This is a genomic window from Moraxella canis (assembly GCF_002014965.1).
Lineage (GTDB): Bacteria > Pseudomonadota > Gammaproteobacteria > Pseudomonadales > Moraxellaceae > Moraxella > Moraxella canis.
On the sequence record NZ_MUXT01000001.1, the window covers coordinates 275,231 to 390,573 of the forward strand.

Below are 115,343 nucleotides of genomic sequence, written 5' to 3' on the forward strand. Positions count from 1 at the left end.
GCGTGCCATATTTGATGCTGAGATATTAACTACCTTACCAACATTAAATCCCGATAAATCAAAACTCACTGCCTTGCCATCAATAGTCACTACAGCGACATCACTGGTGTTGGCGGTTGCTTGATTGGCGCCGGCAATCTTATTGGCGTTAAAATTGATTTGATTACCTTTGATAGCAGGACTGGTAGGCTTACTCGGCGTTGTAGGCTTAGTATTGTTTGAGCCAGTTGATGGAGTATTAATAGTTGGCGTTGTAGGGCTTGGCGCAGGGCTTGGAGAAGAGCTACTGCTACAAGCAGCAAGGGCTGCAGCTGAAATACTCACCGCAAAAATTTTAAACGCAGAAATCGACATACTTTCTCCCTGAAAGAGCTTGAATAAAATAAATGAGCACTTGCCCAACCAATTCCATCGCAGATACGATCAAGCAATATTATTGTGCACAATCATAATAAATATCCTTAAATTTTTTGTCAAGTTTAAAAATATATTAATTTTATATTTATATGAAAAACTTAGCCCAATTTGATATAATGAGGTTTTTATAGCCAACTTTGAGTTTTTATGAATAAAAAAGCAAAACTACAAGACATCAAAGCCCTGCGTGGCATTGGTCATCAGCTGAGCCCGATTGTGACGATCGGTGGTCATGGCATCACACCAAATCTGGTCGAGGAAGTGTCGCGTGCGCTTCATGACCATGAATTGATTAAGATCAAAATCCCTGCTGGCACAGCCGATGAACGCAAAGATTGTGCGGCTGCCATCGCGGAGGCGACCGAGTCTGAGGTCATCCACCACATTGGGCGTATGGTACTACTTCTGCGCGCCAATTCTGAGCCAAATCCTAAGCTGTCCAATTTGGCGCGATTCGGATTTTAATCGATTTGATGAGCTGCAACACATTACATCAGGCTATGGAGGCTGTCGTGCAGCTTTCGCCTGATGATTTTTTTGTGTATGAATTACTGCCTGTCACTGATAGCAGCATCTGTGATCATGATGCCATTTATTCAAGCAAAGCCTTCACTTCGCCCAAGATATACGCTCACATTGCTCAGGATCGCGATGGTATTAAAATCAGTTTTTTTATTGAGAAAACCACGCACACCCAAGAGATTTTTGATAAACACATCAAAAGTACTTCAATGCAGCGAGCTGATTATTTGTGGTTGTCTGATTGTTTTGAGTGTTTCTTAGCAAACAAAGAGTCTGCAGAATATATCGAAATCAATTTTGCTCCCGATGGGCGTTATAACATCTACCGATTTGACAGCTACCGTACGCCCGATCAGATGCCTCCTATCTTAGACACTGGGCACGCTCTATTCATGCGCCAAATAACTGCACTGGATGATGGTTATGTTTTGGCATTTCATATTCATCATCACACTCAGGCGCTTAGATTGAGTCAATATCAATTTAATTTAACTGCCATTTTATATCCAACCATCCACTCAACGCCCTTGGCTATTTATTATGCCGTTAAGCACGCGAGCCCGCCTGATTTTCATGACCGAACATATTGGTTGTAAACGCATCCCTCTTAGCTATTATTACCCATATTTAATGATTGCTATTTTAAGCTTTACCTGCCTATCCATAAAATCATTTTAAAATAAAAAATATATGCTATGATAAGCATATCTTAGCGATCATTTAGGATGAATTATGAAAAAGGTACTTAAAAAGACAGCTTTTTTGTTGGCTCTCGCGCCACTTGCCATCACATACAGCCATGCTAATCCATCAGACAACCAAAGCAAAATCGCCATCGCCAAAAAAGTCGTCAGTAATTTAGAGCAGCGAATTCCAACCATCTTAAGTCACGCCGATAACGATTTTTCCACCATCGCCAACTACGCCGAATTCGTTGCCGAAAGGGATAACTATATTTCATGCGCGCCTTGGGATTGGATCGGCGGTCAAGATTATGTCCAAAGCCGCATTAATCGTTCGGCAAATTACACCCTGCTAAAAAACGGTCAGGTAAGAGCACGGTTTAATGTGGGTATACAGGGCGGTAAACCAGTAGAAATTGTTGATTTTGCATTTATCAAACTAAATGGTCGTTATGTCATTTCCGATATCATTGTGGATGACACATCATTCATTCAAGCAACGATCGAGTGCTTACAAGAGTCTGATTATATTTAATTCACTCAGACGATTTAAACTCTTTTAAACAAAAAAAAACTAAGCCCAGTTTAACTTAACTGGGCTTTTATCATGTCCAAACGTACAGTTTACTGTTCGTTCAAAGCAAGCATAATACCTGTATTTGCAGACGCATCATTATAACGAGCATCACGCCATACGCTGTAGCCATTGTGTTGGCTATATGGGCTAAATTTTGGCTGACGGAAATCTGATACCCACTGGCTGCCGTCATAAATTTGGATATGACCATGCGGATTTTTTGAAGTGCGGTTGAAAACAGCAATATCACCAACTTGTGGGACATAATTGTCATTGCTGATTTTCACAAAGCCTGCGCTTGCCAATGTACCGTTTGCATATTGATAAGCAGATGGCTGCGGTGTGAATTCATAACCTGCTGACTGAAGCGCACGGCGCACATAGAGTGCACAGCGACCAATCGAACGACCCAGTGCAGCACGCGATGCCGCCGCTGCAGCGACACTTGGAGCGCTGCTGGCTGTCAAGCGATCAACCGCCGAAACTGGCGACTGAAAATTGGCGCTAAAGTTTTGGATAGTGGTTGTACTGGTGGGCTGATGATAAGTACGAACTTGAGCGTTTTGACTGCTTGCTATCAAGCCATTAATGACGCTGTCAATATCGTCTGGAATACTAGCCACATAAGGGGTTTGGGTAGAGCTATTTGAATACGCACTTTGTGCTGCACTTGATTGTGCAACGGTCAGACCGACGGCTGACAGCAGCCAAAATACTCGTTTCATTTAGATTCCTCACACCTCAAAAGCTTGCTTTGGCATTGCTATCACAGACAGCGCTCATCCTATGGGTTGGTTGGTGGATGATTAGCCCCATTGCATCACTTCATCGGCGTACATTTGATTGGTTTTGATTAAAGCTTGTGGCACACAGCGCACATCCTTGGTGCACTAGAAAAATGGTAATCTCGATAAGGCTGAAATTACCATTTTCTCAAAAGGCGTGATACACTTGCTCTGCGGACACCATGTCCATAGATCTTTTTATCATTTTAGGTGAGCCATGTCTGATCATACAAAAACCACGCCAATCAATGATTTGGTCGCCAAAGTTCGCAAACCCAATCATCTTGCAAGCCGTGTCGAAAAACAAGCGGCTGCCGGCGCTGCTATTCCAAAACATTTGTTGTATCGATATCATCATCTACAACACCACACACAGCTCGTTCGTCAAGCATGGGCAGGTGTATTGCCCAACGACATACTTTTGACCTGTCAAGTGGTTAATGTCTCGCCGGTGGAGATAACTCTAGCAATGAGCTCGCCAACCGCTGCCAATCACGCACGATATATGATGGAAAATTGTGTTCAAGCTTTACGTGCTTATGATCAGCGTTTTTGCCAGTTACAATCAATCAAGCTGATCATCTCATCAAAGACAACTTCGCCAAAATCGGTGCAATCAGACGCTCGCCCAGATGATTCAAAAAAGATCCTAAGCGAAAACACAAGGCAAATGATAACACAGACAGCACAATTTGTCACACAAAATGAACGGCTAAATCAAGCTTTAACGCAGCTTGCAAGCTCAAATAAAGATCAAAAAAAATAATTTTATTAATTAAATTTAAACAGTTTATCTGAGTAAATTGTGTATGAACTCAGGGCGTGATTCGTAATGAAACACTTATTTTTGTAATTTTTTGTAATTTTAAATGAAGCACTTTAGTCGGATGGCAGGTTTTAAGCGATATAATTTTGGTGACGCATGATAATTTAGACTGATATTGATTCGCCACTATTATCAATCCCATCATAAGCTTTATTTTCCCACCCCAAAAAAAATGCACCCAATCAGTCGTTTTTGATTGGGTACAATGACAAGAATAAAATCGACACTATGCAAAAACTAAAATATGTCTGTCACCTTACAAATACTTTGCCAAAAAATTAAATGCTTTAGTTTTTGCTCATTAACTTACACTTTAGCTAAACAGCCTCGACATAATCAATCGGGCAAGATTCTTTGTCATAAAATGTTACAATTTTATAGCAACTTTTATCTGCTAGTACCGCTCGGATGAGCGCATTGTTGAGTGCGTGCCCCGATTTATAAGCAGAAAACTTGGCAAGCAAAGGATGCCCGATCACAAACAAATCACCCACAGCATCTAGCATTTTATGGCGCACAAACTCATTGGGATAACGCAAGCCATCTTGATTGACCACAGAATCTTCATCAAGTACGACAGCATTATCTAAGCTGCCGCCCAGTGCCAAATTATTTTTTTGAAGATATTCGATGTCCTTTAAAAATCCAAAAGTACGTGCCTGCCCCACTTCTAGTGCAAAATTTGCGGTATTAAAATCAAGCTGTGTCGTCTGCTCGGTAGCAGCAATGGCAGCATGATTAAAATCAATCTCAAAATCCATCAAAAAGCCGTCATCATAAGGCTCAAGGCGCGCCCATTTGTCGCCATCAGTCACTTCAATCGGTGAGATGATTTTAATGAATTTTTTTAGCTGATCTTGCTCGACGATGCCTGCTTGATCAATCAAATACAAAAAAGGCGCCGCTGAACCATCCATGATCGGAATCTCTGGCGCATCCACTTGAATGATTAAATTATCCAGCCCATAAGCTGCAATGGCTGACAACAAATGCTCAACTGTACCAATTCTGGCATCGCCCAAAACCAGATTAGATGACATCATGGTATCTTGTACAAGCTCAGCTGCCATCGGAACCGATGCGCCCAAATCGGTGCGCTCAAAGACAATGCCTGTATCAGGCTCGGCTGGCGCCAAAGTGAGCGTCACTTTTTTGCCGCTGTGTAGTCCGATGCCAGTTGCTGTGATCGCTTTGGCTACCGTTCTTTGGTAGAGTTTTGTCATAATTATTCTCGTTATAAATTTTCAGTCAAAACTGACAAAAAGTATTTCAAAATGTGTCATGGTAGTTTAACATTATGCACGTTTTTTGTCATCTGTTGTCATGAGTGGATTCTCAATCATTCTGTTTAATTTATCTGATGATTTGTAAGCTGTGTCAAATTTTAGTGATGACAGATAAAACAAAAGTAGCAAAGATTCAAACTTAAAACCATTCAAATAAAAAAGCAGTGCTCAAAAGAACACTGCTTATCATAGGGCGATCTATCAGGCGGTGACACGCGTTTGATATTCACCCGTGCGCGTATCTACACGCACCACTTCATTTTGTTGTACAAACAAAGGTACACGCACCGTCGCCCCTGTTTCAAGGCGTGCTGGCTTGCCGCCGCCGCCTGAAGTATCGCCGCGAACGCCTGGATCGGTTTCAACGATTTCAAGCTCAACAAAGTTTGGTGGTGTAACCGACAGTGGCGCACCATTAAACAGCGTCAAAGTGCACAAAGCATTTGAATTTTCTTTAAGCCACTGTGCAGCATCGCCCATTGCAGTTTTGTCTGCTTGTAGCTGATCAAAAGTCTCAGGATGCATAAAATGCCAAAATTCGCCATCGTTATACAGATAGTTCATTTCCACATCCATCACATCAGCACCTTCAAGCGAATCGCCTGATTTAAAGGTCTGCTCAAGCACTTTGCCTGTGCGTAGGTTGCGCAGCTTAACGCGGTTGAAAGCTTGACCTTTACCTGGTTTTACATATTCATTTTCAAGGATGGAACATGGGTTACCATCCAACATCACCTTCAAACCTGCTTTAAAGTCGTTTGTAGAAAAACTTGCCATTATTTACCTGCCAGTTGTCAATCGGAGCATCGCTCAGTTAAAATTCAAATCGTTATTTAAAAAATGCGCTATAATGCGGCGCAACACTTCATTATATAAAGTTTTAGTAATTTTTGTCAAAACAAAACCATGATTTCTACAAAAAAAATTTATCACTCCGCATTATCTGATGACTTTCAAGATTGGCAAGCTGAGCTATCAGGCGCGGTCAGCGATCTAGACACTTTATTTGCCTTGCTTGATTTGCCAAAACAAGCTCAGGTACACACCCCCAAGCAATTTGGCTTACGAGTGCCACACGCCTTTATCAAAAAAATGAAAAAAGGCGATATCAATGACCCGCTACTTCGCCAAGTCCTACCCGATACCAAAGAAACGTGGACGATCGGTGGCTACAGCACCGACCCTTTGGATGAAAATAATCATAATCCCATCAAGGGCTTATTGCATAAATATCAATCTCGTGTGCTGCTGACCGTCACCGGTGCGTGTGCGGTGCACTGCCGCTATTGTTTTCGTCAGCATTTTGATTATCATGCCAATCAGCCAAGCACGCACGAGATGGATGCGGTCATGGATTACATCACCAAGCATACAGAAGTTGATGAAGTGATTTTAAGTGGTGGCGATCCGCTGAGCCTAAGCAACAAGCGACTTAAGCTTTGGCTAGATAAGATTGCCGATATCGCTCACATTCGCACGGTGCGACTTCACACTCGCCTGCCGGTGGTGCTGCCCAATCGTGTGGATGATGAGCTGATTACGCTGATCCGCCACTATCAAAAAAATATCGTGATCGTGCTCCACATCAATCATCCCAATGAAATTGACGATTATCTGATCGCCAAAACAAAACAGCTCAAAGATGCCGGCGCAACTTTATTAAATCAAAGCGTGCTACTTGCCGACATCAATGATGACATTCATACTTTGAGTAAGCTTAGCCAAGATCTGTTTGGTGCCGGGATTTTGCCCTATTACCTGCACATCCTTGATAAGGTGCAAGGTGCGGCACACTTTGACATCGCTATTAGTGACGCCATTCGGCTATATTGGCAGCTGCTTGAAGTCTTGCCGGGTTATTTGGTGCCTAAATTGGTTCAGGAGCTGCCAAACCGCCCATTTAAGACACCGATTGATATTTATCAGCATTCAAATGAGAAAAATTAAATTAATGATAAAAAATGCTTGCAATCTACAAAAAATTTGGTAAAATAGCGTCCTATTACACAGGCGTATAGCTCAGTTGGTTAGAGCACCACCTTGACATGGTGGGGGTCGATGGTTCGAGTCCGTTTACGCCTACCAAACATGAGTTTAAGGGTGTCCATTTCAGTGCGACACCCTTTTATTTTCAATGCTTTAAGCCTTTTTTCTTGTCCTATATGGTATCATTCAATCCCTTTAAATCCAATTAATTTGTTGGTATCATAAAAACCGATACCAACAAGGGGTAAAAAAATGCTCACCGATACCCAAATCAAAATAAAAACCTAAAAAATGGGGAAAGTAGGGGAAAGTTAGCCCAGCACCTTTTAAAATCCGCTACACCGCTACATTTTGACAGGCTGATTTGTGGACTAGATCGCTTTTATATCGACAAAATCTAATTAGACAACAACAATCTAACGCCATCTAATGCTTGGGCAGATCCAGCCACTTTGATAAACCTTGTTATGCTTGATAAAAGCCCTTATAATGTAACTACAAATAATCATTACTTAGGGGATCATCATGCCAACCATACACACCAAGCCGATCATGGCGGGTAATTCTCAAGCGGTAAGATTGCCCAAAGAGTTTGCCTATCCTGCCAACACCCCATTAATTCTTAGCAAAGAAAATGGCGTAATCACTATTAGACCCGTCACCACCTTAGATGAAGTGCCACAGATTTTTAAAGCCTTGGGCGATAAGATGAGTGATGAATTTGAGCGCATGGAGTTAGATGATGTGGGGCGTGACTGGTGAAATATCTGCTTGATACCAATATTTGTATTTATCTTTTAAAACACCAGCCAAAAAGCGTGCTAGATCGTTTTGCCAGTTGTCATGTGGGCGAAGTTGGTATGAGTGCGATCACATGGGCAGAATTATTAAGGGGCTTGGATAAATACGAGCCTAAAGCAGAGTTTGAGCGTTTGCGTGGCTTACTTCAGGTGTTGCCGTTTGATGAAAAATCTGCCGTATGTTTTGGTGAATATATGAAAACCGCCAACCATAAAGCCAGTTTTGATACGCTGATTGCTTGCCATGCCAAAGCTCACCAATTAACCCTAGTCACCAACAATACCAAAGATTTTGAGCGGTATGGGGTGAGATTGGAGAATTGGGCGCAGGCGTGATTAAGACTTAATGTTAAAAAAATCCAATTTTCTTAACATTCAATCGGTGCAATGTTAAATGATTTAACATAGGTATGGTATAATGTTAAAAAAATCCAATTTTCTTAACATGGGCTAGAACAATGACCTTTGACGCAGAAAAACCATTTAATGATCTGCCACGCCTGCCACCTGCCAAAGATATAGAAACACGCACCATCTTAAAAATGTGCGTCGAAGCACGGGCAAGCCTAGCAGGACTAAAACAAGCAGGTGAACTAATCCCAAACCAAACCATGCTAATCAATGCCATTCCCATGCTAGAAGCCAAAGGCAGTAGTGAAATAGAAAACATTGTTACTACCACGGATAAGCTATTTCAGCACGCATTTGATGACGATCATGCAGATAATGCCACCAAAGAAGCGTTAAGATACCGAACAGCGCTTTATGATGGCATACAAGCAATTAAGGATAGACCCTTGTCAAGTCAAACCGCCTTACAAATCTGCCAAACAATTAAAGGCGTATCGCTTGGCGTAAGAAAAACCACAGGCACAAAGCTACAAAATAGCCTAGGACAAACCATTTACACGCCACCAGATGATCCCATAGCCATTAATGAACTTTTAGCGAATTGGGATAATTTCTTACACACTGATGATGATTTAGATCCATTGGTTAAAATGGCAATCGCTCATTATCAATTTGAAGCCATTCATCCATTTTTTGATGGAAATGGACGCACAGGGCGGATTATCAATATTTTATATTTGATAGATAAAGGGTTATTAGATCTTCCGATATTGTATCTTAGTCGCTATATCATTAACCATAAAGCGGGCTATTATGATGCGCTTTTAACTGTCACTACAAAAGGCGATTGGGAAACATGGCTAGTATATATGCTAAATGCCATCAAAGATACCAGCGATTGGACAACCGCCAAGATATTAAGCATTAAGCAACTACACCAAGATACAGGCGAAACCATCAAGGCGGAAGCGCCAAAGATTTATAGCCGTGATTTATTGGATGCTATCTTTGAAATGCCGTATTGCCGTATTGCTAATTTGGTTCAAAAAGGACTTGGCGCACGCCAAACGGTGAGTAATTATTTAAAAAAGTTATGTGATATTGGTGTGCTTGAGATGGTGACGGTTGGTAATGAAAAGATTTTTATCAATCCTAAATTAATGGATCTATTAAAAACATAAAACAGTTTTAGCAGGCTAGGAAGTCATGAGCCGAACAGCGGTTATTTTTGCACCTTAGACCGCCACGCCTGCTATCTTTTATTTGGCAGGGCATGAATAAGGTATGAGAGATGGGACTTTTGGATAAAATCAAAAAGCCATTAGATGATTATATTACAGTCGGACACTTTATTAAAAAATTGTCAGAAACAAATAATTTTCCAGTTTATGATGTTATCTCCTACCTTAATCATTATGATTTTGTGGGGAAAATAAGTACAAGCAGAGTGTATCTTTAGTGATTTTGTTTGGACTTCACCAACACTAACTGAGCCTAGGCATTATTTGACTGCCACGCCGTACGCCAACACCTCAACGCCCCCTTCCACCTCGGTCATCTCAAATCTTAAACCGTATAATGCCCGGCAGCCGGCATCATCCGCCTGACGCTTAGCACGCACCACTGCTTCTCGGCGAGCACGATCAAGCAGCGTCTCATAGACGGTTAAATTTTTGCCAAATAAGCTTAAAATCGACGCCGCGACGCTTTTGAACTGATCTTGAGCGATTACCACACTACCAACCACTAAGGCTGACTCATTGACGCCTTCGGGCTCATAAAACCGCTCACTAGAGACTTGAATGTGCTGATATTTGTGTTCATCTGCCGTTAGGCTTTCTAGATGGCGACGCTCGGCACGCGTGCCAAAATACCAACCAACCGCAATCAAAACAAGTCCAATAATCCAATCAAGGCGCTGCATCAAAAACTCTTCAAGGCTCATAAGCACTCACCCTGCCGGCAACTCATCTGAGCTTTGCCCAAAAGGATTAAACTTCTTTTGTACCTTGACCGCCGTACCATAAACAAAAAGCTCTGATGCACCCGCTGCGATATTTGATGTCGAAAAACGAATACCAACGATCGCATCAGCGCCCAACGCTTGGGCTTTGGCAATCATACGACTCATCGCTTCTTGGCGCGCCTCTTCAAGAAGCTCTGTGTAAGCGGTCAATTCTCCGCCAACGATGTTTTTTAGTCCCGCCAAAAAATCCTTACCCACATGCTTACTGCGCACGGTACTGCCATAAACCACATCAAGCCTTTCGGTGATGATGTAGTTGGGCAAGTGTTCTAAATTTGATAATTGCATGACCATTCTCTTTTTGGTTTAGTGTCATTATAGTAATTTAATCATCCTAAGATAAAACAGGGCGAAGACACTCGCCTCCACCCCGCCTAACTTTTTAATCACACTCAATCATCGGTGTGAAAAAGTAAAAACAGCTCAGTGATATTATCTTCAAGCGTATTTGCCATCTGCGCCAAGGTTTCATCATCGCGCATCTCATCCATCTCTTCATCAATGCCTGATAATAGCACCATCGGCAAAGTTAGCATTGCCACATCTTCTTCGGTGTTTTCATCATCAAACCAATCCACATTTTCATCTGAATACATGGCATCAACAAAACCGATTGCCCATGCTGCTAAGTCGCCATCTTCGCTAAAATCTTCGGCTTCTTCGCTAGCATCAAAAGGCAATTCGATGGGCTGCTCTGCTTTTAGGGTGTCGATCAGCTCTTGCTGCCAAGCCTTTAAAGCATCTTTCACCTCAGCGGGGACTTGGGCATCGGCACCCTCAAAAAACGCCGATATCCAATTAGGCAGTGGCTTACCCACCACAGTCGCTGTCAAAAATCCATGGGCGGCAATTGGATCTAAGCCCATTTCGTTGGCAGGAGATTCTAAATACTCAAACAATTCTTGTTTATTCATAACAGACTCATTACTTTTGTGGGTCAAATGTTAGCTATGCCCAAAGATCACCATGACAGCTTAATTCAATATCCAAAAGCGATCTTCAGACTTTAAAAATCATCATCCAGATCATCAAACTCATCATCCAGATCATCAAATTCAGCAAAATCATCGCCATCTTCTAAGGCGCGCTTTAGCTTATTTAAACGCTGCTCTTCAAGCAAAGCATCGATTTTTAGGCGTTTTTCAAGGGGTTTTGCCTTGCCTTCATCGACAAGGATGGCATCAGCATCTTCGTCAAAATTATCATCATCAAAATCATCATTAATATTACTCATAATGACTCCTTGTGCGTTGAAATTTGCAGTTGACCTGACTTTTTGCTAAAAATCAGGTCTTTACTGTAGCCTTATAAAGCCAATTGAATATTTTGTCAAGCATTATCATCACCAAGAAGCGCTTTATCTCGTGCAATTTTCAATCGATCAGCGGTGGCACTAGTCATACCAACGACTTCGCGACCATCTCGTTCATGCACCGTGCTTGGATGCGTGATGGCAGCCAAAGTCATATACATGGCGGCTTGATTGCGACCAGCTTCCCCAAAGATGATCAGTGATTTTTCTTTTCGCATGGTCAAGATGGATTTGGCAACATCTGACAGCTCTGAATCACTGGTGACGGTCTTGATAGGCAAGGCAAAGCGTTTTAGCTCACGATGCTTTTGATACACCACTTCATTGACCATTAATAGTAGCTGAGAAAGTAGCGCTGCCGCTGCCGCTGTTTTGGCATGATCATCGATGGCATAGAGCGTAACCGATGCCCCTTGATCGGTAAATGAGTTTTGATCGGTCATTGCCACGCCTGCAAATAAAGGCAGCTCAAGCAGCGCATGACACGCTCTTTCAAACAACTGATCACACAAAGCAAAGTAAGCCTCTTTGGACTCAATGCTAACCGCCGTCAATAAATTGTGCGGATCTTGGAACTTAACTTGAACCGTATAAGCAGCAGCAAGCTCAAGCTCAGTATGATCTGAGTCATGATGATTTTCGGTTGATGCCTGCACCTCTTCATCAGGCGCTGCCTCGCTATCTTCGGCTGCTTGGGTGTGTGCAGCAGGCGCGGTGGTGACTTGCTCGGTCAAAATCCCTTTAGATAATAGCTCGGTGCGCACATCTTTAGCAATTTGAGCTTTAAGGTCCTCAGTTGGGCGCGCCACATAGCCATAAATCAGCCACAATATGATATGTAGCCCAATCACGCTCAATAAAAACACCCAATTGCCTGATAAAATCTCTGCACGGCTCACCGTCTTGGCTTGTACGACCACTTTACCAAGCACCTGATCTCCTGATGTCACCACTTCTTCGGCGCGATAGCCTTCCGCCGACTCTCCAAGCGGTACCAACACTCCGCCTTGACTGTCATAAATCCCCACATAAGCGATCATGGGCTCATCAACATAAGGCTCTGCAATGACACTCATACTCACACGATCATAAGCCGCCAGCGGTGCTGCGATTTCTTGACTTAGCAACATGACACTGCGCTCAACCGCCTGTTGATTTTGTGCGCTGATCCCTCGCTCGGCACTGATTACAAAAAATAATAAATGCAAAACCAAGCTCGCCAAAACGATTGCCGCAAAAATACCCTGTCTGGGTGCTAAGTATGTCATGAGAATTGCCAAATCATAAAAATTAAATCTTATTATTATAGCATTAATTATTTCAATAGCTATGGGCTAGACAGGATTTTATCCGCTTAACAGTAAAAATTTGGGCGACATGATCCAGACTGCCTGAGTATTTTTTAAAACTAAGTATTTTTTGAAAATTTAAATGAGTTTGATTGATCAAACCCCTCTTACACCGACAAAATCCGCTTTAAGTCTTTTAAAATGCTTGATTAACTGCTAATATGGTAAAATTCCATTCAATAATAACAATCGCCTCAAAGGTTTGATATGTCTTTTACCTATGCTCTACCCAAAAATAGCCAAGCATGGCAAACTGCCCTAAATACCGTTGCTCATCATTTGCCAAGCGAAGTGGTGGGTGAGGATTTTACCGCTAATGATATCGCCGCCAAGCTATCAAAGCTGCCTTTATTTGCCATCATCGTCATCACGCCGGCAGATCAAAATGCTGATATTGATACATTGATGCAAGCTTGGGTGGATACTCAAGCCAATTGGCAACTGGCAGTGGTTCAAGATGATGAAATCGCCAAAGCTCACGCACACCTGATCACTACCGACACCCCATTAACCAAAGTCGATATCCATCGCTATCTGCTGACGCCCAAGCATGATATGGGTCAGATCAGTAAAACAGCGGCGGCGCATATCATCGATGACCAAATCACCAGCCATTTATCAAGCGCGATTACTGCCGATGTTCATATCTTGTCAGCAGATAAGATGCTCACGCGCCATCGCTTGGCGTGTTTTGATATGGATTCAACGCTGATCGAAGAAGAAGTCATTGTTGAATTGGCAAAGTTTTGCGGTGTCGAAGAGCAGGTTTCTGCCATTACCGAGCAAGCCATGCGCGGTGAAATTGATTTTGCCACAAGCTTTGCGCGCCGTGTATCTTTGCTAGAAGATGCACCAATCAGCATTATCGATGAGATCATAGCCAAGCACATCCGCATCCAACCAGGCGCCCAAGCCACCATCCGCGCGCTCAAAGCCATCGGCTATCACACAGTGCTCGTTTCGGGGGGATTTGAGCCATTTGCTCGATATGTCAGCCAGACTTTGGGCATGGATGAATACTATGCCAATCCCTTACTTGATGATGGCAGCCGCTTGACAGGCATGGTTGATGATAATATTTTAGATGGCAACCAAAAAGCTGCCATCGCTCAAAAAGTAGCTGAACGCTTGGGCTTGCCGATGCAGCAAGTCATCTGTATCGGCGATGGCGCCAATGATTTGCCCATGATGGCGTTAAGCGATCTTGGCATTGCCTATCATGCCAAGCCCATCGTACAAGCCAAGGCATCAGCTGCCGTCAATATCACAGGACTTGAGGGTGTGATTTATGCCCTAGGTCACCGTTTGGATCTTAACGCTTAATTTACCCCACTCAGTTCAAGGATACGCCATGTTTACCCTTCCGATTATCAATGTCAAGACAGATCCATTAGACGCACTTTTGGCAGCGATCGGTCTGCGCTTACAAAATCTTGCCAAAACTCGTGATAACGATTCTTTTAATCATCTTGTCAAAGACAAATCCGTTTGCATTCAATTCACCGCGCCAGATGTTGAGCGTTATTATCGTTTTGAGAACGGTCATTTTGGGCAAACCATGGGTAAAGCACAGCATCCTGATTTGACGATTGATTTTAAAGATTCTATGACTGGCGCTAAGCTTTTGACCAAAGGCGATGTTGCCGCTTTGATGACCGCCATTCAAGATGGCGATGTCAAAGTCACTGGCGATTATAAATTGGTGCTTTGGTTTGCAGGTATCGCCAAACAAGCCGCCACCATTCCTGAAGAATATCGCGGCTATATTGAGCAGGCCAAGCCCTATGCCAAGACCGCCAAAGACTTTATCGGCAGTATCAAACAAAAAATCTCCAAATAATCTGCCTTGACAGATGCGGTTGCCATTTGGCAAATTTTTGGGTACAATCGTTTACTAAATTCAAGCGAGACTCACAACAATGATGACACATATTTCAAAGGAAGAAATTACACGCTTATTTGATCTGCCTTTGATGGATCTGCTGATGCAGGCGCAAACGGTGCACCGCGAGCATTTCAATGCCAACGAAGTGCAAATCAGTACGCTATTATCCATCAAAACAGGCAATTGTCCCGAAGACTGCGGCTACTGCTCTCAATCAGGTCATTATCGAGACAAAACAGGTCTGAGTGCCGAAAAACGCTTGGAAATTCAAAAAGTACTGGCTGCTGCTCGCCGAGCCAAATCGCAAGGGTCATCGCGCTTTTGTATGGGGGCTGCTTGGAAGCATCCTAGCGACAAAGACATGCCTTATTTGGTCGACTTGATCAGCGAAGTCAAGGCAATGGGTCTTGAAACTTGTATGACTTTGGGCATGCTAAAGCCTGAGCAAGCCAAGACTTTGGCGGATGCTGGGCTTGACTATTATAATCATAATCTTGACACCTCGCGCAGCTATTATGACACGGTGACCAGTACGCGCACTTATGATGAGCGATTACAGACCATCGCCCATGTGCGCGACGCTGGGATCAATGTCTGTTCAGGCAGCATCGTCGGCATGGGCGAGAGCCGCAAAGATCGCATCGACTGGGTGTATGAGCTGACCCAAATGCCCATTCCGCCGCAGTCCATTCCGGTTAATTTGCTTGTACCGATTGCTGGCACGCCGCTTGGTGATAAAGTGATTGCTGAAGGTCGCTTATCGGTGATTGAGTGGATTCGCACTATCGCAGTGACACGCATTTGTTGCCCAACAAGCTATGTCAGACTATCAGCTGGACGCGAAAGCTTGAGTGACGCAGAGCAGGCTTTGGCATTCATGGCAGGCGCCAACTCTTTCTTTTATGGTGATAAGCTTTTGACCACTGGCAATCAATCAACCTCACATGACGACCGACTGATGGCTGAACTTGGTCTTACGCCTGCCAAGCCCACACCAAAGCCCAAAATCATCGATGCCATGAGCGGCGCGGCGGTTAATACTGATTTGCCAGCAGAGTGTCCGCTATCAGCATAAGCGATATACAGAATGTAGGCAATATGGCAGGATGCCAGTGATGTTTGACTGATTGGACTGACAAGATCAGTCAAATCATCACATAAAGTTTCATTTTAATCACACAAGGACGTTATATGACCAAGCATTTTTATACTCCCAAATGTCGCTCTGTCGCTACCAAGCTTCGCCCCTTATCTGTCGCACTTGCTCTGCTAGGGATTAGCACGATCGCATGGGCGCAAGAGTTTAGCCAAACCCTGTTTTTTGGCGACAGCCTGACCGATTCAGGCAGATTGGCACAAATTGGCAAAAACAGCTTGGCAGCGCCCCTGTTTCAAGATGCCCAAGCTGCTTTCACCACCAATCCTGATCCCACTTGGGCAGCAGTGCTCGCCGATGCCTATGGACACAAAGCCGATCCCAATGATGGCAAGACGCTTACAGGTACCAATTATGCTGTCGGCGGTGCCAGAACGGCGACAGAAGTTGATCGGCTGGTTTTTAAGATTCCCTCTACCCAAACTCAAATTAAGAACTACTTAGCGCTTACCAATAACCAAGCCGATCCTAGCGCGCTTTATACTGTGTGGACAGGGGCAAATGATCTGTTTGCAGCGACAGAAGCACTCAACCCAGAACAAGCCCTTGGCATCATCACCACTGCTGCTGCCCATCAAGCCGCCTTGGTTAAGCAGCTTGGGCAAGCAGGCGCAAAGTATGTCTTGGTGCCTAATATTCCTGATGTTGGTCTAACACCTGGATTTGTCAACGATCCTGCCAAATCCAGTAGCGCTACTTTGGCTGCTAACATATACAACCAGACTCTATATCAAGCATTGAATGATCAATCGGTTAATGTCATTGCGGCGAATACCTTTGGGCTGCTTCAAGAAGCCACCCAAAACCCTACGGCTTTTGGATTTAAGAATGTAACCGAGCCTGCCTGCCAAAACCTAAATTCCAACCTGTCCTCGTTAGGCTGTAAAGTAAGCGATTGGCAAGCCACTGCCGCCGACGCCAATGAAACCTATGCCTTTGCTGATGGTATCCATCCGTCAGGTCGCACCCATCGTATTTTGGCTCAGTATTATCGCTCTTTGATTGATAGTCCAGTCCAAATGGGACAATTGCTTAAGCTCATCATCCAACAAGGCAACCAAAACACCCAGCAGCTGTCACGCCGCTTAAATGGCTTAAGCAGTGACCAGTCATCTGTATGGATTGACGGCGCTATCAGCAATCATCAGCTTGATGAGCAAAATAAATCGGATCAGCCCAATGTCATGCTTGGCTTTGATATCGCCAATCAACAGCGGCATTCAGGGGCATATTTGACTTATCAAAAGCAAGATCATACGATTAGCGATACTATCAATACCGATGTCAAACAAGTGGGTGTTGGTCTGTACCACCGTCATGACTTGGATCGTCTGCGCATTACTGGCAATGTCGGACTTGATCGCTTAATTGTAGACAGTGATCGGCGCATCGCTTGGGATGGCGAAAGCCGCAATCATCAAGCTCAAACCACAGGTAAGCGGATTTATGCAGGACTACAAGGCAGCTATGATTTTATCCAAGGCAATGTCACCTATCGCCCTTATCTTGGCATCCGTGCCCAAGAAGTTAAGCTCAATACGCTGATTGAAAATCAGCCTACGCTGTCAACTGCCCTAAGCTATGAGCTACCCAAGCAGCAATCCTTCCAAGGCGACATCGGTATCACGGTGGACTATGCGATGAATGACAAGGTCAGCGTTTTGGCGGGATTGGGCTATCAGCACGAATTCAAGGATGGTGATAAAACTGTACATTCAACCATCTTATCCAATCAAAGTTATCATCAGAGCTATGCCATGCCTGTGTCATTTGATCAACAAAATAGCACACACGCCCATCTGGGTGCGACGGTCAAACTTGGCAAAACCAACTTAACTGCTGGCATCAATGCCACGCATCAAGATAGCGATACCAATGTCGGTGGCTTCGTGGGTGCACAGATGGCATTTTAAGCTTCATATTTTCACAAAAAGACGATATTTCATATGTCGTCTTTTTTTATCATGGGAGGTTTGGTGGTAAAATAAGCTCATCAAACATCTAACAAGGTAGCACCATGTTTTTATACATCAAAGCTTTTCATATCATTTCGATGGTCTGCTGGTTTGCAGGGATTTTTTATTTGCCAAGGCTGTTTGTGTATCATGCCATGAGTACCGATACCCCAAGCCTTGAGCGATTTGCCATCATGGAACGTAAGCTGTATCGCGGCATCATGACGCCTTCGATGATCGCCACATGGTGCTTTGGGCTTTGGATGATTAGCCTTGCGCCCAGCGTGTATTTGTCCCAAGGCTGGCTACACGCCAAGCTGTTATTGGTGGTTTTATTAAGCATTTATCATCTGATATGTGGCAAATTTCGCCTAAAACTGATCGAAAATCCACACTATAAAAGCCATGTGTATTGGCGCTGGTTTAATGAAATTCCTGTGATTATTTTACTGATCGTGGTGATTTTGGCGGTCGTCAAGCCCTTTTGATGTGCACCTTTAAAGTAAAATCACTCTGTCAAATCAAGCTCATCCCAACCAAATGCGCTCATCACTTGACCAAACGCATCATCCAATGGCGCTGTCACGCAGATCGATTCGCCTGTCAAGGGATGCCGAAAGGTTAATTGATGCGCGTGTAACAGCAGTCTTTTGGTGCCGATGTGTGCCGTAAACGCTCGGTTTTGCACCTTATCGCCATAGGTCGTATCCCCGATGATCGGATGAAAAACATGTTTCATATGCCGGCGCAGCTGATGCATCCGTCCTGTGATGGGAGTGAGCCGAACCAAAGAATAACGAGATGTCTCAAACCGCCGACAAGAGACAAAGGGCTGCTCGGTGGTCGCAAGATTTTGATAATCAGTGATGGCAGACTCAAGCACTTTGTCAGGGCTGGTGAATTTATCGGCGATCTTATCAAGTCGTGGCTTATACGCATAATCAATCCGTCCGCTGCCGATGATACCGCGCACAACCGCTAAATAGACTTTTTGGACATGATGATGCTCAAACTGCTCTGTCAATGATCGCGCCATTTCACTATCTAGCGCAAAAACCAAAACGCCTGAGGTCGGTCTGTCAAGCCGATGTACAGGATACACATGCTGATTGATCTGATCGCGCAAGGTTTGCATCACAAATGTGGTTTCATGCTTATCCAGCCAAGAGCGATGCACCAGCATACCAGCAGGCTTATTAATGACAATGATGCGCTCATCTTGATAAAGAATCGGTAGGGTCACAGGTCAAATCCTGGATAAAATTTTGGCAAATATACCAACTTGACCAAAAAAAGTCTAGCAATCTTGGTCAAGATTTTATAAGACGGCTCAGTCGTTTTTAGTGGATCACAGCTTGGCTAAGCTTTACCCATTTTTTGTCAAATATGCTATAGTAATTGGCATTAAGGGGCTATTAACTGTTTCTTGAAATCTAACTAAATCTATCTTATAATATCCAAATGAATAGATTAATTAGTATCAACGAAGCTTCCAAACAACTTGGCGTGTCCATCTCAACATTACGCAGATGGGACGAAAGTGGTGTACTTGTTGCTGAAAGAACACCTAAAGGACACAGACGTTACGATATTAGTAAAATCAACCCAAACCTACTGCATGGCATAGGCAACAAAGACCGAAAAACCATTGCCTATGCACGAGTATCAAGCCATGACCAAAAGGACGATTTAGAGCGTCAAATCCAAGTTTTAGAAATCTACTGTACCAAACAAGGCTGGACTTATGAGATCATCAATGATTTAGGTTCTGGCATGAACTACCATAAAAAAGGACTTAAACAACTGCTTGACGGCATATTAAACAATGAAATCGGCAGATTGGTTTTAACCCATAAAGACCGCCTATTACGCTTTGGTGCAGAACTTGTCTTTGCTATCTGTGAAGCAAGAAACGTTGAAGTTATCATCATCAACCAAGGCGAAAACCTATCCTTTGAAGAAGAGCTTGCTCAAGATGTGCTAGAAATCATTACGGTATTTTCAGCAAGACTATATGGCTCACGAAGTCAAAAGAATAAAAAACTGCTTGAAGCCGTTAAGGTAGCATTGGAATGACGGTTATTCGTGGACACATCATTCGACTTGACCCAACCAATAAACAAGCCACACATTTTAGCAAAGCCTGCGGTGTCGCACGTCTCGCCTATAATTGGGCGTTGGCAGAATGGAAAAACCAATACGAACAAGACAAAAACTACCGTGATGACTGTCAAGCAAAAGGCATAACCCTTGACGAAAACCGACTTAACAAACCATCACAAGGCAAACTAAGAAAACAGCTTAACGCCATAAAACGTGAAAAATACCCATTCATGCTAGAAGTAACCAAGTGCAGTCCACAACTTGCTATTATGCAACTAGGCGATGCCTTTAAACGCTTTTTTAAAGGGGAAAGCAAATATCCCCAATTTCGCAAAAAAGGCGTCAATGACCGTTTTAGCCTATCCAATGACCAATTTAAACTCAAAACCATCAATAACAAACCACACATTCAAATCCCAAATTTAGGTTTGATAAGAATGCGTGAAAACTTGCGCCATCAAGGGAAAATTTTATCCGCCAAAGTCTTTAAACAAGGCGAAAACTGGTTTGTATCAGTTGCCGTTGAACTTGATGAAATTAACAAACCATTAAACAAAACAGGCGAACACGTTGGCATAGACTTAGGCATAAGTGATTTAGCCGTATTATCAGACGGCACAAAAGCACAAGCTCCTAAGCCATTAAAAACCAAACTCAAACAATTAAAACGACTAAGCAAACAGCTCAGCCGAAAACAAAAAGGCTCTAAAAATCGTGAAAAAGCGAAAACCAAGCTATCACGATTGCATTACAAAATCAGTTGTATCAGAAAAGACTTTACTCATAAGCTCACAACCCAACTTGTCAAAAGTTATGACGTGATTTGCATTGAAAACCTTAACGTTAAAGGTATGGTTAAAAACCGTCAATTAAGCCGAGCCATTAGCGATTTAGGGTTTTATGAGTTTAAGCGACAGCTGATTTATAAAGCCAACCAATGGGGCAAGACCATCAAAGCATTGAACAGATTTTATCCAAGCTCTAAAACTTGTTCAAATTGCGGTTTTATGATGGCAAAAGAAAACTTGACACTTGCGGTTAGACATTGGATTTGTCCTAGTTGTCATGCCAATCATGACCGTGATATTAATGCAAGTATCAATATTTTAAATCAGGCAGATAAGGTTTTAACTTTATCTTAATATTAATCTTTGGTGGGTAAGTTCTATCCCCAATTAAAAACGCCTATGGAGTTGATATAAGTCCAAGTTCAAACGAATAAGGCAAGCAACGTTGAAGTAGGAATTAAACGCTAAATTTGCCTTTGGGTAGATTTAGGTAAGTTTTAAGGAACGGAATGCTATGATTTATGATATTATTGGGGACATACACGGACAAGCAGACAAGCTGATTGGGCTGCTTGAGCAGCTTGGCTATCGGCATGATGGGCAATGCTATCAGCCGCCGAGCGATCATCAAGCGATTTTTATTGGTGATTATATTGATCGCGGCGCTCGTCAGCTAGACACCTTGCAAATCATCTTTGATATGCTAGATCACGGTGCTGCACTCGCTGTGATGGGCAATCATGAATATAACGCCATCGGCTATGCCACACCGCATCCTGACGGCGGTTATTGTCGCCCTCACACCAACCGAAATACCAAGCAGCATCAAGCATTTTTGGATGAAGCGCCGATCGGTTCTGACAGCTATTATTATTGGCTGTCTCGCCTTTATGAGCTGCCGTTGTGGCTTGAGCTGCCTGATCTGAACATCGTACACGCCTGCTGGGACGCCAAGGCACAAGCAGCACTTGCATCCTATCTCACCCCAGATCATCGCATCACCCAGCGCGGTATCATCGCAACCTCCATCGGTGACTCCACCGAATTTTACGCGCTTGAAAGACTCCTAAAAGGCATCGAAAGCCCCTTACCTGCAGGCGTGGTGCTCGTGGATGGGCATGACATCGTGCGCAAGCGTACTCGTGTCAAATGGTGGCAAAAAGATTGGCAAAATCGCCCACTGTCTGAGATCGCGCAGCTTGGCACCAGAGCGACGATGAATTTGCCCAGCGACTCAGACATCAAGCCTTTGCCGATGGATTTTGAGCTGACCACCCATAAGCCGATTTTTATTGGTCATTATTGGCTCAATGGCACGCCAAGCATCTTATCACAGCAAGTGGTTTGTACTGATTATTCCGCAGGCATGAATGGCTATCTGACCGCTTATCAGTTTGACACCCAAAACCCCAAGCTGTCGGATGAGCATTTTGTGCAGTATATTCACACCAAAGATACGCCCAAAGAATAAACCCAAAAATTGCCATTTTTTAGCAAATGTGCTAATTTATTCGTTTACTCTTTTTAAGGAAAAATTATGTCTCACCCAACTCAGCCTGCGCCCATCACTTCACCTGCTGGCACCCCAAAAGTCGGTATCATCATGGGCTCTCAATCAGACTGGGCAACGATGTCTGAAGCGGCGCAGATTTTGGCAGATTTTGGCGTGGCGTTTGAGTGTGAAGTGGTGTCAGCGCACCGCACGCCTGATAAGCTATTTGATTATGCCAAAGCCGCCAAAGACAAAGGCTTGCAAATCATCATCGCAGGCGCTGGCGGCGCAGCACACTTGCCAGGGATGTGCGCCAGCCAAACCCCACTGCCTGTACTTGGCGTGCCTGTCAAATCCAGCACATTGAGCGGCTGGGACAGTTTATTATCCATCGTGCAGATGCCAAAAGGCGTGGCGGTTGGCACGCTTGCGATCGGCACCGCTGGCGCATTTAATGCTGGCTTACTTGCCCTGCAGATTTTGGCGCTGCACGACAGCCGCTTGGCACAGCTGCTTGATGAATTTCGCACCAAGCAAACCGATACCGTGCTTGCCAGTCCTACGCCTGGAATCATCAATCCCTGATGGATCGGTATTTGGCAAATTAACGCCCATTTTTTTATTAAAATATGCGATAATATCCGAAATTTTTTTTGTAGATTTTTCGGATATTTTTTATGAGTGATTCCATCAAAACCATCGGTATTCTTGGCGGCGGTCAGCTTGGGATGATGCTTGCTCAAGCTGCCCTAAAGCTCGGCTATCGCTGCGTCTTTTTAGAAGATGCTGACAATGCGCCAGCTGCTTTATATGGGCAAGTGTTTAAATACGATGAGCTTGATGATTTTATTGCTGTCAGCGATGTCTTTACTTTAGAATTTGAAAATACGCCTGTCAAGACAGCCAAATCACTGGCAAACCTTGAGCATAAAGGCGGCTTATTCCCGCCCACCAATGCTTTGGAAGTCGCCCAAAACCGATTGGCAGAAAAAGCCTTATTTAATGAGTTAAACATCAACACCGTACCATTTATGGCGGTAAAAAGCTTGGATGAGTTACACACTGCCGCCAAAACCCTTGGACTGCCTTTGGTCTTAAAGACCAGCCGTGGCGGCTATGACGGCAAAGGACAATTTGTCATAAAAACTATCGATGAAATCGGCGCAGCTTGGGATGAGCTTGGCGGCGCGGTCACTGGCGATGGCGGTCTGACTGATACACCTGCACCACTGATTGCCGAAGGATTTATTAACTTTAGCCGCGAAGTCTCGATCATCGCCGTACGCGCTCAAGATGGCGACATCAGCTATTATCCACTGGTTGAAAATCATCACACCAATGGCATCTTATCAAAAACCATCGCGCCTGCTGCCGATGTCGATCATCTGACCGAGCAAGCCCAATCCAACATCGGTAAAATTCTAAGCCATCTTGATTATGTGGGTGTGCTGACGCTTGAGCTATTTGTGACTGACTCAGGCTTAATCGCCAATGAGATTGCGCCGCGCGTGCATAACTCTGGTCACTGGAGCATTGAAGGCGCTCATTGCAGTCAATTTGAAAACCACATTCGCGCCGTCGTTGGCTTGCCGCTGGGCGACACCCAAGTGATCAAGCCATCGGTCATGCTAAATATCATTGGCACTTATCCAGATGCTCATTTGGTGCTGGCGCACTCTGGGGTGCATTTGCATCATTATCATAAAGATGAGCGCGCAGGACGCAAAATCGGGCACATCACGGTGATGACCGATGCACTTGATCAAACCGTCGCAAACATCGAGCAGCTGCTTTCATAGCACCCGCTTGTCTGTCATCCACTGCCGCACTGATTTACCATGAAAATACTCATTGATGCCGACGCCATTCCCAACATTGCCAAAGCGCTGATTGTCAAGACCGCCAATCGCACTCAGACGATGGCGGTATTTGTGGCAAATCGGATGACCAAACTGCCGCCGTCGCCGTTTTTATCGTCTGTGGTGGTCGGCACAGGGTTTGATGTGGCAGATGAGTATATCGTACAGGCGGCAGAGACTGGAGACTTGGTGATTACAAGCGATATTCCGCTTGCCAATGATGTCTTAAATAAAGGCGCCAAAGTCCTCACAGCGCGCGGAGAAGAATACACCCTTCAAAACATCAAGCCCAAATTAAATGCGCGTGATTTTATGGACACGCTGCGTGGAACGGGCGTGCTCGATCCTGCCCAAATGGGCGGTCAAAAGCCCTATGGCGATAAGGATAAAATCGCCTTTGCCAACGCCTTAAATCGCTTGGTCAAATAAGCAACTGCCGCCATGACCGCTCATTTAAGATGATTGAACCCAAACTTGCGCCTGCGATCTTGATCAGCACAACTACAGCAAGAAAAATCTTTAAAAATCATCCAAATCCGACGAGATATTTTATTAATTTTGGTGCATAATAAGACTATTTATGACAGCCAAAACTAATAAAGCATCCAAACCATTTCACACTTGGCTGTATGATATGTCATCAAACAACAACTAAAAATCGTTTTATGGGGATTGGCAGCGCGTCATGATCGAACAGTGGACCAAAGAGCTTGTCGTACAGCGTTTACTTGCGTTTATCTTATTAACGATACTTATCATACTGTGTCTACAGGTGGTGAAATTCTTTATCTCGCCTGCCATTTGGGCAGCGATCTTGGCATATGTCACCTTTCCTTTGTATCGATTTTTTCATCAAAAAGTCCGCCTAAGTCCCACCATCAGTGCCTTAATCATGACCGCTGTCATCTCTTTGATCATCGGTATTCCTTTGGTGGTTGGGGTGTTTTTTTTGCAGCAAGAAGTCATCAGCTTTTATAGCATCGCGGTCAGACGACTGCAAGCAGGCTATGTGGATTTGCCTGAGAGCATCAAAGATCTGCCTGTGATCGGTGAGCAAATCAAGAACATCCTATGGGAGATTAATAAAGACCCCGAAAGCTCCATGGCAGCGGTACGCCAGTGGGTGCAGTCGCATCTGTATTATGGCAAAATCGCTTTCGATGCCGCCCTAAAAAATCTCGCCAAGCTCGGTATGGCGCTGATGACGGTATTTTTCTTTTATCGTGATGGCTTAAGCCTGATCAGACAGATCCGCCAAGCGATGCGTAATATCATCGGTGATCGCATCGACGACTATATCAATGCGGTCGCCAGCACCACCCAAGCGGTCGTCTATGGCATCGGCTTGACGGCGCTGGCGCAAGCCCTGCTGGCTGGGATCGGCTATGCGGTGGCAGGTGCGCCAAACCCCATTTTACTGACCTTGATTACCTTTATCATTGCCATGATTCCCTTTGGCACGCCCTTTGCTTGGGGGGCGGTGGCGCTTTGGCTGATCTCTCAAGGGCAGATGACCGAAGGCATTGGGCTTGGACTTTGGGGGATGTTGGTGATCAGCTGGGTGGATAATTTGATTCGCCCCATCGTGATCAGCGGCGCCACAAAGATTCCTTTTATTATCATTTTTATTGGCGTGCTCGGCGGCTTGACCGCATTTGGCTTTGTCGGTCTGTTTATTGGTCCTGTGGTGTTGGCGATTGGATTGGCTGTGTGGCGAGAATGGATCAGTCAGCACAAAAATGAAATTTTTGCCAGTCGTCGCAGCGGCTTTGCGGTTGCCGATGGCAGAGCATTATTAGCCGATACCGACCCCGCCCCTGTACTCAATCACGACGCCATCATGGGTACAGACGATCATTGTACTAAGGTGAAATAATGCTGACTGTACTTGCTGATGAAAACATTGCCAATCTTGATGACTATTTGGCTCTTCATCCCATCAAGGTCATCAAAATGGCAGGACGCGCCATTAACCGTCAAAGCCTTGCCGATCATCGACCAGATGCGCTGTTTATCCGATCGGTCACTCAAGTAACTGCAGAAAATCTTGGTGACTTAAGAGACACCCCGCTTAAGTTTGTTGGCTCTGCCACCATCGGCACCGATCATGTGGATAGCACATATTTGGCTGAGCATCAAATCAGTTTTGCCAACGCCGCAGGATGTAGTAAGCATTCGGTTACCCAATATGTGGTCACCGCCATTTTAAATACCTACCTACAATTCAACCAAAAACCGATCAAGCTGGGCATCATCGGACTTGGGAATATCGGCAGCACATTGGCGCGCTATGCTGATCAGCTCGGCTGGCAAATCGTTGGATTTGATCCTTTTTTAAGGGCGTCAAAGATCAATAACGCAAGCTTTGAAGAAGTGCTGACCGCTGATGTCATCAGCATTCACACCCCCTTGACGCACTCAGGCGCACATCCAACATATCGGATGTTTAACGCGCAAACCTTTGAAAAATTACGCCCAAACACCCTGCTGATCAACAGCGCTCGCGGCGAGATTATCGAAGAAGAGGCATTGATCGACGCGATCAATCATAAAAATTTGCAAGTGGTTTTGGATGTCTTTCCTGATGAGCCGACGATCAGCGCGCCTTTGTTTAACGCCCTAAGCATCGCCACACCGCACATCGCAGGCTATACGCTTGAGGGTAAAATTCGTGGCACTGATATGATTTATCAAGCCTTTTGTCGTAAGTTTAATTTGCCGATCATCCAAAGATTTGACGCTTTATTGCCGCCCAATCCGTATCATCTCTCCAAACTTTTGAGTGATCAAACCTTAGAGAATCTGAGACAGTTTTATGACATTAATGCTGATTATCACGACCTAAGAGCAGTCAATCAAGCAGGCGTGTCAGGCGCTGATTTTGATGCTTTGCGTAAGCATTATCGCCTGCGCCGAGAGTGGATTTTTGACTGTGAATAATGTCTAGATATGCTGAGTGATGATACCATGAGCAGTGACTTTACCCCTACCTTAACGCTGGCGGACGCCAAAAAAAGAGCTAAGCTGTTACAAAAGATTCGTGCGTTTTTTGATGAGCGGGGCGTGATGGAGGTGACCACGCCGATTCTGTCGCACGCTGGCAATACCGATGTATATATCGAGTCGGTTCAGGCGCACTTTCACGCTCAAGGCGGAAAGGTCACAGGCTATCTGCACACTTCCCCTGAGTTTGCCATGAAACGGCTTCTGGCAAGCTATCAGGTGCCTATCTATCAGCTATGCCAAGTGTTTCGTGATCATGAAAAAGGCGCTCGGCATAACATCGAATTTACCATGCTTGAGTGGTATCGCCCGCATTTTAGCTTAGATGAGCTGGCGCAAGAGCTGGCAGCTTTATTGAGCACGGTTTATGACAGAGCCATTGAGCTTATTCATATGAGCTATGCTGAGGCATTTATAAAGCACGCAGGCGTGCATCCTTTTAGAAGCAGCATAGATGGGCTGCGCGCTTGTGCTTTGGCGCATGGGATTCACCTTGATATGGCAGACGATCAGCAAGGTTGGCTGGATTTATTATTCAGTCATTTGGTTGAGCCGCATCTGGGACTTGATGCGCCCACGCTGATTATAAATTATCCACCTGCCACAGCCGCCCTTGCCAAGATGACCACCGACGCTGATGGGCATCCGGTAGCCAGACGCTTTGAGCTGTATATTGATGGCATCGAGATCGCCAATGCCTATGATGAGCTTGCCAACAGCCAAGAGCTGCTAAAGCGTTTTAAAGCGGATAATGATGAGCGCAAGCGTTTGGGGCTGCCCATCATACCCATAGACACTCGCCTGCTTGATGCCTGTGATGCGCTGCCTGAGTGCTCTGGTATCGCACTTGGGGTAGATCGGTTATTTATGGTGCTCAGCGGTCATCACAGCATCAGCCAAGCCATCGCCATCACCACAGACCAAGCCTAATTTATCAAAGTTAGTTTTTGGCGGTTTTAAGTAAACGATTTGCCCAATGAATCAGCGGCAGATCCACCATTTTACCATCAATGGCAAAGACCGTATCACCTGTTTCTTGATGTTTTTGATAAATCGCTTGGGCAAATGCGAGCTCATCTTCGTCCATCTTAAGCACTTGGCGTACGGTCGTGATTTGTTTGGGGTGTATCAAAAGCTGCCCCCCAAAGCCAAAGTCGCTCCAATGACGCACGCACGCCCTTAAGCCTGCCTCATTATCAAACTCAGCAAAAATCGTCTCAATGGGCGAATTCAAGCCGTTTGCCACAGAATGGATCAATAAATCAGCGCGAATTTTATCAAAAATCAGCTCCGATGCTTGCGAGTCTAGTCGCACGCCCAGCTCATGCATCAGATCCAGCCTACCAAAGCTCATCGCCCACAAGCCTTTAGATGTAGCGATATTGGCGATATTGGCTACCCCCACTGCTGTCTCGATCATGGCGATCACAGGCGTGTTGATTTGATGATGCAGGCTTTCGACCTGCAGAGCGTTTTGGCATTTGGGTAGTAGCACGCCTGCCAAATTGTTTAGCTGTTTGATGCAGGCGATATCCAAGTGATACTCTGCAGTATGACTGGCATTGATCCGTAGCCAATAGCTGTGCTGAGCGGTAGCATCAAACGCCATCAAAGCGGTGCGCACATCCTGCTTTTGGTCATCAGCCACCGCATCTTCTAGATCGATGATGATCTTATCTGCCCCAGAATCGCGCGCCTTTGGCACTCTGTCAAGTCGTGTTGCAGGCACAAATAAAAACAGTGTTTTTTGCATCGTTTACCATCCTTAGTTTTTTTCACTATAGCACCAATTTTCTGTCCGCTCAAGACAAAAAAAGACCTGCAAAACAGGTCTTGATTTTAAGATCTAAACTTAGCCCTCAAAAAACACACGCTCAACCTTACCGACCAGCGTCTCACCCATAAACGGTGTATTTTTGCCTGCTGATAGCATGGTGTCCTTGGTCACCGTCCAAGTCGCTTTTGGATCGATAAGCACCGCACCGCCGATGGCTTGATAGTCCTTGATGCCGGCGATTTTGGCAGGATTTAGGCATATTTTTTCAACCAATTCTTCTGGCGTCAAAACACCGTCCGCCACCAGTTTCACCCCAAGCGACACAAAGGTATCAAAATTACTAATCCCTGGCGCACTCTCGGCAAATGGCGCCTGCTTAGCGCTCGATGACAGTGGCTCATGATGGCTACAGATGGCATCGATGGTGCCATCTTTTAGACCTGCGATGAGTGCTTTTTGGTCGGTGTTAGAGCGTAAAGGTGGTAGCACATAGACATTGGCATCATAGCCTTCGATATCATCATCGGTCAGATGCAGCTGATGCATCGCCACATCACAGGTGACTGGCAAGCCTTTTTGCTTGGCATGGCGAATCAGCTCTACCGAAGTGCGGCAAGTGATCTGGCTAAAATGCACGCTGATGCCTGTCTCTTCAGCCATCAAAATCTGCTTAGACAGCGCAATGGTCTCAGCCAGCCAAGGAATACCCTGCAAGCCATGAAAGGACGCAATGTAGCCTTCATGCGCCACGCCGCCTTTTGATAGGCTTGGCTCGTCAGGATAAAAAAACACTTTTAGCCCAAAGGTCGCCGCATACTCCAAGCAGCGCAGCAGCACCAAATCATTCTCAAAGCCTGCGCCTGCATTCGTCACTGCGATCGCATTACCCTGCTTAAGTCCTGCCAAGTTCGCAGGCTGCTTACCTTCCAGACCCTGAGTCAATGCCCCCAATACATGCAAATGAATACCGCCATCCGCCCACGCCTTCTCACGCAGACCCTTTAAGAGCGAGCCGTTTTCGAGCACAGGATCGGTGTCTGGTGGCAGCACGACATGCAGGATACCATTTTGGCGCGCCGCTCGCCCTTCGCTTGCTAGCGTACCATGTGACTGATGCCCAGGCTCCCTTAGGCGCGCGCACAGATCCACGATGGGCGGTATCAGCCATTTATCCGCAGTGTCCGCCTCTGAGATGTGGGGCTGCTGCCAGTCTTGGGGAAGTAGGTTTTTCATAACAGTCTCTTTCTTTGCTTGATTTAGGATAAACTGGGTACGCATCAGTGCCTAATACACCTGCTGATGAAGTATTCGATAACCATCACAGCCTTGCTGCAGCCCATTATCACATGCGCGACCAAAGTAAATTTTAGCGGTTGCTTTATTTTGGCGCACGCCTTGACCTTGAGCATACATCACACCCAGATTAAATTGAGCCTGTGCAACCCCTTGATTGGCGGCTTTGGTGTACCATTCAACCGCTTTATGATCATCTTGGCGCACGCCTTGACCTTGAGCATACATCACACCCAGATTAAATTGAGCCTGTGCAACCCCTTGATTGGCGGCTTTGGTGAACCATTCAACCGCTTTATGATCGTCTTGGCGGACCCCTTGACCTTGGGCATACATCAGCCCCAGATTAGTTTGAGCCCCTGAGTGACCTTGATTGGCGGCTTTGGTGTACCACTCAACCGCTTTATGATAGTCTTGGCGCACGCCTCGACCTTGGGCATACATCCAACCCAAACTAGTTTGAGCATCTGCATACCCTTGATTGGCGGCTTTGGTATACCAATTAAACGCTTGATAATAATCTTGGCGGACACCTCGACCGTTCTCATACATTAGACCCAGATTATATTGAGCCTCTACAAGTCCTTGATTGGCGGCTTTGGTGTACCACTCAACCGCTTTTTGATCATCTTGGCGGACGCCTTGACCTTGGACATACATCACACCCAAATTATACTGAGCCTGAGCATACCCTTGATTGGCGGCTTTGGTGTACCATTCAACCGCTTTATGATCGTCTTGGCGGACGCCTTGACCTTCAGCATACAGCACACCCAGATTAGTTTGAGCATCTGCATGACCTTGATTGGCAGCTTTGGTGTACCACTCAATCGCTTTGTGATAATCTTGGCGCACGCCTTGACCTTCAGCATACAGCGCGCCTAGAACAGTTTGAGCCCATGCATACCCTTGATTGGCAGCTTTGGTGTACCATTCAGCGGCTTTTTGATAATCTTGCATATCATAATAATACTTTGCAAGCATCATCTGGGCTGCGACATCGCCTTGTGCGGCTTTTGACAGCTGTGCTGGATCTGCCGCCAGGGCACCGAGTGATAAAGCCGAGGCGGCTATCAAGAGGGTCAGTTTTTTTAGCATGATTATTTCTCCAATAGTGTATTAAATTTGATCAAATGACGGCTTAGCAGGCGTTATCGAGCTTGTCCTGCCATCGCCATCGCCATCACCGCCATACGCACCGCGATGCCGTTATTGACCTGCTTTAGGATGACCGACTGCTCACCATCTGCCACACTTGAGGCGATCTCCACACCGCGGTTCATCGGACCTGGGTGCATGACCAGAGCATTGGGCTTGGCAAGCTTAACACGAGCATCCGTAATGCCATACATCTTAAAATATTCACTGGTGGACGGTAGAAGTGGCGAGCCGATGCGCTCATTTTGGATACGCAGACCGATGATCACATCAGCATCCGCCAGACCCGCCTCCATCTGCTCGTAGACACTGACGCCATAGCGCTCGATCCCTTTGGGCAATAAGGTCTTGGGCGCGATCACACGAATGTCCTTGACCCCCAGCGTCTGCAGCGCCGAGATGTCCGAGCGCGCGACGCGGCTGTGCTTGATATCACCGATGATCGCCACCGACAGATCATCAAAGGATTTTTGCTGCTTTAGGCACGCCTCTTTATGAATGGTAAGCATATCAAGCATCGCCTGCGTGGGATGTGCATGCCAGCCATCGCCGGCATTGATGATGGCGACATTGGGCGTGACTTGAGTCGCCATAAAGTGTGCAGCGCCTGATGCACTGTGGCGCACCACAAACATATCCGCGCTCATCGCCTCCAGATTCCACAGCGTATCGCGCAGCGTTTCGCCTTTATTGGTGCTTGAACGAGCGATGTCGAGATTTAGCACATTGGCGCCCAAGCGTTTTTGGGCTGCCTCAAATGTGGTGCGTGTGCGCGTTGAATTTTCAAAAAACAAATTCATCACCGTCTTACCAGACAGCTCTGTGGTGTTAATCAGCCTGCCATCTTCATCAAAATATCCCATCGCCTTATCGATGATGCTCTCAAGCTGCCGTCTGCTCAGCCCCTCCACCCCAATAAAATGACGGATACCGCCATCATCAGCGAGCTGAGGCTGTGCGAGCTGAGCATTTAGGCGAGCTTGAATGGTGATCATGGCGGTTTTCCTTATCAATTATCTAAAAAGTTTCATTTAAAATTTGATACCCAGTGGCGAGGCAGAACCCCTGATATACACTTGATCAAATAAAAAAAATAAATTAAGCCATTTTAGCAAATTTCTAGGCTTGAAAACAACGATATTTTTCTTTGATCAATCCATTGAATCAATTTTTGATCGTTGGGCTATTTGTTAATTTTACTAACAATAAAATTATTTATTTTTATCACGCATCGCCTGACACAGCCCCCAAAAATCATGTTAAAATAGCACAAAATCACAGCGCGCTCTTAGCCTTTTGCTAAGCCATGCCGTCACTCAAGGATACATTTATGATAACTTTGACTCAATATTTACAATCACAGGCAAGCAGCGAACTTGCCAGTACTATCGATACCTTGGCAAAGAGCAGTATCGCCATCAGCGCACTGCTCGATAAAGGGGCACTGGCAGGCATTCATGGCGAAGCTGGCAATGAAAATGTGCAAGGCGAAGCCCAAAAAAAGCTCGATGTCATCTCTAATGATCTGCTGCTTGATGCACTCACCAAAAACCCGCACTGTGCAGGCGTCGCCTCCGAAGAGCTGGATGAGATCAGCCCTGCCAATGATCAAGGCACGCTGCTTGTCACTTTTGACCCTCTAGATGGCTCTAGTAATATTGATATCAATATGACTGTGGGCACGATTTTTTCTATTTTGCCACATCCGCGCGTGGGCAGCCAAGCCACCGAAGCTGATTTTTTACAACCAGGCGTTCAACAAGTAGCGGCAGGCTATTTTATTTATGGCACCAGCACCATGCTTGCGATGACGCTGGGTCAAGGCGTCGTGATGTTCAGCTTTGATCCAACCAGTCAAGAGTATTTACTGATTAATGATCAAGTCACCATCAGCCAGACGGCTGCCGAATATGCCATCAATGCGTCGAATTATCGCTACTGGCTTGATCCGATCAAAGAATACATTGATGGCTTGGTCGCAGGTGATCTGGGCGTGCGTAATAAAGATTATAATATGCGCTGGGTGGCGGCGATGATTGCTGATGTGCATCGGATTTTGATTCGTGGCGGCGTATTTATGTACCCATTTGACACCAAAATCGCAGGTAAGGCAGGTAAGCTGCGCTTGATGTATGAAGCCAATCCGATGAGCTTTATCATTGAGCAAGCTGGCGGCGCCAGTACAGATGGCGTTGAGCGTATCATGGAGATTAAGCCTAGCCATATCCATCAGCGCATCCCTGTGGTGCTTGGCGCCAAAGAAGAAGTCGACTATGTCAAAGATCTGCACGCCAAGGCAGGCATTTTGGCGAATGGCGATCCAGCATAACCCATCCAAAAAGTCGCCATCATGGCGGCTTTTTATTCACTGAAGGCTGTCGCTGCTTTGATGTTATTAATGTTGGCGTTTTATGGTGCCATGACGCCCCTAACTTTTGAGTCAAATTTATCATACCATGATCATCACCTCCCCCACTAATCCCACTGTCCGCCACGCCCAAGCCTTACTCACGCAGCACCGCGCCCGCAAAAAAAGCGGGCAGACGGTCATCGAAGGCGTGCATTTGCTAGATGCTTATGTTAAGCAAGGGCTCACGGTTAGTAAGCTTTTGGTTAGCCAAAGTGCCGCAAGCCACCACGAAGTCTTGCCTTTACTGAATCATGCCGAGCATAAGGACATTATTGTCATTGCCGATACTCTCTACAAACAAATTCGCACCCTAGGCGATGGCATCGATATGATGGCGATTGTTGATATTCCTGATCGTGATTTGGTCAATATTCAGGCAGATTGCTTGATTTTGGATGGGCTACAAGATACTGGTAATATCGGTACGCTGCTGCGCACCGCTTCTGCTGTCGGCATCCAATCGGTAATCACCACGCCACACACCGCCCACCTTTGGTCGCCCAAGGTGCTGCGGGCAGGCATGGGCGCTCATTTTTCTTTATCGATTTATGAGCACATCACTGCCGATGAAATCTTACAAAAAGTGCAAACGCCCTTTTATGCCACCAGCTCTCACACCGACACGGTCATTTATGATCATGATTTGACTCAGCCCATCGCCTGGGTACTTGGGCACGAAGGTCAGGGCGTGAGCGATGACTTTTTAAAACAGGCAACGCCGATCGCCCTGCCACAGCCCGGCGGACAAGAAAGCCTAAATGTCAGTATCGCAGGATCCGTATGCTTTTATGAAATGCTGCGCCAGCGGAGATACTCAAGATGAGTGTTGTCAAGCAGTGGCAGTTTTGGGTTCTTATTCTCTTTATGATTGGGGTTTTTGTGATTGCCAGCAGTACCAAAATTTTGGTGCAAAAATACACTTGGCAAGGTGCGCCCAGCTCGGCGACTAAGACTTTATCCGCTGCGATCATCACTGATTTGCACAGCTGTTTTTATGGTGATCATCAGCGTGAGATCATGGATATCTTAAGAGCACAAAAGCCTGATATCATTCTTTTGGGCGGGGATATTTATGACGATGATTTGGCGAACACCCACGCCGACATCCTACTGTCACAGCTTGGATCGGTCAGTCGCCATATTTATTATGTCAATGGCAATCATGAGCTGTATATGCCAAGCTTGGAGTACCAAACCGTCCTCGATAAAATCCAAAGCTATGGCATTCAAATTCTCCACGGAACAGGCGTTCAGCGATTAAACGATTCGCCAATCTCGGTCTGGGGTGTGGCTGATCCAGTCAGTGGCGAGTTTGACACTCAGCTAAACACTGTCGGCACGCTTGCCAATCCAGATCATATTAATATTTTGCTCAGTCATCGCCCTGAGCGTGTGAGCGACTATGTCCAATATCCCTTTGACATCGTGGTCAGCGGTCATGCCCATGGCGGTCAATGGCGATTGCCACCTTTGATGAATGGGCTGTTTGCGCCCAATCAAGGGTTATTTCCAGCCTATGCTGGCGGTCAATATCAACTTGATAATACAGACCCCAATAGATCAAGTGAGCTCATTGTCAGTCGTGGCTTAGCAAAAGAATCAACCCGATTTGTCCCACGCATTTTTAATCGTCCAGAAATTGTATTTTTGGACATTCATTATTGATATTTTATACCCTTGAATCGCCAAACCAATTACAACACCTTTTGATAATAAACCTCATAAGGTGTTCGCCAGTTTAAACATTTTCTTGGTCGTAGATTAAGCCTAGCGACCTTTGTTTGTGTGTATTGATTATCCCATTGTTCAATGCCTTGTTACTTTGGAAAATATCCCCGAAGCAAACCACTGGTGTTTTCGTTACTTCTTCTTTGCCAAGGCTGGCTTGGTGGTGGAAAGTAAAAGTTTGCTTTTAGACTATACCGATCACCTATTTTCAAACACCCCCCTAAGAGGGCTTTATTAAAAAACTGTCGTTCTTTTTGGCAGGGCTTAGATAGTTATTAAAGCTGTGGGGTCTGATTTGACTGTAATAGCCAAGGAGATAACGTGCCAAATCTGTGTTTGCTTCATGAATGTTCTCATAGCCAAGTTTTGGCACCCATTCGGTTTTAAAACTTCGAAACAATCGTTCTGTTGGTGCGTTATCCCAGTAGTTGCCTTTTGTACTCATACTGTGTGTCATATTGCATTTAACAATAGCATCGGCAAATGCAGGACTGGTGTAGAAATCTTTGATCTGAATCAAATAACACACCTGTTGGCTTAAGGCATACGGTATACGCCACGGTTAATACTAAAGTCGTTCAAGCTCTCGTTATTCTGGTGTTAGGGCATGACCTGTGGGTAGTGGCTTGCCTTGAAGTTTAAGACGATAACGCTTAAGCCAGTTTTCTAAAGTAGATTGACCGATATCATATTGCTTAGCAACATTAACAACACGCTGATTTTGTTCTTCAATGAGTTTTACCATTTCTAATTTAAATTCGCTACTGTACTGCTTACGCTGTTTTGTCATGAGAGATTACTCCTAATTTGGGATAGTATAACCTCTTATGGGGTGTCTGAGATGTTGTATTGGTGCATTACTGGCGATGTCAATATAGGCTTGAGATGTCCTTTTAGACGATATTTTGCGGTATCTGATACAATCAAATCAAAATAAATTGCAAACATTATGTGTGTTAGTTCAGTCCAAACCCAATCTAACAACTCTTATTTTAAAAAATTCATCCATATAGGATAAAGGTGTCTAAACTCAACTTAGATGCACTCTGTCGCTATCAGAAATGGCAAGCCAAGGTGGCTTGTTGATGCGTTGATCAACCAATCAAAATGAGTACACAATCTTAAAAATCGAGTAGCTGAAGCAACCAAAGGTGCTGTCATCAAATATGCCATGAATCATCCAGTGTATAGACAAGTCAGAGCGCCCAATGAACTATGCAAATTCGGTGTATTCTTGAGAAACCAAAGTCGTAACGGGTGGCATTATTCTCACAGAATCACAAGTCATTGCCCCTAAAAGCAAAAAGAAGATGATATTGCCTGCGGTGACATTGAAACGGCTCATCTTAGCCATCTTGACTCCCAAGATGCCTTTTATGTAGGTAATGTAAAAGGCGTAAGACGTATTTACCAATAGATTTTTGTGGATGCTTATAGCAAAGCAGCTCTTGCAAGTGATACACCACCAAAACGCCGATTACAAGTTATCTCTTGCGATTAATGATATTGAGCATACAAAGACAAAGCTTGCTCACCTCAAACTCATGGTATCTATGAGCGGTTTTATAAAATAATATTGCAGGAGCTTTATCAAGTGAGATATAGGAAAAATCTGTATAGTTTGCTTGACCAGTTGCAGTTTGATCTAGATATTTGGTTAATCTTCCACAATAATGAGCGGACTCACCTACCTTTTTTATAGGTAACCAGATGAAGTCTGGATTGGTACAAAATCAGCAAGATTAAATACTCTGGACAGTCGAAAATGAGTGCCATTCATGCCATTTTTATGTACATATTTTGAAAAAACAGGTAAAATTTTAATGGCACTCATTAAAGCAGTCGCTGCTTTTGGTGCTTGTTACGTTGGCTAAAGCAAAAAGGTTGGTTATGCGATTTGACTTATTACGGCGAGATCGTACCTTACGGCGACTGCTCATCACGTCATTTGTGATGTCAATTTTGGTATTTGTCGCCAAAGCTTATGAGGATCGGACGGATCCTGTACCTACTGGATATTTGTACGACTTGTCGAGTCGATATTATCATCCTGATAGTGATCCGACAGTGCTGCAAAAGCATCCAGAATTAAAACGCGCGCTCGAGGCGGCTTATGCCGATGGATTACTCACCAAGCCTGAGCTTAAGCGCATTGAACAGCTTGAGCGTGACGTAGATTGAGCATCTTAAGCTGGCATTATCAGATATCATCAAACAAGGAAAAATTATGAAACGGAGACTCTTAGCCCCTTTGGCCATCAGTGCGGCATTACTTGGCTGTGTTAGCACGACCACAGGCACCGACATCAATCCTGAGCGCAAGCAGCTGCTTATTTATTCCAATGCCGAAATGCAGCGAATGGCAGACAACTATTATCGCCAAACCTTAGCAGAATCACGCAGCCGAGGTGTGCTAGACAGCAATACTGCCCAGGTTAATCGTGTGCGTACTGTAGCCTCTCGATTGATTCCCCATGTGTCGTTGTTACGACAAGATGCCGCAGGCTGGGATTGGCGGGTTCATGTCATCACAGACGATACTGTCAATGCCTATGTCATGCCTAATGCTAAAATTGTCTTTTACTCGGGCATTATTGAGCGACTAAATTTGAGGGATGCTGAAATTGCTGCCATCATGGGTCATGAAATGGCGCATGCCTTGCGTGAACACTCACGTGAAAAAATCAGCCGGCGCGTTGCGACCAACGCCACCTTTGGCTTGGCAACCTCTTTATTTGGCTTGGGTGGCAGCGGTGTTCAGGCTTTAGGCTTGGCAGGCAACCTAGGATTAACCTTGCCTCACTCACGCTTTCAAGAAACTGAGGCGGATAAAATTGGGCTTGAGCTGATGGCACGCGCAGGCTATAACCCACAAGCTGCTGTCACTTTGTGGCAAAAAATGGAAGCCATGCAAGCAAATAGCGATGTGATCCGTGTTGGCTTTTTAAGCACGCACCCAACCTCAACCAATCGTGTCAAGGAGCTGCAAGCCATGCAAGGGGCGGTTAAACCTTTGTATGAAGCGGCTCGTCAAGGTCGTTAAACTCATTCAAAAAGGCAGATTCACGCAACATTATGTGGACGCAAATCAGCCTGGGGTAGATAATGGTAACTAAACGAATTGTAAACAAATAGGGGCTTAATGATGAAAGAATCAACAACAGCACTCGCATTGTTCGTAATGCCTTTAGCAGCGGCTGCAACCATACCTGCTTATGCCAATGCTGGCGAAGTACAAGGTTACATGGTTGACATCTGCAAGCCTGCGGAAGCTGAGGGTGTAGAGTTTGCCGACGAGACGCTCAACAGAGATTTTTGTAGCGCTCAAGCGGCCAAAGCGTATAAAAAATTTGGCACTAAGGACATTAATTTTGCAAATAAATTCGTTTTGACAAGAATGTATGGCACAAGTTATGTCGCTATTGACCCTGCTAAAAAACAAGTCTATGTGATGCCCTTTGCCATTGAAAATTCGCGAAATAGTGGAAAACCGGGCAAAATCACGTTCAAAAAAAAATAGCCATAGAGTGTGTACTTACGGTGATGACACCTCTTTGCCTGCCTATAATGTTTTTTCTACCGGTGGCGACTCAAGCCATCCTGAGTACAACTTGTGTATAGAGTTTTACCCCACCGAGGGTTTTAGTCAGTATTACAATCCTGTGCATATCAAAACAGGTCGTATCGCTTCAAGACTATAAAAACCACCCTACCATCAGCATGTAAGCAATGTGATGTAATCCTCTCCCTAAAGTGAGGGGAGTAAGTCAATGATATATTTGTTAATGAGATTGAAACACAACATGCGGATATAGACTTTAACTTGCGGCGAAGCTAGGCTAAGGTGCGGACTTAACGGCTTGTTTAGGTTGGGTTTGTCTACGCTGGATCATATCGCGTCGGCGATTGACCTTTTTTGCACCCCAAAGGTGTGCTAAACTGTCAGTAAGTTTGCATATTTTAAGGATTTTTATGAAAAAATTTATTTTGGCAGCGTCATCACTCCTTTTATTGACCGCCTACGCTTCTGAACAGCCTGCGGCGGCTACCAATCCACAAGCAACTCATGAGCCAACCGAAATGCTATACCCGGTTGTTACGGATTCAGGCATACTGTATTCTCATGATAACAGCACTGAAGAAGAAATAGAGGCTGAAATCAACCGTGTGCCGCCTGGCACAGTAAGGTGTGGCAGTGCCTTTTACCCTTTATTTGATATCTTGCAGCAGGAAGAAAAAAGAATCCTGTATAACTTTACAACCGGCCCTGAATGGATTGAATGTACTGATGAGCCGATTTTTATGGATTAATTGAACTGATCTTGTCATCTCTATTTTTGTAGATCACTGCCCGCATTATGCGGGCTTTTATTTTCCAAAAATTCACGGCAAGGCGTGGTGGTTTAAGGGTATGTTTAAAATCTACGTGCCTGCTGGGCTTGGGCGATAATATGGTTTGACAGGTAGTTAACCCACCACATACACAGAGGTATTTTATACAAGCCAAGACCAAAAAAACTGTGAATTAAAAAAAACACCCTTTTTAAAGGGTGTTTCGTTTCTTGCTAGATATTAATAGCAGTCTATCTCATCGTTAGTGCCTGCACTAATTTCGGCATAGACCTGATTTTCCGCCTTATGTGAGCCAACATTTAACTCAAGACCATCCTCCAAAGTATCCAAAACAATCATCGCACATTGATCATTGTGATAATCTGCTTTGATGACCTTGCCTGAAATTTGCAACGTATTCATCTTTGACTCCATCCAGCATTATCACTAATCAATTTGATATTTTTAGAAATCAAGCTGGTTCGTTTTTAGCCGTTTTCATCAATATATAAAGCAGTAAAATAATTATCGTATGGGTATTTTTGAATATCGACATACGCACGATACTTGACAACAAAGTTACCGCGCTTATCTATAATCGCATATTGATCAGGGCGGTGGGCTGCACCTTCCTCACGATAAATTTGTGCATCAGCAGCATGATTAATCACCGCCGCATAGCCATGAAAAAATGCACGACTGGATAAATGATCTTTGTTGGTATGACCAAAATTAAAAGGGATGGCGACCGCGCCGTTTGGATATAAGTAGCCAGCTTTGTAAGAGTTGGTCGCACGATCTTTGATAACCGCATAAATCAAACCGTCCGTTTCTTCACCCAAGTATTCATACTTGCGCACATCAAATTGATAACGCGATTGATCCGCAAGCGTGATCTTTTTATTATCAACAGCGACATACGGTTTTCTTGGATCGTCAATATAACGGCGTGCCGCATCTGTGCCAATTAACCACTCAAGCTTCTTAAAATTACTCACCTTTTTTTCATACGCTTGCTCTGGTGATAAATTAGGATCAATGGTTGCACATGCTGAAAGGGCAAGTGATGCGCCGACAACCAATGGTAAATATTTTTTCATAACAGCTCCTTTTGGTGTGTGAAAGTAATGAATTAACAATTACTGCCTTGCCTTGTATCCAAAAACCGTAGCCAGCATTGCAAAATTTTGTTTTAGTGTTTTGATATCATCTAAGTAGCGCTGTTTTGCTTTTTGTTTTGACTCAATAATTTCGATTAAATTGCTGATCAATGAGCTTATAAGAGGCGTTATCCAGCCCCATGATATCCGGATACTCCTCGTGTCTGTCTTTCAAAGGCAATAAAAACCCCTAAAGATGGCGAACTTTAGGGGGCGAAGCGTTAAGACCAGGCGGACCAATACGGTCCTTTTTTATCTTCTTTTAGCCAGTAACAGGTGTGATTTTCAATATCATACTCTTTTGACATGACATCAAACCCAAACTCAGAATCCCAAATTTGTAAACCAGAAGCGGTGTTAATGCACAATCGGTTACTGTTTTTACCGTAAGAAAGTTTAGGCGGGTTCGCTGAGCTTGCCGATTGCCCAATAACGGGTAGTACAGACACTTTTTTTGATGACTTATGGATTGCAAACCAGACTGTTTCAGTCCTGTTAGCATTGGGGTAAGTGTGTTGGTACAGGACGTAATTTGTATTAAAATTAGCAGGTTTGGCAAAAGCTTGGTTTAATAATTTGCCAGTACTTTTGGTATTGCAAAATTTAACACTGCGTGGATCTTTGGCAAGTCCACTGGCTTCAATGGCATGCTCTTCGGCGGCATAGCAACGATCCACCCAAAAATTGCCAACTTTCTTAAAATCCGGGCGCATAAAATCATCTTCAACAGCAGCAATGGCTTCATAAGCAGGGTCAAACTCGTCCTCATAATCCGCCAGTGCATTGTTTGAAACTACCAAGCCTGCCACTAGGGATAGAATCAAGACCTTTTTCATTAATAAGCTCCCTAAATTATCGTTAAATCAAGGTTATTGTAGCAAACCCAAATCAAAATAAGCAAGAATTAATGACAACTTGAGTTTGCCAGCACGCGCGGCATCTTCCATCATTTTCTCAAAGATGGCACCATCCGCATTGTATTGGCATATTTTACCCCCCTCCCGAAGCGTTTGTATTACTTAAAGATGTAGAATTTGACCCTTGTGCCGCCGACAAATCACGATAAATGGTAAAGTTTGTGCGCTGGCTGGCATAAATTCAATCCCTGTACGCATCAATGGAATGACAATGGAAAATCATATTCGGTTCGCCATGAGGAGCTATTATTTTTGCATTTTAAGGGCTCTACATCAATGAATAGACAGCTAATCTTTAAAACAGTACCTATTTTCCATTTACCAATAAAGTCATGAATGATTTTTTGGGTGCTGGCAGAAATACCTCGGTTTTTCAGAAATATAATCTTGTTGAACCAGATGGTAGTGTTAGTAAATTGAGAACTCATATTCCAAGGCATAATATTAATACCTTTTTGGCGATTGCTGGGGTTGAAGATCATTTGCAAGCTATGCTAATGGGTCGGCTCGATATCAGACAAAACCATCATTATCAACACCTAACAGAGAACCTTTTAGCAAAAACTGTTAATGTATCTGCAGTTTCAACTGATGATGTAAAACTTGGTGAGATTGACTACATTACACCGCAAGAAATTGTGGAAAAAACAGGCTGCATTGCTTATAATCCAAATCTTGATTTGGATACAAACCTGAAGGTTGGCTTAGGTACTTTTGATGGTAGCAAAGATTTTGTCTCGTTTTTGCGAAGTGGTGCTGATGTTCTTTCTGATACTTTAGTGGGCTGTCAGGCTGCATTGGATGAACTGGATGAAGATATGGAGTTGGAAGAAGTGTCTCAGAAGAACTCCCAAGCCCTCCCCCTTTCGATTGGATTTTATGTAAAGCAAATGGTGAATTGGGGATGCGTTTATCGTTTAAAGTGTCAGTCTGGTGAGTTTTGCCCGCATTTTACATTAACAGGTCGCATGGATGAATATGCAAAGCTGCCCGCAAAACGGGGTCAGCTAGAAGACCAAATAAAAGTTTTAGAAGATTTACAAGAAACCACATCTGGTTATGATAAAGCATTGGTACGCATGAATCATTCAAAAGAAAATTTAACTCATCTTCAGGTATATCTGTCTCAATATTTAACGTCATTGAATGTTGTGAAAATTGAACAGATTCTTGATTCGACAACTTCATTCAAAGCATTAGCACAACTGTTTGCTCTGGAGCAACATAAAATTAACGAGGTATCATAATGAGAGGCAAAGCATTTGATATAGAAATTGAAAAAGAATTGCAATTAATGCTGATGGAAGGAATTGAGCAATCCCCTATTAGCGCTTCAAGCTTATATACGCGATTAAAAGCGAAGGGATTAATTAAAAGTAGCGGCTTAAGCATCCTGAGTACACATCGGAGCAAAGAGCTAATCGAGCGATATAAATACAAGCAGTTTATGGAGTTTGAGCCAAGTCCCAGTTCTCTTGAATCAGATGCTGGACGCAACTCTAAAGCTGCGCTAGTTAAGAGAAATAAAGAGCTTGGAGCTAGAAGTGCTGAGCTAGAAGATAGACTTGCTCGTAATTCAGCCACAATTATTGAGATTGCTAAATACATTCAGATAAACATCAACTATTCGGTGGCGTCTTTACTTGAGGGGTATCTAGTTAGGGAGATAAGACAACAATGAGTGTTGCTTCGAATTTGGGCTTTATCAAGCCACTGTTATTGTAAATATTGCTCGATATAGAGGTGATGAGCTTTGGATGGCTTATGGTATCTGCCAAGGTATTACCTTGTTTTGATTCAATAGTTTTTGATCTATCACCAATGGATGAGGATCAATCGCTTTTAATAAGCGTTTTAATTTATCTTTCAAATCTGATAAATTATAAATTTGCTTTTTGCCATTGGGTTGTTCAATATGTAAAACCACACGAATTTGTTCACATGCTAAAGCATTGCATGCGAAGGAGCGTTCTTTTTCATCATTCGCACAAAATTTAGCAGATACCAACCCTGCCAAAGAATCACGAACTTTTTGTGCAATTTCTTGTTCCAATGGCGGTTTATCTGGGTTTCTGGTACCTATGCGAAAATCTTTGATTTCGCATAACCACACCATATCTTTTGATTTGCGATATGCAATAATATCCACTGCTTTATTATCAGCACTACATTTGTTTTGAAATTGGTTTCTGTAGTGGCTCCAATCATCGTATTTACTTGCAACAATATCGCTTTCAAAATGAAAACTTAAAGAATCTTCAGTAATAATCATATTTATCTCAACTCATAACTGTAAATAACGTTCTGATTGTGCTAAATTTTCATCCAATGCAACAATGGTATCTAAATCATCTAAACACTTACCTTGCTGTATTTGTATCAAGCCATCATCATCTTTTATTAGTGAAAAATAATGTGCTTGAGATTGGTTGTTTTGCAAAATTTCCAATTCTCGCAATAAAAATAATGAATGTGTTGCAATAAATACTTGAATATTTTGCTGAGATAATTCAAAAATAATTTTAGCAGCTACTTTAATTAATTTTGGATTTAAATTAGATTCAGGCTCATCCCAAAATAAATAACCTTTACCCAATAATGAACCGGTTGCAACCAAATGTGCAATCATCATGAATTTTCTCATGCCTTCGGCTACCAGTGGTGCTTCCACACTGCCTAAATAAAATCGACCACTATAGTTATCCATAATAACTTTGTCACCCATGGCTTCTTCCAATGACGTGAGCAGCTTTTTAGCTGTTTTTGCCCTAGGACCTTTGAGCACTGGGAAACGTAATAATTTACAAGTATCCACCCAGTTTTCCTCAAATGGTGTGGCGACATCATCATAAGCATCAGGTAGCCAGTGAGATAAGGTGATTAGCTCCCTGGTAGGAATAAAAGCAGGTATGTCATTATATTCATCAGGAATCTTTTTAATATTCACTTGGGTGCTAGCATGATTAGAAAAATCAAGATGGGTTGTGGATTCCGACCCTATGGTTAAAACTAGCTCCGCACGACTACTTTTATTTTGTCGTTTGACTAGTCTTCCTAGGGAATCGGGTCGAAAAACCGCCAATAATTTATCTGCAAATATTTTTTGCAAATCCGTTTTGTACAATCTGTTTTTCTGTTTTTTATCGGATGTGACCTCTAATAATACATAGAGTATTTTTAATAAATGACTTTTACCTGCAGCATTTTCTGCCACAATGACATTTAAATTAGGTGAAAAATATAATGTTTCGTTAGGTAAAATGGTAAAGTTTTCAATTTTGAGCGACTTAATATGGTTCATTTTAATACTCAATACAATAAATTGGTATTTTATTATAACATGGTTATTAGATCCAGTGGTCACGTGAAGAGTGGAATGGGTGATCATTTGGAGTGCAATATGCACATATGCTTTAATGCTTCATTTTGTGTGGTAACTTAATAATACATTAAATTGATGAATACTTCTTTTTTATTTGGTGTTGCGACTGGGTTGTAAATTCAAGCTCAATAAAAAATACATCCAATCAAAGACTGGATGTATTTTGGCTATGAAAAATATGTTGAATTATAATTTTTCAGTCAGCTCAGGAACGATATTGTACAAATCGCCTTCCAAGAAGTAGTCAGCAACTGACGCGATTGGCGACTCTGGATCGTTGTTGATTGCCACGATGGTTTTTGAGTCTTTCATACCCGCCAAGTGCTGGATCGCACCAGAGATACCGATTGCGATGTATAGATTTGGGGCAACGATTTTACCCGTCTGACCAACTTGCATATCATTAGGTACAAAGCCTGCGTCAACCGCAGCACGGCTCGCGCCCACCGCTGCACCAAGCTTATCAGCCAAAGGCTCGATGTATTTGGTGAAGTTTTCACCACTGGCAAGCGCACGACCGCCTGAAACGACGATATTAGCTGAGGTTAGCTCTGGGCGATCAGACTTAGCCAACTCTTCTTTCACAAAGCTTGACTTACCAGCATCTTCGGCGATGTCCACTGCTTCAACAGAAGCACTGCCTGTCAATTCTGCCGGCTCAAATGCGGTACCACGCACCGATACCACCAATACATTTTCGCTTGATTTCACGGTAGCAATCGCGTTACCTGCATAAATTGGGCGCTCAAAAGTATTGGCATCTACCACAGCGGTAATGTCTGAGACCATGCTCACATCCAAAAGCGCTGCCACGCGTGGCAAAAAGTTCTTGCCAGTAGTCGTCGCAGGTGCCACGATATGGCTATAATCACCTGCCAAATCTTTGACTAGCAAAGCAACATTTTCTGCCAACTGATTGGCATAGGCAGCGTTATCCGCGACCAATACCTTGCTTACGCCTGCCACTTTGGCAGCTTCTTCTGCCACAGCTTGGCAATCAGCACCTGCTATTAGCACATGGATATCACCGCCCATCTTCGCTGCAGCGGTTACGGTCGACAAGGTCGCTGACTTTAGTTCTTTATTATCATGCTCTGCATATACTAAAATTGTCATAATTTTTTATCCTTAAACTTTGTAATGGGTATTAAATAACGCGCGCTTCATTTTTTAGCTTGTCGATCAACTCATCAACCGATGACACCTTAACGCCTGCTGAACGCTCTTTTGGTGCAGATACTTTGATGGTTTCAAGCTTAGAAGTCATTTCCACCCCAAAGTCTGCAGGTGATTTGGTATCAAGTGGCTTTTTCTTAGCTGCCATGATATTTGGCAGTTTAGGGAAGCGTGGTTCATTCAGACGCAAGTCAGTAGTGATCACTGCAGGTAGTGATAGCGCCACCGTCTGAAGACCGCCGTCGATTTCGCGCGTGACATTCACTTTATCACCTTCAACCACAACTTCAGAAGCAAAGGTGCCTTGACCCACGCCCATCAGCGCTGCAAGCATTTGACCTGTTTGGTTATTATCGTCGTCAATCGCCTGCTTACCTAGTAGTACAATCTGTGCACCTTCAGCTTCTGCCACACCTTTTAGGATTTTGGCGACTTGTAGTGGCTGTGCTTTGGCGTCAGTTTCAACCAAAATACCGCGGTCAGCGCCCAATGCCAATGCTGAGCGGATTTGCTCTGAAGACTGGCTGGTGCCGATAGAGACAGCGATGACTTCGCTTGCGACGCCTTTTTCTTTTAGGCGTACCGCTTCTTCGATAGCAATTTCACAAAATGGGTTAACGCTCATCTTAGCATTAGCAAGCTCTACACCTGACTCATCAGCTTTTACACGCACTTTTACATTGTGGTCAACGACACGTTTTACCGCGACTAATATTTTCATAGAATCCTCTTCTTTTGTTACATTAAATAAAAACACAGACCCTAATACAATACACATTCCGCGCGGTTTTGTAAACTACAGAACGTAAATTTTCGTTCAAAAAATGATAACTTTGACCAATGGGTCATTTTTGTAACAATATTTTGCCTCTTTGCAGTTCAGGCTTAAATATTTTTTGATGATTCATCGCTAGGGTTTGTAGATATCGCATGATACAATAGCGTTTTTGCCGTCTGCGCGGTGGTTTATGACTGTATTTCGCTCTTTATCTGATGAACAACAAGGCTATTTATTTACCTTTATCACCATGTGCATTTGGGGTGCGTTTGGGCTGATGGCTCGAATGAATGCCTATTGGCAGATTCAGATTTGGGATGTATTACTTCTTCGATTTGGTATCGCCGCCGCTGTGCTTTTACCCATTTTATGGTGGAAAAAAGACTATCGCTTTCTTTTTGATTTTAAAATGGTCGTACTGGCTTTGACCGGTAGTATTGGCTATTGCGTGTTTGTTTATAGCGGATTTTTTTATGCCCCTGTGGCGCATGGCGTGGTGTTTTTGAATGGTACATTTCCGCTATTTGCCGCGCTCATCGGCTATCTGATGCTAAGACAGCCGATCGACAGACAGACCGGCATAGGTTTATCCATCATCGTGATAACTTTGCTATTTATGACCGTCAGCATGATCATTGGCGATGGACACTTTGGGCGCGGCGATTTGATGTTTATTGCCAGTGGGCTATGCTGGGGGCTGTTTTCGGTACTGCTTCGCAAATGGAGCTTTTCTGCCTGGCACATCATGTGCGGCGTCGCCATTTGGTCAGCGATCATTTATACGCTGATCTATGTCTGCTTTGTCACGCCTGCCTTCGATCAAGTCAAGCCTTTACACTTGGCATTTCAAGGGATATTTCACGGCATTTTTGTGGTCATCATCGCAACCTTAACCTATGCCAAAGCGGTGGCACAAATCGGCATCTTTAAAGCAGGCAGTATCGCCAATTTAGCACCCTTTATTGCCAGTATCATTGCGGTGCCACTGCTTGGAGAGCTGCTAAATACCACTCTAGTCATCGGCTTGATAGGCATGGCATTGGGCGCTTTGCAGCCTTGGCGCTGGTTTATTGGGCGCTAAGATTATAAGCCTTGCCACCCACCAAAAGCGTTTGTAGGGTATTTTGACCAATCAAATAACTCAAATCTGCAGGGCGGCTGATATCCCAAAAGGCAATGTCTGCATCAAACCCCACTTTGAGCTGACCTTTATGATGCTCAAGCCCCAATGCTTTGGCGGCGTGGCGTGTCGTCCCTGCCAGTGCTTCTTCTGGCGTGAGCTGAAATAAAGTACACGCCATGTTCATCGCAAGCAGTAAAGAGGTGGACGGTGATGTGCCAGGATTGCAGTCGGTGGAGACCGCCATAGGGACGCCCTGCTTACGCATACGATCTATCGGTGGCAGCTTGGTCTCACGCAGGACATAAAATGCTGTCGGCAAAAGCACCCCCACCACGCCCTTATCCGCCATTTTTTCAATATTAGTGCCATTAAGATATTCAATGTGATCAGCGGACAGCCCCTCATAAGCTGACACAAGACCTGCACCGCCCATATCTGATAGCTGCTCGGCGTGTAGTTTGACAGGCAGACCCAAAGACTGCGCCACATCGAACACTTTTGATACCTGCTCTGGGCTAAACGCGATATTTTCACAAAATGCATCCACCGCATCCACCAAGCCTTCTTCATATAAAATTGGCAGCCACTGGCAGACTTGATCGATATACTCATCAGGCTGATCTTTATACTCTGGTGGCAGCGCATGGGCAGCCAGATAGGTTTTTTTGACTGTGATACCGTAGTTTTTACCCAGTGCTTGGGCGACTAAGAGCATTTTTCTTTCATTTTCCAAATCCAGACCATAGCCAGATTTGATTTCAATGGTTGTCACACCTTGGTTGATCAAAGCTTGCAAGCGCTTTTCGCTGGCTTGATACAGCTCATCAAAACTCGACTGACGCACTGACTTGACCGTCGAGACGATGCCGCCGCCTTGGTTAGCGATGGTCTGATAATCCACACCATTTAAGCGCATCTCAAATTCATTACTGCGATTACCTGCATAGACCAAATGTGTGTGGCAATCAATCAACGCGGGGGTGAGCCACTGATGATTGGCGTCTATCACCTGATCAGCCGTCAGCCCTGTAGCCGAATGGGCGATATGCTGAATCTTACCTTCGCTGATTCCGATTGCGCCATCTAGGATCTGCCCATAAGGCACCTGCCCACCAAAACCAAACTCATCATTCATGGTCGCCAAATTTGCATGAATGATCAACGTATCAAAATGAGTCATCATCTCCCCTTTATTACTATCTTTTTAGATTTAAAATTTGTAAAATAACTGACCGATCACGCATCAGACCATTGAGCTTAATTTATTTATCCATACCAAATAAATCAAGCATCAGATTATGGGATCATGTTCTGTCAGCAATAGCTGTTCTACACATACAGCCAATAGACGAGCAGCCACTTTTGCGCCTCGATCGTCAATGTCATAAGCAGGATTAAATTCTGCAAAATCAAGCACCTTAACTTTATGTGTGTCAATGATCTTAGTAAGTAAAAACTCAAGCAAATCCAAATCAATGCCCTTTGGATTAACAGCGCTGACCGCTGGCATCACACCCGCTGGCAAGCAGTCCAAATCGACGGTCACATACAGCACATCCACAGCCTCGATAAACTCCGCCAAGCGTTGCCAAATCTCATCATACGACAGACGATGGCACTCATCATCACTAACGATGCCAACGCCAAGCTGATTGGCTTTATCAAACAAGCTTGCGGTATTACCAAAACGGCTGATACCTACACAAAAATACGCAAAATCCCGACCCAGCATCTCGCTGATTTGTAAAAATGGCGTACCTGAAGTGGCATACTCATCAGTGCGTAAGTCAAAATGCGCATCAAAATTAATAATACCAATCTTTTGGGAAGTATTTTTGAGTTTCAAAAATTGATATAAGCCCAAAAAACTACCAAAAGCAATCTCATGCCCACCACCCAAGCCAATGGCGACCGAGTTTTGAGCCAAAATTTCGGTCACTTTGTCAGCATGCAGTGCTTGGGCGGACTCAAGACTATGCGGCATGATTTCTACAAAATCTTCACAAACGACCTCGCCTACATCCCCGACCAAGTGATTTAATTGACCATACGCATCTTGGATAGCTGGCGTTATGGGAAGCTTCGCGAAAAATTGGCGGATTTTGGCAGGTCCAGAGTTTGCCCCAATGCGTCCAAGATTGCGCTTCACACCTTCATGACTGGCAAAACCAATCAATCCAATGCGCTGATAATCAAAACCTTGCACCATCTGATGCCAGTATAACGACCTGTCCGACTCTAAAGGATCGCTGCGTCCAGTATAGCCACTGGCAACAAAAGAAACAAAATCCGCCATGATAAATTTTTCCAAATTAAATTACAAAATGATCACAATCATCAAATCATGCATTCACATACCAATCCGATCTTAGCTCCGACCAGCTCTCTAACAGCTCGCCTGATAACACCATTTGCTTGGCATGTTCGATATCACTGGCAAAGTAGCGATCTTTATCATAAAAATCAACCACAGCACGCAGCTGACTGTGCACCTGAGAGATTTTTTGTGATGTTGATAAGCCATTTTGGATATGAAAATCCACACCTTGAGCAGCGGCAAGCAGCTCAATCCCCACCACTGTGGCGGTGTTGTGTGCCATCTCATACAGACGGCGAGCAGCAAAAGTCGCCATAGACACATGGTCTTCTTGGTTGGCACTGGTGGGTATGCTGTCCACGGAGGCAGGATGCGTCAAAGATTTATTTTCAATGACCAAAGCCGCTGCCGTGACATGAGCGATCATAAAGCCTGAGTTTAAGCCTGCATTTTTTACCAAAAATGCAGGCAGCCCGCCTGACAATGTCTGATCAATCAATAAAGAAACACGGCGCTCACTCATCGATCCAATCTCACTGAGCGCCAGCGCCAGCATATCAGCAGCAAAAGCCACTGGCTCAGCATGAAAATTACCCCCAGAGATCGCCACAGGCTCATCATCATGGAAAATCAGTGGATTATCAGTGACGGCATTGGCTTCAGTGAGTAAGGTTTTGCCTGCTTGGTTGATGATATCAAGACATGCACCCATGACCTGAGGCTGGCATCTTAAGCAATACGGATCTTGCACACGCTCATCATCTTGAGCATGGGATTCTCGGATGGCGCTACCCTCAATCAGCCCTCGATGAGTTTTGGCGATTTGAATTTGTCCGTAGTGCCCACGAACTTCGTGTATGCGCGCATCAAAAGGCGCATCTGAACCACGCGCAGCATCGATAGACATACTGCCCACAACCGTCGTCGCCGCCAACAGATCTTGCGCCATAAAATAACCGCGTATCGCCAAAGCTGTCGAGACTTGCGTTCCATTAATCAGCGCAAGCCCTTCTTTGGCTGCCAGTTTGACTGGTGTTAAGCCGGCTTGAGCCAGTGCCTCTTTGGCAGATATGGTTTGACCATCCACCACCACCTGCCCTTCACCCAAAATTGCCAATGTCATGTGCGATAAAGGCGCCAGATCACCACTTGCCCCCACCGAGCCTTTGGCTGGGATGATTGGCATGATGTCATGATTAATCAAGCCCATCAAAGCATCAATCACCTCGCGGCGCACGCCAGAGCAGCCTTGGGCTAGGCTTGATAATTTCATCACAATGATCAAGCGGACGACATTGTCAGGCAGACGCTCGCCTGTGCCCACGCAGTGACTTAAAATCAAGTTTCTTTGTAAGAGTTCAAGCTCATCATCGGCGATGCGTGTTTTGGCAAGCAGACCAAAGCCTGTGTTAATGCCGTAAGCGGCTTTGTCTTTTTTGATAATTGCCTGAACCGCTTCATGCGATCGATCAATTTGAGCATAATTGTCAGGATCAAGCGTGATAGTCACTGGATTATTATAAATTTTGCGAAGCTGATCAAAGGTCAGCCGACCTGCTGAGAGAAACACGGTGTTTTTCATAAGACTATCCTTAATCAATTAATAGATCCAGCCCAAATGTATCGCCAAATGACCAAACGCACAAGCAAATAAAATACTCAATGCAACGCGTATGAACCAGATTAAGACCATTTTAGCGACAGACAAAGGGATTTTGGTTGCCAATACACAAGGCACCATGCCCGAAAAAAAGACCACCGAGGAGACCGACACTACTGCGGTCACATAACGGGTCAAGACATCGCTTTGAGCCAATAAAAGCGCAGGTAAAAACATCTCTGCCAGACCAGAAGACAAGCCTTTGGCAGCGCCCATAGGATCGGACAATCCCCCCAGCCAAGTAAACGGCACCAACGCTAAGCCAAGAATGTCAAAAACGGGCGTGTACTTTTCTAATAATAATCCAAATAAGCCAATGGCAATGATGGCAGGCACGACCGCTGCAGACATTTGGATGCCATCCCAAAGATTTTGTCCCAAAACTCGATACAGCGGCGGCGCACTTTTGGCGGTTTGGACACCTGTTTGCCATGCGTGACTTAGGCGTGAATGATTAAACTCAATTTCATCAGCCATGGTTTTTTGATCATCCATATTTCTAATGGGCGGCAGGCGAGCTGTGATCGCTGTCACCAAAAAAGTAATGACCAGACACGACCAAAAATATACATTCCAAAACGGCATCAACTCCAAAGTCTTAGCGACAATCACCACAAATGCTGTCGAAACCGTCGAAAATCCAGTGGCGATGATCGCCGCTTCTTTGGCAGAGTACGCCCCTTTGAGATACACACGATCCGTAATCAAAAGACCGACAGAATAGCTGCCCACAAATGACGCCACAGCGTCTATCGCCGACGAGCCAGGAGTCCGCCAAATCGGTCTCATCACAGGCTGCATAATCACGCCCATCATCTCAAGCAAGCCAAAAGCAATCAAAAAGGACAGCATGAGTGCGCCAATGGGAATGATCATACCAACTGGCAACGCTAATTTTTCAAACAAAAATGGCAGCATGTCTTTGGTCATCAGTATGTCAGGCGCAGTGCCTGTCACATACATGACCGCTAAGATCAAACCCAATACTTTAAACGCACTTAAAATCATATTGGTCGCATTTGAGCGCCATGTCCCAGAAACAAACGGCTTGGCAACGCCATAGATCATGAGTAAAAATAACAAAATGACAGCCAAGGTGCGCTGCTGGTTCACCAAGTAGCCAGCCATATGATCAAAAGCAATGGTGCGCTTGCCACCGATGGTGATCGGCACAAAAAACAGCGCGATGCCCAATAAGCTAAATCCAGTCATTTGTATGACGGCTAAGGTGTTTGACTTAAGAGGCTGATTAAACATCCTAGACCTAAATTTAAATTAGAAAATGAGAGATTAACATAGCTAATGGTATAGATACTAACATAGATAGCGCTGTACGAATAAACCAAATGAGTGTCAAGGCATAAAATGACAGTGGTATTTGTGTCGCCATAATACACGGGATCGATGCAGCGACAAACAAAATTGAGGAAATGGCAACAATTCCTGAAACCAAACGGGACACTATATCAGATTCCGCCATAATTAAGGCAGGCAAAAACATTTCTGAATAGCTTGTAGAAACGGCGGCGGATAATTCCAGCCCATTGTCTATGCCAAATATTAAAGTAATCGGATAAAAAGCATAACCAACCCAATCAAACACAGGTGTATATTTTTCTATCAGTAGGCTTAGCGTTCCAATAGATAAGATGGTTGGTAGGATAGTCATGGTCATGACCAGGCCGTCTTGCAATGTTTCTTTGATAAGTTCTCTGGGTCTTTTGGGCTGGTTGGCTACTCTAATCGCTTCATTTATTGCTGTTTTTAATCTTTCGCCCTTTTTTGCAATTATTTCAGAGTTAATTGCAGTTTCGCTCATCCTTGAAATAGGAGGTAATCGTGCACTAATGGCGGTAACAATAATCGTTGTGATCAATGTTGCGATAAAGAATACTGACCAGATATCCATTAAATCCAATGTTCTAGCAACAATCACCATAAATGCTACAGATACCGTAGAAAAACCTGTAGCGATAATTGCCGCTTCCTTGGCAGAATACTCACCATTTAAGTAAGCTTTATTGGTAATTAATAAACCAACTGCAAAGCTCGTTACGAAAGACGCCACTGCATCAATCGCAGACCTACCAGGGATATGAAAAAGTCGGCGCATAAATGGCTGTGATAATCCACCTGCCAGCTCCACTAGACCATAGTTGACAAGTAAAGGCATAAATAATGCACCTATCGGCACAAGGATAGCGACAGGGATAACTAATGCCTTCCATAAAAATTCAAGCATAAAAGGTTCATAAAGTACAACAGGCCCGGATTTTGTCATTACCATAGCCGCCATAATAATGCCAGCAAATTTAAATAGCGCGAATATAATTGAACCAATACCCTTTTGCCAGAATTTATTTTTTACAGAATGAACACATCCACCAATAATTAAAAACAGGGCATACCACCCAGCATAATCACCTAATAGCTTTTCAGCCCATATCACGAAATGATCCAATAAAATTGTATTTTTATCACCTATACTAACTGGAACAAAAAATATGGCTACGCCAAAAGTGCTAGGTATAAGCAATTGAAACCACTGTTTTACTGTATGCTGTTTTCCCATAGTCTACTCCCTTAAACTTTAAATTGATTAAGCAGCAACATAGGAATCGCACCTGCATTACTGCTTTTAAAACAATAATATTACCAGGAACGGCCTTCCAAACCCGCACTTTCCAAATCAGAGGCTTCAGGTATTCTCATTTCAAAGGTATCCTCAATTACAGCATAATCATAATAACCCATTCTAGCAATTGGTCTGATTTTTTTAATATCAAGTTTGCCATCAGGTGTAATAAATTCATCTTTGATATGAATTTTCATAACTTGTGCGTAGACAATATCAATTGTACCAACTTCTGAACTGCCAGGAATATGATGTGTTGCAATATATTTACACTCAAAGTGACATGGGCTTTCTGCAATCATAGGAACATCACTTAAGTCTGCCTTAATAGTTGTTAAACCTGCTCGCTCAATTTCACTTTCACCATAAGGGAGAGCCATTGATGAGATATTCATTGCTTCACGCAAATCCCAAGTTGCCATATTCCATACAAACCAACCTGTTTTTTCAGCATTAATCACTGTATCTTTTTTTCTACCATCAGGATATTGATTGGCAGCAAACATGACCATTGGAGGATCAAAAGTTAAATTTTGCCATTGGCTGTAGGGAGCCAAATTCTCAACACCTTCCGGGCTAATTGATGATAGCCAACCTATAGGACGTGGTACTGTACAGCTTTTGAAGGGAGAGAATGGCAACGGGCATTTCTCTATATCAGGCATATATTTCATAACAAACTCCATATTGTTCAGTGCAATTTACATACAGGGACAGGCACCCTTACTACTAAATCATTGCACAATAAATCTAGCAGCATTCTTAATAATTATTCAAACATCGGCAACTTTAATCCATAATTTTTGGCAGTTTCAATGGCAAGCTCATAGCCAGCATCGGCATGGCGCATCACACCACTGCCACAGTCATTCACGAGCACATTGGCTAAGCGCGCGGCGGCTTCATCCGTACCGTCAGCGACAATCACCATGCCAGAATGCTGAGAGTAACCCATGCCGACACCCCCGCCATGGTGCAAAGACACCCAAGTGGCGCCACCTGCCACATTCAGCATACCATTTAACAAAGCCCAGTCAGACACCGCATCCGTGCCGTCTTTCATCGATTCGGTTTCTCGGTTGGGGCTTGCCACAGAACCCGTATCTAGGTGATCTCGACCAATGACGATCGGACCTTTTAGTTCGCCGTTTTTCACCATTTCATTAAACGCCAAGCCTGCTTTGTCTCGCTCGCCAAGACCAAGCCAGCAGATACGCGCCGGCAAGCCCTGAAAATGAATGCGATCTTTTGCCATATCCAGCCAGTTATGCACATGCTGATTATCAGGGAACAGCTCTTTGATCTTTTGGTCAGTCTTGTAAATGTCTTCTGGATCGCCAGACAATGCAACCCAGCGAAATGGACCTTTACCTTGACAAAATAACGGACGGATATAAGCAGGGACAAAGCCAGGGAAATCAAAGGCATTTTTCACCCCTTCATCAAAGGCGACTTGACGAATATTATTACCATAGTCAGTGGCAGGCACGCCCATGGCTTGCAGATCGAGCATGGCTTGTACATGCACCGCACACGACTTGGCAGCTGCTTGGGTCAATTTTTCGTGTTGGCTTGGATCGGCTTGTGCCGCCTTCCACTCATCGACCGTCCAGCCGATTGGCAAATAGCCATTGATCAAATCGTGGGCAGATGTTTGGTCGGTGACAAAGTCAGGCTTAAAGTGTTTGTTGTCACCAGCGTTTTTGGCGCGCTCAACAATTTGTGGCAAAATTTCGGCGGCATTACCAAGTAAGGCAATCGATACCGCTTCGCCTTTGTCGGTATGCTCTTTGATGAGCTCATAAGCGTGGTCAAGGTCACGAGCTTGCTTATCCACATAGCCTGTGCGCAAGCGAAAATCAATGCTGGATTGCTGGCATTCGATATTCAGTGACACAGCCCCTGCAAAGGTCGCCGCCAGCGGCTGAGCGCCGCCCATACCACCAAGCCCTGCGGTCAAAATCCAGCGACCCTTCCAATTATCAGTGCTTTTATCTTGACCATGACCAAAATGCTGTCGTCCTGCTTCAGCAAAGGTCTCATAAGTGCCCTGCACAATCCCTTGTGTGCCAATATAAATCCAGCTGCCTGCGGTCATCTGCCCATACATAAACAAATCTTTGCGGTCAAGCTCATTAAAATGCTCCCACGTCGCCCAGCGTGGCACAAGGTTTGAGTTGGCGATCAGTACACGCGGCGCATTCGCATGCGTATTAAACACGCCCACAGGTTTGCCAGATTGGATCAGCAAGGTTTGGTTATCTTCAAGTTCGGTGAGTGTCTCCAAGATTTTGTCATAACACTCCCAGTTGCGTGCAGCACGCCCAATGCCACCGTACACCACAAGGCTTTGGGGATTTTCGGCAACATCAGGATGTAGGTTATTTTGGATCATGCGATATGGCGCTTCGGTCAGCCAGCTTTTGCAAGTCAAGCTTGTGCCTGTGGGCGCTTGGATGACACGGCTGGTGTCAGTGCGAGTGAATTTGGTCATAATAATATCCTTTTTACTAGAATTTAACTTGATAAAAATGGCGTTAAGTTGTATATACTAATAATAGCAAATAATAATTGTCTATGCAAATTATTTTTTAAATTTTAAACGCAAAAAAAATACCGTCATCATCAGATAACGGTATTTTGGATGGTTATGATATCTTAGCTAAGCTGAGCGACGTCGATTTTGTCAGCTTTACCAGTATAGTCAGCCATCTGATCAAAGTTCAGATAGTTATATACCTCTGCTTGCATATTATCAAGCTTGCCTGCATATTTTTGATATTCTTCAACTGTTGGCAGCTTACCGATAACCGCTGCTACAGACGCAAGCTCTGCAGACGCCAAGTAAACATTAGCGCCTTGACCTAAGCGGTTCGGGAAGTTACGTGTCGAAGTTGAAACCGCTGTTGAGTTTGGAGCGATACGCGCTTGGTTACCCATACAAAGCGAGCAGCCTGGCATTTCTGTACGTGCACCGGCTTGAGCGTAAGTATTATAGTAGCCTTCATCCATCAACTGGCGCTCATCCATCTTAGTTGGTGGCGCAATCCACATACGAGTCGTCAAGCTACCTGCTGGTACTTCTGATAGAAGCTTACCTGCAGCACGGAAGTGACCGATGTTAGTCATACATGAGCCGATGAATACTTCATCAACCTTATCGCCTGCCACTTCAGACAATAGCTTAGCATCATCTGGGTCATTTGGGCAGCACAAGATCGGCTCTTTGATTTCAGATAGATCGATCTCGTAAACTTTAGCGTATTCAGCATCTGGATCAGCTTTCATCAGGCTTGGGTTATCAAGCCATTTTTGCATGTTTTCAGCGCGGCGAGACAAGGTACGCGCATCACCGTAGCCTTCAGCGATCATCCACTTAAGCATGACAATGTTTGAGCGCAAGTATTCAGCGACTTTTTCTTCTGATACCGTGATGGCACAGCCTGCAGCTGAGCGTTCAGCTGAGGCATCAGACAGCTCAAATGCTTGCTCAACAGTCAGGTCATTTTCCATTTCGGTCAGATCAATCTCAAGGATACGACCTGAGAAAATGTTTTTCTTACCTTTTTTCTCAACCGTTAGATCGCCTTCTTGGATGGCATAGTAAGGAATGGCATGAACCAGATCACGCAAGGTGATGCCAGGCTGCATTTTACCTTTGAACTTAACCAACACAGACTCTGGCATATCCAATGGCATCACACCTGTCGCTGCCGCAAAGGCAACCAAGCCTGAACCCGCTGGGAATGAGATACCGATCGGGAAACGAGTATGAGAGTCACCGCCAGTACCCACAGTATCAGGCAGTAGCATACGGTTTAGCCATGAGTGGATGACGCCGTCACCTGGACGCAAGCTCACACCACCACGATTCATGATAAAGTCAGGCAAGGTATGATGCGTGACAACATCAATCGGCTTAGGATAAGCGGCGGTATGACAGAAAGACTGCATCACTAGGTCAGATGAAAAGCCCAAGCAAGCCAAATCTTTCAGCTCATCACGAGTCATTGGACCTGTGGTATCTTGCGAGCCAACTGTTGTCATCTTAGGTTCGCAATAGGTGCCTGGGCGGATACCTTGACCTTCTGGCAAACCGCAAGCGCGACCGACCATTTTTTGTGCCAAAGTAAAGCCCTTACCTGTATCAGCAGGTTGATCTGGGGTGCGGAACAAGGTAGAAGGCTCTAGACCCAATGATTCACGAGCTTTGGTCGTCAAGCTGCGACCGATAATTAGGTTAATACGACCACCAGCACGCACTTCGTCTAACAGCACAGGCGTTTTAAGTGGTGATTCAGCGATTTGCTGACCCTCTTTAAAAGCAGTCACTACAGCGGTTTCGTGATTGATTTTCAGGGTAACTTCATCACCCATGTTCATCTCGGTAACATCAATCTCAACAGGCAGTGCACCTGCATCTTCCATGGTATTAAAGAAAATTGGAGCAATTTTTCCGCCTAAGCACACGCCGCCATCTTTTTTATTTGGAATGTGAGGGATTTCATCACCAAAGAACCATAGCACTGAGTTGGTTGCAGATTTACGGCTTGAGCCTGTACCCACAACATCACCTACATACGCCACAGGATTGCCTTTAGCAATCAAGTCTTTGATCTGGGTAAGCGGACCTACAACACCTGGCTGCTCAGGCTCAATGCCATCACGCTCATTTTTTAGCATGGCGTTGGCGTGCAATGGAATGTCAGGACGGCTCCAAGCATCTTGTGCAGGTGATAGATCGTCAGTGTTGGTTTCGCCAGTCACTTTAAATACAGTGATGGTGATTTCTTCTGGTACTTCAGGACGGCTAGTGAACCACTCAGCCTCTGCCCATGATTCTAGCACGGCTTTGGCGTTGGCATTACCTGCTTTGGCTTTTTCTTCGACATCATGGAAAGCATCAAAAACCAACAAGGTTTTTTTGAGTGCTTCAGCTGCCAAGCCGCCCAACTCTTCATTATCAAGCAATTCTACCAGTGGCGCAACATTATAACCGCCCAGCATAGTGCCCAATAGATACACGGCACGCTCTTTTGAGATCAGAGGAGAGGTGGTCTCACCTTTTGCAATGGCAGATAAAAACGCAGCTTTGACATAAGCGGCTTGGTCAACGCCTGCTGGAACGCGATTTTCAAGCAAGTCCACCAAATAGTCTTCTTCGCCTGCTGGTGGATTTTTTAGCAGCTCAACCAAATCGGCAGTTTGTACATCAGTCAATGGCTGTGGTGGCACGCCTAATGCTGCACGCTCTTCAACATGAGCTCTATATTGTTCTAACATAGCATATCCTCTTTTAAACTAAACAATCTTAATCGGTGCTTGTAAGTCGATGACTGATCATTATACTTACAAGTGCCTAAAGATAACCTTACTTGTTTTTGAACATAAACAAGTGTTACTTTTCCACTTATAATAATAGCCCAAAACCGCGATAATTACAAAATATATCCCAAGATAATCGACATTTATTTAAAAAATATCCCATTAAATTAATAAATATGTCTAAACATCTGATACAGTACTGTAGATTTGATGGATGATGTATCTTTAAGGCGACACCTTATTACTATTAAACTGGTGATGCGGCTTGCAATATCATATTGATGACCAAGCAATTCATTTTTAATAAATTTTTATTGTATATTGATAAATGGTGTGGCAAAATGAGCACTTTTAATTTTTTGGATAAGTTTATGAAGGCACAGCAAGGTTTTACCCTGATAGAGCTGATGATTGTCGTATTGATTATTGGCGTTTTGGCGATGTTTGCCATACCTCAATATCAAAAGCATACCATTACCGCTCAAGTTAATCGTGTGATGATGGAAACCAGTCAGCTGCGCGCTGCTGTTGAGATGTGCTTGCTTCAAGGTCTCAACGCTGAAAATTGTAAGGCAGATACAATAAATAGTGACTTGATGCAAGACAACAAGCCAACTGTTACTTTACCAAATGAAGGCAATACTGAAAGCACCATTAAAGCTGTTTTTAGTGGTAACGCCGCCAGCGCCCTACATAATAAACAGCTAATCTGGAAGCATTCATCTGAAAAAGGTTGGATATGCGAAACCGATGTAGATGATGATTTTAGACCAAAAGGCTGTGAACTAAGCACTACGACATCTCAAGCAACTCCAGGACTTAATTAAGCAAATAAAAATCCCCAAGCCTGAACTTGGGGATTTTTGGATATGGTAGAGAGCAGATTATTCTGCGTCTTTACGCGCACCCAATTTTTCTTTGATACGCGCAGATTTACCTGAACGCTCACGCAAGTAGTACAATTTGGCACGGCGAACATCACCACGACGCTTCACTTCGATGCTAGCGATCAATGGTGAATGTAGTTGGAATGCACGCTCAACACCAACACCGCTTGAGATTTTGCGAACGGTGAATGCAGAGTTTAGACCGCGATTACGCTTAGCGATGACAACGCCTTCAAAAGCCTGTAAACGCTCACGATCGCCTTCACGAACCTTCACTTGAACAACAACAGTGTCGCCTGGTGCGAAAGCTGGGTGGTCTTTTAGTTGTGCATTTTCAACAACTTGTACTAAAGGATGTTTGTTACTCACAAGATTTCTCCTGATAATCATGGCAGAGGCTAAAACTTTTTTGCTAATGCAATGGTTAAAAAGTCGCATACCATCGTTAATAAAGCGGCATCACGCGCGCTGTCTCTGAACCATACAGATTTAATTAATCTTCCAAGTCTTTTAGCCACTTGGCTTGCTGTTTATTGGGTGTAAAGTTTTTCCAAAGCTCTGGGCGACGTGCCTTAGTACGCTTAACTTGTTCTAAAAACCGCCATTTGGCAATATTGGCATGATGCCCAGAAAGTAAGACAGATGGCACCGCTTCGCCATGAAACTCAAGTGGCTTAGTATAATGAGGGCAATCCAAAAGCCCATCCACAAAAGAGTCTTGCTCAGCCGACAGATCATCACCCATGACCTTAGGTAGTCGACGAATCACGCTGTCCATCAAGACCATGGCAGGCAGCTCACCGCCCGTTAGCACATAGTCGCCAATGGAGATTTCTTTGTCCACATAGCGCGCAATGAGCCGCTCATCAATCCCCTCATACCGACCGCATAACAATATCATGCCATCCAAGCTTGGCATGCTAGCCACCAAAGGCTCGCTCAAAGTCTCTCCTTGAGGTGAGAGATATACCACAGGGCATTGACCATTGTGGATGTCACAGCCTGCCTGCTTAGCCAAATCTTGAGCATGTATGATCGCTTTTTCAAGTGGCTCTGCCATCATGACCATACCAGGACCACCGCCAAATGGGCGTTCATCAATCCGACGGTAATTATCGGTGGTAAAATCCCTTGGATTAATCACATGGATAACCACTTGTTCATTTTTGACCGCGCGACCTACCACGCCAAAGTCTTTGATGGCGCTAAACATCTCTGGCAGAATACTGATCACCGCAAAAAACACAGCAGCCACCCCAAATGCTGATCAGTTTCAATCCCCAAAAAGGATTAAAACGACAAATAATTAATAATCAGATCCCCAAGCGACAAGCATGGTTTTATTAGGTAGATCAACCAAGAGCACCACATCACTATGCCAAGGAATCAAGCGTGCCTCATCATCAATGCTTTGAGGGGTTGGCTTTAGCGAGATAATTTCGTGCGCACCCGTCTCAAACATCTCTTTGATGATGCCAAGATTTTCACCTTGTTCATTAATGACGGTAAGCCCGATCAAATCCGACCAGTAATACTCATCTTCCTCAAGCTTAGGAAAGCTGTCTTTAGAAACCCAAATGGTTGCACCATTCATGGTTTCAGCGACATTACGATCAGTAATCTCATGAAAACAAGCCACCAACCCCTGACCTTGCACACGCCAATCTTTCACGGTGATCGGCTTAAAGCCTGTGGCAGTTTTCATCCACCAAGGCTGCATCTCAAAGATACTGTCTCTTTGATCCGTCTCACTAAAAACCCAAAGCCAACCTTTGATACCGTAAGGCTTTTTTAAAGTGGCAATCTTAACCAGTTCTGAAGCCTCAGGGGCGACGGTTTTAGAAGAGTTTGCTTTTATAGTCAAGGTGGTGATCGCTTACTGTAAAATTGTGATAATAAATAACACAAAACGGTTTACGCTCCCATGAACGCAAACCGTAAAATCAAAGCGCGATTAAGCTGCTTTGTTCAATGCTTTAACAATTGAAGCAACACGCTCAGTTGGCTGTGCACCTTTAGCAATCCACGCATTGTAAGCTTCTAGATCAATGCGAGTTTCAACTTCTTGACCACGTGCCATTGGGTTGAAAAAACCAATCTTTTCGATAAAACGACCATCGCGTGAAGCGCGCTTATCGGCAACAACAACTTGATAGAATGGACGCTTTTTTGAACCGCCACGAGCTAGACGAATAACTACCATGATAACTCTCTTTTGTAAAATAAAAATCTAAAAATCATTTGCAAGAATTAGAGCATGATACAGATTCGATAAAGATGAGGATGAGCCGTTCGAACCTGAACCACTAAAAGCGTAATTATAGCAAGAAATTACTCAAGTTAAAAGCAAAAAATGAATTTTTACAAAAATTTGCTCAAAAAGCTCAGCTCAAGCTGTGCTAAAATAACTTTGGGAAAATCACAGGCTGCTCACCATGAATAAAACTTTTCGACTTTTTTTATCCAAATTGCATTATAAGCTGTATTCTAACACCTTGCAAACCTTGATTATGGTGTGTTTTATTGTGTTTGTCAGTGTGACGCTATCCATATGGTTGTTTTGGCGCAGCCTATATTTGCCTGAGCTAAAAAACCATGCCAGTTATTTATCAACAGAGATCAAATTATTAACTTCCATTGAAGATGATTGGCAAAATAACCCTGAGTTTATGCACTGGCTAAAAAGCAATACGCACATTGAGATTGTTAATACCCCAAGTGATTTTCCTGATATCAATGATAAACCCGTCGTGACTCGCCTGACTGACATCATGGCAGAAGAAATATCAAGGTCGCTTGGTCGAGAAGTTAAGGTGTATTTTAAGTTCAAACCCACGCCAAAGCTTTGGATTCATGATAGCGCCCATCCTGATATCTGGATTCGAGAGCCGATGATGCACTACTCTCAGTACAGTACCGGCGTTATTTTTGGATTTTTGTTTGGCATTCCTTTGCTGACAATTTTTACCATTTGGGTATTGGTGCGGGGGCTCAATCGTCCGCTCAAAAAACTTGAGCGAGCGGCTAATGACTATATCACCCATGGGCACGCGACCACCCTACCTACCCAAAAAGGACCCAACGAAATTCGCAAAGCCAATACGGCATTTAATCGGCTGTTTACCACACTCAATCAAGCTCAAAAAGAACGTACAATTATGCTTGCAGGGATCAGTCATGATCTGCGCACGCCTTTAACTCGTATGCGATTGACTGCTGAGATGCTGCCAGATGAGTTTTTTCGTGAAGGACTGGTTTATGATATTGAAGATATGGACGCCATTTTAGAGCAATTCATATCTTTTATGAAAGATGGCTCAGATGAGCCTGTCAAGCCAACCAATTTGGATGCCATATTCAAAGAAATCATGGTGCAGTTTGATGGCGTGTCGTTCTTATATGAATCTACAGTGACTCAATCGGTTCCTGTCAGACCCCTGTCAATCAAGCGCCTCATTGTCAATTTGGTCAATAACGCCATTCGCTATGGGGAGCCGCCGATACATCTGATGGCCACTATCACACCGCCACCTCAAGACCCTCAAAACGAGAGCATCTTTGATCTCTATCCGACGCTGATTTTATGCGTCAAAGATGAAGGCGAGGGTGTGGCAGAAGATCAGCTTGAGCGGATCATGCAGCCTTTTGAGCGCGGTGAGTCTGCTCGCACCACACAAGGTAGCGGTCTGGGATTAGCGATTGTCAGCCGTATTGCTCATCTTCATCAAGGCGTGGTTGAGGCCATCAATCACCCCAATGGCGGATTGCAAGTTTGTGTCAAAATCCCTTTGATGACTCAAATTAATGATGCATCAAGCGAGGATATTGACGCTGCGCCAGTCAATCCAGCGTAGTGCCTTTTTGATGGATGGTTTTTTCTACTCTGTCTTGGGTTAGCTCATCGGCTGCGACCACGACGCCCACTTGTTTAACAGGCCATGTCATGATAAATCTTGCGCCATGTAAAGTTGGGCTTTCGTCTACCGATAGATTTGCATTGAACCAAAAAGCAATTCGGCTAACGATGGACAAGCCCAAGCCATATCCGCCCGATGCCCGAGTTCTGCTATCGTCCAATCTGGCAAATGGGATAAAGACTTTTTCACGATTTTCTTCTGCGATGCCATGCCCATCATCTTCAACGCTGATAAACGCTTCACCCTTGATAACGCCAGCGCTTAGCATGACAGTTGATTGCGCGTAGCGAAGCGCGTTACCCACCAAATTTTGAACCACGCGATGCAGATATCTACGATCAGCCATGGCAACCGCTTTAGCAGGTGGTAATTTACAAACAAGCTTGATAGGCTTACCCAAGGCATTGGTTTCACGCTCAATCTGCCCAATCAGATCGCGTAAATTTACCATTTCCCAATCAAGTTTCGGAGAACCTTCCTCAAGCTTAGCATAAGTCAAAATTTCATCAATCAGTTCATTCAATGACTCGATATCTTCATCAATAAACTTCTTTTGAAGCTGCCGAGAGTCTTCGTCGTCTGTATCAGCAAGCATATCGACAGCGAAGCGGATGCGTGCAACTGGTGTGCGTAATTCATGCGAAACGGCACGAGTCAATTCCCTTTGTGCCTCAATCAAACGCTTAATATGCGCAGTCATGGCATTAAATGTCATTGATAGTCTGGCAATGTCATCCTGCCCCACCACTTGAACTTTGGTATCAAGATTGCCTTGGGTTACCCGATTTACACCAAGCTGTAGCAGCTGAAGTCGTCTTTCTAAAGGGAAAATCAGCGCATACACACCAAGCGCGATCAACAGAACACAGATTAGCGCGACGCTTGCCAAAAGATTCAGCGGAAACCAATTAAATAAAGCCAAAGGACCGACCACGATCACCTCATCTTCAACTTCTGAAGCGACAATGAATGAGATGGTCGAATCTTGACCTCGAATCCCGTCTTGGTAAGAAATGACCAACTCATCCCGTTTTAATCTGGCAATTTGATCATGATCAAGACGCAAATTATTGATGGACTGCTGATATATCGGGTAGCTGAATTTTTCGCTCAGATATTCAAGGCGAGCTTTTTTTTGCTCATAGCCATGAAAATGAGACAGATCATCTAACAAAAAAATCGTCATTGCGCGCACTTGGCGCTCACCAACCTGAGACAATTTGACTGTTAAAACCTCGTCAGTACCCTCAAGATGATGGTAAAATGTCGATTGATTGGTGTGGGGATCATACCGTACGACAATTTTCGCCTCTTCAATGCGGCGCATTTCTCTGGCTTTAAATTCAACAGAATTCATGGGAATAATTTCAAAATTACTCCCAAACAAAGCACTGATGTCATTTAGCCAATAATTTTTTTGAGCTTCAGTTTCCTGGTGGATGGCGCCTTGACCAATCAAATAAAAAACGCCCGTTGCCACTGTTTCTCGGTAGGATTGGGCTCGCTCTTGGTTGATGGTATCTACCAATAGATACGCAAAAAAAGCAATAGATAAGCAGACAAGCAAAAGCCCTGCATAAATTCTAAAAAAGATACTTCTTTCTGTAAAACTAACCAAAGTCATATCAAACAGCGCCTGATAAAATGAAAGCCAGCAATAGCTGGCTTCACACGAATCACTCCGTCGAAACAAAATGCCATGAATTAATTGCCTTCTTTGACAAACAAATAGCCCTTGCTACGAACAGTTTTGATCCGCTTAGGATTTTCAGGATCATCGCCAATTTTCGGACGAATTCGAGAAATTCTAACATCAATAGAGCGATCTTGGCCATCGTATTCAATACCACGCAGACGCTCAAAGATATCTTCACGCGATAAAATTCGACCTGCATTAGATGCCAGCAACCATAATAGATCGTACTCAGCACTGGTAAAATCAACCAAATCATCATTCAAAGTGACAGAGCGGCCACCGTTATCAATTACCAGATCACCAAATTCTAAGCGCTGCGGAGAGGTCTCAGATGGTACAGTATCAGAACGGCGCAATAAAGCACGAATACGCGCTAATAGCACACGTGGCTGAGCTGGTTTTGCAACATAATCGTCCGCACCCATCTCAAGTCCTAATACTTGGTCCATGTCATCAGTTCGTGCAGTCAGCATCAAGATAGGCTGCTGATAGTGCGCGCGCACTTCACGGCAAACTGTTAGGCCATCACTTCCAGGCAGCATGACATCTAACACAACCAAATCAGGCTGCTCACTGATAATGCGACGAATGGCGCGAGTGCCATCTGTCTCAATGGCTACATCAAGCCCATTTTTTCGCAAATAATCTTGCGTAAGTATCGCCAATCTTTCATCGTCTTCGACGATTAAGATTCGGGGCATATCTTCTTTTTCAGGGGTAGCAGTCATAATTATCCTAAAGTGATGTCGTCACCACAATAACCTAAACAACCTAAACTGATTTTATTTTATCACAATTTAATCATATAAATCGCGCATTAAGCACGATTTTTATATTTTTGAATGGTTTGTAGCTGAGCTACCGATTCTGCCAATGCAGCCAATGCAGCATTTGTTTGCAGGGTATCTGTTTGATTAACAAGCATCTGCTCAGCAGCACGACGAGCCTCAGCGATTTTAGCTTCATCTAAATCATGTGCGCGTTCTGCAGAGTCAGCCAACACTGTAACTAAATGAGGCTGCACTTCAAGCACGCCACCCGACACATAAACCACTTCTTCGCTTGATCCGTCGGCAGATTTCATACGCATAGGACCTGGTTTTAGCAAAGTAATGAATGGTGTATGGCCTGCCAAAATGCCAATCTCGCCAGAGTGACCATTTGCAATCAACATGCTAATGTCACCAACATATAACTCTTCTCTAGCACTCACAACTCGGCACTTAAAAGTTGCCATATCATTCTCCCAATAGATCAGCAGTCGTTAGATCATGCCACAGCCAGATCCCTATCTGACTGTGGCTGCAAAAGTTTATGCTTTAAGCTTTTCAGCTTTTGCAACAACTTCATCAATACCGCCAACCATGTAGAATGCTTGCTCTGGCAGATCATCATACTCACCTTCAATGATCGCTTTAAAGCCAGCAATAGTATCACGAAGTGCCACATATTTACCTGGCGCGCCAGTAAAGACTTCAGCAACATGGAATGGCTGAGACAAGAAGCGCTGGATCTTACGAGCGCGATAAACCACAAGCTTATCTTCTTCTGACAACTCATCCATACCCAAAATTGCGATGATATCTTTTAGCTCTTTATAACGCTGTAAAACTTCCTGTACGCCACGAGCGACTGCATAGTGCTCTTCGCCAATGACCTGTGGATCTAGCTGACGTGAAGTAGAATCAAGTGGGTCTACGGCAGGATAGATACCTTGTGATGCGATGTCACGGCTTAGTACAACAGTTGCGTCTAAGTGAGCAAATGTCGTTGCTGGTGATGGGTCAGTCAAGTCATCCGCTGGTACATAAACCGCTTGAACAGAAGTGATCGAACCTGATTGGGTAGATGTAATACGCTCTTGTAGCAAACCCATTTCTTCTGCAAGGGTTGGCTGATAACCTACAGCTGACGGCATACGACCCAATAGTGCTGATACTTCGGTACCCGCCAAGGTATAACGATAAATATTATCTACGAAAAGTAGAACGTCACGACCTTTACCAGTTGCTTCGTCTTTTTCATCACGGAAATATTCAGCCATTGTCAGACCAGTCAAAGCAACGCGCAAACGGTTTCCTGGCGGCTCATTCATCTGACCATAAACCATGGCTACTTTAGACTTTGTAAAGTCATCAGTATTAACAACGCCCGCTTCTTGCATCTCGTGGTAGAAGTCATTACCTTCGCGAGTACGCTCACCCACACCAGCAAATACTGACAAGCCCGAGTGTTTAAGAGCGATGTTGTTGATTAGCTCCATCATGTTAACGGTCTTACCAACACCCGCACCGCCGAACAAACCAACTTTACCACCTTTAGCAAATGGGCAAAGCAAATCAATCACCTTGATACCTGTTTCTAACAGTTCGGTTGAGTTTGATTGTTCATCATAGCTTGGTGCTTCACGGTGAATAGACCATTTTTCAGCAGCGTTTACTGGACCGGCTTCATCGATTGGGCGACCCAAAACATCCATAATACGACCAAGCGTAGCTTGACCTACTGGCACCGAAATTGGCGCACCTGAGTTAGAAACCGACAAGCCGCGCTTCAAGCCTTCAGTTGAACCCATAGCAATGGTACGAACCACGCCATCACCCAATTGTTGTTGCACTTCAAGTGTAGTTTCTGTACCATCGACACTCAATGCGTCATAAATTTGTGGTACTTGACCACGGTCAAATTCAACGTCAATAACCGCGCCAATAATCTGTACAATACGACCGCTCATTGCGTTCTCCTATTATCTAAAATTAGTCAATTAAGAAACAGCGGCAGCACCGCCAACGATTTCCGAGATTTCTCGTGTAATCGCCGCTTGACGCAGCTTGTTATAAACCAACTGTAATTCTTTAATTAAGTTACCAGCATTATCTGTCGCCGCCTTCATTGCTACCATACGAGCCGACTGTTCGGAGGCAACGTTTTCACGAACGGACTGGTAGACCACAGATTCAATATAGCGTAGGAGCAAGCTATCAATGAGCGTTTTAGTATCCGGCTCATAAATATAATCCCAACTGTGCGCCTGAAGCTCACTGTCATTAAACTCGCCCTCTGCCAATGGTACAATTTGATCAACTACTGGTTTTTGCGCCATGGCGTTGATAAACTGGTTATACACCAAGTAAATGCGATCTAATTTTCCATTCAAGTAGTCATCAAGCATGGCTTGAACTGGCGTGTTGATTTGCTCAAGTGAGGGATTGTCACCATAATCAGTTACAGCTGAGGTTACTCTACCACCAAAGTTCTTAAAAAAGCCTACGCCTTTTGCGCCTATCACTGCAAATTCAATTTCAACTGACTGCTCTTGATAGCTTTTGACTGTTTTTAACAAGTTTTTGAATAGGTTGATGTTCAAACCACCTGCCAGACCACGGTCAGAAGTTACAACCACAAAACCAACACGATTGACCGGACGGTTAACCATATAGGGATGCTTATAATCTGATTGCGCTTGCACTAAATGTGAAATGACACGGCGCATACCGTCCGAATACGGACGACCCGATTCCATTCGCTCTTGGGCACGGCGCATCTTACTGGCAGCCACCATCTGCATTGCACGCGTAATTTTTTGCGTACTTTTAATGCTGGTTACTTTAGCACGAATTTCTTTTAAGCTTGCCATAATTATTCCAATACTGGACTTATTATAAAAAGGGTTATGGTGCGTTAAAACAAACCCTTAACACACCATATTTCTTTGCTACAATCAGTAGCTTGCTGATGCCTTGAATGACTCAACCGCAGCTTTTAGACGACCTTCGATGTCATCGTTATAGTTGGCAGTTTCATCAATTTCATTCATCAATGCAGCGTGTTCTGTGCGAAGATAGCGCAAGAAAGCTTCTTCAAACGCACCAATCTTCTCTACAGGCACATCAGACAGATAGCCTTCGTTTGATGCATAAATAACTGCTGCTTGATCAGCAATAGACATAGGTGCATATTGCTTTTGCTTCATCAGCTCAGTAACACGTACACCATGCTCTAGCTGCTGCTTAGTAGCATCATCTAGATCCGAGGCAAACTGAGCAAACGCAGCAAGTTCACGATATTGAGCAAGTGCTGTACGAATACCGCCTGATAGCTTTTTGATAATCTTCGTTTGAGCTGCACCACCAACACGAGATACTGAAATACCTGCGTTGACCGCTGGGCGAATACCTGAGTTAAACAAGTTTGACTCAAGGAAAATCTGACCATCAGTAATAGAAATAACGTTCGTTGGTACGAATGCTGATACGTCACCAGCTTGAGTTTCAATGATTGGCAATGCTGTCAAAGATCCAGTTTTACCTTTTACTTCACCATTAGTAAATGCTTCGACATAATCTGCATTAACTCTTGACGCACGCTCTAGAAGGCGTGAGTGTAGATAAAATACGTCGCCTGGATAAGCTTCACGTCCAGGTGGACGGCGTAGCAGCAAGGAAATCTGACGATAAGCTACAGCTTGTTTTGATAGATCATCATAAACAATCAGTGCATCTTCACCACGATCACGGAAGTACTCACCCATCGTACAACCTGAGTAAGGTGCGATATACTGAAGCGCTGCTGGCTCAGATGCAGAAGCAACCACAACGGTTGTATAAGCCAATGCGCCTGTTTCTTCCAGCTTACGTACGACGTTAGCAATGGTAGAACGTTTTTGGCCAACCGCAACATACACACACTTAATGCCTGAGTTTTTCTGAGCGATGATCGCATCGATTGCCAAGGCAGTTTTACCAGTTTGACGGTCGCCAATGATCAGCTCACGCTGACCACGACCGATAGGAATCATGGTATCTACTGCTTTATAGCCAGTCATTACAGGCTCATCAACAGATTGACGAGCAATAACACCTGGTGCAATTTTTTCGACTTTATCAGTCAATTTTGCATTAATTGGACCTTTACCATCGATTGGGTTGCCCAGCGCATCGACGACACGACCTAATAGTTCAGGACCTACTGGTACTTCCAAAATACGACCTGTGCAATATGCTTTTTGACCTTCTTGCAAGCTAAGATATTCACCCAGTACAACTGCACCGACTGAATCTTGTTCAAGGTTAAGTGCCATACCGTACACACCACCTTCAAACTCGATCATCTCGCCATACATAGCTTCTTCTAGGCCATGGATTTGCACAATACCATCAGAGACACTGACGATAACGCCTTCAGTTTTTGCAGTTGCGCTTACGTCAAGGTCTTGAATACGCTGCTTAATCAGATTGCTGATTTCGGCTGGATTCAATTGTTGCATTGCCTTGTTTCCTTTGATTTAGACAGCTCACTACTTACGCAGTTAGCTGAGTCTTTAATTGTTTTAACTTGCCACGCACTGAGCCATCAGTAAACTTGTCACCCACCTTGATCGTAGCTCCACCCAACAAGCTTGGGTCTACAGATTCATGCAAAATAACGATAGAACCTGTTGAGAGCGCTAATCGCTCTTGAAGCTGCTTACTTTGAGCTTCGGTTAGTGGAAAGGCTGAAGTTACGTAAGCATCAACCTGTTTAAGCTCTTGTGATTTTAGCTTGGTGTAATGAGCATTGATCTCAGGCATCAGTGCCAATCTGTCATGCTCTGCCAACTGTTTTGTAAAGTTGGCCAACGCTTGAGATGCTTGCTCTGCTGTTAATTTGCCATAGGCATCCATCAGAATATCTGCTTTTTGTTGTGCAGAAATGGCTGGATTGTTAAGCAGTGAAGCAAAATCTTCATTGCGTACAACATCGCTTGCAATCGACAAAAAGGCTTCCCAATTGCTGATTGCATTATGCTCTTTAGCGTAATCAAATGCTGCTTTGGCATATGGTCTAGCTAAGGTAGTAAGTTCAGCCATGATATCCTCTAATTACAGCTTAGCCGCCAACTGTTCAAGCATGCTGGCGTGTTCTTGTTCATTGATTTTGTCTTGCAAAATCTTTTCAGCACCGAGTACAGCAAGACTAGCCACTTGTGAGCGTAGTTGTTCACGAGTCTGGGCAGCTTCTTGCTCTACAGCTGCATGAGCTGCAGCGATGATGCGCTCGCCTTCAAGACGGGCTTGTTCTTTGGCATCTTCAATCATTTGGTTGGCGGTTTTATTCGCACGCTCAATGATAGATGCAGCTTCAGTCTTAGCAGCTGCAAATTCCGCTTCTACTTGCTTTTCAGCAGAAACCAAATCCGCTTTTGCTTTTTCTGCGGCATTTAAGCCTTCTTCGATTTTACGTTGACGCTCATTAATCGCGCCGATCAGTGGTGGCCATACAAACTTCATGCAAAATAGCACAAAGATTGCAAAAGCAATCAGCTGACCGAAAATGGTTAAATTGATCATCCAATCACCTCGTTGTTAGTGAAAGTCAGGTGATGCCCACCTTTGTTTCTAAGACCCAAAGGTGGTCGTTAAACTGACGGTTTCAGCTTATGCGAATGGGTTGGCGAACAATAGAAGCATTGCGATACCAACACCGATCATTGGTACGGCGTCAAGCAGACCTGCAACGATGAACATTTTGGTCTGTAGTTGTGAACCAAGCTCTGGTTGACGAGCAGTGCTTTCTAGGAATTTGCCGCCTAGGATAGCAAAACCGATACCTGTTGCTAGTGCGCCTGCACCGATTAGTAGAGCGACTGCAAGTAGTGTGATCTGTGCGATTGCTGGATCCATGATGTCTCCTTATGACCTAAAATCAAGGGTTATTAAAAAAGGTTGAAATTAATGTTCGGATTCTGCTGAGATTAACGATAAGTATACAATCGTCAACATCATAAACACGAACGCCTGAAGAGTAATAACTAGAATATGGAAGATTGCCCAAGGCACACTCAGCGCCCACTGAATCCAGAATGGCATCAGTGCAATCAAGATGAAAATTAGCTCACCTGCGTACATATTACCGAATAGACGCAGACCCAATGAAATAGGTTTTGCTAATAAGGTAACAATTTCAAGTACTAGGTTAATCGGGATTAAGATAGCTTGCAAAATTGGATTTTTTGCACTAAACGGATGCAAGGTAAATTCTGCAATAAAGCCACCAACGCCTTTATATTTCAAACCAAAGCCAATGATTAGGAAAAATACGCCAATCGCCATACCCAAAGTGATATTCGGATCTGTGGTTGGTACAATTTTGAAATATACATGATGTGGATCATGACCCATTAATGAACCGATCCATTGAGCTGTGGTTGGAATCCAGTCAATAGGCACCAAGTCCATCAAGTTCATCAAAAAAATCCACACAAAAATCGTCAATGACAGCGGTGCTATCAGCTTTGATGGACCATTGTAAGATTCGCGAACACTGTTGTCTACGAAATCAACAATCATCTCAATAAAAGCTTGTAGCTTAGTTGGAACGCCTGAAGTCGCTTTACGACCAACCGCCCAAAAAAGCGCCAAAAAGAAAATACCCAAACCAATAGACCAAAGCATGGAATCCACGTGGATCGCCATAAATCCCATCTGCTGAGCTTCAGCGGCGTCATAAGCCACTTTCCAGCCTAATTCAGGGTGGCGTCCAAATGTCCAGTTGGTCAAATGGTGAGCAATATATTCTGTAGATGTCTGTTCGGCTGCCATAATAAGCTTCTTATTTTTAACTCAAAAAAGAAAAATTGGTGATAAACGCCAAATCAAAAAACGAAGTTACCATTTAACTCTTTTCAATCCATTGTTAGCAGCTTGGTTGATCAATAGTTCATCAACCGTACTTCCCTTGTCCATTACTTCCGACAAAATCCATACTTTTGCATTGATTTAAAAAATCAATGAATTTCATAACTGCTTATGAAATCCATAACAATAAATTGCACTTGTAACTAACAGAGTATCTTACTTTAGTGTTGGCAATATGTAAAGAGCAAATCGCCATTTTATTGCCGAAATTTTGCAAATTTATGGGAAAATTGCATAATTTTATGATTTTCTTAAGCATAAATAATTTGTTATCAAACTATTTTCAAGAGTTTTATCAATGATAGCTAATATTACTACTATATTAAAATAATCTAATGTTTCACAAAAGCTACAGATAAATTACTCAATTGCCATCTTGGGCGCCATGACTCATCTAGGATGATTGATTGATAATTCTGATACAAATGATGCAAGTAGGGATTTGATGGAGAATCATTTCATCTTTATGAGTGCCAAATTTTGGCTGAGAATCAAGATGATATACCCCACAATCACTGACGCTGCGCTGATTGGCTGAATCTTTAAAAATACAAAGGCAAATAAAACCAAGGTGACCGCCCATTTGATGGCAAAGCCCAAATAAGTATTAAGCATGATTTGGCGTGAGTGCTTAGCACCTACGGTATGATAAGCGATTCGAGTAAAAATCGATTGACCAATAAAAGCAATCAAAGCGCCGATCGACAGACCTTTGGCGATCAGCCTATCGGCATCTGCCATCACATAGCTTAGCACCAAGCCAAAGATCATGACGCCCAAAACTGCCCAAATTTGGCGCATTTGGGCTTTATAGATGGCAGATTTTTTATTACGTTGGGCAGGACGGCTCATAATCTTAAAGATGTTGGTTGAAAGGCTTGATTATAAAGAGCCGCCTTCTGCTAAGCAAGAATTATTTAATGCCAGCACATTTTTGGAGCGCATCCACCTGTGCTAGCCACGCACTGACAAAATCCTCGCCCATCCCACTCATGTCTTCTTGGATGACAGCCACGCTCACATTGCCAAGCTTATTTTTAATGCCATCTGAGACCACCCCTTGAGACGCAAGGCACATGGACGGCTGCGGTCTTGTTTCATTCAGTCGCTTAAATTGACTGGCTTTTGGATTGAGATGATGGTCAGGCGTCAGCGCCCCTGCAAATTTCAGCCCTGCCGCCTGTTCGATGTACTGAAACGCATCATGATACGCCCAATAAGGTGTCATGCCATTCACCTGCACGCTTTGAGCAGCCTCATCCATGCGCCGTTCAAAATCTGCCGCATTTTGGGCATATTTGGCTTTATATTCTGGGTTGGCATGACCGTGCACTACAGCCAATGCACGCACGATGGCTTTGGCATTTTCTGGATCAAGCCAAATATGCGCATCTTCTGAATCTGGTTTTTGGCTGCCGTCAATATTTCTTAAGGGCAGACGATGAAAGGCATTAAATTGCAGCAATGAAATTGCATTAGGCGCATCTGCCAGTGTTTTCACCAAATTTTGCTCAAGCGATTCCCCAAACCAAATGACATAATCACTGTCTTCAACCAGTTTGACTTTACTGGGTGACAGCGAGCCATGATGCCCCACATCTCCAGCGCTCAGCAGCACTTCGGCATCGTGCTGACCTTGGGTCACTTCATGACTTAAGAGCGCAAGCGGATAATTGCTGACACTGACCACGCCAGCCATCGCAGAGACTGAAAAAATCGCAGTAATAGGCAAGGCAATCACCGCTTTTAAAGATCGATATAGCATAGAGTTTTTAAACAGCGTTAGTGTTTTGAATGTCATCATTAATAAGCATCCCAAATTCTAAAAACGATTCAATTATAGCACAGCTGATATCAAAATGTTATTTTATAACATGAAATCTGCCATTAAAAGTGTTAGATAACATCTTGGTTTTATTTGAAATATGACCTGAAATGATGGTCTTCATTGACAATTACTGCTATAATATAACTGATAAAGTTAAAGTCAATCAACAGTCAAATTGATAAATTTATGGACGAAATCAATTTGCTGGGGTGGTTGGCTTATTTTATACCTATTGATCGGATATGATTTACGATTATTGACTTTACGCCTAATTTTAAAAGGTTATTATGCATTCAGCTCATCATCATTGCCATAGCCATCATCATAGCGGCTATCATCAAAATCCCGAGCAGCGCTTGGCTGATGCTAAAGCCTACTGCGCCAAACGCGGAGCTAGATTTACACCGCTGCGCGAAGAAGTGTTTAGGCTGATTTTGCAGGCAGACAAACCGATGGGGGCATATGACCTGATCAGCGCACTTCAGCAAAGCCGCTTGTCTGATGTCAATGCAAAAAAAACCAATATTGCACCGCCGACCGTATATCGCTCATTGGAGTTTTTGATTGAAGAAGGTTTGATTCATCAGCTTAGCTCCATGAATGCGTATGTGCCTTGCTGTCATCCCAGAGATCAACATGCAGCAGCGTTTTTGATCTGCCAACAGTGTCAAAAAGTGGAAGAATGCAGCAATCTTCCTGTTGATAGCATGATGAATTTTGCTGCTAAAGATGCAGGGTTTTTGGTTGAGCGCAGCATCATAGAACTCAAAGGCATCTGCCGTGACTGCCGCAGCAAGTTATAACACCCCCCTTATCTTACAGTTAGACCAAGTCAGCTATCGTGTGAGTGATGGCGATTTGGTCAGTGGTGTCAGCATGAGTATTCATGCAGGCGAGATGATCAGCTTGATCGGTCCAAATGGTGCAGGCAAGTCCACTTTGGTTAAGCTTATTTTAGGTTTATTGACGCCTACTAAAGGTAAAATTACCAAAAAAGTGCATCATATCAGCTATGTGCCGCAGCGCTTTAATGTACCAACCATCCTGCCCTTACGCGTCATCGATTTACTTAGACAAGCCAATCCAAAGCGATTAACTCAAGCTCAAAAAGATGACATTTTTGACAAGCTGTCCATTACATCTTTATTACCCAAACAGATGCATCATTTATCAGGTGGTGAGACACAGCGCGTACTACTTGCCCGTGCTTTATTGGATAAGCCTGAACTCTTAATCCTTGATGAGCCCATGCAAGGGCTGGATCCCGAAAGCGAAAGCTGGCTGTATCAGTTTTTGGATCAGCTGCCTGACTTTTTACAGTGTGCGATGCTTGTGGTGTCACACGATTTACACTGGGTCATGAAAGGCTCTCGCCGCGTCATCTGCTTAAATAAGCACATCTGCTGTCAAGGCGTACCAAGTCAAATTGCGATCGCGCCTGAATTTGTGCAGCTTTTTGGTTATCAAGCACCTTATATACATCAACACACCCACTGCGATCACCATCTGGATCATGAGCATCTTGAGAGCGGTCATAAACATCGAGATACCGCATGAGTGACTGGCTACCAATTATCGCACCTGCTTGGATCGCTGGTGTATTGATTGCATTATTATCCGCGCCCTTAGGCTGCTTGGTCTTATGGCGGCGTATGGCTTTTTTTTCGGACACCTTGGCGCATGGTGCACTGCTTGGCGTGGCGCTCGCCGTATGGCTAAAACTGCCTGCCGATTTGGGCATTGGTATGATTAGCATTGCCGTCATCATCGCCTTAACGCTGCTCAAAGATAAAAGACTGCCCAATGACGCCACTTTGGCAGTACTGGCGTCCACACTGCTTTGTTTGGGACTGCTGACGCTCACTCAGCTGACTCAGCAGCAAGCCAATGTGCTTGGATTTTTGTTTGGTAGCTTGCTTGATATTGATTGGTCGGATTTACCAAGGCTTGGCGCGCTGATTGCAATCGGTTTGATCATTTTAAAACTCATCTGGCAGTCTCAAGTCAAACTGGCAACTTCTGAAGCACTGGCTCAAATTCAGGGCATCAATCCTATGCATCAGCACCTATTTTTTATGGGGCTTTTGGCGGGCTTTTGTGCTGTAGCGCTGCAGGCAGTTGGCAGCTTATTAATCAGCGGACTGTTGATCTTACCCGCCTTGATCGCCCGTCTGTTTGCACGATCACCAACGATGATGGTATTTTTATCGATCGTATTTGCTCAAATTGCTGTTACCGCAGGGGTATGGGGAAGTGTGTGGCTTGATATTCAAACAGGCTTATCAATCGTACTGATGCTTGCCATTGGCTTTTTTGCCACCTTTGCCTGCAAAAAAATATTGAGCAAATATGCCTAACATCACCGACAATCACAGTTTTAAGATCATTCAATTATCCGATCTTCATCTGACAGGTAGAATTGGTCAAGCGCCCAGTTATCAGCGTTTTTTGGAAGTTTTTGGGGCAGTAAAGCACCTAAACCCAGATTTATGGCTTTTGACAGGCGATTTGGTGAATGACGGCAATAGCAATGCCTATGACTGGCTGTTTGATCAGCTGCAAGCAACCAAAGCACCCTATTTGGCTGTCGCTGGCAATCATGATGTGACCCACGAAATTGGCATTCATTTGGCGCACCACGAGCGGATACATGTTCCGATTTTGCCCGATCAGCGCCTAAAAAACTGCTATCGATATACTTTTCAAGCAGGGCATCATTGGCAGCTTTTATTACTCAACTCCAGCGTGCCAGGTGAAATATTTGGCGCGTTAGATGATCAAACTTTGTTATGGCTTGATCAAACATTAGCCACTCACCCTGAACACACCCTCATCGCCCTACACCACCATCCCACAAAGGTTGGTTCAGCTTGGATAGACGACTATCTACTCCAAAATCATCAAGATTTTTGGCGTGTGATTAAAAAGCACGCTCATGTTCACACGATTTTGTGTGGGCATGTGCACCAAGTCCACACTCTAAAGCCACTACTTGCGCACCAAGTTCAGCTTCTTAGCTGCCCCTCGACAGACCGTCAATTCATGCCTTTTGTCGATGATTTTCAAATTGCTAACACGCCTGCCGGCTGCCGCGTGATACAGATTGATAACACAGATACGATATCAAGTTACATCCAAATGGTGCAAAATACGCGCTAATTTGTCTTAATGATTGCAAATTAATATTAGCTATTTTAATCATCTTTTGATATAGTAATTGCAATTTTTTTTGCCGTAAGGCAGTTTAATGACCCGCAAGCTTTAATTCATCACGAACGCTTGCCACCCATAAGGATGAAACGGGATGACAAACGAAGCCACCTTTACCCCTTATCAGCCCACTGATGGCGAAGACTACATGTCTGATGCACAGTTGGCGCATTTTCGCACCATCTTAAAAAACTGGCGCGAAGAGTTAGTAACGGAAGCTGAGCGCACAAAGGCTTATATCCACGAAGAAACCAATACCATGCCAGACATCAACGACCGAGCCACTCAAGAAGAGGAGTTCGCACTGGCACTACGTACGCGTGACCGTGAGCGCAAGCTAATCCGAAAAATTGACAAATCTTTGGTTGAAATTGAAACTGGAGATTACGGCTTTTGTGAAACTTGCGGCACAGAAATTGGTCTGCGTCGCCTAGAAGCTCGTCCAACTGCGACACAGTGCATCGACTGTAAGACACTCTCTGAAATCAAAGAAAAACAAAATCACGGTCAATAACCCATTGATACCAAAACCAATTGGACGATTTGCCCCCTCACCGACACATCATCTTCATTTGGGCTCGCTGACGACAGCGGTGGCGAGCTTTTGTCATATCAAATCATTGGGCGGTGAGTGGCTGTTACGCATCGAAGATGTGGATTTTGAACGCTGTCGACCTGAGTACACAGACAGCATTTTACATGATTTGAATAAACTTGGACTGCATTGGGATGGGGAAGTTGTGTACCAATCCGAACGCACAGACATTTATAATGATTTTTTATCCGATAAACTGTCTGACCTCACCTATGCCTGCCAATGTTCAAGAAAACAGCTCGATGCCCACCGAAATCACATCGCCGAACCCCACGCACTCAATCAGCCCATCCTATATCCACGCTTTTGTCTGCATAAAAATTTGAATAAATCTCATCCCAAAAGTAAACTTCGCTTACAGCTACCCAATGTTGTGACAGCTTTTATCGATGGGCTACAAGGCGTGATTTGGGATAATCCAGCTTTGAGCCTGGGTGATGTTGTGGTCAAGCGCCAAAACCAAATGATTAATTACATTTTAGCTTGCGCGATTGATGACGGCTTACAAAACATCACGCACATCATGCGCGGACTAGATATCATGCCCATGACAGTGGCTCAAATTGATATTCTGCACAAATGCCGCTTACCGACACCGAGCTATTTCTATCATTTGCCTTTATTGATGAATTCAGATGGTCAAAAGCTGTCCAAACAAAATCTTGCGACGCCAATAGATACAAAACAGCCCAGTGAAACACTGATATATGCACTAAAGCTCTTAGGTCAGCGCACCGATGAGGAGATGCGTGGTGCCAAACCTCATGAAATTCTTAATCATGCCGTTGAATATTGGGATAATAGCCCTTTAAAGCAGCGTCATACTTTGGCTGTCATCTGACCAAGCCTCAGTTTGGCATGTTCATCTCCAATAATTTTTAACTAGTAAATAGCCATAAAAAAAGACCCTTATTCAAGGATCTTTTTTTATTTATTCAATTGGCAATTAGAAAGCCAAATGAGCACCTAGACCAAACATATCAGCATCTTTTGACAAGTAGTTGTAGCTTGCTTCGATACCAAAGTTAGCTGCTGGTTTGAAACCAACACCCACACCGCCTGCTAGACTTGTCTTATCACTGTTATCAGTGTAAGGGATGGCATCACGGCTGGTCACATCGACTTCAGTCTTAGCAACGCCCAGTTTGCCTTTGGCATAAAATGGGGTGTTGACAAAATTGTAGCGATATGTACCATAAGCGCCATAAGATTTCACATCACCTTCAACTGGACGAGTACCAACATTGAAGTCTTTTGTGTCAGAACCGACATACTCGATTTCAGCACCGAAGTTTTGGTCAAAGTTATAACCTGCATACACGCCATAAGCAGTGTTTTTGCCGTCAATTTGATCAGCATCAATTTGACCGATCTTCACACCCACATAAGGCTGTGCTTCTGCTGATGTGCCGTAGCTGATCGCTGCATTAGCGCTGACAGCCAATAGTGACGAGGCAGAAAGAGCAAGTAAAGTTTTTGTTAGAGTTTTCATCGTTTTTCTCCTTAGTAGTTAATCAATTTTTAGACTTTGGATGGGTTTTTCCGCTGTCTAAGAAGATGGTTCTATAGTAACAAAATATTTCATTTTGACTGTGCGTGTTTTATAGGCGCTGTGTAAAGTTTTGCAAAAAATTCCCTGTTTTGGCAAAATTCAGCCAAATATTGCAATGAAATGTTGCCATGATTGCTCACGTGGGCGAATTTTTACAGGCATTTGACAAATATGAGGAAATCTTTGCGCCGCTGACCACGCCATTATGACAACAATTTGTCAGTTTTAGCCTAAAGTCGCTATGATCCGTGCATAAAGATCCAAAAAGCAACTTTATTTTTATCATTATAAAAACTTTAAATCAAAAATCGTCATTTATGGTAATCAAAAACAACTCATTTGACCATGATTGACGCCAATTATTGCTATGGATATCAAAATTCTCCAAAGTTTATGCGCTGTGTTACAATTCATTGATGATGCTTTGATTGCTCCGCACTATTGATTAGCCCCGATGAGACATATGATGACAAATTCTGCACCACACACTAAAAGCCTGATTATATTTGATTTGGACGGTACACTGATCGACAGCGCCCCTGACTTGGCGGCGGCTGTCAATCGTATGTATGCTCAGCTTGAGTTGCCCGTCATGCCAATTGACACCATCAAAAGCTGGGTCGGTAATGGATCGCTTAAGCTTGTTGAGCGTGCGTTGGCTGCACATAAGATTGATGATGCTAAGGCGCTACATTTGGCGCATGACATATTTTTGGTGGAATATGCTCGCCAAACGATTGATAAAACCAAAAGCTATATAGGGGTTACCCAAGGGCTTGAGCGCTTAAAGCAGGCAGGGTTTGTGCTTGCCATCTGCACCAATAAGCCATCTCGCTACCTGCCTGAGATTTTGGCGCACTTTGGATGGGTAGATGTGTTTGAGTTGGTCATCGGTGGTGATGCGCTGAGTGTCAAAAAACCCGATCCTGCCCCTTTGCTGCACATCTGTGAGACGCTAGGCATCACGCCGGCGGCAGCGATCATGGTCGGTGACTCAAAAAACGATATTTTGGCAGGTCAAGCTGCCGATATGATCACGCTTGCGCTGCGTTATGGTTATAATTATGGCGAACCCATTGATCTTGTGAACCCTGATGCGGCTTTTGATGATTTTGATACTTTGACAGATTATATTTTAAATCATCAATAACAATGACTCACACTCAAGGCAATCTGTTGGATCGTGGTTAATTTTTCGGGGTGATGACGACAGCTTTGGTGATGGTCGCCACGACTTTTTGATGAGCATCGACGATGTCAATGTCGTATTCTCGGATAAGTTCACCAGTTTTGGTCAGCTCAATGATTTCAACGATTTCGCTGGTGTCTACTCGAATGCGTGCTGTCACTGCCGAATCTGCTTGCGCAAAAAATTCAATGTGAGCAGATTTGTCTGTGATGGTATAATCCTTACCCAAGCGATGCGCCAAGATCACCTTGATAAATGGTTCAGTCATCATCATCAGACTGCCGGTAAACTGCTTATCATCAAAATAGCGATTCAGGCGAGTCAGTGGCATCACGATGACACAAAGCCCATTATCCAAATCCATCGTCTGCACACGAATGCCCGCCCCAACAAACGGCGCAAAGGCATTCATACGCTTTTTGATGAGATAAGGCAGTAGCTGTGGATAGGTGCTTTTTTTGCCTTGTTTGATAAGTTTATCCAATTTTGATTTGGTATGAGCAAACATAAACACACTCCACGACTTGAAAAAGCCATTTTGCCACAGATATATTTGAAAAGAAAGTCAAATACATGATACTACACGAGCAATTCATCCAAGAATGACCATAACCATCTTAGAAAACGAAACACCCGCACAAAGACGCCAACGGCTCAAAACCTTGGTACAAACCCTGCCCAATCGACCAGGCGTCTATAAAATGCTCAACAAATCAGGCGAGATTTTGTATGTGGGTAAAGCAAAATCGCTCAAAAATCGCGTGAATAGCTATTTTGCCAAGACGATCGAGCACCCCAGAACTCAAGCCTTGGTGCAGCGTATCCACGATGTCGAAATCATCATCACACGCGGTGAAACTGAGGCGCTTTTGCTTGAGCAAAATCTCATCAAAAATCATCGACCGCCTTATAATGTCCTGCTCAGAGATGACAAATCCTACCTGTATATCTATGTTAGTACAGATAAATTTCCTAGGCTGTCGATTGGGCGGGGTAAGGGCAAGCATGTCCAAGGGCGGTTTTTTGGTCCTTATCCATCGGCGCGTAGTGCCAAAGAGTCACTACAGCTGATGCAAAGACTTTTCATGCTCAGAAGCTGCACGAACAGTTTTTTTAAGCTTAGAAAACGCCCTTGCCTAGAATACCAAATCAAACGGTGCAAAGCGCCCTGCGTCGGCATGGTCTCCGCTGAAGAGTATCAGTCCGATGTGCGCGCTGCTTTGGCGTTTTTGCAAGGCTATTCTAATGAAGTGCAAGCCATTTTGGTCGAAAAAATGGAGACAGCGGCGGCTGAGCTCAACTTTGAGCAGGCGGCATTTTATCGCGATAGACTTACCATGATCAGTGAGCTACAAGCCAGACAAGCAGTGTTTCGCCTAAAAGGCGAGGCGGATGTCTTTGCCATCGCGGTACGCTCTGGCGTGGTGGCGGTGTGTGTCCTGACAGTGCGTGGCGGTCAAGTCTTGGGCGGTAAAAATTATTTTCCTGATGACATCGAGCCTGATATCAAGACTGATGCTGAGCGTCTTAAAGAATTTTTATTGTCATTTTATTTTCAGGTGAGCGATGATCTGCCTGATGAGATCATCACATCTGTCGCTATCGAGGATGCGCCTGTATTGGCAGATATTTTACAAGCACAGTTTGATAAGCGCACGACGATCAAGCACAGAGTGACTACGCACCGTGATGACTGGCTTTCCATCGCCAATTTAAATGCTAATAACGCTCTGACCACCAAACTCAAAGATGGGCAAGAGCTTGGCTCGCGCTTTGATCAGCTTAAAGAGATTTTAAAGCCCATTACCGAGGATACCATCGATCGCATCGAGTGTTTTGACATCAGTCACACCATGGGCGAGGCAGCCATCGGCTCTTGTGTTGTCTTTGATCAAGGCGGACCTAGAAAGCGCGACTATCGCCAATACGCCATCCATGACATCGCCGCAGGCGATGACTATGCTGCCATGCGCCAAGTTCTAACGCGCCGATATTCTAAGCATCCTTTGCCTGATTTATTATTGATCGACGGCGGCAAAGGGCAGCTGAACATCGCCATAGAAGTACTGACCGAGCTTGGCAAATTAAATGACACCTTGCTTGTCAGTGTCGCCAAAGGTGAGGGACGAAAAGCAGGTTTGGAAGTGCTGCACTTTGTAAATCACGAACCATTGGATTTGCCCGCTGATAGTAAAGCGCTGCATCTTATTATGCAAATCCGCGACGAGGCGCACCGATTTGCCATCACCGCTCACCGTAAAAAAAGGGACAAAAAGCGCTCAGGCTCGGTGCTTGAGGTCATCCCTGGTCTTGGGCAGGTACGCAGACGAGATTTATTGAATCATTTTGGGGGCATACAGCAGCTACTTGGCGCATCCCAAGATGAAATCGCCCAAGTCAAAGGCATCGGTACGGTGCTTGCTGGCACGATTTATAAGGCGCTGCATGAATAATAATATAAATAATAAAAAGCCGCTGAGTCATCAAAGCGGCTTTTTATTAAGTCAAAAGCATTCAAATATCAATCAATCGGCGGTGTGTAAGTGCCATTTTTGATGTCATCACCGATTCTGTCCGCTTCAGCGAGCACTTGACCCAATAACGCTTTGACATTATCTAGCGTGGCAATGGGGCTTAATGTGGTCATCTTTAATGACTGAACATTTTGCTTACTGTCAATGACGCGGGTTACGCCGATATTAGCTTCTCCGCGGGCAAACAGCTCATCAGCGACGTTTTGATTTAGGCTGTCGATAAACTCATCAGGATAATCTTTTGGCACAACACGAAACAGCACAGACGCAAACTGTGGCTCAACCAATAACTCCAAGCCATCGGTGGCACGAATATACTCCGCCACTTCACGAGTGAGTTTGACACCGTGGTCAATCATGGAGCCGTAGAGCTCTTCACCCAATGCCTCAACCGTAAACCACAGCTTTAAGGCATCAAAACGGCGAGTGGTCTGTAAAGATTTAGACACCAAATTTGGCACGCCATGCTCTTCATCATAGGCAGAATTTAGGTATTCGGCTTCATAGTGCATAAAGCGATAATTGGTCTCATCTTTTAATAAAAACGCCCCACATGAGATGCTTTGAAAATAATGCTTATGAAAATCAAGCGTGACCGAGTCGGTCAGCTCAATGCCATCAAGCATATCCCGATAGTCGTTAGACAGCAGTAAGGCACCGCCCCACGCCGCATCCACGTGTAGCCACGCCCCAAATCTATCACACAGCTTGCGAATGGCTTTGATGTCATCGATCGCCCCTGCATCTGTCGTGCCTGCGGTTGCCACCACGCACGCCACAAGATTGCCCTGATTTTGTAGATCGGTCATGATGTTTTCAAGTGCGGCGGTATCCATTTGGGCATGGTCATTGACAGGGACAGTAACCACGGATTGAAAGCCCATCCCCATCATTGCCATGTTTTTTTGGACGCTAAAATGGGCATTTTCTGAGCAGATGACCTTGACCTTTTGCATGGCATCGCTAGGAATGCCATCACGCTGCACTGACCACGGCTTGCCCTCTTTGTCTGTATAATGCTTGGCAATGCACCAATCACGAGCCAGTAGCACACCCATCAGATTGGACTGTGTGCCCCCTGAAGTAAACACGCCTGCCGTGCCACTGCCATAGCCGACCTTTTGACGCAGCCAATCAATGAGCTGAACTTCCATCAGTGAGCCTGCTGGCGACTGATCCCATGAGTCCATGGATTGGTTGGTGGCGTTAATCAGCACTTCAGCGATTTGACTGGTTACCATGGTTGGGCAATGCAGATGAGCCAGCGAATGCGGATGATGGACTTTTAGGCTTTTGTTTAAAAATAGCTCAACCAATCGCTCCAATGCCTTATCCACGCCCAAGCCATCTTTGGCAGGGGTAAAGGCAATCTGAGAGCGCAGCTCGCTGATACTGCCGCCGGTGTACATTTTATCGTTTTGTAGCCATGCTTTGACGGCTTGCACGGCATCGGTCATCGCACGCTCATAGTCGGCGATGGATGCAGGGTCATTACAAAGGAGTGCTTGTCTGTGTTGGTCAAAAGTTGGCATAATGCAGGATTTCCTAGTTGGTGGAGATGTCATTATTGTAGCACAATTTTGGCAGTGCTTAGACTGTTAAAACGACAACAAAACTTCCCGATAATACTCGTACTGCTTTTGACGCAGTTCAATCTCACGCGGTAAGCCGTCACTGATGGACTGGGTCAGCGTGTCAAATTTATCCAACATGGCAACGATTTTGGCTTGGGTGTCAAGGGGCGGGATTGGGATTTTTTTATTAGAAAAATTACTAATCCATTGACGCTTATGGTCTGTATTATCAAATTTTGGTAAGGTATTTAACCAATAATAAATATACTTTAATATAAATTGATTCTCATCAGCTGATGTGATGATTTTCATTGCTGATGATTTAACTTTAAAGTCAAAATCCACCCATTTATTTGCCGTTGTAAAATCATCAAAAATAATAACAGGATTTATTGCAGCTGAACAAATGCCGCTTGTTTCATCGGTATAACCCAATATAAAAGTCTTACCTGCTGTTAAAACTGGTATTTCATATTCATCGCAATATTCAGTTGATTGAACAATATACTTAGTTGGTTGTTCATACTTCGTAACCTCGCCCAAAGTCCTCCATACCAAATTTTCGCCAAAGAAAGGATTATTCTCCCCCCCCCTGCTATTTACATCATCAAAGTTTAAGAGCAACTCTCGATAGTATTCATATTGTTTTTGTCTCATATCAAGCTCGGCGGTCAACTCGGCGTTCAGTTCGGTAAATGCGTCTAAAATCTGCACAATTTGATTTTGGACGGATAGGGGTGGGATGGGGATTAAGAATTTGTCTGTATCTGGTGTTGCAATTTGCGGCATTTGCATTTTTGAGCCAATTTTCTGAAAATAAAGTTCATTTTGTTTCAGAAAATAATAAACAAACTTAATTTCTATATTTTCATTTTGTGAATGATAAGACCACATTTCATTTTTATGAGAAAAGGGTTTGTCATAAAACTCAAACTCAATGATTCCTCTTGATTTCACGATAATTGATGGCTCATTATTAATATCTTTTTGGGGAATATCATCAAAATCTACCAAAGCAAATGTCTTACCACCTGCAAATATTTTAATGGGTGCATTTTCTTTATGCAGCTCTTTCATTTGACCTGCGGTGATTTTTGTTCCTTTGGTTCTGACCAAAATCTCCCCCAATGGCTTCCACTCAACCGCCTGCCCATTGAGTAAGTTTTCCAAAAATGAATGCTGTGCCATCAGTCACTTTCCTTATTAAATAACCCTGCCAAATTACCAATGCCCTTAAACTTCTCCACAAAATGAGCGATCTTTTGAAAAACGCTTTGTTTTTTGGTGAGATAGTGTGGATTGAGCGGACTCATTTTTGGCAGAATATCGTTAAGCTCTGTGCCGTTTTCGCTGGCATATTCACGCTTTAGCGATGTGGCGATATAGCGCAAGGCAGCGTCTTTATTGAGATTTTCGTCAATGATTAGCGCATCGGCTTCTTTTTTTTGTTCGCTCTGAGCGTATCGATAAAACGCTTCTATCACGCCTGCTTTATCAGGCAGATTGTCAAGATCGGTTTGATTGATAAAATCCACAATCAAGCTTTCTTTGGCACGATGATCCAAGCTTGAGCGGATCAGACGACGAATTTCATCAACGATGATGGTCTTATCCTTGGTTTTTTTGTTGTGTTCAAAAATCAGCTCTAAGATGTAATCCAAATTAATCTCTTGGGATTTTAATAAATCCACCTCAAAGACGACATCATCCCAACTGATGGTAGATTTGGCTTGCTCTTCGGCATTTTTTTCACGGCGACTCCAGTCACGAATATCGTTATAAGTAGAACGGTAATCCTGTATCATACGCTCGCTTGGCATAGGAATGGCTTGTAGCTTACTTAGGGTTTCGTCATCAAGCTGATATTTATTTTGGATGTCTTGGATGCTTTGGCTGATTTGAGCTGCTGTGGCTTCTTCCATCTCATCAGTGATCTGTGGCAGGCGCTTGAGCTCTGCCATCGCTTGATATTCATCAAAGTTTTGTAGCGCGTTTTCGGCGCGCAGATACTCGCCGAACAGTTTGGCAAACTCTTTTTTGTCTTTTTCGGTGATGATATGATCAGGCTCGCCAAAGCGTTCGTTCAGCTCATTGACGATATCCACAAAGCCACGATGGGCACGCCCTGACAGCACATCAGTATAGCCATCCAGATAGCTATCTAGTGGCTGCTCTAGCACCACTTGGCGAGTACTGCGATTACCAAATAAGGTAATGGCTTCAATGGTTGGCTTCTCTAGGTTGCGAAAGGTGACGATATTGCCAAAGGTCTTGGTAGCATTATAAATGCGGTTGGTACGGCTATAGGCTTGGATCAGCCCATGATAGCGTAGATTCTTATCCACAAACAAGGTGTTCAATGCTGGGGCGTCAAAGCCCGTCAAAAACATACCGACGACGATCAGTAAATCAATCTCTTGGTCTTTGACCCGTTTTGCTAAATCTCGGTAGTAGTTCTGAAATTCCTTACTATCCACACTAAAATTGGTTGTAAACTTAGCATTATAATCATCAATCACCTTTGCCAAAAACTCTTTGGCACTGGCATTCATCGCCGTCACCTCAAAGCCCTCATCTTCAATCTCACCGATGGCGTCTTGTTCTTCGTTGGCGGCATAAGAAAAAATCGTGGCGATGTTTAACTGCTTGGCACGGTCTTTTTGGAGATCATTGAGTGTTTCATAATACAGTTTGGCAGCGTCCACACTACTGACCGCAAACATGGCATTAAAGCCCTTGCCTGTGGCGTTGTTACGGTGAGTTTTTTGATGAAATCTGTCCAAAATATAGCTACTGACTTCACGAATTCGCTCAGGATGCATCAGCGCCTTGCGGTTCTCGGCGGCGGATAATTTGGTTAAATCCTGCTCGTTTTCATCGGTTTTAAACTTTGGTAAGACATTGTGATAATCCACCTTAAACTTAAGCACCTTTTCATCACGGATGGCATCGGTGATGACATAAGAGTGCAGCTGTTCGCCAAAAACGCTGGCGGTCGTCTCAGCACCGATGGCATTGGCGGGGAAAATAGGCGTACCTGTAAAACCAAATTGACAAAATTTCTTAAACCGCTTGGTCAGATTTTTTTGAGCTTCGCCAAATTGCGAGCGATGACATTCATCAAAAATAAACACCACAGGCTCGCTATAAATAGCCAAGCCCTGCTCCGACTTCATGAGATTATTGAGCTTTTGAATGGTGGTGACGATGATTTTATTGTCGTCTTTTTCAAGATTTGCCTTAAGTCCCTTGGTGCTCTCCGAGCCATTGACACTATCAGGGCTAAACCGCTGATACTCTTTCATGGTCTGATAGTCCAAATCCTTTCTATCCACCACAAAAAATACTTTTTTGATGAATGGCAGCTGTGTCGCAAGACGCGCTGTCTTAAAGCTCGTCAAGGTCTTGCCTGAGCCTGTTGTATGCCAAATATAACCGCCACTGCTAGGGTCGCTGTAGTTTTTGGTGTTGTGCGAACTGTTGATTTTCCATAAGATCCGCTCCGCCGCCGCGATCTGGTAGGGGCGCAAAATCAGCAAGGTATTACCGCTATCAAAAACACAGTATTTGATCAAAATATTCAGCAAGGTATTTCTGGTAAAAAAGGTCGCCGTAAAATCTTTTAGATCCTTAATTGGGACATTGTCCGCCCTTGCCCAGTTCATCGTAAATTCAAAGCTGCCCTTTTCTCGCTTAGTAGTATTAGCAAAATAGCGGGTATTGGTGCCATTACTGATAATAAAAATCTGCAGATATTTAAACAGTGAGTTTTCTTTATTAAAGCTTTCTTTAGAATACCGATGAATTTGGTTGAAGGCTTCTCGGATAGCTACGCCCCGTTTTTTTAATTCAATCTGCACCAAAGGCAAGCCATTGACCAATATGGTGACATCGTAACGATTCTTATGACTGCCCGTCTGCTCAAACTGATGAATGACTTGCAGCGTATTATTGCCCAGATTCGTCTTATCCAGCAGATGAATATTTTGGATACGCCCATTATCAAACACAAAATCATAAGCACTGTCATCATGCAGCTTACGAGTTTTTTCTATCATATGCTCACTGGGCTTATCCAAATATTCAGCCACGAAGCGATGCCATTCTGAATCAGTGAATGTTGTATTATTCAGCTTCTGTAACTGCACGCGGACATTGGCAAGTAATTTATCATGCGTCTTTAGATCGGTGCGATATTCGTAGCCTTGATCCGTAAGGTCGGTGATGAGCTCCTTTTCCATTTCACTCTCGGTCTGATAGCTACCGACCTGATCCATTTTGTCGTATTTATCCAGTACGATAAAATGATTGGTTTCAGTGATGGGGGTGGTTTGGGTTGTCATGGTTTTTTCCTTAAATACATTTGTAAATATCATGCATCACACTCGCACTAAATTCATTAATCGCTCAAAGCTGTAGCGCGTCGATGTTCTACCGCTTGCCTCTTCACTAATCATCAAAATACCTTGCTCATGCAGTGCCTTGGTGTATCTATTGGCTGTGGTTGGGGCGATATTTAGCTTTTGTGATAGGCTACTGTTACGAAATACAGGATTGGTAAAGACATAATCAAGCACAGAAATGGCATGTTTGCTTGAGATAATATCACTAAACACCGCTTTCATCTCTTCATACAGCTCTACGATACTTTCGGCAATGTGTAAATTTTTGGCAGATTGATGAGCGATCGCCTCCAAAAAAAATATCACCCACTCATTCCAATCGCCCGTCTGTGATACTTGACGCATCAAATCCACATAGCGATTTTTATGCTCTTCAAAATAACCACTAATATAAAAATGCGGTGCCGAAATCACTCCAGCCGACCACAACATCAGCGTGATGAGCATACGCCCAATGCGCCCGTTACCATCTTGAAATGGGTGCAATGCCTCAAATTCCAAATGACTGACTGCCGTTTTTAGCAAAATCGGATTGCTGTCGTGATTGATGTATTCAAACAGACGCTCCAACCCATCAGGCAGCTGCTCAGGCGAGATAGGCACAAATAAAATATGGCGAGAAATCGTATCCGCCAGATAATTTTGCTCTTTTTTAAATTCGCCTGGGGATTTATTCGCACCACGACCGTAGGATAATAGCTGTTCATGCATGGTTTTTAGTAGCGATATACTCAGTGGGTAGCCTGCCATCATCGCTTGTTGTGCATTTTTTAGCGTCCGCTGATACAAGAGTGTTTCAATAATATCCGAACGCACTTGGGGAGAATATTCATCATCAGCAAAATCCGCTTCATACTGCAAAATCTCATCCATGGTACTAATCGTACCCTCCATGCGTGATGAAATCACTGCCTCTTGGTTGCGTAGTGGTGCAAGTAGAATTTCATTATTATGCAAATTTTTGAGCATTTGGTCATAACGAGAAATCGCATCGGTGGCAGAGAGCAGTGCAGGCAAGATTTTTTGCAAATCAATAGACTGTGGCGGAAATTTACCATCATGATAATAAATAGCATGTTCAAAATTGAGTAATTTTTTCATTTTGTGAACCATTTTTAATGATTTTTGGTTGATAAATCGCATTGTCGCACATTCATGGTTCACAAACAAGTTTATCAACCAATTTTACCATTTTTTGGTTTACAAATAAGTTTGTCCACCATTTTTGGTCAGCAAAATGGCTTATCAACCATTTTATGCAAATTTTTGGTTTACATACCAAACCCCAAAAGCAGCTCCCGATAATACTCGTATTGCTTGCGTCTTAGCTCAATTTCCTTTGGTAAGCCGTCCGTGATGGAACTCGTCAAATGGTCAAATTTATCCAAAATGGCAACGATTTTGGCTTGGGTGTCAAGGGGCGGGATTGGGATTTTAATATTTTCAATAGAATTTCTTCCTAATCGTGGCACACTTGCTTTCCTAACCTGTCCCACAATTTTTTGTTTTTGATTCATTAAAGCATGATAAACAAACCTATCATTTAACTTGTCTTTCGGACACTGTAAATAATAACAATCGTCAGCAGCCCAAAAATCAGTGTAGCTATAACCAATTTCGCCTGCGGCGCCAGCTGTAATTATAAATGTTGAATTTGATGGGCAATTTGCTTGATGATAATATCCTAAAGGTTGTAAACTATTTTGGTAAACAGCATATTCTCCTGTCTCTTCTAATTCGCTACGCACCAATCTTTTGCCACGTTTTAGATTGACAACCTCCCCCAAACGCTTCCACTCAAACCCCACCTTTGCTAATTCATTTTCAGATAATAAAAAATCCCGATAGTATTGATATTGTTTTTTTCGCAAGGTAAGTTCAGCTTCCAGCGTAGCTTCCAGCTCTGTCAAAATGTCAAGTCTTTTTACAATTTCTTTTTGTAATTCGAGTGGGGGAATGGGGATTAAAAACTTATCTGTATCTGGTGTTGCAATTTGTGGCATTTGCATTTTTGAGCCAATTTTTTGAAAGTGCAGTTCATTTTGTTTAAGAAAATAATAAACAAACTTAGTTTCTATATTTTCATTTTGTGAATGATAAGACCACATTTCATTTTTATGAGAAAAGGGTTTGTCATAAAACTCAAACTCAATGATTCCTCTTGATTTCACAATAATTGATGGTTCATTGTTAATATCTTTTTGGGGAATATCATCGAAATCTACCAAAGCAAATGTCTTACCACCTGCAAATATTTTAATGGGTGCATTTTCTTTATGCAGCTCTTTCATTTGACCTGCGGTGATTTTTGTTCCTTTGGTTCTAACTAAAATCTCCCCCAATGGCTTCCATGCCACTTCCGCCTGCTCAATCATTGTTAAGATATTGGTTTTCATTGTTTTGCTATTTCCCCTCAATCCCTGCTACGATCTCATCAATCTCAGCTCGCAAGCGGTCGATTGTGGCGACAGTTTGGCGAATGTCGGCATTGAGCACATCAATATCAATCACTTCTCTGGTATCTTTGGCTTCTACATAAGAGCTCACCGCCAGATTATAATCATTGGCTTTGATGGCGTCATACTCCACCATCACCGCTTGATGGGCGACATCTGTTTTATCAGCAAATAAAGTCATGATGGCGTCGATGTGCTCATCGGTTAGGATATTATTATTGGTTTCTTTTTTAAATAATTCACTTGCATCAATAAACTGCGTGCGGTTATCGGTTTTATGCTTGGATAGCACCAGAATATTCACCGCAATCGATGTCCCAAAAAATAAATTGGGTGCTAAGGCAATGACCGTTTCCACATAGTTATTATCCACCAAATACTGACGAATCTTAGCTTCCGCGCCACCGCGATAAAAAACCCCTGGAAAACAAACGATCGCCGCGCGTCCTTTGGCAGATAGATAATTCAGCGCATGTAGGATAAACGCAAAATCTGCCTTAGATTTTGGTGCCAATACCGCGGCTGGCGCAAAACGCTCATCATTAATCAGCACTGGATCATCAGAGCCAATCCATTTAATCGAGTATGGTGGATTAGAGACAATGGCATCAAACGGTTTATCATCTTTAAGCTTTGGATCGATGAGCGTATCACCCAGCTCAATATTAAACTTGTCGTAATTAATGTTATGCAAAAACATATTCATCCGAGCTAAGTTGTAGGTCGTATGGTTAATTTCTTGCCCAAAAAACCCTTCTTTAATGACATGTTCATCAAACTGCTTTTTGGCTTGCAATAGCAACGAGCCTGAACCACAGGCAGGGTCATAGATTTTATTAACTTCACTCTGTCCATATAGGGCGAGTTTTGCAATCAATTTTGAGACATGCTGTGGTGTAAAGAACTCACCCCCTGATTTACCCGCATTGGCAGCATAATTTGAAATCAAAAACTCATAAGCATCACCAAATAAGTCAATTTGACTGTCACTAAAATTACCAAAATCAAGTTCAGCAACGCCTTTTAGCACAGCGGTTAGTCGTTTGTTTTTATCCGCCACGGTATTACCCAAGCGGTTGCTGGTGGTATCAAAATCAGCAAATAAGCCCTTGATATCATGTTCAGACGCGTAGCCACTGGCAGATGATTCAATATTCATGAAAATATTTGCCAAGTCAGTATTTAAATTAGGATTGCTATGAGCAGTTTTGGCGACATTGACAAATAACTGGCTTGGATAAATAAAAAATCCTTTGGTTTTGATGGCATCATCTTTAATACCATCAGTGATGATATTATCGTTTAGCGTTGCGTAATTGGTATCTTCATCATCAAAAAAGGCAGCAAAATTTTCACTGATAAAACGATAGAACAACGCCCCCAAAACATATTGCTTAAAATCCCAGCCATCCACAGAACCACGAACATCATTGGCAATTTGCCAAATGCGGCGGTGAAGTTCGGCACGTTGTTGCATATTCGTCATGATAACTTCCTTAGATTGATTTCATTGATAAATTAAATAGCATTAGTCTAACATAAAATAAGGCTTAGTATGTGATACTAAGCCTTATTTATCAAGCCCTATGAATTAATAATATCAGCCACGCACTGCTTTTAGGGCTTCACCGACAGCTTTTGTAAAGCGTGTAATGACCTCAATACACTCCTCTTGAGTGATTGTAATTGGGCAAAGTAGGCGCACCACCGTACCACCGCGACCACCGCGCTCTAAAAGTAGCTTATTATCAAAGCACGCTTTTTGGATAGCGGCAGCTAGCTCGCCATCAGCAGGATAAGAGCCCATGTGATCGGCAGGCTGACGCTCATCCACGATCTCAACGCCCGTCATCAAACCGCGTCCACGCACATGACCGATACAAGGGTACTGTTCCGCTGCTTTTCTCAATTCACCGCGCAAAAACTCGCCTTGAATGCGCGAATTGTCCGCAAGGTTATTTTCGGTGATTTCGGTCAAAACATTATAGCCTGCCGCCATGGCAAGCTGATTGCCACGGAATGTGCCTGTATGTCCAGCAGGCGCCCATGCGTCAAACTTTTTGTTAATGGCAAGCACACATAAAGGTAAGCCGCCGCCCACCGCCTTACTCATCACCACCACATCAGGGACAATCTCAGCGTGCTCAAAGGCGAACATCTTACCAGAGCGAGCAAAGCCTGCCTGCACCTCATCCAAAATCAGCACGATGTCATGCTTGGCGGTGACTTCACGGATTTTTTGTAGCCATTTTTTGGGGGCTGGCACCACACCGCCCTCACCTTGAATGGCTTCTAGGATAACAGCAGCAGGTTTGACCACGCCAGACTCTACATCTTCAATAAAGTTCTCAAAATAATAAGTCAAAGCATCCACGCCAGCTTCACCACCTAAGCCCAAGGGGCAGCGATACTCATGCGGATAAGGCATAAACTGCACGCCTGCCATGAGATTACCGACTTTTTCTTTGGCGGAGAGATTGCCCGTCATCGCAAGCGACCCATGCGTCATCCCATGATAGCCACCGCTAAAGGCAATCACATTATCACGACCTGTATAAGTTTTGGCAAGCTTAATCGCCGCCTCGGTGCCATCTGCACCTGTCGGACCACAAAACTGCAGAACAAAATCTTTGGGGAAAAACGACAACAGTTTTTCGGTAAAGGCATCTTTGATAGGCGTGGTGATATCAAGCGTATGCAGTGGCAATCCGCTGTCTAGCACATCTTTGATGGCGCCTATGGTCGCAGGGTGATTGTGACCCAGTGCCAAAGTACCAGCACCTGCCAAACAGTCAAGATATTCATTACCCTCCACGTCTGTCACCCAGCAGCCTTGAGCTTTGGCGATGGCTAGGGGTAGCTTGCGGGGGTAGCTGCGAACATTTGACTCCATCTCATTTTGGCGAGTTAGGTAGTAGTCATTGGTTGCATTTTGTGGGGGAATTACAGGGGTGTGAACGCTCATATCGGATTACCATCTCAGATAAGGGTTGAAGAAAAAAGCACAGATGCTTAACGAAAAAAACCTATACTGCTTGTATAGGTTCTAAGATTTATCAGACCGCTCCATAAAGAGCTGCCTAAATAAAAATGGCAGACAAACTCATGCGCACACCGCGTCATCAGTTTGATATTGGGTTATCTGTTTTTGATAAAACAGCAAACTTACTATCAGATTTGTCTTTGATTTATTATCTTAAAACCTTTTTTGAAATTTACCATGATTTCATGAAAGTTTATTGACAATGGTAAATTAAATTTATTACGCTGTTAAGTTCTTATGAGCCGATCGATAAGATACCTTTCGGCTCAGCAGGTATCATACACGCTTATTGAAAAATGTAAAGACTTTTTGTCCAAATTTGATCATAACTTTGGTCAAATCAGCTTAAGTTTGCCGCAGCGATTCTCAATCCTGCCAAAAGCTTGATCAAAGCACAAGGATAAATTGAGCCAAGATTCACCGATATATACAAGATAATTCGCCACGCTGAGTGATTGTTTGGTACAATATTGGCATTTTATCAGCCATTTTTGAAAGCCAGATACATCGTGAATCAAGCAGACACTCTTAGAAATACCAAAATCCCAACCACCGATCCGCAAGCTGGATTGAAGCTTACGGAGATCTTTTATTCACTTCAAGGTGAGGCGCTGACTTCTGGGCTGCCGACCGTTTTTATTCGTTTGACAGGCTGTCCGCTACGCTGCACCTATTGTGATACCACCTATTCATTTTCAGGCGGTGAGCGCTGGGGGCTTGATGATATTATGGCGCACATTGCCCAGTATCCTTGCAAGCGCGTCTGCGTGACAGGCGGTGAACCACTGGCTCAGCCGAATGCCATCGCGCTGATGCAGCGCCTGCTTGAGTCAGGCTATGAGATCAGTCTTGAGACGGCTGGTGCTTTATCTGTGGCTGATGTGCCGCGCTCTGTTTCCAAAGTCATGGATCTAAAGACGCCTTCTTCAGGTGAAGCCGATAAAAATCTTTGGGAAAATTTGGCACATCTCACTTCTCATGATCAGATTAAAATTGTCATCGCCGATCGTGCCGACTACGACTGGGCAAAACAAATGATCGAACACCATGCACTACATGAGCGGGTTGGTACGGTTTGGCTGTCGCCCATGTTTGATATTAATGAAACTACCAGTCAAGCACCCACCATCGCAACCAACCTGGCTGAGTGGATCTTGGCAGACGCTTTGCCAGTGCGACTGGGGCTACAGCTGCACAAGATCATTTGGGCAGACGCCAAAGGCAAATAGCTCATCCATTATCACAGTAGATTCACTCAATGACAAAGGCAGCTTTGATACACCAAAAACTGCCAGCTCATCACAGTGATAACGCATCAATCAGGAAACATCCATGCTAAAGCTGATCATTTTAGGTGTGATTGCTGGCGGCTTTTTTAGCTCAACATTTGTGCTGAATGAACTGATGGCAAGCCAAGGCGGTCATTGGTTTTGGTCGGCAAGCTTGCGTTATGTGTTCATGAGCCTGATTATTAGCCTGATGGTCGTCATCAAAAGCGGCATGGGCACTTTGATGGATTTGTGTCGATTGTTTTGGGCAAATTGGCGTTTTTATTGTGCCGCTGGCAGCGTTGGATTTGGTGGGTTTTATGCACTGTTATGCTTTGGTGCAGATTATGCGCCTGGTTGGGTCATTGCCGCCACATTTCAATTCACTGCTGTGGCAAGCTTAATCATCCTTGGATTATTGGGTGAGCGTTTGGGCGCTGCCACCATTGGTACAAGCCTGCTGATTTTTCTTGGTGTCATATTAACCAATATCGGTGAGGGGCTACATTCGCCAAGTAGCACGCCCTTGTCAGTGCTATTATTATATGGGGCATTACCTGCTTTGGCGGCTGGATTTTGTTTTCCTATCGGCAATCAAATGCTATGGTACGCCACTAGAACGCCTAGCGATCATGTGTGGCGGCGACGCATTCCGCATCTAACCAATACTTTGATTGCAAACCCCTTACATAAAGTGTGGCTGTTATCGGTGGGTTCATTGCCATTTTGGCTGATACTATCTTTATGGGTGCAGCCGCCAATACTTGGCATTTCTCAAGCTTTTAATGCGCTTTTGGTTGCACTGTTTGCTGGCGTGATTGCCACCAGTATTTTTCTACTGGCACGCTCCCAAGCGAATAATAGCGGTCAAGTTGCTGCAGTCGACGCCACACAAGCCACCGAAGTTATTTTTTCGCTCATCGGTGGTATGATACTGCTGGGCACGCCGATACCGCCCATACTCAGCTGGGCAGGCATTATCATGGTGACAGCAGGACTTGTATTATTTTCAAGGATGCAGCAGCCATGACATTTTTAGGCAATTTTAATACCGAGATACTGATTTATCTGCTGGATATGATCGGCATCATCGCTTGTGCCATCGCTGCAACCACTTTGGCGATGTATAAGCGTTTTGATTTATTTGGCGGTATTTTGGTGTCGATGGTCAATGCCATCGGCGGCGGCACCATTCGTGATGTCATGCTTGGTCGCCATCCACTGTTTTGGATGACGGATTTGACTTATGTCGTGGTCATCACCATCACATCCATCTTATGCCAGATGTTTTTTCATCGCCATCAGCACATTGATGGCGCACTGAAATTTTTTGATGCCATCGGTCTTGCCGCCTTTAGCGTGATTGGCTTGACGGTGGCGCTGTCGTTTGACGCCCATCCACTGATTGCGGTGATGATGGCGGTGCTAACAAGCATTGCTGGCGGCATCATGCGTGATATGATTTGTAATGAAATCCCCTTAGTGCTCCAAAAAGAAATCTACATCAGCGCCAGCATCATAGGCTCTGTATTATATCTGGTTTTGGGTCATCTGACGGTGGCAGATTGGATTAAGCAAAGCTTAACACTTACGACCATTTTTGGGGTGCGCATGATGGCACTGAGGTTTGATTGGCATCTGCCATCCATTCAATTAAATAAAGACAAATAACACTTATCCCATCAACGCCGCTGTGCTAATCACCGCCAAATCTTTAATGATCAGTTGCAAACTTTGGCTACCCTGCCACTCATTAATATCCAAAGTATATAAAATATGCACGCCGAACGCTCGATAATCCCAATCATCTGCCCGATAATTGAACCAAATCGCATCAATCGGATATTGCACACCTGCCATCTTTAGGGTGAGTTTTAGGTGCTTATCTTTTAAGATACGCTGATTGATGACTTCAAATTCGCCATCAAATACAGGTGGCACAAAGCCATTACCCCAAACACTGATACTTTTAAGCTTATCTGCAAAATTTAGACTGAATTCCTCGGGCAAAAGCGCGCCATCGGTGAACTTTTCTTCATAAAATAACGCCTCATCAAAGCCTGCCAGCTCATCTTGGAATGCTTGTGCAAAGCGCTCAAAATTTGCTTTTTTGAGCGTCAAGCCTGCCGCCATCGCATGACCACCAAAGTGCTTGATCAAGCCAGGATGAGCGACCGCCACACTTTCGATGACATCGCGAATATGCACGCCAGCGATAGAACGAGCGGATCCTTTGATGTCATCTTCATCACCCAAAGCGTCGGGGTCTGCGGGCGCAAATACAATGCTTGGACGATACAGCGTTTCTTTTAGGCGACCTGCAACAATACCAATCACGCCTTGATGCCAGTCATCTTGATACAGCACAATTCCTCTAGGCGGCGCATCGTTAAAAAGTGGTAAAGAGTCTATGATGGCGACTGCATCGTCTTTCATGGTCATCTCAACGCTGCGGCGCGCATAATTCAGCTTATTTAGCTCAATCGCCAATCGGTGCGCCTCCTCCCAGTCATCGGTGAGTAAGCACTCAACGCCGATACGCATATTATCCATGCGCCCAGCAGCATTAATCCTAGGCGCAATGGCAAAGCCAAAGTCTTCACTGGTGATCATCTGAGCCTGCCTGCCTGCCTGCTCTAAGATGGCTAACATGCCGATCACGCACTGACCTTGACGGATGCGATTGAGTCCATGAGTGACCAAAATGCGATTGTTTTGATCGAGCACCCCAAGATCAGCAACGGTGCCAAGCGCGACCAAATCCAGATATTGAGCGACACTTGCGCTCATCTTACCAAGCTGCCGCCGATGCTTGGCAAGCCTGCCCATCACATAAAAAGCAACGCCCACGCCCACCAGCCATTTGCTGCCAAAGTCGCAGCCCAGCTGATTGGGATTGACCACTGCATCAGCAGGCGGAGACGGCTTAGTCGTTAAGTGATGATCGGTGATGACAACCTTAATCCCCATCTGATGGGCAGCTGCCACGCCATCATGGCTTGAGATGCCGTTATCGACCGTGATGATTAATTTGGGGCTATACAGTGCAGCGCCGTGCTCAACGATTTGCGGTGTCAGCCCATAGCCAAACTTAAAGCGATCAGGCACCAAAAAATCCACCAAAGCGCCCATTTGGCGTAGCACACGCACCATCAAAGCGGTACTGGTAGCGCCATCGCAATCAAAATCGCCAATGATCAAAATTTGATCGCGCCGATCGATCGCCTCATCGATGAGCGCTATGGCATCATCAATCCCCATCAGATCTGCCGCCGCAAGCAGCTGAGAGATATCGGTATCCATCTGGCTAAGATCATGCACACCCCTAGCCTGTAGAACGCGCGCAAGCGCCAAAGAACCAACCTGATGATAAAGCTGCTCATCGACAGACTCAGTCAGCCTTGGGGTTAAATTAAGATGCGCCATCAGCCTGCCTTGGTCAATGACTTTGGCAAGCTGAAAGTAACATTTTCTTCGATACCCGACAGCTCCGTGGGTGCATCAGCCCCCCACTGCTGTAAGGTGTCAAGTACTTCTTGGATCAAGATCTCAGGCGCCGATGCCCCTGCGGTCACGCCAACTGACCCAACCCCATCAAACCACGATCGATCCATCTGACCGGCATTATCGATCAAATACGCTCGTCTGCCCATGCGTTCGGCAAGCTCGCGCAGGCGGTTTGAGTTGGAGGAATTTGGACTGCCCACCACCAACACCACATCGCACTCATTAGAGAGCATCTTAACAGCGTCTTGGCGATTTTGGGTGGCATAGCAAATATCGTCTTTTCTTGGGGCATTGATGGCAGGAAAGCGATCTTTGAGCGCATCGATGACATTGGCAGTATCATCCATTGACAGTGTGGTCTGCGTGACAAATGCCAAGGATTTATCACGCTCAAAATCAAGCTTAGCCACATCCTCGACATCTTCAACCAAATGGATGCGCCCCCCAAAACTGGTATCAAAACGCCCCATCGTCCCTTCAACTTCAGGATGACCTGCATGACCGATTAAGATGGCGTCCATACCCTCTTTGGCAAATTTACCCACCTCGATATGCACTTTGGTCACCAATGGGCAAGTGGCATCAAACACAGTCAAGTCGCGTCTTTTTGCTTCATCTTCGACCGCTTTTGAGACGCCGTGCGCCGAAAAAATCACAATCGCCCCATCCGGCACTTCGTCAAGCTCTTCAACAAAAACTGCCCCTCGGCGCGCCAAATCCTCAACCACAAATTTATTATGAACCACTTCATGCCGAACATAAATCGGCGGATTAAACCGGCGCAAAGCTTCATTCACAATCGCGATCGCTCTGTCCACGCCCGCACAAAATCCGCGCGGATTGGCTAGTACTATTTTCATCTCGTTACTCAAAATCCATCAAAACATCCACTCATTTTAGCAAATTTTAGTCAATAAACCTAGCACCCACCCCCAAATCCCTCCACCGATCAGCGTGCGCCAAAGCGATTATTTTATATTCAAACTGTGCTAAAATATGGCAATATTTTTATCTCACGTTTAAGGACATGTCATGACAGGCACACTCTTTATCATCACGGCTGCATCCGGCACCGGCAAAACATCACTGGTCAAAGAACTGCTCAGCAGCACAGACAATCTTAGCGTCAGCGTCTCGCACACCACGCGCGCGCCAAGACCGGGCGAAGTGGATGGCACGCATTATCACTTTACAGATAAACAAAGCTTTCAAGCGTTGATTGAGGCATCGGCGTTTTTAGAATATGCCCAAGTGTTTGATAATTATTATGGCACATCCAAACAAGCCGTCATGGATTTGTTAGCCCAAGGGATTGATGTGATCTTGGAAATTGATTGGCAAGGCGCGCTGCAAGTCAAAGCACAGTTTACCCAAGCGGTGATGATTTTTATTCTGCCGCCCACCCGTCAAGCGTTGGCAGAGCGTCTGTCAAATCGTGGTCAAGACAGCCAAGAAGTCATCCAAAAACGCTTGGCAGGCTCGCTTGATGAGATGCGCCAATACGATCAATTTGACTACATCGTGATCAATGACCACTTTGAGACAGCGCTTAGCGATCTACAAACGATCGTAAAGAGCCATCGGCTCACCCTGCGCGCGCAGCAGTCTCGCCACGCTGCTTTGATTGCTGCGTTATTTGATGATGCGCCAATCCACTCATGAATTGACAAAAAACATCAAAAGGCACTTAAAAAACCCTTAAAAACTTGATATAATAAAAAATTCACCATTTAGTTTAAGAGAATATCCATGGCACGAGTAACCATCGAAGACTGTCTAGCAAATGTCGATAATCGTTTTGAGTTGATTTTGGTGGCAAGCAAGCGCGCTCGCCAACTTGCCAATGGTAAAGTTGAGCCGACGGTCGCGGTTGATAATGACAAGCCGACTGTACTTGCACTGCGTGAGATCGCAGCAGGCAATGTCGGTCGCGCCATCTTAGATGAGCCTGATGAAGATTTGTTCCCAAAATCGAATCAATCTTATGAGATCACGCCTGAGCAGTTGGGCAACACCCTATAATCTGCTTCGGTTCCTAAAGCCATGTTTTCATGGCTTTTTTTATTTATATTTTTAAACTGATGATCAGCGATGTCATGCACTGTATTATTGATGAATAAAAATCTTAAAATTAATCAATTCAATGGTGAAGATATTGACAACACCCCTACAAAGTGCTTTATTATAGGGCTTAAATTCAGGGCTTTAAACCCAAACAAGCCAAGTCATTTTTTAGTTATTGATCAGATTTAATTTGTGCGAGCCGTCCATGCTAGAAAGCTATCATCCACATCATATTCCTACCACTCTTAGCCACCCGCTTGTGGATGAAGCTCGTGACAGTCTGATGCGCGCCGTCGCCTATCTTAAGCCTGATGAGCGCGCCGATGTCTTGCGTGCGTGTCATTTTGGTGATGTCGCGCACATCAATGATAAGCGAAAATCTGGCGAGCCTTATATCACTCATCCGATCGCGGTGGCGGAGATTTTGGCAGGCTTTCGCTTAGACCGCGATACCATTGTCGCTGCCATTTTACACGATACTGTCGAAGATACCGAAGTTACCGATGAGCTGGTGACACAAGAATTTGGTCAAATGGTCGCTCAGCTTGTCGATGGTGTCACCAAGCTTAAATCCTCAGGGATGAGTAAGCAGCAAAGCCAAGCCGCCACCTTTCATAAGATCTTAACAGCCACCTTATCCGATCCGCGCGTTCTCATCATCAAGCTGTCTGACCGTCTGCACAATATGTCCACGCTCGATGCTGTCAGCGAAGAAAAACAAAAACGAACCGCTCAAGAAACGCTGGATTTTTATATTCCTTTTGCGCGCCTGATGAGGCTAAATAACATCGCTGATTATATTGAGCTGTTATGCTATCGCAATTTAAATCCTGATATGTATAACAAATTTACGGATAAATTATTACAGCATGGCTTGGGGCGTAACTTTCAAAAAACTGAGATCAGTACTTATTTACAAAGCTTACTGTCGCACCTCAACCTAGATGGTAATGTGCAAGTGCTCGACAATCGCACCTCAATGTATCGGCAGTTTTTCAAAAATCGTGGTCAAATCAGCCGACTGATTCGTCAGTATGATTTTGAAGTCATCTTAAAAGACATTGAGTCTTGTGATAAGCTTGCCACTTATCTGATCCAAAAATATCAAATCGGCGATCGCCAAATCCATGATAATATTCGCAAACCTCAAGCCGGCGGTAACCAATCTTTGACGCTGTTTTATGATCGTGATTATAATCACATCAAGATCACGCTGATGACTCGCCGCATGCAAGAAGCCTCTCGCCTAGGCATTATCAGTAGTGACCGAACTGGCGTCAGTCAGTCAGTCATTCAAGCCAGTCTGCGCAATATGCAAGATCTGGCAAATGCCAGCGAGACCGAAGGTGATGATTCGCACATCGCCATCATCGAAGAGCTGATCAGCTATTTGCACGAACGAAAAATCGTCTGCTACAGCCCCAAAGGGCGCGCCTACGAACTGCCACGCGGCTCAACGGCGCTAGATTTTGCTTATGCAGTCGGACCTGCGATCGGCAATATCGCAACTGGCGCTGATATCAACAATGAGCATGGCAAGCTTGGTCTGGTGCTCGCCGATGGCGATACCGTCAGTATCGACACCGACAAAAACGCCACCCCGCGCGCCGAATGGCTCGGCTTTGTCGCCACCAACAAAGCCCGCACAGAAATTTTAAAATTCTTAAAGCGACTGCCTGAAGACCAAAAGATCCATTATGGTAAGCAGGCGCTTGATCGCGCTTTGAACACTTACGGCAAAAGCATCACTGATTTGAACGATGATGACTGGGCTGACATTCTAAAATGGCGCGGTATCAATACGCCAGATGAGCTATTTATGCAGCTATCGACAGGCATGTTATTGCCGCAATTGGTCGTCTCTCGCCTATTTAGTGAAGAGATTGATACTGCTGATGGTCATGAAATTACTCGCTCTAAGCATCTGTTGGCAGGCATCAAGGGCGTGGAAGTGGATTTTGCGCGCTGCTGCAATCCGATTTATGGCGATCAGATTGTTGGGCATTTGTCTCGCCAAGGCTTGGTTGTGCATCGTCATAAGTGCTACTCTTTACAGGCGGTGCGCGCCGATTCGCCTTATCAGATTATTCAGCTGAATTGGAAATCTGATCAATCTTTACAAGATCAGCCAGATGCTTTGCGCTTCCCGGCGATGCTGCGTATTTATGCCATTTTAAACGAAGAACAAATCAGCCAAGTGATCTATGAGATGCGCGCGCTGAATATCGGTGTCGAACAAACCTATGTCAAAACAGACACCAAGTCAGATCAAGACGGCAAAGTCGGTACGACCACGCTACACATTGTGGTGCGCTCACGCTCTCACTTGGCAGAAGGGATTGAAAAATTGCGCACATTGCTTGGCTATCCAAACATCATGCGCCTGTATCAGTGATGATTATGCGCGCCAAAAAGCTTGAATTTGGATGGTAAAATGGTCTATTATAATACTAACTTCAGTCAAAGTAAGGATGTCTTATGTGCTGTAAAATCGATCTGAATGACCAAAAAGATGCTGCACATTTCCTTGGTAAAGTTGAACCCAACCTACTGCCAAAGACAGCGGATAATGTCGCACCATCCAACACCGTCTATACTGGCGAAGCGATGAGCCTGTTTGATAAATTATGCGCCTATTTTCGCGCCAAAAACATCTAATGCATCTATTTTGGGATTTTTAAGTATCATGAGCAAACAAATCATTCATACAGACAATGCACCTGCCGCTGTTGGCACCTATTCTCAAGCGGTCAAGGTGGGCGATACCGTTTACATCTCTGGACAGTTGGGCTTAGACCCAAAAACCATGACGCTCAAAGAAGGATTTAAAGCGCAAGCAGAGCAAGCCATGGATAATTTACAAGCCATCGCTGAAGCGGCAGGTGGCAGCTTGGCTGATACGGTCAAATTCAATGTCTCACTGACTGATTTGTCAGATTTTGCGACGCTCAATGAAGTGTTTAATGCTCGCTTGAGCGCACCTTATCCTGCTCGTGCTGCTGTTCAGGTAGCTGCACTGCCCAAGGATGGTGTGGTTGAGATTGAAGCCATCTTACACTTGTCATAAGCTGTGTGCCAATTTTGGTCAATAAGCCTTTGGATGTCCAAGGGCTTTGTGTTTTTAAGACTTACAAACTGCCCCATCTAAAATGGGGAATAAAGTTTAAGTTTAGTGTTCATTCATCATTTAAAATCATTAATATCATAAAGGTAACTCATGTCTAAAACGCCACAATCCGCCATCATTCCTGACCATTGCCGCGCCGGCATCTTTATGGAAGGTGATTTTACCACCACCAACACGCCTGCCATCGCAGATGCCTGCCGCCGAGCCTTGAGAGCTTTGGGCGACTTGCAAACCAAGTTCCCCGGCGAATCTTTGGGGCTGACCATCGGCTTTGGCGCACAAGCTTGGCAAAACTTTGGCTACACCCAAGAAGGCGGTCAAATCAAGCCATTTCGTCCACTGGGCGGCGGCCTGGCACCTGCCACACAGCATGATGTGATGTTCCATATTCAATCCATGCGCCACGATATCAATTTTAGCTTAGCCAAAGAATTGGTGGCGATATTTAAGGATATCGTAGAGATTCAATCAGAAACGCATGGCTTTCGCTGGGTCGAAAATCGCGGCTTAGAAGGCTTTGTCGATGGCACAGAAAATCCCCAAGATGATGCAATCAGCGGCGTGGCTGCCATCGCAGACGGTGCGGATGCTGGTGGCAGTTATGTGCTTTTACAAAAATACCGCCACGATCTGAATAAATGGGATGAGCTGCCTGTGTGCGACCAAGAAGACTGCATTGGACGCTCAAAAGTTGATAATATTGAATTTGATAAAGCCAAGCGCCTATCGGACTCTCATTTGGGTCGCACCAATTTAAAAGAAAATGGCAAGACTTTGGAAGTCGTGCGCAGAAGCTTACCGTTTGGCACAGTCACCGGCGAGCATGGCTTAATGTACATCGCCTATGCTGCCAGACTATGGAATATCGAAGCCCAGCTGCTCAGCATGTTTGGTGAAACAGACGGCAAAATTGATCTACTTTTGAAACATGTCAGCACGGCGGTTTCGGGTGCTTATTATTACGCGCCTTCGGTTGAGCGCTTAGAAAATCTATAATTTGCCAATCATGACTACGCACCCACAGCAGACGCCCAAATTTGTTGCACAGGTTGCATTGGCGGTTCCTGTGGGTGATTTTTTTGATTATATTTGTCCCAGTGAGTTACCGCTGCCCGAAATTGGTGCTAGGGTATTAGTGCCGTTTGGTCGTAGGTCAATGGTAGGGGTGGTGGTTGGGCTGATTTTGGCAAGCCAAAGTCAAGTTCCACCCAATAAACTCAAGCCCATCAAGCAAGTGTTGGATGAGCGCGCCATCCTTGATGATAAATTATTAAAACTCGCTCGCTGGCTGTCGGATTATTATCACCATCCCTTGGGTGAAGTGTATTCGGTGATGCTGCCGACGCTCATCAACCAAGGCAAGCCCATTCATACCAAGCAGCGATACTATAAAGCCATATGTGATGATCAAGCCATAGACCAGCTGCCAAAGACTGCCAAAAAACAGCGGCAAATTCTCAGCGATCTACTCATGCATCCTGATGGGATCAGTGAGTCAAATCTCAGTGCGATCGGTGCGACGCGTAGCGTTTTAACCACTTTAATCAATAAAGACCTTGTCAGTACTGATGAGCGCTCATTCACGCCGATTTCGGCGCCGCCTGTGACGCTGCTAGAACCCAAGCTTGATGCCAATGATGAACAAAAAGCGGCGCTAGATGCCATTAAGACTGCGTTTGATCTGGGGAATTATCAAGGATTTTTGTTGGATGGTGTCACAGGCTCAGGCAAGACTGAGGTGTATCTTCAAGCCATGCACCATGTGCTCGCCCAAGGCAAGCAGGTGCTGATACTGGTACCTGAAATTGGGCTGACACCCCAAACCAAAGGCAGGTTTGGCTCACGGTTTCATGCCAATATCTGCGTTCTACACTCGAAGATGAATGACACCGAACGCCTTCAAGGTTGGCAAGATTGCCGCTTGGGTCAAGCCCAAATCATCATTGGTACGCGCTCAAGTGTTTTATATCCGTTTGCAAATCTTGGCATGATCATCATCGATGAAGCGCATGATGCTTCTTATAAGCAGCAAGACCACCTTCGCTATCATGCCTGCGATGTGGCGATGATCCGCGCTTTGTTTGCTCGCATTCCGATCATTTTAGGGACTGCCACGCCAAGTCTTGAGCAGCTCAAACTCATCCAAGATGGCAAATTGACGCCCCTCATCCTCAAAAATCGTGCTGGCGGCGCTCAGGCAGCCTCCATGCATTTGGTGGATATGCGACTGGGCGGCTATCATGCTCAGCATACCGATGGGACGATCAGCGACACTGCCTTTGCACCCGCGACGATCCAGGCGATGCGTGATTGCTTGGTCAAAGGTGAGCAAGTGCTTGTATTCTTAAATCGCCGAGGCTATGCACCGATCTTGATTTGCCGAAGCTGCGGTCATCAAGCTGACTGCCCCAATTGCGATGCGCATTTGACCATCCACAAAAGCAGCCTTCAGCCCATGCATGGCGAACTGCGCTGCCACCACTGCGGCTATCGTGCATCCATACCGACGACCTGCCCTGAATGCCACAGCCCTAACATGGACAGTTTTGGTGCAGGCACGACCCGCCTGGTCGAGCAGCTGCACGCATTGTTTGCCAATCCACAAGTCAGCCGCACAACGTATCCGATTTATCAGATCGATAAAGACACCATGCAAAAAAAAGGCGCATGGGAGGCGATGACAAAAAACATCAATACTGGCAACCCTGCGATCTTAGTGGGGACACAAATGATTACCAAAGGTCATCATTTTGAAAATGTCACTCTTGTTGTCATTGCCAATGCGGATTTGGGATTTTTGTCGGCTGATTTTCGCTCACCTGAACACACCGCACAGCGCATCATACAGGTGGCAGGTCGAGCAGGTCGTGCCAAAAAACCAGGCAAAGTACTGATCCAAACGCTTCAGCCCGACAACGCCCTACTTACTCAGCTGGTACATCAGGGCTATCATGCCTTTGCCCAAGAGCTATTACACGAAAGATCACAGCTGGGGCTGCCGCCGTTTACTCATGCTGTACTCATTCGTGCTGAAAGTTTGCACTATCAGCGAGCCAAAGACGCCATCTTGGCTGCCAAGGGAATGATACCGACCAATCATCCTTTTGCCATCAATGCTCCCATCGACGCACCCATGACCAAGAAAAATAACCGCTATCAGGTGCAGATGCTCATTTTGTCAAAAACTCGCCCCGTGCTGCATGAATTTTTAGCGACATGGTGGCCGTCAGTACAGTCATTGCCAAGTACAAAGGCGGTGCGTCTAAGTATTGACATTGACCCAATGGGCTGGTGACTTGTCAAACAGCGGCACAATCAAACGACCCAAGCCAAGCAAACGATCGCCAATAAATGCAAAGGATAAAAAAGATAGAAAAAATATCGACCACCCAGCCTGCGCCCCTGCCGACCTGTATGATAATAAATCAGCGGTAACGCTAAAAACATGCCCACATTCATCCAACCAAGACCGACTGTCAAAGCCCATCCATAAATCAAATAATGTGCCAAAGGGACGCTGAGAGCATAAGCGATCAGTTGTAAGAGTTTATCATGTTTAAAAATCTCAAACACCATCACCCACAGAATCATCGCCGCCCCGTACTCACCAATCTCAGCGATCATTGCCATCACCAGCACCCCGAGCACTCTAAGGGTTGCAGGGGCATTCATCTGCCAAATCATCAACGCGACCAAACTTGCACTCAGTGTAAACAGCACATTACCCCAAAGCACTTGTGTCAATGAATCGACACTACCGATGACATACTGAAACACCATAAAAATCGGCTGCGAGAGAATAGCAAAACCCAAAAGCCGCCCCAAATACGCCCATTTATCCTGCGTATGCCCAAGCCCCATCACCAAAAAATACGCCATCATCGGAGCGACCACGCGCCCCACTGTGTGCATCATCTCAGCTGTGAGGCTGTCGGTCTCCACAAACGCCCAACCGATGTGATCGATCAGCATGGCGATCAGCGTGATAATTTTTAGGTGGAAAGTAGTCAGCTGTCGCCGATCGGTGAAAGTGTCATCTGTCATGCTAGAGTCAATTTTATCAGATGCTTTGATCTTAATGATGAAAGGTTAAGATCAGCCAATGCATCGTTTTGGGGTTTGTTTTTTTGATAAAGAAGTTTGACAACGCCACACCAAACCACTTTGGGTGGGCGCGCTGTATATTGTCAAGGTTCGCCCTTTGAGATAGCCAAGCGGATATGATGCCTTTAGGACTGTGGCAACGACAGCGCACTTGGTATCGATGCCGTCGGCTTGTGCGACCACTTTGATATCTGCGCGGTGATGGGCACTGGTTACGGGCAAATTGACTGGGCATTGACCTGTGTTCGCCATAATCACATCCACCCGCTTAACCACCGCATTGGCTTCACTATAGACATCAAACAAAAGCTTTTGCTCGGCTTGTTTGACATACATCGGCACAAACTGCCCTACGATGATTGATAAAATCACCCCAAACATCGCAAATGCCACCGACAGACCAACCAAGCTTACGCCGCCTTCACGCTTAAGATGCTGTTTTTGTGCATCTTCATCCCGAGGATAAAGCTCAATGGCGTCGGCAATTTCTCGGCGAGCCATGCGATAATAATAAGCATCCGCCCATCTTGCTACCATGACCGACCAAAACAGCCAAACCCCCAAGCCAATCAAAATACGCGCAGGCCACTGCATGGCATCCGTCAAAAATCCAATCAAGGCATATTCTGCCACTGCTAGGATGATGACAATATTGACCTTAATAAATGACCAGCCTGCCACGCAATACACCACACAATCTAAGTAGCGCTTACGATACAAAAGCCAGCCAAATGTCATAAAAAATGCCGCCCAATGCCATCGCGCGTGCAGCCGACCTGCACGATCAAACTCAGCAAATCGTCTCAAATAATACGCTTGGGAGCGATGACCAATAAACCAGCGATCTAATCGGGTGCGCTCAACATCACTCAGGTGGCTTTGATAAAATGGCGGCGGGGTCGTATCTTCCAAAAAAGGTAGGCGAAACATGGCGACTCTTTGGCTAAATGCTATGAACAGCCACTCAAAAAACGAAGCTGCTGGCTTGTGGTTAGGTCAGTTATTCTTTATAATGACCGTTTTTAATATTAGCTATTGTACGCCCTTTTATGACAAATTCAACACCCCAAGATACTCAAAATGTCTTGGTAGACACTCACGCTTCACAAGCCATCGATAAAGACGAAATCAGCACCCGCCTTGCCAAATTGGCACAAACCCCTGAGCAATTTCGTAAAATCAATACCTTTATGAAGCGTCGCACGCACATGAGTCAGCACCATGAGCAGGCATTGCTTGATGAGCGTTTTGGTGATATCTATGTCAATCCTACTGGCGAGCTTGGTAAGCTTGGCGATGTATCAGCAATCACTGATTTAAGAGCTTTATTTACAAACACGCCCAATGGTGAGCGCGCGCCTTTGACGCTTGAAATTGGCTTTGGGATGGGTGATAGCCTGTTTGAGATGGCTAAAAATGCCCCTGAAACGAATTTTGTTGGCATCGAAGTCCATGAGCCTGGCATTGGGCGCTTGACTGCTCTAGCCGATGAGGCAGGGCTTGCCAACCTAAAAGTCATCAATGGCGATGCCATTGCCCTGCTTGAGAATCTGCCTGATCAGCATCTTGACACCGTTCAGCTGTATTTTCCTGATCCTTGGCAAAAAAAGCGCCACTATAAACGCCGCTTCGTCACCCATGATCGTATGGCAAAAGTCGCTCGCGTACTGAAGTCTGGCGGCAAGTTTCATGCAGCGACCGACTGGGAGCATTATGCATTTTGGATGCTTGAGGTGCTAGATGGTATGCCTGAATTTATCAACAGTTGCAAAAAAGGTAACTTCACGCCGCGCCCTGATTTTCGCCCTTTGACTAAGTTTGAAAAACGCGGCATCACTCATGGTCATGGTGTCTGGGATTTGATTTATCTAAAAGCTTAAACTCCAGCAGCGTCATTCAAGCGGCTGATTTGGCTGAGTGATGCTAGGAGATTAAAGCCTTGGGCGTTTGATTCAATCCAGGATCAGCGCCCTTGATCCTCTCGCCACTTCAATAGATCCGCCACATCTTTGGCGATGCCTAATTTCAGTGCCTCGATGCCCTCATACTGCCGCTCACCATGTAAAAAGTGAGTAAACACCACCTTGAGTGTCGATCCGTATAAGTCACCTTGAAACTTCGGCAAATGCACCTCAAGCCGCCAGTCTTTACCTTGAATACTTGGTCTAAGTCCAACACTCACCGTGCCAAACAAACTGCCCTGGCGCAGACCTTGCAGTCCGCCTTGACCGACAGACGCCCAATCCAAAGGCTTGCCATCTTGGCAAATAAAGACATCAGCAGCAAAAATACCGTGCAGTGCAGGCTTTAAGCGCCCCAAAGACACATTCGCTGTCGGAAAGTTCAATGTTCGCCCAATTTTATCGCCATGCTCGACGACCCCAATCATGCTATATGATCGACCCAGCATGGATTTGGCAGAGTCAAGATCGCCGATCGCCAAAGCGTCACGCACCAAAGATGAGCTGATGCGTACGCCATTTTGGGTAATGCTATGCAGATCATCTACGCTAAATCCTGCATTTTTCAAAAATACTTTGTCGCCGGCGCGATCTTGACCAAAACGAAAATCATCGCCAAGCACCAGATGGCTCACATTCAAGCTGCGCAAAAGATCAACAAATGCCGCCGCTGACAAAGAACGAAACGCATCATCAAAGCTTGCGACAATCAGATATTGAACGCCCAATTGCGCGATCTGCTCTGCTTTTTCGGTCAAATTGGTCAATCGAGCTGGCGGATTGTCAGGCGAAAAAAACTCTCTAGGCTGCGGCTCAAATACCATCACTGCAGATGACAGACCCATCGTCTTGGCATCATCAGATAGCGCCAATAATAACGCTTGATGACCCAAATGAACACCATCATAGTTACCAATGGTCAGCGCAAGCGGCGGCAGTGTTGGCAAATTATGGCTGTCTAAAAAAATGATTTGCATGAAAACTTTATCGCCTATTGCTTGCTTGCCATCGCATCAATGACTGGCACCGCCAATTTTTCTGCCGCAAGCTCATTTGCCGTCTTCGCTTCGGGCGCCAAGCCTTTTAGTAGTGCCAAGTTTTTGACATCTTGGCGCTGACGAGTGGCTAGGCTCACCGGCACCATACGAGCAAATTCAAATAGCTGCAGCCACATCTCCTCACCACCTTCTAGGCTTTCTTCATCGTCCAATCGGATGGCAGCAATCTCCATCAAAGTGCGAATCAGCTCATTTTCATCAGCGCTCAATGTCACGCCCGCCACGCCGATGCCAGTGATATAACCGCCCGCCCAATCTTTGAGCGCCAATACACGCTCATACAGCTCGTGCTCATCGTCAGGCACCAAAGGCTCATAGCCATACGCATCATCTTTATCTTTGAGCGCAAAGCTGACATCTTCGGCGTATTCGGTCAATAGCTCAAGCGCCGCTTCGCTAGGCATCGCAAAGCTCATCTCCTCCAACAAGCGCACCCAACCGTCGGTATCGGGCGCATGACACGCGGTCATGATGCCAGTCATGATGCCGTGCAGCTCACTGATCGATACATCCGTCCAATCACCAAATGCTGACGACCAATCATCCCAACCTGATAAATAATCTGTTGTCATATTTTGCCTTTTATTCGTGCGATTTTGATATGATTTTACACATCCAGGCTCATCAAGCCTTTGCCAAACAGTGTTCTTTAAATAAGCGATCAAAAACAGACTATTATAACACAGCCACACCAGTTTATGCGCCTGTTTTGATCAACCAATGGCAGCATCAAACCGTTTATCGCTGTGATGCTAACTTTGATGCAATTTTTACAAAAAATTTGACAACACACTCCAAAGCCATGCTAAGATAAGCTCAGCTAAATTTTGTTTGATCAACTTAGGATATCTTATGTTAGCTCAATTACAAGCCTTAGAGCAGACGATCATCGCCATGAAAAAGCAATACGCGGTCACTGCGACAGAACTTGCCAATCTCAAACAGCGCATCGCCAATGACGACAGCGCCAAACAAATCGAAACACTGCAAGACAAGCTCAATCAAGCACTGATTGATATTGAGAATTATAATGACCGCGTGGATGATCTACAACAAACCCAAAATGCGCTAGAGCAGCAAGTTGATGAGCTTTATCAAGCCAATCAAGCGTTAATCACTCAAAATCAAGATCTAAAAGATAAAAACGCCTTAGCCATCTCACGCGCTGAAGTGATTCGTGATTGGCTGTCAAAAATCGATCGCTCTAACTAAAGACGCGCCATTCAACAGTTTTGCTAAGGAATTATTATGAGTCAAGACACCCAAAATTCACCATCATCCGCCATCATCGCCAAAGAAGAATTTCGTCCAATTGATATCAGTATCGCAGGCACGCCGCATCGCATTGTCTGCCCAGTGGAC

General features: G+C 44.6%; 117 protein-coding genes, 1 tRNA gene and 3 pseudogenes (2 of these 121 running past the window's edge). 58 read left to right on the forward strand and 63 right to left on the reverse strand.

What is annotated here, in order from left to right; translation table 11 throughout:
* Positions 1 to 354: the beginning of a transferrin-binding protein-like solute binding protein gene (locus tag B0180_RS01210; RefSeq protein WP_078255300.1), read on the reverse strand. It extends 396 nt beyond the left edge of the window; 354 of the gene's 750 nt are visible here — the first part of the coding sequence; the start codon lies at positions 352 to 354; the stop codon falls past the left edge of the window.
* Between the two features lie 210 nt (positions 355 to 564).
* Here B0180_RS01210 and B0180_RS01215 point away from each other — a divergent pair, with 210 nt between their 5' ends.
* From B0180_RS01215 to B0180_RS01225, 3 genes are all read left to right on the forward strand, one after another.
* Complete coding sequence (locus B0180_RS01215; protein WP_078255301.1) at positions 565 to 882, forward strand: YhbY family RNA-binding protein; 318 nt, start codon at positions 565 to 567, stop codon at positions 880 to 882.
* A gap of 47 nt (positions 883 to 929) precedes the next feature.
* Complete coding sequence (locus B0180_RS01220; protein ID WP_233424888.1) at positions 930 to 1,535, forward strand: DOMON domain-containing protein; 606 nt, start codon at positions 930 to 932, stop codon at positions 1,533 to 1,535.
* A gap of 136 nt (positions 1,536 to 1,671) precedes the next feature.
* Complete coding sequence (locus B0180_RS01225; protein WP_078255303.1) at positions 1,672 to 2,157, forward strand: hypothetical protein; 486 nt, start codon at positions 1,672 to 1,674, stop codon at positions 2,155 to 2,157.
* 89 nt (positions 2,158 to 2,246) lie between these two features.
* On the opposite strand, the gene B0180_RS01230 is transcribed toward B0180_RS01225, so the two are convergent.
* Positions 2,247 to 2,924: a CHAP domain-containing protein gene (locus tag B0180_RS01230; RefSeq protein ID WP_078255304.1), complete on the reverse strand. Its 678-nt coding sequence runs from the start codon at positions 2,922 to 2,924 to the stop codon at positions 2,247 to 2,249.
* 277 nt (positions 2,925 to 3,201) lie between these two features.
* On the opposite strand from B0180_RS01230, the gene B0180_RS01235 reads away from it, so the two are divergent.
* Positions 3,202 to 3,750: a DciA family protein gene (locus tag B0180_RS01235; RefSeq protein WP_078255305.1), complete on the forward strand. Its 549-nt coding sequence runs from the start codon at positions 3,202 to 3,204 to the stop codon at positions 3,748 to 3,750.
* Positions 3,751 to 4,127: 377 nt separating this feature from the next.
* On the opposite strand, the gene lpxC is transcribed toward B0180_RS01235, so the two are convergent.
* Positions 4,128 to 5,033: a UDP-3-O-acyl-N-acetylglucosamine deacetylase gene (gene lpxC / locus B0180_RS01240; protein WP_078255306.1), complete on the reverse strand. Its 906-nt coding sequence runs from the start codon at positions 5,031 to 5,033 to the stop codon at positions 4,128 to 4,130.
* Between the two features lie 264 nt (positions 5,034 to 5,297).
* Positions 5,298 to 5,873: an elongation factor P gene (gene efp / locus B0180_RS01245; protein ID WP_049236523.1), complete on the reverse strand. Its 576-nt coding sequence runs from the start codon at positions 5,871 to 5,873 to the stop codon at positions 5,298 to 5,300.
* Positions 5,874 to 6,002: 129 nt separating this feature from the next.
* On the opposite strand from efp, the gene epmB reads away from it, so the two are divergent.
* The 5 genes from epmB to fic all read left to right on the forward strand — a co-directional run bounded on the left by epmB (position 6,003) and on the right by fic (position 9,414).
* A complete protein-coding gene (gene epmB / locus B0180_RS01250; RefSeq protein WP_143821249.1) occupies positions 6,003 to 7,043 on the forward strand; it encodes an EF-P beta-lysylation protein EpmB in 1,041 nt (346 codons plus the stop codon).
* A 61-nt stretch (positions 7,044 to 7,104) separates the two neighbouring features.
* A tRNA-Val gene (locus B0180_RS01255) sits at positions 7,105 to 7,181 on the forward strand.
* Between the two features lie 426 nt (positions 7,182 to 7,607).
* A complete protein-coding gene (locus B0180_RS01260) occupies positions 7,608 to 7,844 on the forward strand; it encodes an antitoxin (protein WP_078255307.1) in 237 nt (78 codons plus the stop codon).
* Entirely contained in the window at positions 7,841 to 8,218 is a 378-nt protein-coding gene (locus B0180_RS01265; RefSeq protein ID WP_078255308.1) for a type II toxin-antitoxin system VapC family toxin, read from the forward strand. Before B0180_RS01260 ends, B0180_RS01265 begins: the two co-directional genes overlap by 4 nt.
* 122 nt (positions 8,219 to 8,340) lie before the next feature.
* Positions 8,341 to 9,414, forward strand: coding sequence for a protein adenylyltransferase Fic (fic, locus tag B0180_RS01270; protein WP_078255309.1), 1,074 nt, complete (start codon positions 8,341 to 8,343; stop codon positions 9,412 to 9,414).
* A 320-nt stretch (positions 9,415 to 9,734) separates the two neighbouring features.
* On the opposite strand, the gene B0180_RS01275 is transcribed toward fic, so the two are convergent.
* The 5 genes from B0180_RS01275 to B0180_RS01295 all read right to left on the reverse strand — a co-directional run bounded on the left by B0180_RS01275 (position 9,735) and on the right by B0180_RS01295 (position 12,839).
* Positions 9,735 to 10,178, reverse strand: a complete 444-nt coding sequence (locus B0180_RS01275) for a YbjQ family protein (RefSeq protein WP_414683245.1) — start codon at positions 10,176 to 10,178, stop codon at positions 9,735 to 9,737.
* 6 nt (positions 10,179 to 10,184) lie between these two features.
* Entirely contained in the window at positions 10,185 to 10,547 is a 363-nt protein-coding gene (locus tag B0180_RS01280) for a YbjQ family protein (RefSeq protein ID WP_078255310.1), read from the reverse strand.
* A gap of 104 nt (positions 10,548 to 10,651) precedes the next feature.
* Positions 10,652 to 11,173, reverse strand: a complete 522-nt coding sequence (locus B0180_RS01285) for a UPF0149 family protein (RefSeq protein WP_078255311.1) — start codon at positions 11,171 to 11,173, stop codon at positions 10,652 to 10,654.
* 92 nt (positions 11,174 to 11,265) lie between these two features.
* On the reverse strand, positions 11,266 to 11,493 hold the full coding sequence (locus tag B0180_RS01290) for a PA3496 family putative envelope integrity protein (protein WP_078255312.1): 228 nt from the start codon (positions 11,491 to 11,493) through the stop codon (positions 11,266 to 11,268).
* Positions 11,494 to 11,588: 95 nt separating this feature from the next.
* Positions 11,589 to 12,839, reverse strand: a complete 1,251-nt coding sequence (locus B0180_RS01295) for a hypothetical protein (RefSeq protein WP_078255313.1) — start codon at positions 12,837 to 12,839, stop codon at positions 11,589 to 11,591.
* Between the two features lie 288 nt (positions 12,840 to 13,127).
* Between B0180_RS01295 and serB the strand changes: the two genes are divergently transcribed.
* The 5 genes from serB to hemJ all read left to right on the forward strand — a co-directional run bounded on the left by serB (position 13,128) and on the right by hemJ (position 18,404).
* Positions 13,128 to 14,243, forward strand: a complete 1,116-nt coding sequence (gene serB, locus B0180_RS01300; protein ID WP_078255314.1) for a phosphoserine phosphatase SerB — start codon at positions 13,128 to 13,130, stop codon at positions 14,241 to 14,243.
* Between the two features lie 28 nt (positions 14,244 to 14,271).
* Complete coding sequence (locus B0180_RS01305; protein WP_078255315.1) at positions 14,272 to 14,760, forward strand: hypothetical protein; 489 nt, start codon at positions 14,272 to 14,274, stop codon at positions 14,758 to 14,760.
* A gap of 79 nt (positions 14,761 to 14,839) precedes the next feature.
* A complete protein-coding gene (gene bioB / locus B0180_RS01310) occupies positions 14,840 to 15,880 on the forward strand; it encodes a biotin synthase BioB (RefSeq protein WP_078255316.1) in 1,041 nt (346 codons plus the stop codon).
* A 116-nt stretch (positions 15,881 to 15,996) separates the two neighbouring features.
* Entirely contained in the window at positions 15,997 to 17,874 is a 1,878-nt protein-coding gene (locus B0180_RS01315; RefSeq protein WP_078255317.1) for an autotransporter domain-containing protein, read from the forward strand.
* A 104-nt stretch (positions 17,875 to 17,978) separates the two neighbouring features.
* On the forward strand, positions 17,979 to 18,404 hold the full coding sequence (hemJ, locus tag B0180_RS01320; protein ID WP_078255318.1) for a protoporphyrinogen oxidase HemJ: 426 nt from the start codon (positions 17,979 to 17,981) through the stop codon (positions 18,402 to 18,404).
* Positions 18,405 to 18,424: 20 nt separating this feature from the next.
* Here the strand turns inward: hemJ and truC are convergent, their stop codons facing one another.
* A complete protein-coding gene (gene truC / locus B0180_RS01325; protein ID WP_078255319.1) occupies positions 18,425 to 19,159 on the reverse strand; it encodes a tRNA pseudouridine(65) synthase TruC in 735 nt (244 codons plus the stop codon).
* 218 nt (positions 19,160 to 19,377) lie between these two features.
* Here truC and B0180_RS01330 point away from each other — a divergent pair, with 218 nt between their 5' ends.
* The 9 genes from B0180_RS01330 (at position 19,378) to epmA (ending at position 28,091) form a co-directional block, all read left to right on the forward strand.
* A complete protein-coding gene (locus tag B0180_RS01330; protein WP_078255320.1) occupies positions 19,378 to 19,992 on the forward strand; it encodes an IS607 family transposase in 615 nt (204 codons plus the stop codon).
* The gene (locus B0180_RS01335) at positions 19,989 to 21,161 is read left to right on the forward strand and encodes an RNA-guided endonuclease InsQ/TnpB family protein (protein ID WP_078255321.1); all 1,173 of its coding nucleotides are present in this window, start codon (positions 19,989 to 19,991) and stop codon (positions 21,159 to 21,161) included. The genes B0180_RS01330 and B0180_RS01335 overlap by 4 nt, the downstream gene beginning before the upstream one ends.
* Positions 21,162 to 21,321: 160 nt before the next feature.
* The gene (locus B0180_RS01340; protein WP_078255322.1) at positions 21,322 to 22,278 is read left to right on the forward strand and encodes a metallophosphoesterase; all 957 of its coding nucleotides are present in this window, start codon (positions 21,322 to 21,324) and stop codon (positions 22,276 to 22,278) included.
* A 66-nt stretch (positions 22,279 to 22,344) separates the two neighbouring features.
* Positions 22,345 to 22,884: a 5-(carboxyamino)imidazole ribonucleotide mutase gene (gene purE / locus B0180_RS01345; protein ID WP_078255323.1), complete on the forward strand. Its 540-nt coding sequence runs from the start codon at positions 22,345 to 22,347 to the stop codon at positions 22,882 to 22,884.
* Between the two features lie 92 nt (positions 22,885 to 22,976).
* On the forward strand, positions 22,977 to 24,098 hold the full coding sequence (locus tag B0180_RS01350) for a 5-(carboxyamino)imidazole ribonucleotide synthase (RefSeq protein WP_078255324.1): 1,122 nt from the start codon (positions 22,977 to 22,979) through the stop codon (positions 24,096 to 24,098).
* A gap of 39 nt (positions 24,099 to 24,137) precedes the next feature.
* A complete protein-coding gene (locus B0180_RS01355) occupies positions 24,138 to 24,587 on the forward strand; it encodes a YaiI/YqxD family protein (protein ID WP_078255325.1) in 450 nt (149 codons plus the stop codon).
* 256 nt (positions 24,588 to 24,843) lie between these two features.
* Positions 24,844 to 26,034: an AI-2E family transporter gene (locus B0180_RS01360; RefSeq protein ID WP_078255326.1), complete on the forward strand. Its 1,191-nt coding sequence runs from the start codon at positions 24,844 to 24,846 to the stop codon at positions 26,032 to 26,034.
* A complete protein-coding gene (locus tag B0180_RS01365; RefSeq protein ID WP_078255327.1) occupies positions 26,034 to 27,098 on the forward strand; it encodes a 4-phosphoerythronate dehydrogenase in 1,065 nt (354 codons plus the stop codon). The genes B0180_RS01360 and B0180_RS01365 overlap by 1 nt, the downstream gene beginning before the upstream one ends.
* 27 nt (positions 27,099 to 27,125) lie before the next feature.
* Positions 27,126 to 28,091 (forward strand): EF-P lysine aminoacylase EpmA, encoded by a 966-nt coding sequence (epmA, locus tag B0180_RS01370; RefSeq protein ID WP_078255446.1) that lies wholly within the window; start codon positions 27,126 to 27,128, stop codon positions 28,089 to 28,091.
* A gap of 10 nt (positions 28,092 to 28,101) precedes the next feature.
* Here epmA and B0180_RS01375 read toward each other — a convergent pair whose 3' ends face one another.
* The 4 genes from B0180_RS01375 to B0180_RS01390 form a co-directional block, all read right to left on the reverse strand.
* Positions 28,102 to 28,914, reverse strand: a complete 813-nt coding sequence (locus B0180_RS01375; protein WP_078255328.1) for an HpcH/HpaI aldolase/citrate lyase family protein — start codon at positions 28,912 to 28,914, stop codon at positions 28,102 to 28,104.
* A gap of 99 nt (positions 28,915 to 29,013) precedes the next feature.
* Entirely contained in the window at positions 29,014 to 30,171 is a 1,158-nt protein-coding gene (locus tag B0180_RS01380; protein ID WP_078255329.1) for a dihydroorotase, read from the reverse strand.
* 51 nt (positions 30,172 to 30,222) lie between these two features.
* Complete coding sequence (locus B0180_RS10330; protein WP_078255330.1) at positions 30,223 to 31,329, reverse strand: SEL1-like repeat protein; 1,107 nt, start codon at positions 31,327 to 31,329, stop codon at positions 30,223 to 30,225.
* A gap of 53 nt (positions 31,330 to 31,382) precedes the next feature.
* Complete coding sequence (locus tag B0180_RS01390; protein ID WP_049236561.1) at positions 31,383 to 32,384, reverse strand: aspartate carbamoyltransferase catalytic subunit; 1,002 nt, start codon at positions 32,382 to 32,384, stop codon at positions 31,383 to 31,385.
* Between the two features lie 335 nt (positions 32,385 to 32,719).
* Here B0180_RS01390 and B0180_RS01395 point away from each other — a divergent pair, with 335 nt between their 5' ends.
* The 3 genes from B0180_RS01395 to B0180_RS01405 all read left to right on the forward strand — a co-directional run bounded on the left by B0180_RS01395 (position 32,720) and on the right by B0180_RS01405 (position 35,464).
* Positions 32,720 to 33,718, forward strand: coding sequence for a class 1 fructose-bisphosphatase (locus tag B0180_RS01395; RefSeq protein WP_078255331.1), 999 nt, complete (start codon positions 32,720 to 32,722; stop codon positions 33,716 to 33,718).
* Positions 33,719 to 33,845: 127 nt separating this feature from the next.
* Positions 33,846 to 34,622 carry a TrmH family RNA methyltransferase gene (locus B0180_RS01400; protein ID WP_078255332.1) on the forward strand — a complete coding sequence of 259 codons (777 nt, stop codon included), beginning with the start codon at positions 33,846 to 33,848 and terminating at the stop codon, positions 34,620 to 34,622.
* Entirely contained in the window at positions 34,619 to 35,464 is an 846-nt protein-coding gene (locus B0180_RS01405) for a metallophosphoesterase (protein ID WP_078255333.1), read from the forward strand. Before B0180_RS01400 ends, B0180_RS01405 begins: the two co-directional genes overlap by 4 nt.
* Positions 35,465 to 35,493: 29 nt before the next feature.
* On the opposite strand, the pseudogene B0180_RS10220 reads toward B0180_RS01405, so the two are convergent.
* The 3 genes and pseudogenes from B0180_RS10220 to B0180_RS01415 all read right to left on the reverse strand — a co-directional run.
* A pseudogene (locus tag B0180_RS10220) lies at positions 35,494 to 35,718 on the reverse strand (transposase); the annotation flags it as partial.
* Between the two features lie 29 nt (positions 35,719 to 35,747).
* Complete coding sequence (locus tag B0180_RS01410; RefSeq protein WP_167366900.1) at positions 35,748 to 35,972, reverse strand: integrase core domain-containing protein; 225 nt, start codon at positions 35,970 to 35,972, stop codon at positions 35,748 to 35,750.
* Positions 35,973 to 36,116: 144 nt separating this feature from the next.
* A complete protein-coding gene (locus B0180_RS01415) occupies positions 36,117 to 36,317 on the reverse strand; it encodes a transposase (RefSeq protein WP_078255335.1) in 201 nt (66 codons plus the stop codon).
* A gap of 454 nt (positions 36,318 to 36,771) precedes the next feature.
* Here B0180_RS01415 and B0180_RS10365 point away from each other — a divergent pair.
* From B0180_RS10365 to B0180_RS01440, 6 genes and pseudogenes are all read left to right on the forward strand, one after another.
* Positions 36,772 to 37,214 (forward strand): annotated as a pseudogene (locus B0180_RS10365) (transposase family protein); the annotation flags it as partial.
* A gap of 203 nt (positions 37,215 to 37,417) precedes the next feature.
* Positions 37,418 to 37,708 (forward strand): hypothetical protein, encoded by a 291-nt coding sequence (locus tag B0180_RS01425; RefSeq protein WP_078255336.1) that lies wholly within the window; start codon positions 37,418 to 37,420, stop codon positions 37,706 to 37,708.
* Between the two features lie 46 nt (positions 37,709 to 37,754).
* Complete coding sequence (locus tag B0180_RS01430) at positions 37,755 to 38,570, forward strand: M48 family metallopeptidase (protein ID WP_078255337.1); 816 nt, start codon at positions 37,755 to 37,757, stop codon at positions 38,568 to 38,570.
* Positions 38,571 to 38,672: 102 nt separating this feature from the next.
* Positions 38,673 to 39,047: a hypothetical protein gene (locus tag B0180_RS01435; protein ID WP_078255338.1), complete on the forward strand. Its 375-nt coding sequence runs from the start codon at positions 38,673 to 38,675 to the stop codon at positions 39,045 to 39,047.
* A 7-nt stretch (positions 39,048 to 39,054) separates the two neighbouring features.
* Positions 39,055 to 39,228, forward strand: a complete 174-nt coding sequence (locus tag B0180_RS10110) for a hypothetical protein (RefSeq protein WP_167366902.1) — start codon at positions 39,055 to 39,057, stop codon at positions 39,226 to 39,228.
* Between the two features lie 271 nt (positions 39,229 to 39,499).
* A complete protein-coding gene (locus B0180_RS01440) occupies positions 39,500 to 39,838 on the forward strand; it encodes a hypothetical protein (protein ID WP_078255339.1) in 339 nt (112 codons plus the stop codon).
* 261 nt (positions 39,839 to 40,099) lie between these two features.
* Here the strand turns inward: B0180_RS01440 and B0180_RS01445 are convergent, their stop codons facing one another.
* The 3 genes from B0180_RS01445 to B0180_RS01455 form a co-directional block, all read right to left on the reverse strand.
* Positions 40,100 to 40,282 (reverse strand): hypothetical protein, encoded by a 183-nt coding sequence (locus B0180_RS01445; protein ID WP_078255340.1) that lies wholly within the window; start codon positions 40,280 to 40,282, stop codon positions 40,100 to 40,102.
* A gap of 65 nt (positions 40,283 to 40,347) precedes the next feature.
* On the reverse strand, positions 40,348 to 40,959 hold the full coding sequence (locus tag B0180_RS01450) for a hypothetical protein (RefSeq protein ID WP_078255341.1): 612 nt from the start codon (positions 40,957 to 40,959) through the stop codon (positions 40,348 to 40,350).
* A 281-nt stretch (positions 40,960 to 41,240) separates the two neighbouring features.
* Positions 41,241 to 41,855 carry a hypothetical protein gene (locus B0180_RS01455; protein ID WP_078255342.1) on the reverse strand — a complete coding sequence of 205 codons (615 nt, stop codon included), beginning with the start codon at positions 41,853 to 41,855 and terminating at the stop codon, positions 41,241 to 41,243.
* Between the two features lie 413 nt (positions 41,856 to 42,268).
* On the opposite strand from B0180_RS01455, the gene B0180_RS01460 reads away from it, so the two are divergent.
* Positions 42,269 to 43,183, forward strand: a complete 915-nt coding sequence (locus B0180_RS01460) for a hypothetical protein (protein ID WP_078255343.1) — start codon at positions 42,269 to 42,271, stop codon at positions 43,181 to 43,183.
* Positions 43,183 to 43,617, forward strand: a complete 435-nt coding sequence (locus B0180_RS01465; RefSeq protein ID WP_078255344.1) for a hypothetical protein — start codon at positions 43,183 to 43,185, stop codon at positions 43,615 to 43,617. Before B0180_RS01460 ends, B0180_RS01465 begins: the two co-directional genes overlap by 1 nt.
* Before the next feature lie 81 nt (positions 43,618 to 43,698).
* On the opposite strand, the gene B0180_RS01470 is transcribed toward B0180_RS01465, so the two are convergent.
* The 4 genes from B0180_RS01470 to B0180_RS01485 all read right to left on the reverse strand — a co-directional run bounded on the left by B0180_RS01470 (position 43,699) and on the right by B0180_RS01485 (position 47,215).
* A complete protein-coding gene (locus tag B0180_RS01470) occupies positions 43,699 to 44,208 on the reverse strand; it encodes a cysteinyl-tRNA synthetase (protein ID WP_078255345.1) in 510 nt (169 codons plus the stop codon).
* A gap of 12 nt (positions 44,209 to 44,220) precedes the next feature.
* Positions 44,221 to 45,237 carry an AAA family ATPase gene (locus tag B0180_RS01475; protein WP_078255346.1) on the reverse strand — a complete coding sequence of 339 codons (1,017 nt, stop codon included), beginning with the start codon at positions 45,235 to 45,237 and terminating at the stop codon, positions 44,221 to 44,223.
* Positions 45,238 to 45,504: 267 nt separating this feature from the next.
* Positions 45,505 to 46,434, reverse strand: a complete 930-nt coding sequence (locus tag B0180_RS01480) for an electron transfer flavoprotein subunit alpha/FixB family protein (protein WP_078255347.1) — start codon at positions 46,432 to 46,434, stop codon at positions 45,505 to 45,507.
* Between the two features lie 31 nt (positions 46,435 to 46,465).
* The gene (locus tag B0180_RS01485) at positions 46,466 to 47,215 is read right to left on the reverse strand and encodes an electron transfer flavoprotein subunit beta/FixA family protein (RefSeq protein WP_049236567.1); all 750 of its coding nucleotides are present in this window, start codon (positions 47,213 to 47,215) and stop codon (positions 46,466 to 46,468) included.
* A gap of 217 nt (positions 47,216 to 47,432) precedes the next feature.
* Here B0180_RS01485 and B0180_RS01490 point away from each other — a divergent pair, with 217 nt between their 5' ends.
* A complete protein-coding gene (locus B0180_RS01490) occupies positions 47,433 to 48,353 on the forward strand; it encodes a DMT family transporter (RefSeq protein ID WP_078255348.1) in 921 nt (306 codons plus the stop codon).
* On the opposite strand, the gene hutI is transcribed toward B0180_RS01490, so the two are convergent.
* From hutI to B0180_RS01530, 8 genes are all read right to left on the reverse strand, one after another.
* Positions 48,340 to 49,578 carry an imidazolonepropionase gene (gene hutI / locus B0180_RS01495; protein ID WP_208609373.1) on the reverse strand — a complete coding sequence of 413 codons (1,239 nt, stop codon included), beginning with the start codon at positions 49,576 to 49,578 and terminating at the stop codon, positions 48,340 to 48,342. The two genes, B0180_RS01490 and hutI, sit on opposite strands and share 14 nt — an antisense overlap.
* 108 nt (positions 49,579 to 49,686) lie before the next feature.
* Complete coding sequence (hutG, locus tag B0180_RS01500; RefSeq protein ID WP_078255350.1) at positions 49,687 to 50,691, reverse strand: formimidoylglutamase; 1,005 nt, start codon at positions 50,689 to 50,691, stop codon at positions 49,687 to 49,689.
* Between the two features lie 46 nt (positions 50,692 to 50,737).
* Entirely contained in the window at positions 50,738 to 52,294 is a 1,557-nt protein-coding gene (gene hutH, locus B0180_RS01505) for a histidine ammonia-lyase (RefSeq protein WP_078255351.1), read from the reverse strand.
* 18 nt (positions 52,295 to 52,312) lie between these two features.
* Positions 52,313 to 53,629 (reverse strand): YjiH family protein, encoded by a 1,317-nt coding sequence (locus tag B0180_RS01510; RefSeq protein ID WP_078255352.1) that lies wholly within the window; start codon positions 53,627 to 53,629, stop codon positions 52,313 to 52,315.
* Positions 53,630 to 53,642: 13 nt separating this feature from the next.
* Complete coding sequence (locus B0180_RS01515; protein ID WP_078255353.1) at positions 53,643 to 54,944, reverse strand: YjiH family protein; 1,302 nt, start codon at positions 54,942 to 54,944, stop codon at positions 53,643 to 53,645.
* Between the two features lie 80 nt (positions 54,945 to 55,024).
* Complete coding sequence (locus B0180_RS01520; protein WP_078255354.1) at positions 55,025 to 55,681, reverse strand: flavin reductase family protein; 657 nt, start codon at positions 55,679 to 55,681, stop codon at positions 55,025 to 55,027.
* Positions 55,682 to 55,776: 95 nt separating this feature from the next.
* A complete protein-coding gene (gene hutU, locus B0180_RS01525) occupies positions 55,777 to 57,501 on the reverse strand; it encodes a urocanate hydratase (protein ID WP_078255355.1) in 1,725 nt (574 codons plus the stop codon).
* Between the two features lie 164 nt (positions 57,502 to 57,665).
* Positions 57,666 to 60,290 (reverse strand): bifunctional aconitate hydratase 2/2-methylisocitrate dehydratase, encoded by a 2,625-nt coding sequence (locus B0180_RS01530; protein WP_078255356.1) that lies wholly within the window; start codon positions 60,288 to 60,290, stop codon positions 57,666 to 57,668.
* 413 nt (positions 60,291 to 60,703) lie between these two features.
* Here B0180_RS01530 and B0180_RS01535 point away from each other — a divergent pair, with 413 nt between their 5' ends.
* Positions 60,704 to 61,159 (forward strand): pilin, encoded by a 456-nt coding sequence (locus B0180_RS01535; protein WP_078255447.1) that lies wholly within the window; start codon positions 60,704 to 60,706, stop codon positions 61,157 to 61,159.
* Between the two features lie 57 nt (positions 61,160 to 61,216).
* Here B0180_RS01535 and rplS read toward each other — a convergent pair whose 3' ends face one another.
* The 4 genes from rplS to rpsP form a co-directional block, all read right to left on the reverse strand.
* Complete coding sequence (gene rplS, locus B0180_RS01540; RefSeq protein WP_049236582.1) at positions 61,217 to 61,588, reverse strand: 50S ribosomal protein L19; 372 nt, start codon at positions 61,586 to 61,588, stop codon at positions 61,217 to 61,219.
* A 124-nt stretch (positions 61,589 to 61,712) separates the two neighbouring features.
* The gene (trmD, locus tag B0180_RS01545) at positions 61,713 to 62,465 is read right to left on the reverse strand and encodes a tRNA (guanosine(37)-N1)-methyltransferase TrmD (protein ID WP_078255448.1); all 753 of its coding nucleotides are present in this window, start codon (positions 62,463 to 62,465) and stop codon (positions 61,713 to 61,715) included.
* 60 nt (positions 62,466 to 62,525) lie between these two features.
* Positions 62,526 to 63,077: a ribosome maturation factor RimM gene (rimM, locus tag B0180_RS01550; protein ID WP_078255449.1), complete on the reverse strand. Its 552-nt coding sequence runs from the start codon at positions 63,075 to 63,077 to the stop codon at positions 62,526 to 62,528.
* Between the two features lie 96 nt (positions 63,078 to 63,173).
* Positions 63,174 to 63,422 carry a 30S ribosomal protein S16 gene (gene rpsP / locus B0180_RS01555; protein ID WP_049236583.1) on the reverse strand — a complete coding sequence of 83 codons (249 nt, stop codon included), beginning with the start codon at positions 63,420 to 63,422 and terminating at the stop codon, positions 63,174 to 63,176.
* Positions 63,423 to 63,654: 232 nt separating this feature from the next.
* On the opposite strand from rpsP, the gene B0180_RS01560 reads away from it, so the two are divergent.
* Complete coding sequence (locus B0180_RS01560; RefSeq protein WP_078255357.1) at positions 63,655 to 65,073, forward strand: ATP-binding protein; 1,419 nt, start codon at positions 63,655 to 63,657, stop codon at positions 65,071 to 65,073.
* Here the strand turns inward: B0180_RS01560 and B0180_RS01565 are convergent.
* The 12 genes from B0180_RS01565 to B0180_RS01620 form a co-directional block, all read right to left on the reverse strand.
* Positions 65,060 to 66,760: an ATP-binding protein gene (locus B0180_RS01565; protein ID WP_208609374.1), complete on the reverse strand. Its 1,701-nt coding sequence runs from the start codon at positions 66,758 to 66,760 to the stop codon at positions 65,060 to 65,062. The genes B0180_RS01560 and B0180_RS01565 overlap by 14 nt on opposite strands.
* 80 nt (positions 66,761 to 66,840) lie before the next feature.
* Positions 66,841 to 67,533 (reverse strand): response regulator, encoded by a 693-nt coding sequence (locus tag B0180_RS01570; RefSeq protein ID WP_420866050.1) that lies wholly within the window; start codon positions 67,531 to 67,533, stop codon positions 66,841 to 66,843.
* Between the two features lie 116 nt (positions 67,534 to 67,649).
* Positions 67,650 to 68,069, reverse strand: a complete 420-nt coding sequence (locus tag B0180_RS01575) for a F0F1 ATP synthase subunit epsilon (RefSeq protein WP_078255360.1) — start codon at positions 68,067 to 68,069, stop codon at positions 67,650 to 67,652.
* A gap of 75 nt (positions 68,070 to 68,144) precedes the next feature.
* The gene (atpD, locus tag B0180_RS01580) at positions 68,145 to 69,566 is read right to left on the reverse strand and encodes a F0F1 ATP synthase subunit beta (RefSeq protein ID WP_049236593.1); all 1,422 of its coding nucleotides are present in this window, start codon (positions 69,564 to 69,566) and stop codon (positions 68,145 to 68,147) included.
* Between the two features lie 30 nt (positions 69,567 to 69,596).
* A complete protein-coding gene (gene atpG / locus B0180_RS01585; RefSeq protein ID WP_078255361.1) occupies positions 69,597 to 70,469 on the reverse strand; it encodes a F0F1 ATP synthase subunit gamma in 873 nt (290 codons plus the stop codon).
* A gap of 84 nt (positions 70,470 to 70,553) precedes the next feature.
* Positions 70,554 to 72,098 carry a F0F1 ATP synthase subunit alpha gene (atpA, locus tag B0180_RS01590; protein WP_049236596.1) on the reverse strand — a complete coding sequence of 515 codons (1,545 nt, stop codon included), beginning with the start codon at positions 72,096 to 72,098 and terminating at the stop codon, positions 70,554 to 70,556.
* Positions 72,099 to 72,132: 34 nt separating this feature from the next.
* A complete protein-coding gene (locus B0180_RS01595) occupies positions 72,133 to 72,681 on the reverse strand; it encodes a F0F1 ATP synthase subunit delta (protein ID WP_078255362.1) in 549 nt (182 codons plus the stop codon).
* 12 nt (positions 72,682 to 72,693) lie between these two features.
* Positions 72,694 to 73,161 (reverse strand): F0F1 ATP synthase subunit B, encoded by a 468-nt coding sequence (locus tag B0180_RS01600; protein WP_049236599.1) that lies wholly within the window; start codon positions 73,159 to 73,161, stop codon positions 72,694 to 72,696.
* An 87-nt stretch (positions 73,162 to 73,248) separates the two neighbouring features.
* Complete coding sequence (atpE, locus tag B0180_RS01605; protein WP_078255363.1) at positions 73,249 to 73,494, reverse strand: F0F1 ATP synthase subunit C; 246 nt, start codon at positions 73,492 to 73,494, stop codon at positions 73,249 to 73,251.
* Between the two features lie 48 nt (positions 73,495 to 73,542).
* Positions 73,543 to 74,412, reverse strand: coding sequence for a F0F1 ATP synthase subunit A (atpB, locus tag B0180_RS01610; RefSeq protein ID WP_049236600.1), 870 nt, complete (start codon positions 74,410 to 74,412; stop codon positions 73,543 to 73,545).
* A gap of 549 nt (positions 74,413 to 74,961) precedes the next feature.
* Positions 74,962 to 75,360 carry an ATP synthase subunit I gene (locus tag B0180_RS01615; RefSeq protein WP_078255364.1) on the reverse strand — a complete coding sequence of 133 codons (399 nt, stop codon included), beginning with the start codon at positions 75,358 to 75,360 and terminating at the stop codon, positions 74,962 to 74,964.
* Between the two features lie 61 nt (positions 75,361 to 75,421).
* Complete coding sequence (locus B0180_RS01620; protein WP_078255365.1) at positions 75,422 to 76,312, reverse strand: metal ABC transporter solute-binding protein, Zn/Mn family; 891 nt, start codon at positions 76,310 to 76,312, stop codon at positions 75,422 to 75,424.
* 311 nt (positions 76,313 to 76,623) lie between these two features.
* On the opposite strand from B0180_RS01620, the gene B0180_RS01625 reads away from it, so the two are divergent.
* The 6 genes and pseudogenes from B0180_RS01625 (at position 76,624) to gluQRS (ending at position 80,982) form a co-directional block, all read left to right on the forward strand.
* Positions 76,624 to 77,139, forward strand: coding sequence for a transcriptional repressor (locus B0180_RS01625; protein ID WP_078255366.1), 516 nt, complete (start codon positions 76,624 to 76,626; stop codon positions 77,137 to 77,139).
* A complete protein-coding gene (locus B0180_RS01630) occupies positions 77,117 to 77,893 on the forward strand; it encodes a metal ABC transporter ATP-binding protein (RefSeq protein ID WP_078255367.1) in 777 nt (258 codons plus the stop codon). The genes B0180_RS01625 and B0180_RS01630 overlap by 23 nt, the downstream gene beginning before the upstream one ends.
* On the forward strand, positions 77,890 to 78,693 hold the full coding sequence (locus B0180_RS01635) for a metal ABC transporter permease (protein WP_078255368.1): 804 nt from the start codon (positions 77,890 to 77,892) through the stop codon (positions 78,691 to 78,693). Before B0180_RS01630 ends, B0180_RS01635 begins: the two co-directional genes overlap by 4 nt.
* Positions 78,686 to 79,545 (forward strand): annotated as a pseudogene (locus B0180_RS01640) (metallophosphoesterase). Before B0180_RS01635 ends, B0180_RS01640 begins: the two are co-directional and overlap by 8 nt.
* Positions 79,546 to 79,640: 95 nt before the next feature.
* A complete protein-coding gene (gene dksA, locus B0180_RS01645; protein WP_049236611.1) occupies positions 79,641 to 80,060 on the forward strand; it encodes an RNA polymerase-binding protein DksA in 420 nt (139 codons plus the stop codon).
* Between the two features lie 4 nt (positions 80,061 to 80,064).
* Positions 80,065 to 80,982: a tRNA glutamyl-Q(34) synthetase GluQRS gene (gluQRS, locus tag B0180_RS01650; RefSeq protein ID WP_078255370.1), complete on the forward strand. Its 918-nt coding sequence runs from the start codon at positions 80,065 to 80,067 to the stop codon at positions 80,980 to 80,982.
* A gap of 105 nt (positions 80,983 to 81,087) precedes the next feature.
* On the opposite strand, the gene B0180_RS01655 is transcribed toward gluQRS, so the two are convergent.
* Positions 81,088 to 81,633, reverse strand: coding sequence for an outer membrane protein (locus B0180_RS01655; RefSeq protein WP_078255371.1), 546 nt, complete (start codon positions 81,631 to 81,633; stop codon positions 81,088 to 81,090).
* Between the two features lie 526 nt (positions 81,634 to 82,159).
* Between B0180_RS01655 and B0180_RS01660 the strand changes: the two genes are divergently transcribed.
* Positions 82,160 to 82,843: a phosphoglycolate phosphatase gene (locus tag B0180_RS01660; RefSeq protein WP_078255450.1), complete on the forward strand. Its 684-nt coding sequence runs from the start codon at positions 82,160 to 82,162 to the stop codon at positions 82,841 to 82,843.
* 37 nt (positions 82,844 to 82,880) lie between these two features.
* Here the strand turns inward: B0180_RS01660 and B0180_RS01665 are convergent, their stop codons facing one another.
* On the reverse strand, positions 82,881 to 83,390 hold the full coding sequence (locus B0180_RS01665) for a DUF4442 domain-containing protein (protein ID WP_078255372.1): 510 nt from the start codon (positions 83,388 to 83,390) through the stop codon (positions 82,881 to 82,883).
* 94 nt (positions 83,391 to 83,484) lie between these two features.
* On the opposite strand from B0180_RS01665, the gene uvrC reads away from it, so the two are divergent.
* Positions 83,485 to 85,335: an excinuclease ABC subunit UvrC gene (gene uvrC / locus B0180_RS01670; RefSeq protein ID WP_078255373.1), complete on the forward strand. Its 1,851-nt coding sequence runs from the start codon at positions 83,485 to 83,487 to the stop codon at positions 85,333 to 85,335.
* A gap of 68 nt (positions 85,336 to 85,403) precedes the next feature.
* On the opposite strand, the gene B0180_RS01675 is transcribed toward uvrC, so the two are convergent.
* From B0180_RS01675 to B0180_RS01705, 7 genes are all read right to left on the reverse strand, one after another.
* Positions 85,404 to 86,948: a pyridoxal phosphate-dependent decarboxylase family protein gene (locus B0180_RS01675; protein WP_078255374.1), complete on the reverse strand. Its 1,545-nt coding sequence runs from the start codon at positions 86,946 to 86,948 to the stop codon at positions 85,404 to 85,406.
* 66 nt (positions 86,949 to 87,014) lie between these two features.
* Entirely contained in the window at positions 87,015 to 88,178 is a 1,164-nt protein-coding gene (locus tag B0180_RS01680; protein ID WP_078255375.1) for a restriction endonuclease subunit S, read from the reverse strand.
* A complete protein-coding gene (locus B0180_RS01685; protein WP_078255376.1) occupies positions 88,178 to 91,333 on the reverse strand; it encodes a type I restriction endonuclease subunit R in 3,156 nt (1,051 codons plus the stop codon). Before B0180_RS01685 ends, B0180_RS01680 begins: the two co-directional genes overlap by 1 nt.
* Positions 91,334 to 91,369: 36 nt before the next feature.
* A complete protein-coding gene (locus B0180_RS01690) occupies positions 91,370 to 92,494 on the reverse strand; it encodes a Fic family protein (RefSeq protein WP_078255451.1) in 1,125 nt (374 codons plus the stop codon).
* Positions 92,495 to 92,664: 170 nt separating this feature from the next.
* Positions 92,665 to 93,789 carry a restriction endonuclease subunit S gene (locus B0180_RS01695; RefSeq protein WP_078255377.1) on the reverse strand — a complete coding sequence of 375 codons (1,125 nt, stop codon included), beginning with the start codon at positions 93,787 to 93,789 and terminating at the stop codon, positions 92,665 to 92,667.
* A gap of 7 nt (positions 93,790 to 93,796) precedes the next feature.
* Positions 93,797 to 95,335, reverse strand: coding sequence for a type I restriction-modification system subunit M (locus B0180_RS01700; protein ID WP_078255378.1), 1,539 nt, complete (start codon positions 95,333 to 95,335; stop codon positions 93,797 to 93,799).
* Between the two features lie 114 nt (positions 95,336 to 95,449).
* Positions 95,450 to 96,814: a diaminobutyrate--2-oxoglutarate transaminase gene (locus B0180_RS01705; protein WP_078255379.1), complete on the reverse strand. Its 1,365-nt coding sequence runs from the start codon at positions 96,812 to 96,814 to the stop codon at positions 95,450 to 95,452.
* A 587-nt stretch (positions 96,815 to 97,401) separates the two neighbouring features.
* Between B0180_RS01705 and queE the strand changes: the two genes are divergently transcribed.
* The 3 genes from queE (at position 97,402) to B0180_RS01720 (ending at position 99,831) form a co-directional block, all read left to right on the forward strand.
* Complete coding sequence (queE, locus tag B0180_RS01710) at positions 97,402 to 98,121, forward strand: 7-carboxy-7-deazaguanine synthase QueE (RefSeq protein WP_078255452.1); 720 nt, start codon at positions 97,402 to 97,404, stop codon at positions 98,119 to 98,121.
* Positions 98,122 to 98,224: 103 nt separating this feature from the next.
* Positions 98,225 to 99,190 carry a multidrug resistance efflux transporter family protein gene (locus tag B0180_RS01715; RefSeq protein WP_078255380.1) on the forward strand — a complete coding sequence of 322 codons (966 nt, stop codon included), beginning with the start codon at positions 98,225 to 98,227 and terminating at the stop codon, positions 99,188 to 99,190.
* Entirely contained in the window at positions 99,187 to 99,831 is a 645-nt protein-coding gene (locus tag B0180_RS01720; protein ID WP_078255381.1) for a trimeric intracellular cation channel family protein, read from the forward strand. The genes B0180_RS01715 and B0180_RS01720 overlap by 4 nt, the downstream gene beginning before the upstream one ends.
* Positions 99,832 to 99,834: 3 nt before the next feature.
* Here B0180_RS01720 and recJ read toward each other — a convergent pair whose 3' ends face one another.
* Positions 99,835 to 101,586, reverse strand: coding sequence for a single-stranded-DNA-specific exonuclease RecJ (gene recJ / locus B0180_RS01725; RefSeq protein WP_078255382.1), 1,752 nt, complete (start codon positions 101,584 to 101,586; stop codon positions 99,835 to 99,837).
* Positions 101,586 to 102,527, reverse strand: coding sequence for a 4-hydroxy-3-methylbut-2-enyl diphosphate reductase (ispH, locus tag B0180_RS01730; RefSeq protein ID WP_078255383.1), 942 nt, complete (start codon positions 102,525 to 102,527; stop codon positions 101,586 to 101,588). Before ispH ends, recJ begins: the two co-directional genes overlap by 1 nt.
* A gap of 172 nt (positions 102,528 to 102,699) precedes the next feature.
* Between ispH and gmk the strand changes: the two genes are divergently transcribed.
* The 7 genes from gmk (at position 102,700) to B0180_RS01765 (ending at position 110,153) form a co-directional block, all read left to right on the forward strand.
* Positions 102,700 to 103,329: a guanylate kinase gene (gene gmk, locus B0180_RS01735; RefSeq protein ID WP_078255384.1), complete on the forward strand. Its 630-nt coding sequence runs from the start codon at positions 102,700 to 102,702 to the stop codon at positions 103,327 to 103,329.
* A gap of 87 nt (positions 103,330 to 103,416) precedes the next feature.
* On the forward strand, positions 103,417 to 103,689 hold the full coding sequence (gene rpoZ, locus B0180_RS01740; protein ID WP_049236634.1) for a DNA-directed RNA polymerase subunit omega: 273 nt from the start codon (positions 103,417 to 103,419) through the stop codon (positions 103,687 to 103,689).
* A gap of 247 nt (positions 103,690 to 103,936) precedes the next feature.
* Positions 103,937 to 106,126, forward strand: coding sequence for a RelA/SpoT family protein (locus tag B0180_RS01745; protein WP_078255385.1), 2,190 nt, complete (start codon positions 103,937 to 103,939; stop codon positions 106,124 to 106,126).
* Positions 106,127 to 106,209: 83 nt separating this feature from the next.
* Positions 106,210 to 106,389 (forward strand): hypothetical protein, encoded by a 180-nt coding sequence (locus tag B0180_RS01750; protein ID WP_049236638.1) that lies wholly within the window; start codon positions 106,210 to 106,212, stop codon positions 106,387 to 106,389.
* 28 nt (positions 106,390 to 106,417) lie between these two features.
* Entirely contained in the window at positions 106,418 to 106,798 is a 381-nt protein-coding gene (locus B0180_RS01755) for a RidA family protein (RefSeq protein WP_049236639.1), read from the forward strand.
* Between the two features lie 150 nt (positions 106,799 to 106,948).
* Positions 106,949 to 107,854 carry a Dyp-type peroxidase gene (locus B0180_RS01760; protein ID WP_078255386.1) on the forward strand — a complete coding sequence of 302 codons (906 nt, stop codon included), beginning with the start codon at positions 106,949 to 106,951 and terminating at the stop codon, positions 107,852 to 107,854.
* A 10-nt stretch (positions 107,855 to 107,864) separates the two neighbouring features.
* Positions 107,865 to 110,153 carry a primosomal protein N' gene (locus B0180_RS01765; RefSeq protein ID WP_078255387.1) on the forward strand — a complete coding sequence of 763 codons (2,289 nt, stop codon included), beginning with the start codon at positions 107,865 to 107,867 and terminating at the stop codon, positions 110,151 to 110,153.
* 20 nt (positions 110,154 to 110,173) lie between these two features.
* Here the strand turns inward: B0180_RS01765 and B0180_RS01770 are convergent, their stop codons facing one another.
* Both B0180_RS01770 and B0180_RS01775 read right to left on the reverse strand, forming a co-directional pair.
* Entirely contained in the window at positions 110,174 to 110,902 is a 729-nt protein-coding gene (locus B0180_RS01770) for a TraX family protein (protein WP_078255388.1), read from the reverse strand.
* A 51-nt stretch (positions 110,903 to 110,953) separates the two neighbouring features.
* A complete protein-coding gene (locus B0180_RS01775) occupies positions 110,954 to 111,892 on the reverse strand; it encodes a DUF2628 domain-containing protein (RefSeq protein WP_078255389.1) in 939 nt (312 codons plus the stop codon).
* A gap of 119 nt (positions 111,893 to 112,011) precedes the next feature.
* Here B0180_RS01775 and trmB point away from each other — a divergent pair, with 119 nt between their 5' ends.
* A complete protein-coding gene (trmB, locus tag B0180_RS01780) occupies positions 112,012 to 112,842 on the forward strand; it encodes a tRNA (guanosine(46)-N7)-methyltransferase TrmB (protein WP_078255390.1) in 831 nt (276 codons plus the stop codon).
* An 83-nt stretch (positions 112,843 to 112,925) separates the two neighbouring features.
* Here trmB and ribF read toward each other — a convergent pair whose 3' ends face one another.
* Both ribF and B0180_RS01790 read right to left on the reverse strand, forming a co-directional pair.
* Positions 112,926 to 113,900, reverse strand: coding sequence for a riboflavin biosynthesis protein RibF (gene ribF / locus B0180_RS01785; protein WP_078255391.1), 975 nt, complete (start codon positions 113,898 to 113,900; stop codon positions 112,926 to 112,928).
* 14 nt (positions 113,901 to 113,914) lie between these two features.
* The gene (locus B0180_RS01790; RefSeq protein WP_078255392.1) at positions 113,915 to 114,553 is read right to left on the reverse strand and encodes a UPF0149 family protein; all 639 of its coding nucleotides are present in this window, start codon (positions 114,551 to 114,553) and stop codon (positions 113,915 to 113,917) included.
* A 280-nt stretch (positions 114,554 to 114,833) separates the two neighbouring features.
* Here B0180_RS01790 and B0180_RS01800 point away from each other — a divergent pair, with 280 nt between their 5' ends.
* On the forward strand, positions 114,834 to 115,193 hold the full coding sequence (locus B0180_RS01800; RefSeq protein ID WP_049236648.1) for a hypothetical protein: 360 nt from the start codon (positions 114,834 to 114,836) through the stop codon (positions 115,191 to 115,193).
* A 36-nt stretch (positions 115,194 to 115,229) separates the two neighbouring features.
* A protein-coding gene (locus tag B0180_RS01805; protein WP_078255394.1) for a cell division protein ZapA crosses the window boundary here: on the forward strand, positions 115,230 to 115,343 show its beginning. It continues 234 nt past the right edge of the window; the window shows 114 of its 348 coding nt (coding positions 1–114); it begins with the start codon at positions 115,230 to 115,232; its stop codon lies beyond the right edge, outside the window.

Bases quoted from the DNA above. Each gene is read 5' to 3' on its own strand.
- B0180_RS01675 (WP_078255374.1), bottom strand. From the start codon at position 86,948: ATGCCAACTTTTGACCAACACAGACAAGCACTCCTTTGTAATGACCCT.
- ribF (WP_078255391.1), bottom strand. From the start codon at position 113,900: ATGCAAATCATTTTTTTAGACAGCCATAATTTGCCAACACTGCCGCCG.
- B0180_RS01435 (WP_078255338.1), top strand. From the start codon at position 38,673: ATGAAAGAATCAACAACAGCACTCGCATTGTTCGTAATGCCTTTAGCA.
- rpoZ (WP_049236634.1), top strand. From the start codon at position 103,417: ATGGCACGAGTAACCATCGAAGACTGTCTAGCAAATGTCGATAATCGT.
- B0180_RS01765 (WP_078255387.1), top strand. From the start codon at position 107,865: ATGACTACGCACCCACAGCAGACGCCCAAATTTGTTGCACAGGTTGCA.
- B0180_RS01685 (WP_078255376.1), bottom strand. From the start codon at position 91,333: ATGACAACCCAAACCACCCCCATCACTGAAACCAATCATTTTATCGTA.
- B0180_RS01415 (WP_078255335.1), bottom strand. From the start codon at position 36,317: ATGACAAAACAGCGTAAGCAGTACAGTAGCGAATTTAAATTAGAAATG.
- B0180_RS01750 (WP_049236638.1), top strand. From the start codon at position 106,210: ATGTGCTGTAAAATCGATCTGAATGACCAAAAAGATGCTGCACATTTC.
- atpA (WP_049236596.1), bottom strand. From the start codon at position 72,098: ATGCAACAATTGAATCCAGCCGAAATCAGCAATCTGATTAAGCAGCGT.
- dksA (WP_049236611.1), top strand. From the start codon at position 79,641: ATGACAAACGAAGCCACCTTTACCCCTTATCAGCCCACTGATGGCGAA.
- B0180_RS01445 (WP_078255340.1), bottom strand. From the start codon at position 40,282: ATGAATACGTTGCAAATTTCAGGCAAGGTCATCAAAGCAGATTATCAC.
- B0180_RS01755 (WP_049236639.1), top strand. From the start codon at position 106,418: ATGAGCAAACAAATCATTCATACAGACAATGCACCTGCCGCTGTTGGC.
- B0180_RS01790 (WP_078255392.1), bottom strand. From the start codon at position 114,553: ATGACAACAGATTATTTATCAGGTTGGGATGATTGGTCGTCAGCATTT.
- B0180_RS01450 (WP_078255341.1), bottom strand. From the start codon at position 40,959: ATGAAAAAATATTTACCATTGGTTGTCGGCGCATCACTTGCCCTTTCA.
- B0180_RS01470 (WP_078255345.1), bottom strand. From the start codon at position 44,208: ATGATTATTACTGAAGATTCTTTAAGTTTTCATTTTGAAAGCGATATT.
- B0180_RS01695 (WP_078255377.1), bottom strand. From the start codon at position 93,789: ATGAAAACCAATATCTTAACAATGATTGAGCAGGCGGAAGTGGCATGG.
- B0180_RS01620 (WP_078255365.1), bottom strand. From the start codon at position 76,312: ATGATGACATTCAAAACACTAACGCTGTTTAAAAACTCTATGCTATAT.
- atpB (WP_049236600.1), bottom strand. From the start codon at position 74,412: ATGGCAGCCGAACAGACATCTACAGAATATATTGCTCACCATTTGACC.
- B0180_RS01690 (WP_078255451.1), bottom strand. From the start codon at position 92,494: ATGAAAAAATTACTCAATTTTGAACATGCTATTTATTATCATGATGGT.
- B0180_RS01395 (WP_078255331.1), top strand. From the start codon at position 32,720: ATGATAACTTTGACTCAATATTTACAATCACAGGCAAGCAGCGAACTT.
- B0180_RS01745 (WP_078255385.1), top strand. From the start codon at position 103,937: ATGCTAGAAAGCTATCATCCACATCATATTCCTACCACTCTTAGCCAC.
- serB (WP_078255314.1), top strand. From the start codon at position 13,128: ATGTCTTTTACCTATGCTCTACCCAAAAATAGCCAAGCATGGCAAACT.
- B0180_RS01440 (WP_078255339.1), top strand. From the start codon at position 39,500: ATGAAAAAATTTATTTTGGCAGCGTCATCACTCCTTTTATTGACCGCC.
- bioB (WP_078255316.1), top strand. From the start codon at position 14,840: ATGATGACACATATTTCAAAGGAAGAAATTACACGCTTATTTGATCTG.
- hutG (WP_078255350.1), bottom strand. From the start codon at position 50,691: ATGGCGGATTTTGTTTCTTTTGTTGCCAGTGGCTATACTGGACGCAGC.
- B0180_RS01315 (WP_078255317.1), top strand. From the start codon at position 15,997: ATGACCAAGCATTTTTATACTCCCAAATGTCGCTCTGTCGCTACCAAG.
- B0180_RS01530 (WP_078255356.1), bottom strand. From the start codon at position 60,290: ATGTTAGAACAATATAGAGCTCATGTTGAAGAGCGTGCAGCATTAGGC.
- hemJ (WP_078255318.1), top strand. From the start codon at position 17,979: ATGTTTTTATACATCAAAGCTTTTCATATCATTTCGATGGTCTGCTGG.
- B0180_RS01235 (WP_078255305.1), top strand. From the start codon at position 3,202: ATGTCTGATCATACAAAAACCACGCCAATCAATGATTTGGTCGCCAAA.
- B0180_RS01375 (WP_078255328.1), bottom strand. From the start codon at position 28,914: ATGCAAAAAACACTGTTTTTATTTGTGCCTGCAACACGACTTGACAGA.
- B0180_RS01615 (WP_078255364.1), bottom strand. From the start codon at position 75,360: ATGAGCCGTCCTGCCCAACGTAATAAAAAATCTGCCATCTATAAAGCC.
- B0180_RS01335 (WP_078255321.1), top strand. From the start codon at position 19,989: ATGACGGTTATTCGTGGACACATCATTCGACTTGACCCAACCAATAAA.
- atpE (WP_078255363.1), bottom strand. From the start codon at position 73,494: ATGGATCCAGCAATCGCACAGATCACACTACTTGCAGTCGCTCTACTA.
- B0180_RS01775 (WP_078255389.1), bottom strand. From the start codon at position 111,892: ATGTTTCGCCTACCTTTTTTGGAAGATACGACCCCGCCGCCATTTTAT.
- B0180_RS10330 (WP_078255330.1), bottom strand. From the start codon at position 31,329: ATGCTAAAAAAACTGACCCTCTTGATAGCCGCCTCGGCTTTATCACTC.
- B0180_RS01720 (WP_078255381.1), top strand. From the start codon at position 99,187: ATGACATTTTTAGGCAATTTTAATACCGAGATACTGATTTATCTGCTG.
- B0180_RS01680 (WP_078255375.1), bottom strand. From the start codon at position 88,178: ATGGCACAGCATTCATTTTTGGAAAACTTACTCAATGGGCAGGCGGTT.
- B0180_RS01515 (WP_078255353.1), bottom strand. From the start codon at position 54,944: ATGGGAAAACAGCATACAGTAAAACAGTGGTTTCAATTGCTTATACCT.
- B0180_RS01485 (WP_049236567.1), bottom strand. From the start codon at position 47,215: ATGAAAATATTAGTCGCGGTAAAACGTGTCGTTGACCACAATGTAAAA.
- lpxC (WP_078255306.1), bottom strand. From the start codon at position 5,033: ATGACAAAACTCTACCAAAGAACGGTAGCCAAAGCGATCACAGCAACT.
- B0180_RS01430 (WP_078255337.1), top strand. From the start codon at position 37,755: ATGAAACGGAGACTCTTAGCCCCTTTGGCCATCAGTGCGGCATTACTT.
- B0180_RS01480 (WP_078255347.1), bottom strand. From the start codon at position 46,434: ATGACAATTTTAGTATATGCAGAGCATGATAATAAAGAACTAAAGTCA.
- B0180_RS01665 (WP_078255372.1), bottom strand. From the start codon at position 83,390: ATGTTTGCTCATACCAAATCAAAATTGGATAAACTTATCAAACAAGGC.
- atpG (WP_078255361.1), bottom strand. From the start codon at position 70,469: ATGGCAAGCTTAAAAGAAATTCGTGCTAAAGTAACCAGCATTAAAAGT.
- B0180_RS01215 (WP_078255301.1), top strand. From the start codon at position 565: ATGAATAAAAAAGCAAAACTACAAGACATCAAAGCCCTGCGTGGCATT.
- fic (WP_078255309.1), top strand. From the start codon at position 8,341: ATGACCTTTGACGCAGAAAAACCATTTAATGATCTGCCACGCCTGCCA.
- B0180_RS01520 (WP_078255354.1), bottom strand. From the start codon at position 55,681: ATGAAATATATGCCTGATATAGAGAAATGCCCGTTGCCATTCTCTCCC.
- B0180_RS01700 (WP_078255378.1), bottom strand. From the start codon at position 95,335: ATGACGAATATGCAACAACGTGCCGAACTTCACCGCCGCATTTGGCAA.
- B0180_RS01460 (WP_078255343.1), top strand. From the start codon at position 42,269: ATGAATGATTTTTTGGGTGCTGGCAGAAATACCTCGGTTTTTCAGAAA.
- uvrC (WP_078255373.1), top strand. From the start codon at position 83,485: ATGACCATAACCATCTTAGAAAACGAAACACCCGCACAAAGACGCCAA.
- B0180_RS01405 (WP_078255333.1), top strand. From the start codon at position 34,619: ATGAGTGTTGTCAAGCAGTGGCAGTTTTGGGTTCTTATTCTCTTTATG.
- B0180_RS01365 (WP_078255327.1), top strand. From the start codon at position 26,034: ATGCTGACTGTACTTGCTGATGAAAACATTGCCAATCTTGATGACTAT.
- B0180_RS01600 (WP_049236599.1), bottom strand. From the start codon at position 73,161: ATGATCAATTTAACCATTTTCGGTCAGCTGATTGCTTTTGCAATCTTT.
- B0180_RS01330 (WP_078255320.1), top strand. From the start codon at position 19,378: ATGAATAGATTAATTAGTATCAACGAAGCTTCCAAACAACTTGGCGTG.
- efp (WP_049236523.1), bottom strand. From the start codon at position 5,873: ATGGCAAGTTTTTCTACAAACGACTTTAAAGCAGGTTTGAAGGTGATG.
- ispH (WP_078255383.1), bottom strand. From the start codon at position 102,527: ATGAAAATAGTACTAGCCAATCCGCGCGGATTTTGTGCGGGCGTGGAC.
- B0180_RS01230 (WP_078255304.1), bottom strand. From the start codon at position 2,924: ATGAAACGAGTATTTTGGCTGCTGTCAGCCGTCGGTCTGACCGTTGCA.
- trmB (WP_078255390.1), top strand. From the start codon at position 112,012: ATGACAAATTCAACACCCCAAGATACTCAAAATGTCTTGGTAGACACT.
- B0180_RS01410 (WP_167366900.1), bottom strand. From the start codon at position 35,972: ATGAGTACAAAAGGCAACTACTGGGATAACGCACCAACAGAACGATTG.
- B0180_RS01355 (WP_078255325.1), top strand. From the start codon at position 24,138: ATGAAAATACTCATTGATGCCGACGCCATTCCCAACATTGCCAAAGCG.
- B0180_RS01350 (WP_078255324.1), top strand. From the start codon at position 22,977: ATGAGTGATTCCATCAAAACCATCGGTATTCTTGGCGGCGGTCAGCTT.
- B0180_RS01625 (WP_078255366.1), top strand. From the start codon at position 76,624: ATGCATTCAGCTCATCATCATTGCCATAGCCATCATCATAGCGGCTAT.
- B0180_RS01400 (WP_078255332.1), top strand. From the start codon at position 33,846: ATGATCATCACCTCCCCCACTAATCCCACTGTCCGCCACGCCCAAGCC.
- B0180_RS01660 (WP_078255450.1), top strand. From the start codon at position 82,160: ATGACAAATTCTGCACCACACACTAAAAGCCTGATTATATTTGATTTG.
- B0180_RS01225 (WP_078255303.1), top strand. From the start codon at position 1,672: ATGAAAAAGGTACTTAAAAAGACAGCTTTTTTGTTGGCTCTCGCGCCA.
- B0180_RS01290 (WP_078255312.1), bottom strand. From the start codon at position 11,493: ATGAGTAATATTAATGATGATTTTGATGATGATAATTTTGACGAAGAT.
- B0180_RS01425 (WP_078255336.1), top strand. From the start codon at position 37,418: ATGCGATTTGACTTATTACGGCGAGATCGTACCTTACGGCGACTGCTC.
- B0180_RS01595 (WP_078255362.1), bottom strand. From the start codon at position 72,681: ATGGCTGAACTTACTACCTTAGCTAGACCATATGCCAAAGCAGCATTT.
- recJ (WP_078255382.1), bottom strand. From the start codon at position 101,586: ATGGCGCATCTTAATTTAACCCCAAGGCTGACTGAGTCTGTCGATGAG.
- hutU (WP_078255355.1), bottom strand. From the start codon at position 57,501: ATGACCAAATTCACTCGCACTGACACCAGCCGTGTCATCCAAGCGCCC.
- B0180_RS01380 (WP_078255329.1), bottom strand. From the start codon at position 30,171: ATGAAAAACCTACTTCCCCAAGACTGGCAGCAGCCCCACATCTCAGAG.
- B0180_RS01275 (WP_414683245.1), bottom strand. From the start codon at position 10,178: ATGAGCCTTGAAGAGTTTTTGATGCAGCGCCTTGATTGGATTATTGGA.
- B0180_RS01475 (WP_078255346.1), bottom strand. From the start codon at position 45,237: ATGAACCATATTAAGTCGCTCAAAATTGAAAACTTTACCATTTTACCT.
- B0180_RS01715 (WP_078255380.1), top strand. From the start codon at position 98,225: ATGCTAAAGCTGATCATTTTAGGTGTGATTGCTGGCGGCTTTTTTAGC.
- epmB (WP_143821249.1), top strand. From the start codon at position 6,003: ATGATTTCTACAAAAAAAATTTATCACTCCGCATTATCTGATGACTTT.
- B0180_RS01295 (WP_078255313.1), bottom strand. From the start codon at position 12,839: ATGACATACTTAGCACCCAGACAGGGTATTTTTGCGGCAATCGTTTTG.
- B0180_RS01800 (WP_049236648.1), top strand. From the start codon at position 114,834: ATGTTAGCTCAATTACAAGCCTTAGAGCAGACGATCATCGCCATGAAA.
- epmA (WP_078255446.1), top strand. From the start codon at position 27,126: ATGAGCAGTGACTTTACCCCTACCTTAACGCTGGCGGACGCCAAAAAA.
- B0180_RS01705 (WP_078255379.1), bottom strand. From the start codon at position 96,814: ATGAGCGTTCACACCCCTGTAATTCCCCCACAAAATGCAACCAATGAC.
- B0180_RS01280 (WP_078255310.1), bottom strand. From the start codon at position 10,547: ATGCAATTATCAAATTTAGAACACTTGCCCAACTACATCATCACCGAA.
- B0180_RS01390 (WP_049236561.1), bottom strand. From the start codon at position 32,384: ATGATCACCATTCAAGCTCGCCTAAATGCTCAGCTCGCACAGCCTCAG.
- B0180_RS01465 (WP_078255344.1), top strand. From the start codon at position 43,183: ATGAGAGGCAAAGCATTTGATATAGAAATTGAAAAAGAATTGCAATTA.
- B0180_RS01760 (WP_078255386.1), top strand. From the start codon at position 106,949: ATGTCTAAAACGCCACAATCCGCCATCATTCCTGACCATTGCCGCGCC.
- B0180_RS01560 (WP_078255357.1), top strand. From the start codon at position 63,655: ATGAATAAAACTTTTCGACTTTTTTTATCCAAATTGCATTATAAGCTG.
- B0180_RS01455 (WP_078255342.1), bottom strand. From the start codon at position 41,855: ATGAAAAAGGTCTTGATTCTATCCCTAGTGGCAGGCTTGGTAGTTTCA.
- B0180_RS01305 (WP_078255315.1), top strand. From the start codon at position 14,272: ATGTTTACCCTTCCGATTATCAATGTCAAGACAGATCCATTAGACGCA.
- B0180_RS01575 (WP_078255360.1), bottom strand. From the start codon at position 68,069: ATGGCAACTTTTAAGTGCCGAGTTGTGAGTGCTAGAGAAGAGTTATAT.
- B0180_RS01285 (WP_078255311.1), bottom strand. From the start codon at position 11,173: ATGAATAAACAAGAATTGTTTGAGTATTTAGAATCTCCTGCCAACGAA.
- B0180_RS01260 (WP_078255307.1), top strand. From the start codon at position 7,608: ATGCCAACCATACACACCAAGCCGATCATGGCGGGTAATTCTCAAGCG.
- B0180_RS01510 (WP_078255352.1), bottom strand. From the start codon at position 53,629: ATGTTTAATCAGCCTCTTAAGTCAAACACCTTAGCCGTCATACAAATG.
- B0180_RS01340 (WP_078255322.1), top strand. From the start codon at position 21,322: ATGATTTATGATATTATTGGGGACATACACGGACAAGCAGACAAGCTG.
- gmk (WP_078255384.1), top strand. From the start codon at position 102,700: ATGACAGGCACACTCTTTATCATCACGGCTGCATCCGGCACCGGCAAA.
- rpsP (WP_049236583.1), bottom strand. From the start codon at position 63,422: ATGGTAGTTATTCGTCTAGCTCGTGGCGGTTCAAAAAAGCGTCCATTC.
- B0180_RS01535 (WP_078255447.1), top strand. From the start codon at position 60,704: ATGAAGGCACAGCAAGGTTTTACCCTGATAGAGCTGATGATTGTCGTA.
- B0180_RS01635 (WP_078255368.1), top strand. From the start codon at position 77,890: ATGAGTGACTGGCTACCAATTATCGCACCTGCTTGGATCGCTGGTGTA.
- hutI (WP_208609373.1), bottom strand. From the start codon at position 49,578: ATGATGACTCATTTTGATACGTTGATCATTCATGCAAATTTGGCGACC.
- B0180_RS01570 (WP_420866050.1), bottom strand. From the start codon at position 67,533: ATGCCCCGAATCTTAATCGTCGAAGACGATGAAAGATTGGCGATACTT.
- atpD (WP_049236593.1), bottom strand. From the start codon at position 69,566: ATGAGCGGTCGTATTGTACAGATTATTGGCGCGGTTATTGACGTTGAA.
- B0180_RS01655 (WP_078255371.1), bottom strand. From the start codon at position 81,633: ATGAAAACTCTAACAAAAACTTTACTTGCTCTTTCTGCCTCGTCACTA.
- B0180_RS01565 (WP_208609374.1), bottom strand. From the start codon at position 66,760: ATGACTTTGGTTAGTTTTACAGAAAGAAGTATCTTTTTTAGAATTTAT.
- purE (WP_078255323.1), top strand. From the start codon at position 22,345: ATGTCTCACCCAACTCAGCCTGCGCCCATCACTTCACCTGCTGGCACC.
- B0180_RS01360 (WP_078255326.1), top strand. From the start codon at position 24,844: ATGATCGAACAGTGGACCAAAGAGCTTGTCGTACAGCGTTTACTTGCG.
- B0180_RS01770 (WP_078255388.1), bottom strand. From the start codon at position 110,902: ATGACAGATGACACTTTCACCGATCGGCGACAGCTGACTACTTTCCAC.
- hutH (WP_078255351.1), bottom strand. From the start codon at position 52,294: ATGAAAAACACCGTGTTTCTCTCAGCAGGTCGGCTGACCTTTGATCAG.